Annotated in this window: 95 protein-coding genes, 1 pseudogene and 1 riboswitch (2 of these 97 running past the window's edge); of the genes and pseudogenes, 52 read left to right on the top strand and 44 right to left on the bottom strand. The window is 63.9% G+C overall.

The features are described from left to right. Positions 1–797, bottom strand: partial view of a glycine cleavage T C-terminal barrel domain-containing protein gene (locus tag ACSBQT_RS03170; RefSeq protein ID WP_435000838.1) — the 5' portion only. Its footprint begins 487 nt before the window's first position; only the first 797 of its 1,284 coding nucleotides appear in the window; its start codon is at positions 795–797; its stop codon lies beyond the left edge, outside the window. 165 nt (positions 798–962) lie between these two features. Between ACSBQT_RS03170 and ACSBQT_RS03165 the strand changes: the two genes are divergently transcribed. Continuing rightward, complete coding sequence (locus ACSBQT_RS03165) at positions 963–1,823, top strand: methylenetetrahydrofolate reductase (protein WP_435000837.1); 861 nt, start codon at positions 963–965, stop codon at positions 1,821–1,823. 126 nt (positions 1,824–1,949) lie between these two features. On the opposite strand, the gene ACSBQT_RS03160 is transcribed toward ACSBQT_RS03165, so the two are convergent. Beyond that, on the bottom strand, positions 1,950–2,699 hold the full coding sequence (locus tag ACSBQT_RS03160; RefSeq protein ID WP_062862726.1) for an IclR family transcriptional regulator: 750 nt from the start codon (positions 2,697–2,699) through the stop codon (positions 1,950–1,952). 118 nt (positions 2,700–2,817) lie between these two features. On the opposite strand from ACSBQT_RS03160, the gene ACSBQT_RS03155 reads away from it, so the two are divergent. The 6 genes from ACSBQT_RS03155 to ACSBQT_RS03130 all read left to right on the top strand — a co-directional run bounded on the left by ACSBQT_RS03155 (position 2,818) and on the right by ACSBQT_RS03130 (position 11,928). Further along, a complete protein-coding gene (locus ACSBQT_RS03155) occupies positions 2,818–3,594 on the top strand; it encodes an IclR family transcriptional regulator (protein ID WP_435000835.1) in 777 nt (258 codons plus the stop codon). Between the two features lie 245 nt (positions 3,595–3,839). Further along, a complete protein-coding gene (locus ACSBQT_RS03150; RefSeq protein WP_435000834.1) occupies positions 3,840–6,353 on the top strand; it encodes a GcvT family protein in 2,514 nt (837 codons plus the stop codon). A 2-nt stretch (positions 6,354–6,355) separates the two neighbouring features. Then, positions 6,356–7,168, top strand: coding sequence for an electron transfer flavoprotein subunit beta/FixA family protein (locus ACSBQT_RS03145; protein WP_435000833.1), 813 nt, complete (start codon positions 6,356–6,358; stop codon positions 7,166–7,168). Then, entirely contained in the window at positions 7,165–8,169 is a 1,005-nt protein-coding gene (locus ACSBQT_RS03140; RefSeq protein ID WP_435000831.1) for an electron transfer flavoprotein subunit alpha/FixB family protein, read from the top strand. The genes ACSBQT_RS03145 and ACSBQT_RS03140 overlap by 4 nt, the downstream gene beginning before the upstream one ends. Positions 8,170–8,282: 113 nt before the next feature. After that, positions 8,283–10,049 carry an ATP-binding protein gene (locus ACSBQT_RS03135; protein WP_435000830.1) on the top strand — a complete coding sequence of 589 codons (1,767 nt, stop codon included), beginning with the start codon at positions 8,283–8,285 and terminating at the stop codon, positions 10,047–10,049. A gap of 22 nt (positions 10,050–10,071) precedes the next feature. Continuing rightward, positions 10,072–11,928: a glycosyltransferase gene (locus ACSBQT_RS03130; RefSeq protein ID WP_435000829.1), complete on the top strand. Its 1,857-nt coding sequence runs from the start codon at positions 10,072–10,074 to the stop codon at positions 11,926–11,928. A 61-nt stretch (positions 11,929–11,989) separates the two neighbouring features. Here the strand turns inward: ACSBQT_RS03130 and ACSBQT_RS03125 are convergent, their stop codons facing one another. Next, the gene (locus ACSBQT_RS03125) at positions 11,990–12,352 is read right to left on the bottom strand and encodes a response regulator transcription factor (protein WP_435000828.1); all 363 of its coding nucleotides are present in this window, start codon (positions 12,350–12,352) and stop codon (positions 11,990–11,992) included. Between the two features lie 174 nt (positions 12,353–12,526). On the opposite strand from ACSBQT_RS03125, the gene ACSBQT_RS03120 reads away from it, so the two are divergent. Together ACSBQT_RS03120 and ACSBQT_RS03115 are read left to right on the top strand one after the other, a co-directional pair. Next, the gene (locus ACSBQT_RS03120) at positions 12,527–12,922 is read left to right on the top strand and encodes an acyl-CoA thioesterase (protein ID WP_435000827.1); all 396 of its coding nucleotides are present in this window, start codon (positions 12,527–12,529) and stop codon (positions 12,920–12,922) included. 181 nt (positions 12,923–13,103) lie between these two features. Continuing rightward, positions 13,104–13,511: a VOC family protein gene (locus ACSBQT_RS03115; protein ID WP_435000825.1), complete on the top strand. Its 408-nt coding sequence runs from the start codon at positions 13,104–13,106 to the stop codon at positions 13,509–13,511. Between the two features lie 103 nt (positions 13,512–13,614). Here ACSBQT_RS03115 and ACSBQT_RS03110 read toward each other — a convergent pair whose 3' ends face one another. After that, the gene (locus ACSBQT_RS03110) at positions 13,615–14,364 is read right to left on the bottom strand and encodes a helix-turn-helix domain-containing protein (protein ID WP_435000824.1); all 750 of its coding nucleotides are present in this window, start codon (positions 14,362–14,364) and stop codon (positions 13,615–13,617) included. A 134-nt stretch (positions 14,365–14,498) separates the two neighbouring features. On the opposite strand from ACSBQT_RS03110, the gene ACSBQT_RS03105 reads away from it, so the two are divergent. The 8 genes and pseudogenes from ACSBQT_RS03105 to ACSBQT_RS03070 all read left to right on the top strand — a co-directional run bounded on the left by ACSBQT_RS03105 (position 14,499) and on the right by ACSBQT_RS03070 (position 22,341). After that, a complete protein-coding gene (locus ACSBQT_RS03105; protein WP_264800394.1) occupies positions 14,499–15,146 on the top strand; it encodes an HAD domain-containing protein in 648 nt (215 codons plus the stop codon). Further along, complete coding sequence (locus ACSBQT_RS03100; protein WP_435000823.1) at positions 15,143–15,925, top strand: glutamate racemase; 783 nt, start codon at positions 15,143–15,145, stop codon at positions 15,923–15,925. Before ACSBQT_RS03105 ends, ACSBQT_RS03100 begins: the two co-directional genes overlap by 4 nt. Positions 15,926–16,021: 96 nt before the next feature. After that, positions 16,022–17,068, top strand: coding sequence for a slipin family protein (locus tag ACSBQT_RS03095; protein ID WP_435000822.1), 1,047 nt, complete (start codon positions 16,022–16,024; stop codon positions 17,066–17,068). Positions 17,069–17,170: 102 nt separating this feature from the next. Further along, positions 17,171–17,767 (top strand): HdeD family acid-resistance protein, encoded by a 597-nt coding sequence (locus tag ACSBQT_RS03090; protein ID WP_410709667.1) that lies wholly within the window; start codon positions 17,171–17,173, stop codon positions 17,765–17,767. Between the two features lie 379 nt (positions 17,768–18,146). Then, positions 18,147–19,649, top strand: a complete 1,503-nt coding sequence (locus tag ACSBQT_RS03085) for an inorganic phosphate transporter (protein ID WP_435000821.1) — start codon at positions 18,147–18,149, stop codon at positions 19,647–19,649. Between the two features lie 538 nt (positions 19,650–20,187). Then, positions 20,188–20,919 (top strand): annotated as a pseudogene (gene erm / locus ACSBQT_RS03080) (23S ribosomal RNA methyltransferase Erm); the annotation flags it as partial. A 501-nt stretch (positions 20,920–21,420) separates the two neighbouring features. Beyond that, the gene (locus ACSBQT_RS03075; RefSeq protein ID WP_139469426.1) at positions 21,421–21,630 is read left to right on the top strand and encodes a hypothetical protein; all 210 of its coding nucleotides are present in this window, start codon (positions 21,421–21,423) and stop codon (positions 21,628–21,630) included. Positions 21,631–21,703: 73 nt separating this feature from the next. Further along, a riboswitch (SAM riboswitch) is annotated at positions 21,704–21,814 on the top strand. A gap of 32 nt (positions 21,815–21,846) precedes the next feature. Next, positions 21,847–22,341 (top strand): hypothetical protein, encoded by a 495-nt coding sequence (locus ACSBQT_RS03070; protein ID WP_435000820.1) that lies wholly within the window; start codon positions 21,847–21,849, stop codon positions 22,339–22,341. Positions 22,342–22,416: 75 nt separating this feature from the next. Here the strand turns inward: ACSBQT_RS03070 and ACSBQT_RS03065 are convergent, their stop codons facing one another. Continuing rightward, the gene (locus tag ACSBQT_RS03065) at positions 22,417–23,079 is read right to left on the bottom strand and encodes a metal-dependent transcriptional regulator (RefSeq protein WP_410709663.1); all 663 of its coding nucleotides are present in this window, start codon (positions 23,077–23,079) and stop codon (positions 22,417–22,419) included. A gap of 131 nt (positions 23,080–23,210) precedes the next feature. Here ACSBQT_RS03065 and ACSBQT_RS03060 point away from each other — a divergent pair, with 131 nt between their 5' ends. The 6 genes from ACSBQT_RS03060 to ACSBQT_RS03035 all read left to right on the top strand — a co-directional run bounded on the left by ACSBQT_RS03060 (position 23,211) and on the right by ACSBQT_RS03035 (position 31,415). Further along, positions 23,211–23,756 carry a hypothetical protein gene (locus tag ACSBQT_RS03060; protein ID WP_435000819.1) on the top strand — a complete coding sequence of 182 codons (546 nt, stop codon included), beginning with the start codon at positions 23,211–23,213 and terminating at the stop codon, positions 23,754–23,756. Between the two features lie 176 nt (positions 23,757–23,932). Continuing rightward, a complete protein-coding gene (gene betT, locus ACSBQT_RS03055) occupies positions 23,933–26,191 on the top strand; it encodes a choline BCCT transporter BetT (protein WP_435000818.1) in 2,259 nt (752 codons plus the stop codon). 207 nt (positions 26,192–26,398) lie between these two features. Continuing rightward, a complete protein-coding gene (locus tag ACSBQT_RS03050) occupies positions 26,399–27,520 on the top strand; it encodes a hypothetical protein (protein WP_435000817.1) in 1,122 nt (373 codons plus the stop codon). Between the two features lie 124 nt (positions 27,521–27,644). Next, positions 27,645–28,733 (top strand): hypothetical protein, encoded by a 1,089-nt coding sequence (locus tag ACSBQT_RS03045; protein WP_435000816.1) that lies wholly within the window; start codon positions 27,645–27,647, stop codon positions 28,731–28,733. 3 nt (positions 28,734–28,736) lie between these two features. After that, positions 28,737–30,323 carry a lipase maturation factor family protein gene (locus ACSBQT_RS03040; RefSeq protein ID WP_410709658.1) on the top strand — a complete coding sequence of 529 codons (1,587 nt, stop codon included), beginning with the start codon at positions 28,737–28,739 and terminating at the stop codon, positions 30,321–30,323. A gap of 33 nt (positions 30,324–30,356) precedes the next feature. Next, positions 30,357–31,415, top strand: coding sequence for a hypothetical protein (locus tag ACSBQT_RS03035; RefSeq protein WP_410709657.1), 1,059 nt, complete (start codon positions 30,357–30,359; stop codon positions 31,413–31,415). A 78-nt stretch (positions 31,416–31,493) separates the two neighbouring features. On the opposite strand, the gene ACSBQT_RS03030 is transcribed toward ACSBQT_RS03035, so the two are convergent. After that, positions 31,494–32,762, bottom strand: coding sequence for an Nramp family divalent metal transporter (locus tag ACSBQT_RS03030; RefSeq protein WP_410709656.1), 1,269 nt, complete (start codon positions 32,760–32,762; stop codon positions 31,494–31,496). A gap of 85 nt (positions 32,763–32,847) precedes the next feature. Here ACSBQT_RS03030 and ACSBQT_RS03025 point away from each other — a divergent pair, with 85 nt between their 5' ends. The 5 genes from ACSBQT_RS03025 (at position 32,848) to ACSBQT_RS03005 (ending at position 36,875) form a co-directional block, all read left to right on the top strand. Further along, the gene (locus ACSBQT_RS03025; RefSeq protein WP_410709655.1) at positions 32,848–33,501 is read left to right on the top strand and encodes a TetR/AcrR family transcriptional regulator; all 654 of its coding nucleotides are present in this window, start codon (positions 32,848–32,850) and stop codon (positions 33,499–33,501) included. Further along, the gene (locus tag ACSBQT_RS03020; RefSeq protein WP_101545914.1) at positions 33,498–33,854 is read left to right on the top strand and encodes a DoxX family protein; all 357 of its coding nucleotides are present in this window, start codon (positions 33,498–33,500) and stop codon (positions 33,852–33,854) included. The genes ACSBQT_RS03025 and ACSBQT_RS03020 overlap by 4 nt, the downstream gene beginning before the upstream one ends. 170 nt (positions 33,855–34,024) lie before the next feature. Further along, on the top strand, positions 34,025–34,840 hold the full coding sequence (locus ACSBQT_RS03015) for a class I SAM-dependent methyltransferase (RefSeq protein ID WP_410709654.1): 816 nt from the start codon (positions 34,025–34,027) through the stop codon (positions 34,838–34,840). Between the two features lie 88 nt (positions 34,841–34,928). Continuing rightward, positions 34,929–35,441: a hypothetical protein gene (locus ACSBQT_RS03010; RefSeq protein WP_167193545.1), complete on the top strand. Its 513-nt coding sequence runs from the start codon at positions 34,929–34,931 to the stop codon at positions 35,439–35,441. Between the two features lie 180 nt (positions 35,442–35,621). Further along, positions 35,622–36,875: a methyltransferase domain-containing protein gene (locus tag ACSBQT_RS03005; RefSeq protein WP_410709653.1), complete on the top strand. Its 1,254-nt coding sequence runs from the start codon at positions 35,622–35,624 to the stop codon at positions 36,873–36,875. Positions 36,876–36,893: 18 nt separating this feature from the next. Here ACSBQT_RS03005 and trpS read toward each other — a convergent pair whose 3' ends face one another. Further along, positions 36,894–37,934: a tryptophan--tRNA ligase gene (gene trpS / locus ACSBQT_RS03000; RefSeq protein WP_135810029.1), complete on the bottom strand. Its 1,041-nt coding sequence runs from the start codon at positions 37,932–37,934 to the stop codon at positions 36,894–36,896. Positions 37,935–38,431: 497 nt separating this feature from the next. On the opposite strand from trpS, the gene ACSBQT_RS02995 reads away from it, so the two are divergent. Beyond that, positions 38,432–38,812, top strand: a complete 381-nt coding sequence (locus ACSBQT_RS02995; protein ID WP_167193543.1) for a VOC family protein — start codon at positions 38,432–38,434, stop codon at positions 38,810–38,812. 494 nt (positions 38,813–39,306) lie between these two features. Further along, a complete protein-coding gene (locus tag ACSBQT_RS02990; RefSeq protein ID WP_435000814.1) occupies positions 39,307–40,821 on the top strand; it encodes a BCCT family transporter in 1,515 nt (504 codons plus the stop codon). A 49-nt stretch (positions 40,822–40,870) separates the two neighbouring features. On the opposite strand, the gene ACSBQT_RS02985 is transcribed toward ACSBQT_RS02990, so the two are convergent. From ACSBQT_RS02985 to hutU, 6 genes are all read right to left on the bottom strand, one after another. Beyond that, positions 40,871–41,614: an IclR family transcriptional regulator gene (locus ACSBQT_RS02985; protein ID WP_410709650.1), complete on the bottom strand. Its 744-nt coding sequence runs from the start codon at positions 41,612–41,614 to the stop codon at positions 40,871–40,873. A gap of 3 nt (positions 41,615–41,617) precedes the next feature. Next, on the bottom strand, positions 41,618–43,012 hold the full coding sequence (locus ACSBQT_RS02980) for a formimidoylglutamate deiminase (protein ID WP_410709649.1): 1,395 nt from the start codon (positions 43,010–43,012) through the stop codon (positions 41,618–41,620). Continuing rightward, positions 43,009–44,277, bottom strand: a complete 1,269-nt coding sequence (locus tag ACSBQT_RS02975) for an allantoate amidohydrolase (protein ID WP_435000813.1) — start codon at positions 44,275–44,277, stop codon at positions 43,009–43,011. The genes ACSBQT_RS02980 and ACSBQT_RS02975 overlap by 4 nt, the downstream gene beginning before the upstream one ends. Before the next feature lie 110 nt (positions 44,278–44,387). Further along, positions 44,388–46,064, bottom strand: a complete 1,677-nt coding sequence (hutH, locus tag ACSBQT_RS02970) for a histidine ammonia-lyase (protein WP_435000812.1) — start codon at positions 46,062–46,064, stop codon at positions 44,388–44,390. A 35-nt stretch (positions 46,065–46,099) separates the two neighbouring features. After that, positions 46,100–47,371 (bottom strand): imidazolonepropionase, encoded by a 1,272-nt coding sequence (gene hutI, locus ACSBQT_RS02965; protein ID WP_410709646.1) that lies wholly within the window; start codon positions 47,369–47,371, stop codon positions 46,100–46,102. Positions 47,372–47,740: 369 nt separating this feature from the next. After that, positions 47,741–49,462: a urocanate hydratase gene (gene hutU, locus ACSBQT_RS02960; protein ID WP_435000811.1), complete on the bottom strand. Its 1,722-nt coding sequence runs from the start codon at positions 49,460–49,462 to the stop codon at positions 47,741–47,743. Positions 49,463–49,763: 301 nt separating this feature from the next. Here hutU and ACSBQT_RS02955 point away from each other — a divergent pair, with 301 nt between their 5' ends. The 7 genes from ACSBQT_RS02955 to ACSBQT_RS02925 all read left to right on the top strand — a co-directional run bounded on the left by ACSBQT_RS02955 (position 49,764) and on the right by ACSBQT_RS02925 (position 59,302). Next, on the top strand, positions 49,764–50,657 hold the full coding sequence (locus ACSBQT_RS02955; RefSeq protein WP_410709639.1) for a LysR family transcriptional regulator: 894 nt from the start codon (positions 49,764–49,766) through the stop codon (positions 50,655–50,657). 290 nt (positions 50,658–50,947) lie between these two features. Next, on the top strand, positions 50,948–52,171 hold the full coding sequence (locus ACSBQT_RS02950; protein ID WP_410709638.1) for an acetyl-CoA C-acetyltransferase: 1,224 nt from the start codon (positions 50,948–50,950) through the stop codon (positions 52,169–52,171). Positions 52,172–52,406: 235 nt separating this feature from the next. Further along, a complete protein-coding gene (locus tag ACSBQT_RS02945) occupies positions 52,407–53,549 on the top strand; it encodes a CaiB/BaiF CoA transferase family protein (RefSeq protein WP_410709637.1) in 1,143 nt (380 codons plus the stop codon). 139 nt (positions 53,550–53,688) lie between these two features. Further along, positions 53,689–54,825: an acyl-CoA dehydrogenase family protein gene (locus tag ACSBQT_RS02940; RefSeq protein ID WP_410709636.1), complete on the top strand. Its 1,137-nt coding sequence runs from the start codon at positions 53,689–53,691 to the stop codon at positions 54,823–54,825. 225 nt (positions 54,826–55,050) lie between these two features. After that, positions 55,051–56,481, top strand: coding sequence for a purine-cytosine permease family protein (locus ACSBQT_RS02935; RefSeq protein WP_410709635.1), 1,431 nt, complete (start codon positions 55,051–55,053; stop codon positions 56,479–56,481). Between the two features lie 443 nt (positions 56,482–56,924). Beyond that, positions 56,925–58,358, top strand: a complete 1,434-nt coding sequence (locus ACSBQT_RS02930) for an Nramp family divalent metal transporter (RefSeq protein WP_410709634.1) — start codon at positions 56,925–56,927, stop codon at positions 58,356–58,358. Next, complete coding sequence (locus ACSBQT_RS02925; protein ID WP_410709633.1) at positions 58,358–59,302, top strand: phosphoglycerate dehydrogenase; 945 nt, start codon at positions 58,358–58,360, stop codon at positions 59,300–59,302. Before ACSBQT_RS02930 ends, ACSBQT_RS02925 begins: the two co-directional genes overlap by 1 nt. Positions 59,303–59,450: 148 nt before the next feature. Here ACSBQT_RS02925 and ACSBQT_RS02920 read toward each other — a convergent pair whose 3' ends face one another. The 6 genes from ACSBQT_RS02920 to ACSBQT_RS02895 all read right to left on the bottom strand — a co-directional run bounded on the left by ACSBQT_RS02920 (position 59,451) and on the right by ACSBQT_RS02895 (position 67,220). Beyond that, positions 59,451–60,302 (bottom strand): fumarylacetoacetate hydrolase family protein, encoded by an 852-nt coding sequence (locus ACSBQT_RS02920; protein ID WP_410709632.1) that lies wholly within the window; start codon positions 60,300–60,302, stop codon positions 59,451–59,453. Positions 60,303–60,362: 60 nt separating this feature from the next. Continuing rightward, a complete protein-coding gene (locus tag ACSBQT_RS02915) occupies positions 60,363–63,020 on the bottom strand; it encodes a UxaA family hydrolase (protein WP_410709631.1) in 2,658 nt (885 codons plus the stop codon). Between the two features lie 48 nt (positions 63,021–63,068). Next, positions 63,069–64,115, bottom strand: a complete 1,047-nt coding sequence (locus tag ACSBQT_RS02910; protein WP_410709630.1) for a 2-keto-3-deoxygluconate permease — start codon at positions 64,113–64,115, stop codon at positions 63,069–63,071. A 219-nt stretch (positions 64,116–64,334) separates the two neighbouring features. Then, positions 64,335–65,063, bottom strand: coding sequence for a GntR family transcriptional regulator (locus tag ACSBQT_RS02905; RefSeq protein ID WP_410709629.1), 729 nt, complete (start codon positions 65,061–65,063; stop codon positions 64,335–64,337). A gap of 239 nt (positions 65,064–65,302) precedes the next feature. Further along, positions 65,303–66,196: a dihydrodipicolinate synthase family protein gene (locus ACSBQT_RS02900; RefSeq protein ID WP_410709628.1), complete on the bottom strand. Its 894-nt coding sequence runs from the start codon at positions 66,194–66,196 to the stop codon at positions 65,303–65,305. 43 nt (positions 66,197–66,239) lie between these two features. Continuing rightward, positions 66,240–67,220 carry an aldo/keto reductase gene (locus ACSBQT_RS02895; RefSeq protein WP_410709627.1) on the bottom strand — a complete coding sequence of 327 codons (981 nt, stop codon included), beginning with the start codon at positions 67,218–67,220 and terminating at the stop codon, positions 66,240–66,242. Between the two features lie 140 nt (positions 67,221–67,360). Here ACSBQT_RS02895 and pdxA point away from each other — a divergent pair, with 140 nt between their 5' ends. Beyond that, positions 67,361–69,916 (top strand): 4-hydroxythreonine-4-phosphate dehydrogenase PdxA, encoded by a 2,556-nt coding sequence (pdxA, locus tag ACSBQT_RS02890; protein ID WP_410709626.1) that lies wholly within the window; start codon positions 67,361–67,363, stop codon positions 69,914–69,916. 197 nt (positions 69,917–70,113) lie between these two features. Beyond that, complete coding sequence (locus tag ACSBQT_RS02885) at positions 70,114–70,899, top strand: DeoR/GlpR family DNA-binding transcription regulator (protein ID WP_370036029.1); 786 nt, start codon at positions 70,114–70,116, stop codon at positions 70,897–70,899. Positions 70,900–70,929: 30 nt separating this feature from the next. Here the strand turns inward: ACSBQT_RS02885 and ACSBQT_RS02880 are convergent, their stop codons facing one another. Together ACSBQT_RS02880 and ACSBQT_RS02875 are read right to left on the bottom strand one after the other, a co-directional pair. Continuing rightward, positions 70,930–72,099 (bottom strand): sialidase family protein, encoded by a 1,170-nt coding sequence (locus ACSBQT_RS02880; RefSeq protein WP_410709625.1) that lies wholly within the window; start codon positions 72,097–72,099, stop codon positions 70,930–70,932. A 116-nt stretch (positions 72,100–72,215) separates the two neighbouring features. Continuing rightward, complete coding sequence (locus tag ACSBQT_RS02875) at positions 72,216–73,568, bottom strand: Nramp family divalent metal transporter (protein ID WP_370036025.1); 1,353 nt, start codon at positions 73,566–73,568, stop codon at positions 72,216–72,218. A gap of 313 nt (positions 73,569–73,881) precedes the next feature. Here ACSBQT_RS02875 and ACSBQT_RS02870 point away from each other — a divergent pair, with 313 nt between their 5' ends. Together ACSBQT_RS02870 and ACSBQT_RS02865 are read left to right on the top strand one after the other, a co-directional pair. Beyond that, entirely contained in the window at positions 73,882–74,610 is a 729-nt protein-coding gene (locus tag ACSBQT_RS02870) for a sulfite exporter TauE/SafE family protein (RefSeq protein ID WP_370036023.1), read from the top strand. A gap of 337 nt (positions 74,611–74,947) precedes the next feature. Then, a complete protein-coding gene (locus ACSBQT_RS02865; RefSeq protein ID WP_435000807.1) occupies positions 74,948–76,405 on the top strand; it encodes a lipase family protein in 1,458 nt (485 codons plus the stop codon). Between the two features lie 119 nt (positions 76,406–76,524). Here ACSBQT_RS02865 and ACSBQT_RS02860 read toward each other — a convergent pair whose 3' ends face one another. The 6 genes from ACSBQT_RS02860 to ACSBQT_RS02835 form a co-directional block, all read right to left on the bottom strand. Further along, positions 76,525–77,268 (bottom strand): DUF1345 domain-containing protein, encoded by a 744-nt coding sequence (locus tag ACSBQT_RS02860; protein WP_435000805.1) that lies wholly within the window; start codon positions 77,266–77,268, stop codon positions 76,525–76,527. Positions 77,269–77,432: 164 nt separating this feature from the next. Next, positions 77,433–78,677: an amidase gene (locus ACSBQT_RS02855; protein WP_410709622.1), complete on the bottom strand. Its 1,245-nt coding sequence runs from the start codon at positions 78,675–78,677 to the stop codon at positions 77,433–77,435. After that, entirely contained in the window at positions 78,670–80,295 is a 1,626-nt protein-coding gene (locus tag ACSBQT_RS02850) for an amidase (protein WP_410709621.1), read from the bottom strand. Before ACSBQT_RS02850 ends, ACSBQT_RS02855 begins: the two co-directional genes overlap by 8 nt. Beyond that, complete coding sequence (locus ACSBQT_RS02845; protein WP_410709620.1) at positions 80,292–81,632, bottom strand: M20 family metallo-hydrolase; 1,341 nt, start codon at positions 81,630–81,632, stop codon at positions 80,292–80,294. The genes ACSBQT_RS02850 and ACSBQT_RS02845 overlap by 4 nt, the downstream gene beginning before the upstream one ends. Positions 81,633–81,812: 180 nt before the next feature. Then, on the bottom strand, positions 81,813–83,117 hold the full coding sequence (locus tag ACSBQT_RS02840) for an MFS transporter (RefSeq protein ID WP_410709619.1): 1,305 nt from the start codon (positions 83,115–83,117) through the stop codon (positions 81,813–81,815). 234 nt (positions 83,118–83,351) lie between these two features. Beyond that, entirely contained in the window at positions 83,352–84,263 is a 912-nt protein-coding gene (locus tag ACSBQT_RS02835) for a LysR family transcriptional regulator (protein WP_410709618.1), read from the bottom strand. Between the two features lie 416 nt (positions 84,264–84,679). On the opposite strand from ACSBQT_RS02835, the gene ACSBQT_RS02830 reads away from it, so the two are divergent. The 3 genes from ACSBQT_RS02830 (at position 84,680) to ACSBQT_RS02820 (ending at position 88,627) form a co-directional block, all read left to right on the top strand. Beyond that, on the top strand, positions 84,680–86,800 hold the full coding sequence (locus ACSBQT_RS02830) for a DUF222 domain-containing protein (RefSeq protein WP_410709617.1): 2,121 nt from the start codon (positions 84,680–84,682) through the stop codon (positions 86,798–86,800). 210 nt (positions 86,801–87,010) lie between these two features. After that, a complete protein-coding gene (lgt, locus tag ACSBQT_RS02825) occupies positions 87,011–87,931 on the top strand; it encodes a prolipoprotein diacylglyceryl transferase (protein ID WP_435000802.1) in 921 nt (306 codons plus the stop codon). A gap of 153 nt (positions 87,932–88,084) precedes the next feature. Then, positions 88,085–88,627, top strand: coding sequence for an acyl-CoA thioesterase (locus tag ACSBQT_RS02820; protein WP_410709615.1), 543 nt, complete (start codon positions 88,085–88,087; stop codon positions 88,625–88,627). A gap of 202 nt (positions 88,628–88,829) precedes the next feature. On the opposite strand, the gene ACSBQT_RS02815 is transcribed toward ACSBQT_RS02820, so the two are convergent. The 3 genes from ACSBQT_RS02815 to ACSBQT_RS02805 all read right to left on the bottom strand — a co-directional run bounded on the left by ACSBQT_RS02815 (position 88,830) and on the right by ACSBQT_RS02805 (position 91,301). Next, the gene (locus ACSBQT_RS02815; protein WP_410709614.1) at positions 88,830–90,029 is read right to left on the bottom strand and encodes a pyridoxal phosphate-dependent aminotransferase; all 1,200 of its coding nucleotides are present in this window, start codon (positions 90,027–90,029) and stop codon (positions 88,830–88,832) included. A gap of 169 nt (positions 90,030–90,198) precedes the next feature. Next, positions 90,199–90,756, bottom strand: coding sequence for a hypothetical protein (locus tag ACSBQT_RS02810; RefSeq protein WP_410709613.1), 558 nt, complete (start codon positions 90,754–90,756; stop codon positions 90,199–90,201). Between the two features lie 119 nt (positions 90,757–90,875). Beyond that, positions 90,876–91,301: a cupin domain-containing protein gene (locus tag ACSBQT_RS02805; protein WP_435000801.1), complete on the bottom strand. Its 426-nt coding sequence runs from the start codon at positions 91,299–91,301 to the stop codon at positions 90,876–90,878. A gap of 179 nt (positions 91,302–91,480) precedes the next feature. On the opposite strand from ACSBQT_RS02805, the gene ACSBQT_RS02800 reads away from it, so the two are divergent. Then, positions 91,481–92,935: an NAD(P)/FAD-dependent oxidoreductase gene (locus tag ACSBQT_RS02800; RefSeq protein ID WP_410709611.1), complete on the top strand. Its 1,455-nt coding sequence runs from the start codon at positions 91,481–91,483 to the stop codon at positions 92,933–92,935. Positions 92,936–93,450: 515 nt separating this feature from the next. Here the strand turns inward: ACSBQT_RS02800 and ACSBQT_RS02795 are convergent. Further along, entirely contained in the window at positions 93,451–94,179 is a 729-nt protein-coding gene (locus ACSBQT_RS02795; RefSeq protein ID WP_173154699.1) for a VIT1/CCC1 transporter family protein, read from the bottom strand. Between the two features lie 159 nt (positions 94,180–94,338). Here ACSBQT_RS02795 and ACSBQT_RS02790 point away from each other — a divergent pair, with 159 nt between their 5' ends. Further along, positions 94,339–95,520, top strand: a complete 1,182-nt coding sequence (locus ACSBQT_RS02790) for a pyridoxal phosphate-dependent aminotransferase (RefSeq protein ID WP_410709610.1) — start codon at positions 94,339–94,341, stop codon at positions 95,518–95,520. Positions 95,521–95,620: 100 nt separating this feature from the next. Here ACSBQT_RS02790 and ACSBQT_RS02785 read toward each other — a convergent pair whose 3' ends face one another. The 4 genes from ACSBQT_RS02785 to ACSBQT_RS02770 form a co-directional block, all read right to left on the bottom strand. Then, entirely contained in the window at positions 95,621–96,271 is a 651-nt protein-coding gene (locus tag ACSBQT_RS02785) for a homing endonuclease associated repeat-containing protein (protein WP_410709609.1), read from the bottom strand. A 74-nt stretch (positions 96,272–96,345) separates the two neighbouring features. Continuing rightward, on the bottom strand, positions 96,346–96,768 hold the full coding sequence (locus ACSBQT_RS02780) for a hypothetical protein (protein WP_410709608.1): 423 nt from the start codon (positions 96,766–96,768) through the stop codon (positions 96,346–96,348). Positions 96,769–96,855: 87 nt separating this feature from the next. Continuing rightward, the gene (locus tag ACSBQT_RS02775) at positions 96,856–97,518 is read right to left on the bottom strand and encodes a small multidrug efflux protein (protein WP_410709607.1); all 663 of its coding nucleotides are present in this window, start codon (positions 97,516–97,518) and stop codon (positions 96,856–96,858) included. A 209-nt stretch (positions 97,519–97,727) separates the two neighbouring features. Continuing rightward, positions 97,728–98,513: a MerR family transcriptional regulator gene (locus ACSBQT_RS02770; RefSeq protein WP_410709606.1), complete on the bottom strand. Its 786-nt coding sequence runs from the start codon at positions 98,511–98,513 to the stop codon at positions 97,728–97,730. 148 nt (positions 98,514–98,661) lie between these two features. Between ACSBQT_RS02770 and ACSBQT_RS02765 the strand changes: the two genes are divergently transcribed. Beyond that, positions 98,662–99,384, top strand: a complete 723-nt coding sequence (locus tag ACSBQT_RS02765) for a haloacid dehalogenase type II (protein ID WP_410709605.1) — start codon at positions 98,662–98,664, stop codon at positions 99,382–99,384. Here ACSBQT_RS02765 and ACSBQT_RS02760 read toward each other — a convergent pair. Beyond that, positions 99,377–99,526, bottom strand: coding sequence for a hypothetical protein (locus ACSBQT_RS02760; protein ID WP_410709936.1), 150 nt, complete (start codon positions 99,524–99,526; stop codon positions 99,377–99,379). The two genes, ACSBQT_RS02765 and ACSBQT_RS02760, sit on opposite strands and share 8 nt — an antisense overlap. A 464-nt stretch (positions 99,527–99,990) precedes the next feature. Here ACSBQT_RS02760 and ACSBQT_RS02755 point away from each other — a divergent pair, with 464 nt between their 5' ends. After that, positions 99,991–100,455 (top strand): SRPBCC family protein, encoded by a 465-nt coding sequence (locus tag ACSBQT_RS02755; RefSeq protein ID WP_410709604.1) that lies wholly within the window; start codon positions 99,991–99,993, stop codon positions 100,453–100,455. A 70-nt stretch (positions 100,456–100,525) separates the two neighbouring features. Here the strand turns inward: ACSBQT_RS02755 and ACSBQT_RS02750 are convergent, their stop codons facing one another. Further along, positions 100,526–100,825 (bottom strand): biopolymer transporter Tol, encoded by a 300-nt coding sequence (locus ACSBQT_RS02750; protein WP_410709603.1) that lies wholly within the window; start codon positions 100,823–100,825, stop codon positions 100,526–100,528. A 72-nt stretch (positions 100,826–100,897) separates the two neighbouring features. Between ACSBQT_RS02750 and ACSBQT_RS02745 the strand changes: the two genes are divergently transcribed. Further along, complete coding sequence (locus ACSBQT_RS02745; protein ID WP_410709602.1) at positions 100,898–103,978, top strand: DEAD/DEAH box helicase; 3,081 nt, start codon at positions 100,898–100,900, stop codon at positions 103,976–103,978. 45 nt (positions 103,979–104,023) lie between these two features. Here ACSBQT_RS02745 and ACSBQT_RS02740 read toward each other — a convergent pair whose 3' ends face one another. Continuing rightward, positions 104,024–104,281, bottom strand: coding sequence for a metal-sensitive transcriptional regulator (locus tag ACSBQT_RS02740; RefSeq protein WP_369865482.1), 258 nt, complete (start codon positions 104,279–104,281; stop codon positions 104,024–104,026). A 189-nt stretch (positions 104,282–104,470) separates the two neighbouring features. On the opposite strand from ACSBQT_RS02740, the gene ACSBQT_RS02735 reads away from it, so the two are divergent. Both ACSBQT_RS02735 and ACSBQT_RS02730 read left to right on the top strand, forming a co-directional pair. Further along, positions 104,471–104,656, top strand: a complete 186-nt coding sequence (locus ACSBQT_RS02735; RefSeq protein ID WP_025777490.1) for a hypothetical protein — start codon at positions 104,471–104,473, stop codon at positions 104,654–104,656. 46 nt (positions 104,657–104,702) lie between these two features. Next, positions 104,703–106,097, top strand: coding sequence for an MBL fold metallo-hydrolase (locus ACSBQT_RS02730; RefSeq protein WP_410709601.1), 1,395 nt, complete (start codon positions 104,703–104,705; stop codon positions 106,095–106,097). Between the two features lie 36 nt (positions 106,098–106,133). Here ACSBQT_RS02730 and ACSBQT_RS02725 read toward each other — a convergent pair whose 3' ends face one another. From ACSBQT_RS02725 to ACSBQT_RS02715, 3 genes are read right to left on the bottom strand one after another with little or no spacing between them, the layout of a single operon-like run. Further along, positions 106,134–107,714, bottom strand: coding sequence for an aspartate ammonia-lyase (locus tag ACSBQT_RS02725; protein ID WP_410709600.1), 1,581 nt, complete (start codon positions 107,712–107,714; stop codon positions 106,134–106,136). A gap of 56 nt (positions 107,715–107,770) precedes the next feature. After that, positions 107,771–108,094 (bottom strand): CHY zinc finger protein, encoded by a 324-nt coding sequence (locus ACSBQT_RS02720; protein ID WP_410709599.1) that lies wholly within the window; start codon positions 108,092–108,094, stop codon positions 107,771–107,773. Positions 108,095–108,097: 3 nt separating this feature from the next. Next, a complete protein-coding gene (locus ACSBQT_RS02715; protein WP_410709598.1) occupies positions 108,098–109,378 on the bottom strand; it encodes a hypothetical protein in 1,281 nt (426 codons plus the stop codon). A gap of 524 nt (positions 109,379–109,902) precedes the next feature. Between ACSBQT_RS02715 and ACSBQT_RS02710 the strand changes: the two genes are divergently transcribed. Further along, on the top strand, positions 109,903–110,943 hold the full coding sequence (locus ACSBQT_RS02710; RefSeq protein ID WP_435000799.1) for a DUF2891 family protein: 1,041 nt from the start codon (positions 109,903–109,905) through the stop codon (positions 110,941–110,943). Positions 110,944–110,978: 35 nt separating this feature from the next. Here ACSBQT_RS02710 and ACSBQT_RS02705 read toward each other — a convergent pair whose 3' ends face one another. The 3 genes from ACSBQT_RS02705 to ACSBQT_RS02695 all read right to left on the bottom strand — a co-directional run. After that, on the bottom strand, positions 110,979–114,164 hold the full coding sequence (locus ACSBQT_RS02705) for a DUF3427 domain-containing protein (RefSeq protein ID WP_410709596.1): 3,186 nt from the start codon (positions 114,162–114,164) through the stop codon (positions 110,979–110,981). Continuing rightward, positions 114,164–114,595, bottom strand: a complete 432-nt coding sequence (locus ACSBQT_RS02700) for a (deoxy)nucleoside triphosphate pyrophosphohydrolase (protein ID WP_410709595.1) — start codon at positions 114,593–114,595, stop codon at positions 114,164–114,166. The genes ACSBQT_RS02705 and ACSBQT_RS02700 overlap by 1 nt, the downstream gene beginning before the upstream one ends. 361 nt (positions 114,596–114,956) lie before the next feature. Then, a protein-coding gene (locus ACSBQT_RS02695; protein ID WP_410709594.1) for a CoA transferase crosses the window boundary here: on the bottom strand, positions 114,957–115,343 show its 3' portion. Its footprint extends 825 nt past the window's final position; 387 of the gene's 1,212 nt are visible here — the last part of the coding sequence; the start codon falls outside the window, past its right edge; its stop codon occupies positions 114,957–114,959.

Below are 115,343 nucleotides of genomic sequence, written 5' to 3'. Positions count from 1 at the left end.
ATGCCCGCGGCGATCCTGCGGTGGTGGCTGGGAGCGACGACCTTGAGGTTGTACGGTGCGCCGGCTTCCAGGACGGCGTTCCACATATCCTCGGCGTACTTCGTCGCATCCATGAGATAGATCTCGTAGCCCTTCTCACCGGTGAATCCGGTCTGGGAGATGATGACGTCACGCCCGCCGACCTTGGCTTCCATGAGTCCGTAGCTGGGCAGCGTGCGCCCTTCCTCCCCGACGAGGTCGGCGATGACGTCGACGGACTTCGGGCCCTGGACCTGCACGGGCGCGACGTCGATCTCAGAGATCGTAACGTCGAATCGGCCGCCGACATTGACTCCCTGCAGCCAGAGCATGAGGTCGGTGTCGGAGAGGCTGAACCAGAATTCGTCGATGCCGACCCGCAGCAGGATCGGATCGTTGAGAATGCCGCCGGCCTCATTGCACAGGATGACGTAGCGGGCGCGCATCACCGGGATCTTCGTTGCGTCACGGGTGATGACGAAGTTGACGAACGCCTCGGCGTCGGGACCCTTGACCTGGATCTGCCGCTCGACGGCGACGTTCCACAGGGTCACATCGTTGACGAGGGACTGGTACTCGGCCATCATCCCGCCCTCGTCGCGGGGGATGTAGCCACGCGGGTGGTACATCCGATTGTAGATCGACGCCCGCCAGCAACCCTGCTGCATGGACAGTTCCCAGTAAGGGGACTTGCGGACACGGGTGTCGATGAGCATTTCGACCGGGGTCGGGCCGGACTGACGTAGGTTGATCGGAACTTGCCTGTCACTTTGGTCCACTGTGGGGACATTCTTGTCCATGGTGTTCCCCCTGCTCGCACAGTTTTATATTATGGAACTCAATTCCCATATCATGGGTACAATGAGTGTAGGATCGAAGACCCCGGGACGCAAGGAACTCGCACATGCGAGTTTCATGAATCGACCTCCGAGAAGGAGACGAGGATGTCACAGTCAACGTTGCGCAGGCTGCTGAGCACCGCCCGCTACGAGGTTCTGCCCACGGCCGGGATCGTCGAACGCATCGAGGAGTACGTGGCACCGGGCCGCGAGATCACGGTGACCGCGTCGACGGGGCTGACCCTCGAGGCGACGCTGTCCACGGCCGAACAGCTCCAGGCCCTGGGCTTCCGCGCCGTGCCCCACCTGGCCGCACGGATGATCCACGGCAGACCCGAGCTCACGGAGATCGTCGATCGCCTCGCCGAGGCGGCTGTGGACCGGATCTTCGTCCCCGCGGGGGACGCCACTCCCCCGGCCGGCGGGTACGTCGGTGCTCACGACCTCCTCGTCGATCTCTCTTCCATGGCCGCACCGTTCCAGCACATCGGCGTCAGCGCCTATCCGGAATCGCATCCGATCATCCCCGACGATGTGACGATCCAGGCCATGTGGGACAAACGCGACTACGCCACGCACCTGGTGTCGAATCTGTGCTTCGACCCGGCACTCGTCGCCTCGTGGGTGGCCAGGGTGCGATCGCGCGGCATCGAGCTGCCGCTGGTCCTCGGCATCGCCGGGAAGGTGGAGTTGGCCAAACTCGCCCGAGTCGCGACGAAGATCGGGGTGGGTGAGTCCACGCGGTTCCTGCGGAAGAACACGGCGACCTTCACGCGGATGGCCAAGCCCGGCGGATACAACCCGCGGAAGTTCCTCGACAAGCTCGGCCCGGTCCTCGACGACCCGGACATGGGCGTCGCCGGTCTGCACATCTATACGTTCAATCAGATCAAGGACACCGAGGTCTGGCGCCGCAAGCAGCTCGCGGCCCTCGGCGGCGCCGAAGAGGTCTCAAATCTGACGTGAGCGGGCCCGAATCGCCTTCGCCTCGCAGAGTTCAGGTCACCATCGGACACGGCCACACAAATATAGGTCGCAATCGGATACTTTCAACGCCGAAGAGTATCCGTTGGTGACCTATTTTCGGCTCGCCTACCGGTGGGTGACCTTGCGTTTGAGACTGCGCGAGAGCAGTCCCGCCTCGTCGACGAGCAGTGCACCGAGGCGATCGTGGTGTTCGGCGATGCGCATCGTCGGTCCGGAGATTCCCACGGCTGCGACGACGTCTCCGTCGATGCCGAACACCGGTGCAGCCAAGGCATCGAGTCCGATCTCGAACTCCTCGTGGACGATGGCGAATCCGCGCTCGCGCACCACATCGAGGTCGTCGGTGAGTTCCTTGCGTGAGCCCAAGGTCTTCACGGTGCGACGCTCCAGCCTGCCGGTCGGCAACGGGATGACGTCGTAGGCGAACATGACCTTGCCCAGAGCCGAGCAGTGCGGCGGCACCTCGACATCGGCCCAGTTCGTGGCGCCGAGGACGAATGTCGAATCGACCTGGGCGACCTGGACGACTCCTTTGGGCCCGGGCATGGCGAGGTTGACGGTCTCACCGGTCTCCTCGCTGAGGCGCTGCAGAGTCGGATCGGCCGCAGCGACGAGGTTCTCCACCCGGTCGAAGCGGGAAGCATAGGTCGCGAACAGCGATCCGCCGCGGTAGAGGCCGTCACCGTCGCGTTCGACCAGACCGTTGCGTTCGAGGGCGGAGAGCAGGCGCGAGACCGTCGACCGAGCCAATGCGGTCTCTTCGACCACCTCGGTGTAGGAGATCGGGTCGTCGGACCTCACGACCAACGACAGAATCTCTGCCGCCCGGTCGATCGACTGGGTCCCATTGCTCATCGTGCTCAGCTCCGTCGGGGAAAGGGGGTCGGCGGAATCGAGGCCCACCGACCGCACTCACCCTACCCCACGCCCTCAGACTCTGGCCGGGTTGCGCGTCGTGAGTTACAGTTTCGAAATGAGCAACAAAGATGCGGGCTCAGGCGGCGTCCAATCCGTGGATCGAGCCGTGACGATCCTCGAGATCATCGCCCGCACCGGGCTCGCCGGGATCACCGAGATCGCCGGTGAACTCGGCGTGCACAAGTCGACGGCTTCACGCATCGTCTCCACACTCGAAGCCCGCGGACTCGTCGAACAGGACCACCACCGAGGCAGATATCGCCTGGGCCTGTCCATCCTCCGCCTCGCCGGAGCGACGACCGCGCGCCTCGACATCGTCCAGGAGGCCCGCCCGATCACCAAGATGCTCGCCGAGGCGACCGCCGAGACGATCAACGTCGCCGTCCTCTCCGACGGTGCCGCGCTCTACCTCGATCAGGCCTCGTCGACAGCCTCGGTGCAGAGCCACAACTGGGTCGGTCAGCGCATTCCGCTGCACGCGACTTCCAACGGCAAGGTCCTGCTCTCGGGCCTGAGCGAGGCAGGCATCCGCGAGACCCTGGGCGCGAAGCTGACCCGCTACACTCCGCACACCGTGATCTCGGTTGCGCAGCTGCTCACCCAGATCGCCGAGGTGGCCACCACCGGATTCTCGCTCGTCGTCGATGAGCTCGAGGTCGGGCTGACCGCAGTGTCCGCTCCCGTGCGCAATGCCCACGGGGACGTCATCGCGTCGATCTCGGCCTCGGGACCGAGCTTCCGCTTCACCGAGGACAAGGTCGCCTCGGCGAGAGACCTGCTCACTCAGGCCGCCGCCGACATCTCGGCTCGCCTCGGATGGCGCGAACACTGAACCGCGCCAAGCCGGCACCCCACGAAATCGGAACCGCCGAAATCGACACTGACGCACTGACGCACTGACGCACTGACGGCAGTTTCACTGCTCAGCTCTGCCTCGTATCGGTCACGGCCCAACCTCTTGACACTCCCGCCTCGGCGGAGGACGATCATCGTACGCAGTTCCACATAGCGCGCATCGTTGCATAATTCGCAACGATGCCGGTGAAGGCGAAGATGCCGTCAGAGAGGAGCCTGCTCATGGCTTCCGTCCCCGCCCAGGCCAGCGTCGTCGTTGTCGGAGCCGGCATCGTCGGCAACAGTCTCGTCCATCACCTCGCCGAGCTCGGCTGGACCGATATCGTCCAGGTCGACAAGGGTCCGCTGCCGAACCCGGGCGGTTCGACCGGGCACGCCTCGAACTTCATCTTCCCCGTCGATCACTCGCGTGAGATCACCGACCTCACCCTCGACAGCATGCGCCAGTACAAGGAACTCGGCGTCTTCACCGAATCCGGCGGCTTCGAGGTCGCCCGCACCGAAGAGCGCATGGAGGAGCTGCGGCGGCGCATGGCTTCGGCGCGCGCGTGGGGCATTGAATCCTCCCTCGTCACCCCTGCCGAGGTCGCCGAGAAGGTGCCGTTCCTCGATCCCGGGGTCATCCTCGGCGCGTTCTGGACTCCGACCGTCGGGGTCGTCGATTCGGTCCGGGCGGGCACGATGATGCGCGAATCCGCGGAAGCGAAAGGTGCGCTCACGGTCTCACCCAACACCGAGGTGACCGGCATCGATGTCGAGGACGGGCAGATCGCGGCCGTGCACACGACGAAGGGCGAGATCGCAACGAACCGCATCCTCATCGCCTGCGGTGTCTGGTCCCCGCGCATCTCCGCCATGGCCGGGGCCGCGATCCCGCTGACTCCGGCGGTCCACCAGATGATCAGCGTCGGGCCCGTCCCGCAGCTGGCCGAACGTCCCGGCGAGATCTCGTTTCCGATCGTGCGGGACATGGACACCTTCTGCTACGAACGTCAGCACGGTTCGGACATGGAGATCGGCTCCTACGCCCACCGGCCGATCCTCCACGACCCCGATGAGATCCCCCCGATCGAGGCGGCGAAGCTCTCCCCCACGGAGATGCCGTTCACTGATGAGGACTTCGATCCGCAGCTCGAACAGGCCGTCGAACTCATGCCCGAGGTGCTGTCGAATCCGGACGTCGAGATCCGCTATGCCATCAACGGCCTGCTCTCACTGACTCCGGACGGGGCGCCCATCCTCGGCGAATCGCCCCAGGTGAAGGGCCTGTGGTCGGCGGCTGCAGTGTGGGTGAAGGAAGGTCCGGGAGTCGGACGGGCGGTGGCCGAGTGGATGACGAACGGGTTGCCGGAGATCGACGTGCAGGGTGCCGACATCGCTCGCTTCCACTCTCATCAGCGCACCTGTGCCCATGTCAGAGCTCGCACGTCTGAGGCGTTCAACAAGACCTATGGGATCGTCCATCCCGGCGAGCAGTGGAGTTCCGACCGTGACGTCCGCCGCTCCCCGATGTGGCAGCGCGAGGCAGATCTCGGGGCCGTGTTCTTCGAAGCCGGCGGGTGGGAGCGGCCGCAGTGGTATCAGTCGAATGCCGGTCTGCTCGAGGAGTTCGGTGACGCAGTCATGGACCGCAGCGCCGAATGGGATTCCCGCTGGTGGTCGCCGATCATCAACGCCGAGCATCTGGCGATGCGGCGGCGCGCCGGGCTCGTCGACCTCTCGAGCTTCGTCATCTTCGACGTCTTCGGCCCGGCCGCCCTCGACGCCGTCCAGCACATCGCCCTGGCTCAGATGGATGTCGCCATCGGTCGGGTCGTCTACACCCCGATCCTCGATGAGAACGGCGGCTTCCGTTCCGACCTGACGATCATGCGACTGGCACACGACCGGTTCCGCGTCGTCACGGGTGCCGCTCACGGAATGGTCGATCTGAAATGGTTCGCCGACCGACTGCCCGATACGGGGGCGCAGATCGCCGATCTCACGAGTTCGTGGACGACGATCGGGTTGTGGGGACCGCGAGCCCGCGACATCCTCGGCGGTCTCACCAGTGCCGATGTCTCACATGAGGGGTTCAAGTTCGGCACCGCCCGGACGATTGAGATCGGCTCGCTCGAGGTGCTCGCATCCCGCATCTCCTATGTCGGCGACCTCGGTTGGGAGCTCTACGCACCGATGGAATCGGGGCTGAAGCTCTGGGACGCGCTCATGGACGCCGGCGACGAGCACGGACTGCTCCCTGTCGGACTCGGCGTCTACGGCACCACCGGTCGGATCGAGAAGGGCTACCGTGCATTCGGCGCCGAGCTCGATTCCGAACGCAGCGTCGTCGAGGTCGGGATGGCCCGCCCGAAGGTGAAGTCCCAGGACTTCGTCGGCAAGGCCGCTCATCTGCGCCACCGCGAGGAGGAGCCGAAGACGGTGCTGTGCTCGCTCACCGTCGACGACCATACGAGCTCCAGCGGGGAGAGACGGTACATGCTCGGCGGGGAACCCATCGTCTCCGCGGACGGCGATCCTCTGGTCGACGGGCACGGTCGCCACTCCTATGTCACCTCGGCGGGGTCGGCCCCCAGCCTGGGCAAGCACGTGCTCATGGCGTTCCTCCCACCCGCCGAGGCGGTGCTGGGCAACCGTCTGCAGGTCGTGTACATGGAGGAGTTCTATCCCGTGACGGTGGCGTCGGTCGATTCGACGCCGCTGTTCGACCCCGACAACGAGTGCATCCGGAGGTAGCCGTGAACATCCTCGTCTGCATCAAACGCGTCCCCGATATCGCCGGTTCCGTCGCCCTTGATGCCACCGGCAGCGGGATCGACGAATCCGGGCTCGGCCACACCATGTCCTCGCACGAGGAGTGCGCCGTCGAGCTCGCGATCCAGACCGCGGCCCAGACCGGTGGGACGGTCACGGCGCTCACTCTCGGCCCCGCCGAGGCGGTCGAGCAGCTGCGAGCGGCCGTGGCGGTGGGAGCGAACGACGGCATCCTCGTCGAGGCGGCCGACCCGTCCGTGTTCGCCCCCGAGGATATTGCGCAGGTCATCGGTGATGTCATCCGCGATCGCGCCGAGGCGGGGCAGACCTTCGATCTCGTCCTCACCGGTGATGATGCCGCCGATACCGGCGATTTCCAGGTCGGGATCCGCCTGGCCTACGACCTCGAGTATCCGGTGCTCACGAATATCCAGACGATCAGTGTCGGTGGGGCAGATGGGGGTGGCGGGTCCGGCGGCGAGCGCGGCTCCGGGCGGATCGAGGCGCGCGGGATCGGACCGGCGGGCACGGAGATCTTCTCCCTCGACCTGCCCGCCGTCATCGCCGTCCACGAGGGCGGAGTCGATCCGCGCTACCCCTCGATCACCGGGCGGATGAAGGCGAAGAAGGCGCAGGTTGTCGAATACGACGCCCCCGACCCGGGCACGGGCAGTCCCCGGATTCTGCTCGAACTTCCGGAGGTGAAGGCGAGTTCGGTGACCATCCTCGGCGAGGGACCGGAAGCTGCTCCCGCCCTGGTCGATGTGCTCGAAGAGATCGGAGTGATCCGGCCATGACAATCGTCTTCGTCGAAACCGATCCGGCAGGCGAGGTCACACTCACCTCCGCCGAAGCCATCACCTTCGCCCGCAAAAACCCCCAATTACTACCTGACGGCGGCGCAGCAACCTCGCGCGAGGTTGCTGCGCCGCCGTCAGGTAGCACGGAGGGGGTGGTGATCGGCCCGCTCAGTGATGCCGCCGTTGACGCGTTGGGGCGCCTCGGGGTCGGTGTCATCCACCATCTCGAGCATCCGGATCTCGCGGAGTATTCGGCGGCGGCCTGGGCGCAGGCGATCGTCGACGTCACTACGGAATCCGGCACGCTGCTGGCCTCGGGCACCCCGCGCGGTATGGAGCTCATGGCTCATGCCGCGGTCCGCACCGGCGCCCGCATGGCTGCCAATGTTATCGCCGCCGACGCAGAGGGCCTGCTCCGTCAGGTCCACGGCGGCACTGCCTTCGAACGCCTCCGCCTCGACGGGGATCTGCAGGTGCTCACGATCGCCGGCCACGCCTGCACTCCCGAAGAGACGACCCCGATCACCCCGGAGATCATCGCTTATGACCTCACCGTCGCCGAGGCGGACCTTGCCACCCGTGTCCAGCGCACCGAGGTCGAGGCCGCCGATGATGCGTCCGGACTGACCTCGGCCAAGGCCGTGGTCGGAGCCGGTCGCGGGGTCGGTTCGGAGAACGGATTCGCCGAAGTCCTCGAACTCGTCGACCACCTCGGCGGGGCCCTGGGCGTCTCTCGTGTGGTCACGGGTCTCGGCTGGCGCCCACACACCGAACAGGTCGGCCAGACCGGCAGCCGCATCTCCCCCGACGTCTACATCGCCTGCGGGATCTCGGGAGCAATCCAGCACATGGCCGGAATCGAGGGGGCGAAGACGCTCGTGGCCATCAACACCGATGAAGAATCGACGATGGTCCAGCGGGCGGACTATGCGATCATCGGCGACCTCCACGAGGTGGTCGGAGCCGTCAACGAGGAGATCGTCCGCCGTCGCGGCTGAGCGCAGTTATAGTTTCCTCAAAGACCTCCGCAGATCGGGGTCTCCAGGAAGCGGCGAAAGGCGGCTGTCGTGCGCTCTGTCCACTTGAGTTCGACACGGTCGGCGGATCGGCGGTGAACCGGCTTACCCGCATCGCCTACCTCGGCTTCATAGCCGGCGATACCAAAGCCTTCACGATCGTCCACCAGGTTTCGTTTGCGATCCTGCTCGGGGCGAGCGCAGCCCTGCTCAGCGTCCTGCGACCGGATTCAGCAGTTGGTCACGAGTGGCTCGTATCGGGTTCCGTCCTGCTCATCATCGCCACGCTCGGGGCCGTCTACTCGGAGAAGTTCTCACGGTCCTGGGTGCCGAATCTCGCGATCCCACTCCTCGACTTCCTCGCCCTGGGCCTGTGTCGGTTGGGCACCTATCCCGACGGGGCGGGGCTGTCGATCCTCGCCTTCACCCCCGTCGTCTGGCTGGTCACGAGCTTCCGCACCCGCGGTGCCGTCATCGCCCTCGTGGCCGTGCTCGTCACACTCACCCCGGTGAGCCTGTTCGGCGGAGACGCCCCGGTCGACGCCGCCCGCATCGTACTGGCGCTCATCCTCCCGGTGGCCGTGGTGCTCGTCTCCGGGCTGACCATCGGACTCGAGACGCGTCTGAGTTCGGTGAACGCGCGCCTGACTGCGGCCCTCGAGAGGCAGCAGAGCCTGACCAGCGATCTGCAGAGGACGAGCGCGCTTCTGCGTGGCACCGGAGCCAGCGTCGACGTCGGAGTGGTCGTCTTCGACGAGAATGGGGACACCGCGTTCAAGAACCCGGCATTCACCTCCCACCTCGACGCGACGGTCAAGCGCTTGGCCGGCGCTCAGTTCACATCGAATGGTTCCGGGGACGCAGACACCACCATCGGCAGTCCCACTGCCACGGGCACCGTCATCGACGATTCCGCCATCGCCGACGGGGACATGTTCGGCGCCGATGGGCACACCCGGATCGACCCGAGGGAGTCGCCGGTGGCCCGTGCCCGCCGCGGAGAGCGGTTCGCCGATGAACTCATCTGGGTCGGCCCGCAAGACGGTGATCAGCTAGCGCTGTCGATCTCCTCGGTGAGTTGGCAGGGGCACCCGAGCATCGCCCCGCACATGATCGTGACCACCCAGGACGTGACAGCCACTCAACAACTCATCCGAGCGCGCGAGCGCATCCTCGCCTCGGTCTCGCACGAACTGCGGACGCCGCTGACCTCGATCATGGGGTATACGGAGCTCGCTCTCGACGAACTCGAGAACGACTCCCGCGCAGCCGCCTCGGCGATCTCCTCATATCTGGCTGTCGTACAACGGAACTCCGATCAGCTGCTCGCCATGGTCGAGGACATTCTCAGCGCCCAGCAGACACCGTCGAACAGCTTCGAACTGAACATCACCGAGTTCGAACTCGCCCCGCTCATCGACGACGTCGTCGAACAGCTTCGCTCGACGGCCGCCGACCAGGAAGTCGAACTCGCCGTCGAGTCCTCGGGTTCCCCGACGATTTCGGCCGATTCGAAGCGCATCACGCAGGTGCTGACGAACCTCGTGGTCAACGGCATCAAATACTCCGGCCCCGGACATCGCGTCACCGTCCGAACCCGCACTGATGCGCTCGGCATCGGATTCGACGTTGTCGACGACGGAGCAGGAATGCCTGCCCGCGAGGTCGATCAGCTCTTCACTGCGTTCTTCCGCGGCGACGCCGCCCGGGCCTCCAGCCAGCGGGGCGTCGGATTGGGACTCTCCCTGGTCAAAGGCATCGTCGACGCACACGGGGGAACGATCACGGTGTCCTCGACTGAGGGCGCCGGCAGCACCTTCAGCGTCCGCATCCCCTCCCGAGATAAAGGAACTCGACCGTGAACCGAAACGAAGGAGCCCGACCGTGACCAGAGACGACGGCCAGTCCTCGACGAGACAGATCGGCCCGATCGCAGTGCTGCTCTCCCTCGTCTACGGGGTTCTCGCGGCCTACATCTTCTGCTTCTCCGGATCCTTCGGGCGCCTCGGTGAGTACTGGTGGTTCGACATCGCGCTCATCACCATCACGATCACGGCTTCGCTCTCTCTGGCCTATGTCAGCCTGCTGATCATCTCCTACGTCCGGCAGAAAGCCGTCGACCCCGGCGACTCCACGGACTTCACCTGGCATTTCCTCATCCCCTGCCGCGATGAGGAATCCGTCATCGCCGAGACAGTCTCGGCCGCGAGGACCTCATTCCCCGATGCTCACATCTGGGTCATCGACGACGCCAGCGAGGACGCCACCGCCGCCATCGTCACCGACATCATGGACGTCGACGACCGCACCCACCTCATCTCCCGGGTCCTGCCCGAGGCACGGACAGGCAAGGGCAAGGCCCTCAACGCGGCCTATCGCTCGGTGTCCGAATTCGTCGGCGCAGACCCCGCCGACCGTGCTCGCTCGGTCATCGGAGTCCTCGACGCCGACGGATTCCTCTCCGACAACGCCCTGTCAGTGCTCTCGGGCCCTGCCGGCTTCGGAGACGAAACCCTCGGCGCGGCGCAGCTCGAAGTGTGGATGAAGAACCGCGGCGACAAACGGCCGCGTCCCGGACGCAACTGGTTCCTCAACCTCCTCGGCCGGTTCCTCATCCGGATGCAGGACATCGAGTTCCGCACCTCGAACTCGGCGATGCAGCAGCTGCGGGTGACCACGGGCACCGTCGGCATGGGCGGCAACGGACAGTTCACTCGCCTCACCGTCCTCGACGCACTCACCGAAGACCACGGAGAACCGTGGGGAAACAAGCTCAGCGAGGACTACGAACTCGGGCTCAATATCCTCACCTGCGGCTTCCGCAACGGCTATTTCCCGCAGGCCCATGTGTCCCAGGAGGCGCTGCCCTATTTCCGCAGGCTGCTCACGCAACGCACGCGGTGGGGGCAGGGAATCATGGAGTGCGCATCGAATCTGCCTGCTCTGCGCAGGAGCCGCGTCCTGAGGTTTCCCGGGTTCGTCGAGATCCACTACTTCATGAGCCAACCATGGCTGATGATGCTCAACCTCCTGCTCATCCCGATCGTCACCGCCGTCGCGATCGCCCAAGGATTCTTCGGCTTCGTCAGTGATGCCGCGACCTGGATCATCGTCCTCACCGGGCTCGTCTTCGTCGTTCTGCCCTATGCACTGTGGGGCCCGCTCTACCGGCGGTGGGGGCCCGAACCCATCGGTCGGACCGCCTCAGTGCTGCTGGGGTTGGGGTACCTCGTTTACGTCTACTTCACCTACTTCTACTACCCCCGCGCGATCGCCCGCATGGTCACCGGCCGGAATTCGTGGGCGAAGACGAAGCGCAACGCCGACGACGTGCTCGTCACCTCGACCTTCACCCCGGCAGCGCTGCAGGTCGTGCCGCTGCTCGACCAGGCCAGCCTCACCGAACTCGCCGAGGAGCTCGAAGGCAGAGACGAATACGCCCAGGAGATCGTCTCTCGATTCGCCCTCATCTGGCCGCGTCGCCTGGCGAATCTGCAGCAGGCCGTGGCCGCCGGGGATGTGCTGGCCACCAGCGATGCGATCGCCAGCATCCGGGTGTCGTCGACGATGGTCGGCGCCCACCGACTGCAGGTCGCAGCCGAAGATTTCACCACGATGGTCGAGAGCCGCGAGTTCGATGCCGCCCGTGCGGCCCTGCCGCGTCTGTCCCGCGTCGGCGACGACACGCTCGTCGAGATCCGTTCCCGTTTCCTCGATCTGCCGACCCGCAGTCGGCACTGAGATCCAGTCGGTGCTGCCCGCTGGCAGCCAGTCACTGAACCGAACGATCAGTGCGGTCGGCTCATTCCTCGTCCATCGCCTGCAGGAACTCGCGGATCTCGCGTGGTTTGAACGGTTTGGTGAGGAACGCGTCGGCTCCGGCTTCGAGGCTGGCGTCGCTGTCACGCTGCGTCGCCCGAGCGCTGATCACCGCGATCGTCGCCACGGTGTGAGGTCGGATCTGCCGCAGAAGTTCAAGCCCGTCGATATCGGGCAGACCGAGATCGACGGTGATGAGTGTGCGCTCGGCTCCGTCGAAGAGTTCGAGTCCGAGCTTGCCCGTCGCCACCGATTCGACGGCGTATCCGCTCTGCTCCAGAACGACTTCAAGCAGTCGGCGAATATCATCATCGTCTTCGATGACAAGTGCGTTCTTCGCTTCCATACCGAACCATTTCCTCACGTCCGGCTCAGACTGCCGCACCTGGACTCCAGCGTTCGCTCAACAGCTTAGTCTTCTCTGCACCGGCAGAGGTGAGATTTCCGTTGCCACCGAGCACCTGGTTAACTGTAGAACGCTCGTTAAGTCACCATTCCCAATCAGCTCCTGGAGGCAGTCATGGCCACTTTCGAACTCTCACCCGAAGTGCGCTGGTCAGATCAGGACCTGCTCGGCCACGTCAACAACGCACGGATGATCACCCTCATCGAGGAATGCCGCGTGCGCTGGATGCACGAGATCCGGGCCGGACACATCACCGGCGGCGGACTGCTTGTCGCCCGCCAGACCATCGACTACCTCCTGCCCGTCATGTACGGCCCCGAACTGAAGATGACGGTGACGGTGAAGAAGCTCGGCAACTCCTCGTTCACGGTCAACACTCGCGGCGACCAGGAGGGACGTCAGGTCTTCGACCACGACTGCGTGCTCGTCCACATCGACCGGGACTCGCAGAAGCCCACCCCGCTGACGCCCGAGCTGCGCGCAGTCTTCGAACCCTACCTGCAGGGCTGAGGACTGAACCGCTGACTTAGGTGGGAGAAACAGTCATGCGAAACCGCTGCGGGCGTGACCGTTCAGCCCACCCAGTCTGAGCCCATCGGTCGCCCAACGGCATCGAAATCCTCCCGAGGGCCGTGCGATCATGGCCGATTCGTTCAAGCCGGCACCGCACCCGTCCGCATAGTCTGAAGTCATGAAACTCGACGCGATCTCCATCATCACCGCAGACATGCCCGCCGCCGTCACCTTCTACTCCGCGCTCGGCCTTGAGCTCGCCGATGGCGGCCCGGACGCCCCACACACCGAGTTCACCTCCGGATCCCTGAGGATCCTCCTCGACACCGAGGCGGTCATGCTCGGCATCGATCCCGAATGGACCTGGCCGACCGGCGGACACAAGATGTCCTTGGCCTTCGACTGCTCCACCGCCGAGGCGGTCGATTCGGCCTTTGCCGAGCTCACCGGACGCGGCGACGGTGGAAGCGAGCCCGTGGCCGGAGTCGTCCACGAACCCTGGGACGCGTTCTGGGGACAGCGCTACGCTGTGGTCTCCGACCCCGATGGCAACACGGTCGACCTCTTCGCCGCCCTCAACTCCTAATTGCTACCCGACGGCGGCCCAGCAACCTGGCGCGAGGTTGCTGGGTCGCCGTCGGGTAGTTCTGGGTGGGGACGAACTTACGGGACGAACGCCGGGTGCGCCCTCACCCGATGAGCGAGCGCTCGTCCCGACGCAGGTGAGCTGCGTCGGCATACCCGACCTCGGCCGCTGCCGCTGTCCGCGACCGCCCCGCATCGATGAGGTCTCGTGCGGCCTGCCAGCGCAGGATCTTCGCCAGGTGCTTGGGTCCGTAGCCGAACCATTCCGCGCTCAGTCGGCGCAGCTGCCGCGGTGAATACGTGAACTCCGCGGCCGCCTCGGTGACGGTCTGGGCCGGCGAACTTGAGCGCACATCCAAGGCCCGAGCCAGGGACATCGGACGCGGATCCAGCAAGGCTCGGTCCATCAAGCCGCCGGCTGTGTCGAGCAGCACCCGGGCAGCTCCCGTCACCGAGGCGGCCCCGCCCTCACCGACTCCCCCACCCCTGGCATGCCCGCCGCCGATCACCGCGCCAAGGGGCGTCACCCGGTCGGCCAGCTCCCCCGCCGAGGTGGTCAGCAGCTGCGGAAGCACGCCCGAGTCGAAGCGCAGGCCTACCGTCGGTGCGGCCGAACCGTGGAACATCCGTGCCGTGGAATCGGCGCCGGCGATGAGTATCTGCGAATCGATGACGATGAGGTCCATGCACCCGTCGGGCGCGATGAGCGAGGGAGCTGGAGCAGGCGCGGCGTCCGACCCGAAGGCAGGGTTCCGACAGACGGGATCGGTCGCCTCGGCGAGGGAATCTGCCTTGTCGGGAACGGAGACCCACAGGCTCGCCCGCAGGCGTGGGATCCGGGTTTCGCGGTACACGGACTCGGCCTCCTGACGCGCTCGGCGGTAAACTCGTCTGTGATCACCTGGTGCGGGCGGCGCGATCTGCCCCCAGAATAGCGCGCGAATGGCCCCAATCGAGGGCCGCACGCCTGAGCTCATGGGAAGGAATGATGGCTGCAGCATCCTCGGCGCCGGTGTCGGCGCGCAGGCAGGCTCGCCATGTCACTGTCTTCCTCGATGTCGACGGCGTCCTCAACTCCTACCCGGTGCCCAAACTGCGCGGCATGGCCGAGGGGCGGAAGAAGCTGCACGCGTGGCACTACGAACTCCACTACCGGCCGTCCGTCGTCGAATTCTTCGACCGCATCGTCGAGACCCACGAGGTCGATGTCGTGTGGCTGTCGACCTGGTCGCAGCGGTGCAAGTCCGAACTCGAACCGAAATTCGGTCTGCGCAACTCCTTCGACGTCATCGAAATGCCCGATGAGACGCACAACCGCTTCGCTCACGATCCGCAGCAGTGGTGGAAGGCCCGTGCCATGGAGGACTGGCTGGCCACCCACGAGCACGGGCGTGCGATCTGGATCGACGATGACCTGGCCTGGCCGGCCACCCGCGATTACTTCCTCAAGCACTACTCACCCAACCGCCTCAAGCTCATCGCCCCGGACTTCGCCCACGGCCTGACGAAAGCCCATCTCAAGGAGATCCGGGAGTTCGCCTACCCCAAGACCGACGCTCCAAGGACCATCGACACCAAGCCCGGCGGCCCAAAGACCAAGGCATCGACGACATCCGACCCGAAGGGGACTTCATGACGCGCATCGGCCTGCTCGATTCCGGACTCGGACTCCTCGGCACCGCCGACGCGCTGTTCAACCTCGCCCCCGACGCTGACCTCGTCCTCGCCATGGACCCGGACTTCACCCCGTACGGCAGCCTGAGCACCGACACCCTCGAACAGCGGGCCCTGCATTCGGCCGGGGTGCTCGCCGAATGGGAACCCGACGCCATCGTCATCGCCTGCAACACCGCCTCGGTGCAGGCCCTCGAGGCCGTCCGCGCCCGCTACGAACCGGCCATCCCCGTCATCGGCACCGTGCCTGCGGTGAAGATGGCCGCCGGCACCGGCCAGGATTTCGCGATCTGGGCGACTCCGGCGACCACGGGCAGCGAGTATCAGCAGAACCTCATCGACTCCTTCGCCGCCGACCTGCACGTGGCCAAGATCGCCTGTCCCGGTTTGGCCGAGGCCATCAACGCCGCCGACCTGAACAAGATCGACACCGCCATCGAGGATGCCTTCACCCAGATGGGACCCGGAACGGAGACCGTGGTGCTCGGCTGCACCCACTACGGTCTCGTCGCCGACCGGATCATGGCCGCCCGAGCCGGAGCCCTGACCGTCTTCGACTCCCCCATGCCAGTGGCCAAGCAGACCCTGCGTCGCATCGGCCTCGAACCCGCCGGAGTCGGCGAGGATCAGCCGGGCGCCGGTCGCGTGCTCGCAACCTTCGCGTCCGGCCGACGCGTCAGCCTCCCCCAGGCCCTCGATGCCTACCCCGCCGGCAAACGGCTGCTCGCCCGCGAGGCCTGACTCCGTCTCCTCCGCGTTCCCTCCGAGCCGGGTCTTTCCGCGCCGCACAGGCGTAAAATGGAGCAGACAGTCAATCGTCAAAGGAGGCGATTCGACATGTTGGCGCTCAGTATCCTCGCCGCACTTGTCGCACTCGGAGCAATCACGCTGGGAAACAGCCTGAAGATCGTCAAGCAGTACGAGCGCGGGGTGGTCTACCGCCTCGGCAGAGTCAACGCCGAGCCCCGTCCGCCCGGAATGACCGCGATCGTCCCCTTCGTCGACAAACTCGAGAAGGTCAACCTCCAGATCGTGACCATGCCGATCCCCGCGCAGGAGGGCATCACCCGCGACAATGTCACCGTCCGCGTCGACGCCGTCATCTACTTCAAGGTCGTCGACCCGCGCAAGGCCGTCGTCGATGTCGAGGACTATCAGCTCGCCGTCGGCCAGGTCGCGCAGACCTCGCTGCGCTCGATCATCGGCCAGAGCGAACTCGACGATCTGCTCACCAACCGCGAACGCCTCAACCAGGGCCTGGCGATCATGATCGACAGCCCCGCCGTCGACTGGGGCGTCCACATCGACCGCGTCGAGATCAAGGACGTGGCCCTGCCGGAGACGATGAAACGCTCGATGTCGCGCCAGGCCGAAGCCGAACGCGAACGTCGATCCCGCGTCATCATCGCCGACGGTGAGCTGCAGGCCTCGAACAAACTCGCCCAGGCCTCCGAGGCCATGGCCCACACCCCGTCCGCCCTGCAGCTTCGCCTCCTCCAGACCATCGTCGAGGTGGCCTCCGAACGGAACTCGACCCTGGTCCTGCCCTTCCCTGTCGAACTGCTCCGCTTCCTCGAGAACAACACCCCGACAGCTCCTCCCACCACCGAGGCGGGAACGCAGTCGACCACGGAAGCAGGAGTCACACCCACCACGGACACCCCCGCCGAGGCGGCGGACCGGTCCGAATCGGACACGACGCCGAGTGCCCCGGCCGACCTCGACGCCATCGTCCAGGCCATGTCCGAATCGCTCAAGCTCACCGGGCTGATGCCCGAGCAGGAACGCATCACCTCGGACATGCCCGAGCAGGAGCGGACCACCTCGGATGCGGCCGCACGGTCCGACGTTGCCGACCAGGAAGAGCATTTCGGGCACGCCTGAACCTTCGTTGCCCAGCCGACGACCGCCCGCGCACTCGCCCCGCGCATTCGCGCCGCCCGCCGTCTTCAGCGTCTGTCCAAGCCCGAGGACTAGGCTGTGCGCATGGACCTCAAGCGCACTGGAAGAACAGTCATCGTCAACGGCGTCATCGCCCTCGTGATGGGTGCGCTGATGATGGTGTGGCCAGGCACCTCCGCCGAGGTGGTGGTGCGGATCTTCGCCTGCTGGCTCGCCGTCATCGCCATCTCCTCCCTCGTCTTCGCACCGCAGGGAGGCCGCACCGGCAGCATGGTCACCCGCGCGGTCCTGCTCATCCTCCTCGGTGCGCTCATCTTCTTCACCCCGATGCTGTTCGCGTCCATGGTCACGGTGCTGACTGGATTCGCGATCATCTTCTTCAGCTTCCTCGCGCTCACCATGTCCTTCTTCATCCGTCGGATGGGTGTCAGGTCCTGGTGGGCGCTCACCGTCATCGGCGTCCTCGGCATCATCCTCGGCGGTTTCTTCCTCTTCGCACCGGGCGCCGGAGTGACCGCGCTGATCTTCACCCTCGCCGGGTTCATCATCCTCGTCGGCATCGCCCTCATCGCTCTCGGCCGTCGACTGCGCAAGGTCGACAGGCAGATGAAATCCGACCCTCACCGTAACCGTCCCGACGACGACGGCGGCGATGTCATCCGCGGGGAGATCATCGACTGACTCCGGCCGCCTCGGCGAGCTTTTCCCCTTTTTGGCAGAGCCCGGATCCGCATAATTGCGGATCCGGGCTCTTTCACATACCCGCTGCTCACCGATTCTCGCACCGAGGTCGGACCGAAGTGGTCATTGTCACAACATGACTTTCGATCTCCGGCACACCCAAGCGCCCGCTGCGCAAAAGCCCGCTGATATAGCACCTGACCTGGAACATCGCGTGAACACACGGCAAAACCTACCGATTGTGCATGAGCATTTCGTGGGCCTCGGAATCGGAGTTAACCGTCTATTCACTTTCGCCGTAACCTGGCGGTCATTCGACCTGCGAATCATGGAGGCAGACAGACACTGCCATATCGACTGAAACTCGCGAGGAGAACGAATGACCCAGGTTCTGGCCCCGGAGCGCCACACTCCGCCGCCTGCCGTCGGCCGCAGCAACGACCGCCTCTGGCATCTGGCCTTCGGTGGACTGCTGGCGATCACCCTCATCGCCTTCACCCTGTGGTCCTTCGACTTCGTGGGCCGGGACGCACCCCGCATGGTGCTCATCACCACGGTCATCTTCGGTGCCTTCATGGCCTTCAACATCGGCGGCAACGACGTCGCCAACGCTTTCGGAACCTCCGTCGGCGCCGGCACCCTGACGATGAAGCAGGCACTGCTCATCGCCGCAGTCTTCGAGGTCAGCGGAGCACTGCTCGCCGGCGGTGACGTCACCGACACGATCAAGAGCGGAATCGTCGACCTCAGCGGGGTGGCGATCAATCCGATGGACTTCGCGTTCATCATGATGGCGGCCCTCCTCGGCGCTGCCGTGTGGCTTCTCGTGGCGACTCGGATGGGTTGGCCGGTGTCGACGACGCACGCCATCATCGGCGGCATCATCGGCGCGTCTCTGACGATCGGCTTCGTCACCGGCAGCGGCGGACTCGCCATGGTGCAGTGGTCCGAGGTCGGTCAGATCGCGATCTCCTGGGTGCTCTCTCCCGCCCTCGGCGGACTCGCGGCTTTCGTCATCTACGGCGTGATCAAGAAGTACGTACTCGGCAAGACGCTGTCGCACACACTGAAGCCGCACATGCTCGCCCCGGTCTCCGCTGCTGAGGGATCCGTCGACGCACAGATCGACGCCGCCACCGAGGATGCCCCCACCGACGGAGGATCGATCGGTACGCATTCGGCCCTGCAGCGGTGGGTTCCCGTCATCGCCGCCGTCGGTGCGGTCATCATCACCGCGATGCTGCTGTTCAAGGGTCTGAAGAACCTCGACATGAGTGTGAGCACCGTCGGCGGCCTGCTCATCATGGCGATGATCGGCGCGGCCGTGTGGCTGGCCGTGTTCGTCTTCGCCAAGACACTGCGCAAGCAGACGGTACCTCGCGCGACCTACATCCTGTTCTCCTGGATGCAGGTGTTCACCGCCTCCGCGTTCGCCTTCAGCCATGGTTCGAACGACATCGCCAACGCCGTCGGCCCCTTCGCCGCCGTCCTCGATGTGCTCCGCACCAACAGCATCAGCGGCGAGGCGACTGTGCCGTTCGCAGCCATGCTCACCTGCGGCATCGCCCTCATCGTCGGTCTCTGGTTCATCGGCCGCAAGGTCATCGCAACCGTCGGCACGAACCTCACCGAAATCCACCCGGCCTCCGGATTCGCCGCCGAGCTCGCTGCCGCTGGAATCGTCATGGCCGCCTCGGTGAGTGGTCTGCCTGTGTCGTCGACGCACATCCTCATCGGCGCGATCATCGGTGTCGGCCTGGTCAACCGCTCGGCGAACTGGAAGCTCATGAAGCCGATCGCACTGGCATGGATCATCACCCTTCCGGCCGCCGCGGCCATCGGTTCGGTCGGCGTCATCGCCCTGCGCACCATGATGGGCTGACCCACTGACACGAACGCCCACAAGCGTTCGCCGGTCTGCGTTCGAGGCATCGCTTCGAACGGATCCGCACCTCCGCCCCGCCGACTTCCACACGAAGTCGGCGGGGCGATTTTCGTCCGACCCCTGGTCTCGGCAAAGCCCCCTGTGCTATCTTGTTCGGCATGGGAACCTTGAACAGCAGCGCAATGACTGCGCCTTGCTTCTACATTCGTCACCGCAGCGCCTGACAGCGCGCCAGACGAATTCTTCTGCGATCGGCTGACCGACGACGGTCACCCTGATCTGCTCTGCAAGCGCGTTGTCCTCCCGGAGAGCCATCGGCATCCGGGCGAAGCGGCAATCGGCTGACCCCATTCTGATTCTCTGACCACTCCGATCATCATGATCGCCCAGGTCTATACGAATCGATCTGACTCACCTTCATTGCGCTGCCTCGGGTGCCTCCATCTTCCTTTTGGAGCACATCCCATTGCGACCCCACACGTCACGACACCGTTCGACACGCAGTCAGTCCCGTTCGCGCTCGGCCCCAAGGTCTATTCACGGCGGGCGGCATGAACTCGGCCAGAACTTTCTGTGCTCACCCACCACCATCTCAACGATTGCGAGCCTGGCTCGTTCCACCTCAGGACCGATCATGGAGATCGGCCCCGGGGATGGGGCAGTCACTGCCGAGCTCTACCGGCTCGGTCGCAAGCTCACACTCGTCGAGATCGACGAAACGAGGTTGGATCACCTTGAAGACACGTACCCGCGGGCCGAGGTCCGGCACGCCGACATCCTGACCACCCGGCTCGACCGGCCGGTCATCGTCGGCAATCTGCCGTTCCACCTCACCACTCCCATCCTCCGCAAACTGCTGCGTTCCGGGCGCTGGCAGCGGGCGATCCTGCTCACCCAATGGGAAGTGGCCCGCAAACGCGCAGGAATCGGCGGATCGACCATGATGACCGCGCAGTGGGCCCCATGGTTCGACTTCCGCCTCGTCACTCGCGTCCCCGCCGACGCGTTCACCCCGAAACCCAGCGTCGATGGCGGCATCCTCACCATCGATCGCTGTCCCACCGGGTCGATCCCAGAAGGTGCTCGATCCGATTATCAACAGTTCGTCCGTTCGGTCTTCACCGGTCGCGGGCGAGGAATGAAAGGAATCCTCTCGAAGATGAGCATCACCGATCATCGCACTCTGCAATCGACCATGGACCGCAACGACATCAGAGGAGACACCTTGCCCAAAGACCTCACCCCCGACCAGTGGACCGGACTGTTCACCGAACTGGCCACGGAAACAGATCAGACGAATGCGAAGAAGGGAAAGACCATGCGAAACAGCAAAGCACCCAAACAGAACCCCATCACCGAGGCGGCCCCTCAGACACCGTTGATCACCGGGGAGATGCCCATCGTCGGCGCCAAACCGACGACCGAGAAGCTGCAGGCCTCCATCCCGGGCACCGACCCGAAGGCGAAGAGCCATGACAAGGGTCATCTGCAGGCCGAACGTGGTTTCATGAATCAGCATCAGAAACCGCAGCAGCCCCAGCCGAGGTGGAACCTGCCACGCAGGTAAGAGTCCAGTGCCCCGGTCCGACGTTTCCCGTCGGACCGGGGCACTGTCCGGCCCATGCGCCTCCAGGCCGACGCACCGACGGGCCGTGACACCGGCGACTTCTCCGTCTTCTCCGGAAGTTCATCTTCGCCGACTGCCGGCGCTCGTAGACTGAAAACAGCAGGTTCACGCACTGCGCATTCGGTCGAGAGGTCAGCCGGAATGGACAAGGAACACGGCACTCACATCAGACGCTTCATCAATGGATGGTGTCCTGGCTGCGAAGAGAGCAGCAGCCTGACACCGGGTCGACTCAACTCCGACGGAACCATCGAATTCCGCACCTGTGTCGACTGCGGGGAAACCGTCGAGGACCACGATCCCCGATTCTGGTCATCGGCCGCCGACGCCGACGAAGAAGGACTCGTCTAGGTCCCTCCTCGGCCGGCCACGGAGATCACCAGCGCAAAGCTCGTGTCAGACCCTCCGTGTACACTGAAATCACGTTCGCGAGCTGTGGCCATCGGTACCTGGCCGGCCACACGGCAACCCGTCATCGACCGGGTGCCCCAGGGGAAGAACGGGCCCGCGCCGACCGCTCGGGCAAGCTTCGATCCGGGCCGCTGCGCCCGAGAAGGACGGTTTGCCATGTCCGCAGACTTCGACGACTCCGCCGACTTCCACAACGACTCCGCCAAACGCCGCAGGGCCGCCGAACAGTGGCCGGGCTTCGACCCCGCGGAGGCCCTGCGCTGGTCGAAGGTCCTCCTCCACCACTCCCCAGACCCGCAACGCGCCGCCATCAAAGCTCAGCTGAGTTCGGCGATCTCCCGCGGCATCCCGATCGCCGGACCCGATTGGGTGCGCACCGCCGAATCCGCACGCCTCGATGGCTTCAATCCGGTTCTCTACCAGACACTCTTCGAAAGCCTGCGCACCATTCCGAAGACGGCTTTCCGATCCCACCCGGGACACCGGCAGGCGACGTTCAAGACCTACCTGCCCGGCACGCCATATGAATCGGAACTGTGGAGCGACTGGCCGAAGCTCTTCCTCACCGACGGATTCGACGCCCGAACGGCCACGACCCTGACACTGCTGCGCGCCGAACCGAAGTTCCCACGGCCCCGAAGCAACAACTGAGCAAGGAGTCTCTGACCTCATCGAAACCAGCCACCACTACCGGTCGGATCAACAGATCCGACTCGGTCAACTCGCCTAGGAAGCCACGCGCAGATACACGGCCGCTGCGAGCGCGGAAGCGATCATCTCCCGCTCCCCTCCGATGTCCACGGTCACCTCTTCGTCGGTGCGGTCGACGACGTCGAGCGCGACATCGGGAAGCACACCCGCCTCGGCGAGCTTGCCCAAGATCCGCGGATCGGCGTCGGAGACCCTCAGCACCTCGTAGTGACCGGCGGCCGCCTCGGCGAGAAGGGTCGGAATATGGGAATCGACGGCACCGTCGGCACCGGGAATGGGATCGCCGTGCGGGTCGGACGTCGGGTGGCCGAGGAACGCGTCGATGCGGTCGATGAGCCGATCAGAGGCGGCGTGCTCGAGGATCTCGGCCTCGTCGTGGACCTCGTCCCAGCCGTAGCCGAGCGACTTCACGAGGAACGTCTCAATCAGCCGGTGCCGGCGCACCATCGACAATGCGATCGCCTCGCCCTGCTCGGTGAGCACCGGCGGCTTATAGGGAACTCGAGTGATCAGACCGAGTTCGTCGAGACGCTTGAGCACCTCGCTGACATTGGCCTTCGTCGTTCCGAATCGGTTCGCGAGTTCGGTGGCCGTCATCGGGTCCCCGCCCCATTCCTGAGCCGACCAGATGGCCTTGAGGTAGTCCTGACTGACCTCGGAGACTTCACCTGCGCGCATGCCCCCAGTATCCCATGGACGCGTCGTCCCACTCCGCACTTCATCCGAAGTGAGCGGTCTGGCACAGATGTTCCCAAACGATTACGTCCGACCCGCCCCATCGCCGAGGCGGCCCTGCCAGAATCACATTCATGACCTCCCATTCCCTCCCCTCCGACTCGGTTCACCCGGCCGACGACGCTGACCGCCTGCGGTCTGCTCGGCCCGCACTCCCCGACGCCCCCTCCCCCACAGACGGCTGGCCCCCGTTCCGTGCATTCCGCCGCTGGGCGAAGGCCCGCAAGACCGCGTCCGGACCAACAGCACGGCGAGGGGCACTCACCTCGGACGACCAGCGAGCACGACCAGAGAGGATCAATGCATCCGGTCTGTTCCGACCCGGAGAGATCGAGTACGCGCGGCTGCGGAGCCTGCCTCCGTTCGACACCGATCTGCTCATCCTCACCGACCAGCGCATCATGCGAGTGCGCACCGATGCTGAGGGCTCCATCGCCCAGCTCTCGGAAGCGACGCCTCGGCAGGTCGGCGTCGTCCGCGCCGAGGAGTTCCGCGAACGCGCGACCGTAACCGTCGAGCTGCACGTCGGATCGTCGATGCGGTTGGAGGAGACCACTCCCGCGGAGGCGCACCGTTTCGTCGACACCGTCAACGAGGTGGCCGCCCGCTCCCGGGCGTGACCGCGCCCGCTCCCTCACCTGACAGCACCTGCTTTCACAGCCTGACCCGGACGTCTCCACCGCTTAGTCAACTTCCTGAAAAGAGGGGGTGATGAATTTGTGAGAAACCTCCACCCGTAGAATGGATCGGGCCCATTTTCGGGCCCTGTCCCTTTTTGTCTACCGGAGGTCGATGCGTGCAGGATCCGAACGAAGAGACGTTGAAGCGCCCAGTCGTCGAACGTGAACGATTCGGCGGTACCGACCGGGCAACGAGAATCAGCAGGGACGTCGACCCTGAGAAGCGCGCTCCGATCGACAGTACGGAGATGAGCAAGGGCCCGGAGGAGCTCTCCGACGAACGCGGCTCCCGGGTCAATTGGCGAGTCTTCATCGTCGCCTCCCTCATCATCCTCGCGTTCTCCGTGTGGGCGATGATGATGCCCGACTCGGCTCAGTCGACGATGAAGACTGTCGTGGACTGGATTGCAGAGAACCTCGGCTGGTTCTATGTCGTCACCGTCACCGTCGTCATCGGCTTCGTCCTCTGGGTGGCGCTGTCCAAGGAAGGCAGCGTCAGGCTCGGCCCCGACCACTCTCGTCCGCAGTACAACCTCTTCACCTGGGTCGCCATGCTCTTCGCCGCGGGCGTGGGCATCGACATGCTCTTCTACTCGGTGACCGGACCGATCACCCAGTACCTCGAACCGGTCAACGCCACAGCCGAATCGGCCGCCGCCGCACAGGACGCCGTGGTGTGGACGATGTTCCACTACGGCATCGCCGGCTGGTCGATGTACTCGCTGCTGGGCATGGCCATGGGCTACTTCGCCTACCGGTGGGGCATGCCCCTGTCGATCCGTGCGGTCCTCTACCCGCTGCTGGGCAAGCGCGTGCGCGGAGCCACCGGTGATGTCATCGACATCTTCGCCCTCGTCGGCACCGTCTTCGGTGTGGCCACCTCGATGGGCATCGGCGTCGTCCTGCTCAACGTCGGGTTCGCCACTCTCTTCGGTCTCGAAACCGGACTGGCCCTGCAGATCGCGCTCGTCATCGTGGCCGTCGTCATGACTGTGGCCGCCTGCACCTCCGGCGTGGACAAGGGCATACGCCTCGTCTCCGAGCTCAACCTCTGGTCGTGTGCGGCGATGATGCTCTACATCCTCGTCACCGGCAAGACCGCCTTCCTGCTCAACGCCATGGTCGAGAACATCGGCCGCTTCATCTTCACCCTGCCCGAACGGACGCTGTCGACGTTCGCCTATGTCGACGGCGGATCCGAATGGATGGGCGGCTGGACCCTCTTCTTCTGGGCCTTCTGGCTCGCCTGGGGTCCCTTCGTCGGTCTGTTCCTCGCCCGCATCTCCCGCGGACGCACCCTGCGTGAGTTCGTCATCGCTGCGATCACTGCCCCCGTGATCTGCGACTTCATCATCGTCACGATCTTCGGCAACTCGGCCCTGTCCGAGGTGTTCAACGGCAATGACGAGTTCGCGAAGACGGCCATCGCCTCCCCGGAACAGGGCTGGTACGACCTGCTCGAGATGTTCCCGGGAGCGACGTTCCTCATCGGCCTGGCCACTCTGTCCGGACTGCTCTTCTACCTCACGAGCGCGAACTCCGGCGCCATGGTGATGTCGAACTTCTCCTCCTCGATTCCGAATCCGGAAGAGGACGGCGCCAAGTGGCTGCGCATCTTCTGGGCTCTGGTGACGGCGGTGCTCACGATCGCCATGCTCGTCGCCGGAGGCGTGACCACGATGGAGTACGCGACGCTGATCTTCGCCCTGCCGGTGACGATCATCGCCTACCTCGTCATGGCCTCGTTCTCGAAGGTGCTGCGCATGGAGCGCGCCGAACGCGAGGGCCGGATCCGTCGTCGCCGCACCACCGCGGCACACGGTGGACGCACCCCGGAGAAGACCTGGCGTCAGCGACTGGCGACCCTGCGGTCCTACCCGTCGAAGAAGTCCGTCGACCGTTTCGTCACCGAGGTGGTCGGACCGTCCCTGGAGGCCGTGGCCAACGAGTTCCGCGAACTCGGTTACACCGTCGAACACCTCCAGACGCTCGACGAGGACAACGAGATCATGTCGAACACGCTCAATGTCGACATGGGCGACCAACGCGACTTCCACTACGAGGCTGCGGCCGTCGAAGCGAATGTGCCCTCGTTCGGCGCCCGCAACGCCCCACGAGGTGACGACAAGTACTTCCGCATCGAGGTCTTCACACAGACCGGTTCGGAAGGCTACGACCTCATGGGTCTGAGCTCACAGCAGATCATCGACGACGTGCTCGACCGGTATGAGAACCATCTGTCGTTCCTCGCCTACTCGCACGAGCACTCGTTCCAGTCGGTCGTCACTCCACCGACACCTCCGCCCACGGATTCGATTCCCGCGGTGCCCAAGGAAGCTGACGACGTCGAAGACATCGAGGAGCCGAAGCACTGAGCGAAACCCCTCGCCGAGGCGGCCGTGCCCAACCGTGCACAGCCGCCTCGGTGACGGGGTGAGCACAGCGACCGAAGGAGCGGTGACCGATATGGTCACCGCTCCTTCTGCGTCGGGACGGGGAATCTGACCGGGGACCGCTCAGATGTGTCAGGACCGCTACCGGCACACCAACGGTGCCGACCTCGGCGGTGACACAATCGAATCATGGAGTTGAAGAATCCGACCATCGGCAAGATCGTCGTCTTCGGTCTGCTCATTGCCGGCATCGCACTCATCGCCTTCACGTCGACGAATGCAGGAGTCGCATCGAAGCACAGCCCCGACGACTTCGGCGGCGACCCTTATTTGGCGCCGTCCATAATTCTCGGACTTCTCCTTGCCTTGAATGCGGTCGCAATCGCGGCGCTGGCCATCGCCGGCGAAGACGATCATCCCGACCGCGCCGAGGCGGAGCCGCACACTCCACGGCAACCGAAGTCGTTCACCCGGTTCGTCCACGCTCCGCTTCCGCGAGTCCTCCTCGTCGGTCCGATCTGGGCGGTCTGCTCTTTGGTGGCACTGTTCATCGGGCATACGTATTCCGCGGATCCAGGTGTTCCGGGAACTGTGTGGGGAGACCTCACCGGCAACCCGCTGTCCGCCCTGTCCATCGTGTTCCTCTGCTGGGCGACGGCGAACATGGCCTTCGCCTGGTCGTCACTGGCCGAAGCGTTCAGCCGAGATCGTCGGCCGGTCTCTCTCACGATTCTCACCTGCGGGCTCGGCCTGGGGTGTCTGACGGCCGGTCTCTTCGGTTTCTTCGGACTCGCCACACTTACGACAGTCATCGCTTTTCTGCTCGGCGCGGTCTGTCTCATCGTCTCGACGGCTCTGCTCATCCCGCTCAGATGGTGGGCGATCAGGCGAGTCGACCGTTTCGACTCCGCTGAACGGCCGACTGCCGGCACTCGGCGAAGTCCCGGCCGGTCCGCTCAACCGCCCGAAGACGCCCTCCGACCGGGAGAGCGGATCCTCACCACCTACCTCGGTGAGGTGCCGAATGCCCATGCGAACGGCAGCACCGCCGACCCGCAGATGCTGGTGCTGACTGACCGACGGATCTTTCGCGCCTCAATCATCGCGCCGGGGCGCACATTCGTCCTCGAACAGGCCGAGCCCGGTCAGCTGAGCGGCGGCGCATCGGAACGTCGCAGCAACCACGTGATCACGACGGTGCTCTTCAACGGCCGGCAGCCGATGAGCGTGACAGGCGGCACCGAGGAAGCATCTGGTCGCTTCGCCGAGGCGATCACCGTCCTCGCCCGGACGGGCCGTCTTCCCCGCTGATCCGGCATACTCCTTCGACCAGACTTGTAGTTCCGACGCAACGGATCCGGAACATCTCAGCACCCATGGCTCGCAGAGTTCCTGCGAGGATGGAGGTATGAATAGGGACAGACGCTCTAGGGGCATGACTCTCGTGTTCGGGATCGGATTCGCCGTCTTCGCCTCGATTCCGTTCTTCCTTGCCAATGCCGGTATCAATCCGCTCCGCAAGCATGTGCTCAGAGGCATCAACCCGGACCAGGCGCCGAGCATCGGGATCCTGGTCCTGTTCTTCTTCTCGGCCATCGCCGCCTTCGCCTTCTATGAGGACAAATCGCCCGCTGGCAGCGATGCCGCCCGTGCGCAGCAGGCCGCGGATCCGCATGGAGTGAAACGCAGACAGCCGCCCACCGCTTTCGTCCGGAATCCCTGGCCTCGAGTGTTCGCCGTCGGACCGGTATGGGCCGTCTGCGGAGTCATCGCCGCGTTCGTCTGGCACGCCTTCGCTAAGGACTCCGGCATTCCCGGAACCGTCTGGGGCGACCTCACCGCATCGCCTCTGCCGGCCTTCGCCCTGCTCTTCGGACTGTGGGCCACGGTCAACTTCAGCCTCGCCCTCGGAGCGATCGCCGACGCCTTCCACCGCACGCTCTGGGCGATCTTCCTCATCGTCTCTGTGCTCATCGCCATCCTGGCCATCACCATCGGCGTCGTGGCATCGAACATCCTCACGGTGTCACCGCCGGCAGGGCTGGCAGTGGCCGCCATCTGCCTCATCATCACAACGGTCGCACTGATCCCGGCCCGCCTGTTCGCCGTCGCCCGAGCACGCGTCACCAACAGGATCGATGCGGCCCACGAGGCTCGGCTGCAGTCTCTGCTGATGACTCTCGCCCCAAGTGAGAACCTCATGCTCCACTTCGCCGATAGGGATAACCCGACCGGGCAGATTCTCGCCGCCACGAACCAGCGACTCCTCCTGGCCGCACCCACCGGCACCGGAACCGGGTCCGCCCGACCGGGCCCGGTCCGCATCCTCGACCAGGCACATCCCGGACAGCTGCGCGGAGCCAGCACCAAGTTCCGCCCAGCCGGACACACCACCTCGGTGCACTTCCGGGACCGTCCGGACATGGAACTCGTCGGCGGGGACCCGAGCGAGGCAGACACGTTCGCCGAAGCACTGACCGCTCTGGCCACGACGGGACGTCTGCCGCAGGAGGAGGAGACTTAAGCCATGGAACTCAGCCAGGTGGTCGCTCTGCTCACCGCCGGCGACTACACGATCTCCCGTGAGATCATCCAACGCGGCTTCGGCGTGCTCTTCTTCATCGCCTTCGCCTCGGCGTTCAACCAGTTCCCTGCACTCCTCGGCGAGCGCGGACTCACCCCCGCCCCGCGCTTCATCGCTCTGACCTCGGCCCGACAGGCGCCGACGATCTTCCGCTGGAAGCGGTTTGCGTATTCGGACCGGCGACTCCGCCTCGTCTGCGTGGTCGGAATGGTTCTGGCCGCCTCGGCGATCATCGGGCTGCCCCAGGCCGGTCCCGCATGGGTGCCGATCCCGGTGTTCTTAGGCATGTGGGCGCTGTACTTCTCGATCGTGTCGATCGGGCAGCGCTTCTACGGCTTCGGCTGGGAATCGCTGCTGCTCGAGGCCGGATTCCTCGTCGGCTTCCTCGGCTCCCACGAGGTGGCCCCGACGTGGGCGATGATCCTGCTGCTGCGCTGGTTCGTCATCCGCGTCGAATTCGGAGCCGGAATGATCAAGATGCGCGGGGACTCATCCTGGCGCGACCTCACCGCGATGGACTATCACCATCAGACCCAACCGATGCCGAACCCGCTCTCCCGCCGGGCCCACCTCATGCCCGGCTGGTGGCACAGGAGTGAGACGCTGGGCAGCCATATCGTCCAACTCGCCGCGCCGTGGCTGCTGTTCCTGCCCCAGCCGATCGCCTCGTTCGCGGCTGTCGCCATCATCATCACCCAGCTCGCTCTCGTCATCAGCGGCAACTATGCGTGGCTGAACTGGGCGACGATCCTGCTCGCCTGCTCCGGAATCAGCGATACGTTCTGCCGGTGGATCGCGGGCGGCCCGTTCCCCGACTGGGGATGGAATTCCGTGGCCGCGATCGTCACCGATCCCACCGTCACCGAGGCGGCCGGTTCGTCCGCGGGTGCCGGTCCCTCTCAGCCGATGCCCGCGTGGTGGCTGATCATCGTCCTCGTATTCGTCGCGTGGCAGGCCTGGCTGAACGTGCCAGCGCTGCGCAACCTCTTCTCTTCTGGTCAGCTGATGAACGCGAGCTTCAATCGGCTCGGACTCGGCAACGCCTACGGCGCCTTCGGGTCGATGACCGAGACCCGCAACGAGATCATCATCGAAGGGTGGATCGACGACGGAGACGCCCCTGGCACAAGAGCCGACGATCCCGGCCACGATGACGCCGACGCAGGCTGGCGCGAGTATCGGTTCAAGGGCAAACCCGGTGACGTTCTTCGTCGCGGGCCCGTCGTCGCGCCCTATCATCTGCGCCTCGACTGGCTCATGTGGTTCGCCGCGCTCGGCGACTACCGGCAGACGTGGTTCACCGAGCTGCTGCGCGCGATCGGCTCCGGTGATCCGCAGATCCGCCGCCTCATGGGCCCCGACCCCTTCGACGGTGCCGCCCCAGACCTCATCCGCGTCCGCGTCTTCACCTACCGCTATGCCACCCGCGCCGAACGGCAGGCCGCCGTCGCTGCCGGAGAACTGAAGCCGTGGTGGGTGCGCTCGGACCCGCGCATCCTCGTCCGGCCGATAGACTTACGGCAGAGCTGACCGACGATGCGCGCGCTGAAGAGCTGACCACCCATGAACACCCGAAGCCGAGCGCTGTCCCACGGGCTGACCGGTGCTGTTGCCCTCAGCGCCGTGGCGACTGTGGTGTTCTTCGTCGTCAACACCGGCCTGGCCCACACCTCCAGCTCATCGGACGTCGTCATCGATGCTGCCGCGGCCGGACCGCTGACCTTCGCTTTCATCGGACTCACCACCTTCGTGGCGATCATCTTCTTCACAGGATCCGACCGCGGCGAAGGGCTCGAATCCGAACTGAGCGGAGCCCCACGCGGATCTCTCACGCTCTTCACCAAGGATCCGCTCATCACCGTCACGAGCATCGGGCCGCTGTTCGGGCTGTGCTTCAGTCTGGCTGCACTCCTGTGGCGGACATTCGCATCCGCACCCGGCGCTCCCGGAACCGTCTGGGGTGACTTCACGAGCTCACCTCTGCCGTTCGTCGCCTTGTGCACGGCAACCATCGCGTCGACGAACTTCGGTCTGGCAATGGCCGGAGTCACAGTGGCCGTACGCAGCCGCACCGGCTTGGCACTCTGGCTCGTGGCCGGCAACGTCATCCTCGGCATGGGCGCCGGGGCTCTGTTCGCCTGGCTCTCTTTCGCGAACACGGTCAGCGCCGCGGCCATCACCGTGCCGCTCGCAGCGGTCTCCGTCATCATTGTGCTCGGAGCCCGCCGGATGGCCATCAGCAGCGCCGGCGAGGAGAAACTCTCCGCGCGAGCCCGTCGCCGTGGGCCGACTCCGCCGCCCTATGACGCCCTCGACCGAGGCGAGTCCGTGTGGCTGAAGATCGGCAACCGCAATCCGCGCGGTGCCGAGTTCCTCCTCGTCACACCTTCCCGACTGGTCCACACCCGCCCGACGTCCTCAGGAAGCACGGAGATCATCGGCGAGGCGGCACCGAAACAACTGGTCGGGGCGAGCACTCGAGTCGATCACGGGCGAGCAACAGCCATTGTGCAGTTCCGGGATCGACCGGCTTTCCGCCTGTACGGCACCGACCCCGAGGAGGCCGCCGAGTTCACGCGCAGGCTCACCGTCCTCGCCCGGTCGGGGATCCTCCCCGACTGAGGCGCCTCCTCGGCGAGGTGATTCTCCGTTCTGAAACGGGACGTCAGTGACGCCGATTCGAGGCCGCCTCGGCGACGGTCAGTCGACACCGAGGGCGAGCAGAACGATGAGGACGATGTTGAGGACGATGATGAGCGCCGAGGCGGCCGCCGCACTGACCGTGATCCACCGGGAGTTCGCGAATTCGCCCATCACCCGGCGGCTGCTCGTGAGCCTGACCAGGGGGATCATCGCAAACGGGATGCCGAGGCTGAGCACGACCTGGCTGAGCACGAGCGCCCAGGTCGGGTCGACGCCGATGGCGAGAACGATGAGCGCGGGGATCATCGTGAACGCGCGCTGCCACACGATCGGGATGTTCACCCGCAGCAGGCCCTGCATGATCGAAGCGCCCGCATAGGATCCGACGGCGCTCGAGGCCAGTCCCGAGGCGAGGAGTCCGATGCCGAAGAAAAGGCCGACGACCTCGCCGAGGTTGACCGTGACGACCGCGTGTGCGCCTTCGATGGTGTCGGTGCCGGTCTGCCCGCGCAGCGCTGCGGCGGCCAGGAGCAGCATGGCGATGTTCACGGAGCCGGCGATGACGAGGGAGAGCACGACGTCCCAGCGGCTGGCGCGCAGCAGCTGCCCGGTCGAGGCGGTCGCATTGTCACGATGACGATCGACCGAAAGCGCCGAATGGAGGTAGATCGCATGGGGCATGACGGTGGCACCGAGCATGCTCGCTGCCAGCACCACGGAGTTCGTGCCTTCGAGCCGCGGCACGATTCCACCTGCGGCTTGCCCCCAATTCACATCCCCGACGAACAGGCCTGCTAGAAAGCCGATGGCGATGATGACCAGGAATCCGATGATGACGAATTCGAAGGGACGCTGACCGCGAGTGGATTGGATCGACAGCAGGAACAGCGACACCACCCCGACGATTAGTCCGCCGAGCAAGAGCGGCAAATCGAAGAGGATCTTCAGTGCGATCGCGCCGCCGATGACTTCGGCGAGATCGGTGGCGATGGCGACGACCTCGGCCTGCCCCCAGTATGCGAGGCGGGACCTCTTCCGAAGGCGATCACCGAGGATGCCCGACAGCGACTGCCCGGAGACGAGCCCGAGTTTCGAGGATAGGTATTGGACGAGAACGGCGATGAGGTTCGCGGCCACGAGCACCCAGACGAGCAGGTACCCGTACTCCGCACCGGCGGTGAGGTTGGCCGCGACGTTGCCCGGATCGACATACGCGATGGCCGCGACGAAGGCCGGGCCGAGGAGCACTGCCGTGGAGATCTTCTTCCGGCCGTGCTTCTTCAGCCCGCGCTCGCGGGTGCGCACCGATGAGGAATCGACGTTCATAAAGTTAAGGTACATTAACTTTCCCGTTGCGGGCAACACCTCACCGGGTCTGGAAAGTGAACACGGAAGGGCTTAGGGTTCGAGCATGGTCAGTGAACACGTTCAGCTGAGGTCCGGCAAGCGCCGGCAGACCGAGGAACGGATCATCGGTGCCGCCGCCGAGCTGTTCCTCGAACATGGTTTCAAGGCCACGACCATTCGGGCAGTCGCGAAAACTGCCGAGGTGTCGGTGGGCAGAGTGATGTCGGTCGGTGATAAGGACGTCATCCTCGTCCGGTGCTTCGATCGGTGGATCGGGCAGCTGCAGAACGGGAGGTACACGCCACCGGCGCGACGCACGAGCCTGTCGCGTCGGGAAACGAACGCCGGCGCAACAACGGGCCCGCCCCGACCATCCTCGGCGGTGCAGCGTCATCTGCTCGAACTCTTCCTGCCCTTCCTCGAATTCTTCGCCGAACACGAGGATCTGTCCCGCGACTATGCGGCGGCGATGATGCGAGTCAAGGGCGAGCCGGAGGTGTTCAACGCTCTCGCCGTGGACCTGCAGAGCCGCCTGAGCGAGTCACTGGTCTCGATCGGGATCAATGAGGACCACGCACGGGCCAGCGCCGCGGCTCTCTACGATTCCTACCTGGGCATCCTCTTCCGGTGGGCGGCGACGACGATGGGTCTCGACGACGCCGTCGAGGCGATGCTCGCGAGCATCGTCTTCCATACGAGAGTCAGGAGCTCGCTGTGACGCTCCTGCCCGAACCGGTCTGGCCGGTTATCGTCCTCGCGGTCATCGTCTTCGGCGACGGCCTGCTCACCTTCCGTCCCCCGCGGGCGATCGCCGCCTGCCTCGACGGGGTCGGCTTCCCGCGGGAGTGGTGGTGGGTACTCGCCGTCGTGAAGTTCCTCGCCGCAGCAGGCCTGGTGACGGGGATCTGGATTCCCGGGCTCGGCGCAGCAGCCGCGGCGGGCCTCGTCGTCTACTTCCTCTGCGCCGCTGCCGCTCACCTGCGAGCGAGGTATGTCGGTCGGGATTTCTGGCTCAATTGTCTGGGAATGCTCGTCGTCTGCATCGCGGTGCTCGTGTTCTGCTTCCTCTGAATATCCCATGTCTCAGTCCGGAGAATTCTTCTCCCACATCCCGCACCTCGATCCCGTTTTGGCCTAGAGTCGAAGTACGGCACCGGTGCCTCCTTCGGCGCTGAGCCGTCCGGCAGAATTGCTGACCTGCTCGGTGATGGTGCCGAGCCACCCGGCAGAGGAGTGTGCACATGCCCGAATATGCCGACAGCAGTCGCACGCGCGACGAGACTCCCCATGAACGCCACGAGCGATGGGCCTGGATCCATGAGACGGCGGCGATGACCGGGTGGGATTTCTCCCCACTGGCCGGCCGCCTCGTCGCCGATGATCCGCCGTGGGACTTCGATCAGATCTGCCTCGATGCGATGGCCGAGTCGAGCAGATGCCTCGACATGGGCACGGGAGGCGGCGAGCGCCTCAGCGAACTCATCGATCGGCTCGACGAGGCCAGGCCTCCCGGCGAACCGTCGCCGACGATCTCCGCGGCCGAAGGGTGGGAGCCCAATGTTCCCCTGGCCGCCTCGACGCTGCAGGACTATGGCGTCGAGGTCACCCGGTACGACAGTGAGCATCACCCGGAGATGCCGTGGGGCGACGGTGAGTTCGACCTCGTGATGAATCGACACGAAAGCTATGACCTCGCCGAAGTGGCCCGTGTCCTCTCCCCGGGCGGGCTGTTCCTCACCCAGCAGGTCGACGGCACGGAGGCGCAGGAGTTCCGCGACCTCTTCGGCGGCGGGGTGGGCGATCTGCACCAGCAGCTCGAGCCGTGCGTCAGCGACGCCGAGAGTCAGGGTCTGTCGATCGAGGCGGCTCGCAAATGGCAGGGCACGATGCGCTTCACCGACGTCGAGGCGGTCATCGAGTACCTCGCCTATATTCCGTGGGACGTTCCCGGGTTCGCCGTCAGGTCCAACCTCGATGTCCTCAGACGCCTGGCCGAATCGAGTGAGCCGATCACCGTCACCCAGAAGAGATTCCTCATCGTCACCCGCAAACCCTGACTCGCGCTGCCTGCAGGGTGGTTTTCCCGACCCCACTCTTGGGATAGCAGGGTGGGGCGCCGCCTTTCTGCGTCGATAGCGTCGAAGCATGACTTCGACGGACTTCTCGTACCCCCAGCCCACCGACGATGAGCTCGCGGCACAGCAGCCCCGAGTCCCCGCCCCTCCCGTCCATCCCGTCTATGCCTCGCCGCGGCCCGACGATCTGGCTGATGCGCACAACGGCGTCAACACTCGAATGGATGGCGCCGCCTCGGTAAAGTCGCCGGCGCTGGGCAAGGTGGCCGTGGCGCTCTCGATCGTCGCCATGGCCCTGAGCCTGGCCGCCTCGGTGATCCTGGGCGTGACCGTCGGGCCGTCCGAGGCCGCGTCCGGCTACTACTTCACGGACACACCGGATTGGTATCAGACCCTGGCGACCGTTCTCGTCGGAGTCCAGGGCCTGTGCACCTGCTTAGGTCTCACAGGCATCATCCTCGGCATCACGGCCGCGGTCACCGGGCGGGGCCGAACACCCGGCATCATCGCCATCGCGATTGCAGCGATCGCCCCGTTCGTCTCATTCGGCACATTCGTCGCCCTCGCCTTCATCGCCGCCTGATTTCCTGGCGCGCGCCTCTCCCGACTTCGCCGAAAAACGGGCTGAGCGCCGAAGAACGCGTGTGCGCATGCGTTTCTCGACACTCACCCCGTTTTTCGGCGAACTGTCCGAAATTATCTACGGTGCCAGACGATCCGGGTCAACGATATTCCGGAGCCGATCGCGGAATAGAATGAGGGGATGACGACCTTGCCGCTGACCCCCGCCTCGGCGGATCATGGGCGCCTGAACTGCGGTTATTTCGAGCGCGGGGAATGCCGTTCCTGCGCGCTCATCGAGACGCCTTATGGGCAGCAGATCACGGACAAGGAAACCTGGTGCCGCGAGATCCTCGCCGAGGCAGCTCCACGTGTGTGGCTGCCGACCTTCGCCGGCGGGGCACGGGATTTCAGGAATCGGGCGAAGCTCGCCGTCGGCGGGTCGGCCAGGCACATCACCTTGGGCATCCTCGATCAGGAGTTCCACGGGGTCGATCTGCGTGATTGTGGAATTCAGGCCCCGGCGATCCGTGCGGTGATTCCGGTGCTTGCGGACTTCCTCGATGGCACCGGGCTCGAGCCCTATGATGTCGCAGCGCGCAGGGGTGAGTTGAAGTTCGTCCATGTCACGGCGGCGCCGTCGGGCGAGCTGATGATCCGGTTCGTCGTCCGCACTCAGCACGGTCTCGATGTGCTGCGGTCGCGGAAAGGGCCGCTCTTCGAGCTCATTCCCGCCGCGTCCGTGGTGTCGGTGAATCTGCTGCCCGAGCACAAGGCGGTTCTCGAAGGCAACCGGGAAGAGATGCTCCGCGGCGAATCGCTGCGGATGAACCTCGATCGGGTGGATCTGCACTTGCGGCCACAGAGTTTCTTCCAGACGAATACCGCTGTCGCCATCGGGCTCTACAACCAAGTGGCCGAGTGGGTGGACGCTGTCGAGGCCTCGAACCTGTGGGACCTCTACTGCGGCGTCGGAGGGTTCGCGCTCTACTGCGCGTCACCATCGCGCCTGGTCACCGGCGTGGAGGTGAGCGAGCAGGCGATCGAGTCGGCGAAGGTCAGTGCAGCCGAGCTCGGCATCGACGCTCGGTTCCTCGCCGGCGATGCCACGGAGTTCGCCGAGGAGAACCTGGCGGCATCAGTCAGCTCGACCAGCACAGTCGATGCTGACGGCCCAGTGGGCTCGGTCGACGGCCACGGTTCGACCGGCATTGCCGGCGCCGAACGACCGGACTGCGTGATCGTCAATCCGCCTCGGCGAGGGATCGGAGCACGTCTGTCGGCAGCACTGGAGAACTCCGGCGTCGAGCACATCGTCTACTCGAGCTGCAATCCCGTCACTCTGGCGAAGGATCTCGCCCGGATGCCTGCCTACGAGGTCGCCCTGGCACGGATCTTCGACATGTTCCCGCACACGAAGCACCTCGAGATCGCAGTCCTGCTCCATCGGCGGTGAGGGCGCGCCCTACTTGAATCAATAGTCCATCCCCATAGCTGCACGGACCTCCGCCAATGTCGCGTCAGCGATGGCATTGGCGCGCTCGTTGCCATTCGCGAGTATTCGATCAACCGTCGTCGGGTCCGCACCAAGTTCTCGCCGGCGCGCACGATGGTCGGAGAGGAATTCGTTCACCGCCTCTGTGGCCAGGGATTTGAGCGCGCCCGCACCGGATTCTCCGACCTCCGAAGCTATATCTTCCGGCTCGGCACCTGTGCAGACTGCCGTGGTCACCAAAAGTGCCGAAATCCCCGGCCGCCCCTGGGGGTCATAGGTGATCTGTCGTTGAGAATCTGTCTGGGTCTTGCGAATGACGGCGGCAGTCTCATCAGCGCTCATTCCCAACGAGATGGCATTTCCATAGCTCTTCGACATCTTTCGCCCATCGAGGCCAGGAAGCTCGGGAGTCTGCGTCAGCATTGCGTCCGGTTCGCGGAAAACTCCGCCGTATCGTTCGTTGAATCTGCGCGCGATGGTCCGGGTGATCTCGACGTGCGGAAGATTGTCTTTGCCTACCGGCACCAAGTTGCCTTTACAGAAAAGGATGTCCGCAGCTTGGTGAACAGGGTAGGTCAGCAGCAGTCCGCTCAACGGGCGCTCTGAGGCGGCAAGCTCTGACTTCACAGTTGGGTTTCGCCGAAGCTCACTGTCCGAGACCAGGCTGAGGAAGGGCAGAAGGAGCTGGTTCAGGGCAGGTACGGCCGAGTGGGTGAAGATCGTTGTCCGTGTGGGGTCGATACCGGCCGAGACGTAGTCCTTGATCGCCTCGCGGACGTTGTTCTTCACATTCGCCGAGGTGTCCCTGTCCGTGATCACCTGGTAGTCGGCGAGGACGATGAAGGTCTCGACTCCACGATTCTGCAGGCTGACTCTCTCGAGGATCGAGCCGAAGAGATGGCCGAGATGAAGCGGGCCAGTCGGACGCTCGCCCGTGAGCATTCTGTACTTGTCCGGCTGCGTTTCGACCTCACTGCGGAGCTGGGACATTCGTGCGAGTGTGGCGGAATAGGAATCCATGTGTGATCTCCCGATTGTGCGGTGATGCGGTCAGAGTTGCACGGGTAGCACAGAAGGATCCACAGAAGTTGCGGGCTGCCATGCAGCCCGCGGGTATGCGTCAGTCGGCTGCTGTGAGGAGCAGCCACCACCAATTGAGTCCGGAATTGCGCATGCCAACACTCTACCTCTTGGAGAAGCCACCTGGAGCACAAGTGCACGGCCGACAGCGTGAATGCGCACGTCAGTCGAATCCTGAAGGTGCCTTACCCCAGACCACGTTCGCGACAGCTGTTCCGCTTCGAGCCGGCGGATTGTATGCTCGGTGACGATGACCGGACAGGCGAACAGCCGCTCACGGATCGGTAACCCGGTCGATAGTTGAGCCGCAGAGGTCACGAGCGTTCTGCTCGCGGCCCACCTCATGATGAAGCCCATTTCTCAATTCTCAGTTCACCATGCCCGAAAACGTCTCGGGCGATCAGCGAATCAGAAACCTTCTGAAAAGGAACTTCATCATGTCAGCAACTTTCAACCACACCATCGTCGCCGCAGCCGATCCAGCCGCCTCGGCGCAGTTCTATGTCGATATCCTTGAGGCCGAGCACACCCAGTCCTGGGGACCGTTCGCCAACATCATGCTCTCCGGCGGGGTCATGCTCCAGTTCGCCTCTCCCCCGCCTGGGTACGACATCCTGCCCGTGCACATGGCCTTCCTCTGCCCGGACGATCACTTCGGTCGAGCCCTTGACCTGCTGAAACAGCGCGAGCTTGACTACTGGGCGGACCCACAGCGCACTCGCCCGCAGGAGACGAACACCGAGCACGGGGGTCGCGGTGTCTACTTCCTCGACCCGTCGGGAATGTATCTCGAGCTCATCACTCGTCCATACCTCTGAGCAGCTGCTGCCCCTCGCCGACCGATCGAGCCAGCGTCCACTGCTCGCCGCATAACTCGGCACAGCGACGACAACTCGAGCGGTCGGCGGGGCCCGGCAGCGTCAGTACTCCACCGCGAGAAGACTCACACTCTGCTGTTGCCGCGCTCATACATGTGGCGATTCGGCGGCGAGCGCATAGACTCGTCAGTCGCACGGCCCCACGAACGACCCAGTTCGCGGGGCCTGTTGTGTAATCTGCCCGATCCCACCCGCTGAACCGACGATTGCTCATGCCCGCCACCGAGGCGGCTGTGATTCCGGAGACCACGATGACGATGCTGAACTCACCCACCCCCGAACCCGCAAGCGGCACTGCAGGCGGTTCCGACCGCTCAACCGCGTCCGCTTCCTCGAGCGGGTCAGACGACCCTCCCCCTGCCGGCGGGGCCGGATCCGCACTTGATACGGCCGACTCCCCCACGGCACCCGATGCAGCCCCACACTCCAACCGAGTGGGGAAAGTCTTTGTATGCTCGGTCGCCGTCGTCATCGCCTTCATGGTGTGGGCGACAATCGCACCCGATGCGCTCTCTGACATCATGACGCGAGCCATGACGACAGTGTCCACCGGATTCGGCTGGATCTACCTCGTCGTTCCGTTCGCCGCGATCGCGATGCTCGTGTCGTTCGCCGCCAGTCGATTCGGTCGCCTCCGCCTCGGCTCGCAGGACTCGCGTCCCGAATACCGCACGATCACCTGGCTCGCGATGATCCTCGCAGCTGTGATGGGAATCGGCCTGGTCAGCTACGGAGTGGCCGAACCGATGTCGCACTTCGTGACCCCGCCCCACGGACTGGCCGAGCCGGAGACCATGGACGCGGCGATCCGCGCAATGCAGTTCTCCTACCTCGACTGGGGCTTCCAAGCCTGGGCGATCTTCGGCGTATTCGGACTGGCGATCGGCTACTCCACCCACAGAAAGGGCCGACCGGCACTCGTATCCACGATGCTGCGCCCCGTCCTCGGCCGCTTCGTCGACGGCTGGGTCGGCAACTTCATCGACATCCTCACCATCATCGCCACACTCTTCGGGACGACGACGTCCCTGGGGCTCGGCGCCTCGCAGATCGGCGAGGGACTCAACACCGTCCTCGGCGTCGATTCCACCATCGTCATGCAGATCATCGTCATCACCGTGCTCACCCTCCTCTTCACCGGTTCGGCACTGACCGGAGTGAGCCGAGGCATCAAGTACATCTCGCAGATCACGCTGACCATGGCGACTCTGCTGGGGCTGTTCGTCTTCATCACCGGACCCAGCGGCTTCGTCTCCAACCTGTTCGTCCGGTCCGTCGGAGCCTTCGCCGGAGACTTCATCGAACTCAGCTTCATGACACCCACGAATGCCGAAGACAGCGAATGGATGCTCGGCTGGACCTACTTCATGATGGCGTGGTGGCTGTCCTGGAGCGCCTTCGTCGGCATCTTCCTGGCCAAGATCTCGAAGGGCCGGACCATCCGGGAATTCGTCGCCGGAGTCCTTCTCGTTCCCAGCGCCGTGTTCTTCATCTGGTTCACCGTCATGGGCGGTTCGGCGATCAAGTTCGACATGGACGGGGCCCGAATCGGTGACGCCACTCAGGACAATCTCGATACCGCGTTCTTCAGCCTCCTCGATCAGCTGCCGTTGTCCATGCTCGCCTCGGTCTTCACGATCATCATGGTCATCCTGTTCTTCGTCTCCTCCGCAGACTCGAACACCTTCGTGCTCAGCTCGCTGTCCTCACGCGGGTCCTTCGCTCCCCGACGTCCCGTGATCGCGACCTGGGGCTTCCTCACCGGAGGCTGCGCGGTCGTCCTACTCCTCGTCGGCGGACTGCAGGCCCTGCAGCAGGCGGCGATGCTCTCAGCGGTTCCGTTCACCGTCATCGTGGTCGTCCTCGGCATCGCGCTGATCAAGGAGCTGCGCAGCGATCACCAGATCGTCGAGGAGGTCGCGCGCGAGCGACGAGTCCTCGGGCTCTGACGCTCGGCCCGACCGCGCCGAAAAGTCGGCGCAAGCGGACCGGACACATTCACCGCAGCTTGGCGGTCACCTCGGCGGCGGCGGCCTTGACCTGGTCGACGATCGGATCGGTGTCCTCGGGCAGGGTCTCGGTGACGAACGAGAGGCCGATGGCCGCGATCGGGCGACCCAACACGTCGAACACCGGTGCCGCGAGCGTCGAGATCCCGGGCGTGACTTCGCCGTGTTCGATCGCGGTGCCGGTCCGTCGCTCCTGAGCGAGCACCGCGTTGAGCGCCTTCACCGAGGTCGGGCCCTTGCCCGTGCGCGTAACGAACTCGGTCTCTGACTGCAGCATCGCGAGCACTTCGGACTTCGGCAGCTGAGCGAGGATCGCCCGCCCGGTCGCCGTGAGGTAGCTGGGCATGCGCACGCCGGTGGCGGTGATGACCGCGACGGATTTCAGGGACTGCTCCTTGAGCACGTACTCCGTCTCCCAGCCGCGGATCACGGCCAACTGCGCAGTCGTCGCAGCATCCTCGGCGAGCTGCCGGACGATCGGCTGCGCCAACCGCTGCAAGGGGTTCGTCCGCAGGTAGGACGCCCCGAGCTCGTGCACGCCGGCTCCGAGCATATACCCGGATTCGGTGCGCGCCACGAGCCCGAGCTCCTCCAACACGGCGAGGATGTCATACGCACTCGACCGCGGGATCTCGAGCGACCGGACCAGGGCGCCGGCCGTGATCGATCGGTTCGACGAGGCCATATGCCGCAGGATCGCGATCGCCCGCCGCAGTGCGGGAACCTCAGCCACGACTCAGCGCTCCATCTCCAACGCGGCGAAAGCCTGCGCGTAGAGTTCGGCGATATCGCCGAGCTCGGTGTGCACTCCGTCGCGCACGCGGACCTTCCCGCCGCTGACGGTCAGATGCACATCGCTCGCGCTGGCCGTGAGGATGATCTGCTCGCCCAGTGACCCCATGGTGCGCATGCTGTCGGTGCGCACAGCCACGAAGTCGCACGCCTTCCCGACCTCGAGCGCACCGACCGGAAGGTCGAGACTGCGCGCCCCGCCTTCGGTAAGCGCGGTGATGAGTTCGGTCGGAGAGAACCGTCCGCGTTGCCCCGAGCGCAGCCGCTCCCCTGCCTCGAGTCCTTGGGTCTCCCGCAGTGCGTCGAGGACGACGTGCTGGTCGGAGCCGAGTGAGATCACAGCTCCGGCGTCGGCGAGTTCACGGGCCGGGCCGATGCCGTCGGCGAGGTCCGCCTCGGTGCACGGGCACATGACTATCGTCGACCGGGAGCCGCCGAGGATCGCGATGTCCTCCCCGCTCAGGTGGGTAGCGTGGACGGCCGAGAGCCGGTCGTCGACGACCCCCGAGCGCGCGAGAACCTCGGTCGGGGTGGCTCCGTACGCCTCCTGGGAGGCTTCGTTCTCCGCCGGCTGCTCGGACAGGTGGACGTGCACGGGCCCGGGCAGTTCGGTGAACCGCTGCAGATTTGCCGCCGGGACCGCACGAATCGAATGGATCGCGGCTCCCACATGGACGAAGCTCTCACCTGGGGTCTCAACGGGAAATTCGTCGGCAAAGGCGCCGATGAGGCCGGCATGCCGGTCCAGGTATCCGTCGATCGTGCCGTCGCCGAATCGGGCCTGTTCGGCCGAGAGTTCGGAGTCGATGCCGCCGGTGAGGTAGCAGGTGTCGAGGAGTCGGATACGGATCCCCGCCGAGGCGGCCGCCCGTGCCAGCGCCCGTTCCATGGCGTGGGCGCGAGGTTCGGCATCGTCGTTCGCATCCCCACGGGGACGCTCGGTGCCGTACGGCGTTCCGTCCTGCGCGTGGTGAACGTAGTGGAATTCGCCCACCGAGGTGTAGCCGCCGGCGAGCATCTCGGCGAACACTGCGCGCGCCACGGTCTCGTAGGCCTGCGGGTCGAGTTTCGCGGCGACGGAGTACATGACTTCGCGCCAGGTCCAGAAGGTGCCGCCGTCGCCGTGGGTGCGACCGCGCAGCATCCGATGGAAGGCATGGGAGTGGGCGTTGACTCCGCCGGGCAGGACGAACCCGGACACCGCCTCGGCGTCGGACGGAGCGGTGTCGATCCCGGTTTCGACGGCGGTGAGCGTTCCGGTGTCGTCGGCGCTCAGCAGGACTCCGTGAGCAACGGCTCCGTCGATCCAGGCGGATTCGCACCAGTAGCGGGTGCTCATCGCGCAGCTCCTGTCGTCGGGCCTGCCGCATTGCCGTCGGCCAGGGCGTTCTCGATGCCGAGTTCGCAGGCGAGCACCTTGACGAGCGCATCGACTCCGGCCCTCTGGTCGTCGACCTCGCAGGCCTCTTCGGGAGCGTGGGAGACGCCGGTCGGGTTGCGGACGTAGAGCATCGCCGAAGGCACATGGGGTGCGAGGATGCCCGCATCGTGGCCGGCGCCCGAGGGCAGCAGCGGAGCGTCCGGCAACGCCGAGGTCAAGCGGGAGTTGAGATCGGCGGTGAAGTGAGTCGTCGGCGAGTAGGACTCCTGCGAGATCGTCACCTCGACACCTGAATCGGAGCCATGGTCCTGGGCGCGGTGGCTGATCGCCTCGAGCACCTGCTTGACGACCGCGTCGTCAGGGTGGCGGATGTCGAGCCAGAAACTCATGGCCGAGGCAATGACGTTCGTCCCGCCCGGGTGGATGAGAGTGCGCCCCACGGTCGCCACGGCAGTCGCGTCAGTGGCGGCCGCTAGGGTCGGGATATCCCCGATCACACGAGAGGCCGCGACCACCGGGTCGGCGCGATGACTCATCGGAGTCGTGCCGGCATGGTTGCCCTGACCGGAGAAGGCGAAGTGCCAGCGCCCGTGACCGATGATCGAGGAGCCGATGGCGACGGCCTGATCGGTGTTGATCAGACCGACGCCCTGTTCGACATGGAGTTCGATGAAGGAACCGATTCCGGCCAGCCGAGACTGGTCACGCCCGATCCGATCCGGATCGAGGCCATAGCCACGGGCGACGTCGGCGAAGGTGTCACCGGCGGCGTCCTTGAGACCGAGTGCACGGTCAGCGTCGATGGCACCGGTGAGCAGCCGCGAACCGAGGCAGGCGACGCCGAAGCGTGAACCTTCTTCCTCGGGGAACACAGCCAGAGCGAAGGGTCGGGTGGACTGGTCGAGTGCGCCGGAGGCATTGAGCACATCGAAGGCCGCCAGCGCCGAGGCGACACCGAGAGGACCGTCGAACTCGCCGCCGCCGGGCACCGAGTCGAGGTGGGAACCGGTGACGACGGCGTTCGCACCTTGCGGGGTGGCCCAGGCCCACGTGATTCCGTTGGCGTCGATCTCGGTATCGAGACCGCGGCGGGCCGCCTCGGCGAGGAACCACTCACGCAGCTCCCGTTCGGTGTCCGAGAATCCGGGCCGCTGGTAGCCCGGACCGCGGGTGTCGCGGCCGGTGTCCTCGATCTGGCTCAGCAGCGAGACGACATCGCTCATTAACAGTTCACTCCGTTCGAAATCGGTCGGGTCCGGTCGATGGCCGGCTCCGGTGCGGACGAGCCGCGGGGCGGGGCAGACGACTGTGTGAGACCGGCCCCTGCCCGGTGTCAGTCCTGGTGGGTGGTGGCTGCTGAGGTGCCCGAAGCCTCGGCGGCGGCTTCGAGGTTACCCAGCGCAGTGAACTCGGGATCGTTGACGGCCGGTCCGCCGTCTTCCGGCTGCCAGGTTCCGGCGGCGGAGGTGACGGTGTGGGTCAGCGGTGCGACCGACTCGGCGGTTGCGACCAGCGTTCCGTCCTTGACCTTCGCGATGGTCTCGGCGAGTTCGGGCGAGAGGAACCGGTCAGGGCCGGGTCCGGGAACGGTTTCACGGATCTTCGCGATCACGGCTCCGGTCACCGGTGCCGGTGCAGAATCGCGCATATCGCAGGCACGGGAGGCGGCATAGAGTTCGATGCCGACGACGGAGGCGAGGTTGTCGACGACCTTGCGCAGCTTGCGTGCGGCCGACCAGCCCATGGACACGTGGTCTTCCTGCATGGCCGAGGACGGGATCGAGTCGACCGAGGCCGGTGTCGCGCCCCGCTTGGCCTCGGAGACCATGGCCGCCTGCGTGTAGTGGGCGATCATCAGGCCCGAGTCGACGCCGGCGTCATCGGCGAGGAATGGAGTGAGGTTCTGGTTGCGCGCGACATCCATCATCCGGTCGGTGCGGCGTTCGGACATCGAGGCGACGTCGGCGGCGACGATGGCGAGGAAGTCCAGGGCGTGGGCCAGCGGTGCACCGTGGAAGTTGCCGTTCGAGGACACCATTCCATTGGTGAGCACGACGGGATTGTCGATGGCTGCGCGCAGTTCGCGTTCGGCGACTCCGGTGGCGAAGGCGACGGCGTCGCGGGCGGCACCGTTGACCTGCGGGGCGCAGCGCATCGAATAAGCGTCCTGGACGAGGTGGGTGGAGTCGCGGTGGCTGGCGGTGATGCCCGAGTCCTTGAGCGCGGCGAGCATGTTCGCGGCCGAGGCGGCCTGACCGTCGTGCGGGCGCAGCGCGTAGTGGAGTTCGGGGGCGAAGACGGCGTCGGTGCCGAAGAGTCCTTCGATGCTCATGGCCGCGGACACGTCGACGGCGGTGAGCAGGTTCTCCAGGTCGGTCAGGGCCATGATGAGCATGCCCAGCATGCCGTCGGTGCCGTTGACGAGCGCAAGACCTTCCTTCTCGGCCAGGGTGACCGGGGTGATTCCGGCCCTTGCGAGGATCTCGTCGGCCGGTCCCGCCACTCCGTCGGGCCCTTCGGCCACGCCTTCGCCCATGACGACGAGGGCACACGCCGACAGGGGCGCGAGGTCGCCGGAGCAGCCGAGTGATCCGTATTCGTGGACGACCGGGGTGATTCCGGCGTTGAGCAGGTCGACGTAGGTCTGGAGGACTTCGGCGCGGACGCCGGCCCGACCGGTGGCGAGTGTCCGGGCGCGCAGCAGCATCAGCGCCCGCACGACTTCGCGTTCGACGGGCTCGCCGACGCCGGCGGCGTGGGAGCGGATGAGCGATTTCTGCAGCTGGGTGCGCAGTTCGGCGGGGATGTGGCGCTGGGCGAGCGCACCGAATCCAGTCGAGACTCCGTAGACGGGCTTCTCCGCCTGAGCGAGGGCGTCAATGGCCTCGCGGTACTTGTTCACCCGGGCCAGAGTGGCTTCGGACAGGGAGACCTTTGCGTCGCGGCGGGCGACGTCGACCACCTCGGCGAAGGTCAGCGTATCGGGGTCGAGATCGATGAATGTGGTCATGAAGAGCCTTTCCTTGTGTTCGTCGTGGATGAAGTTCAGTCGCGGGATCGGTTGTCGACGATGAGCTCACCGCCGGAGTAGACCCTCTCGACCAGCTGCACACCGGGCCGGTAAGCCAGGTGGCGGTAGCTGGGTGCGTCGAGGATGGCCAGGTCGGCGCGGGCCCCCACTCCGAGGTGGCCGACATCGGTGCGCTGCAGGGCGTTGGCCCCGCCCGCTGTCGCTGCCCACACCGCCTGTTCGACGGTGAAGTGCATGTCCCGGACGCCGATGGCGATGACGAAGGGCATGCTGTTGGAGAACCCTGACCCGGGATTGCAGTCGCTGGCGATCGCCAGCGATACTCCCGCGTCGACGTAGCGGCGGGCGTCGGGGTAGGGCTGGCGGGTGGAGAATTCGATGCTCGGCAACAGGGTGACGACGGTGCCCGCCTCGGCGAGGATCTCAAGGTCCTCATCGGAGGCGAAGGTCGCGTGGTCGACGGACACGCAGCCGAGTTCGGCGCCGAGCTTGAGCGCCCCTCCCTCGGTGAGCTGGTTGGCGTGCAGCCGCGGTTTCATTCCGACGGCCTTGCCGGCTTCGATAATCCGCCGGGTCTGATCCTCGGTGAAGGCACCGGTTTCGCAGAACACGTCGATCCACTTCGCTTTGCCTTCGGCTGCTGGGATGATCTCGTCGATGACGAGGTCGACGTAGCGTTCCGGCTCGTCCTTGAACTCCGGGGGGACGACGTGGGCGGCGATGAGCGTCGATTCCTCGGTGTGCCGGTTGATGATGTCGAGGGCCTGGATCTCGTCGGGCACGGTCAGCCCATAGCCGGACTTGATCTCGAACGTCGTCGTTCCCTGCCGCTTGGCCTGATCGAGTAGGTGGACGAGGTTCGCCTCGAGCTCAGTCTCGGTGGCGGCTCGGGTCGCGGCCACGGTAGTGGCGATGCCCCCGGCCGAGTACTTCTGCCCGGCCATCCGGGCCGCGAATTCCTCGGACCGATCGCCGGCGAAGATGAGGTGGTTGTGGCTGTCGACGAAGCCGGGGATGACGGCTTTCCCACCGAGGTCGATCGTCTCAAGTCCGCCGAGGTCATTCGCCGAGGTGACTTCCCCGTTGGCGATGTCATCGTCGTTGAGCTTTGATCCAGCCCCCTCACCGAGGCGGCTCGATACCGCGGTGTCCGCCTCAGCGGACGGTCCCGACCAGATGATCCGACCGTCGTCGATGAGCAGCGCTGCATCGGTGATGACACCCAGCTCGCCGAGGGTGTCGAGGTCGTTGACGACGAGTTCGCTGATCCCGGTGAATAGCTGCATGACGGTCGGCCCTTTCCGATCGAGAATGATTCCCTCTCAGTATGGACCGCACGATGGCGGGGCAGAACCTCTCCCGCAGATAATTGTCCGATATTTCGGACCATCGTCTTCGATGATCCGAGCCGGGCTGCGCACCCTGCTGCTCGTTGTCACCAACTTCCAGCGGCACAGCAAAAGGCAGGGAGCCCAGTTTTGATACTGGGCTGCCTGCCTTTTTGTGAGCTATTCAGTTAGCGCGTCCGGCGGATTCCTCTTTCGGTACACCCTGCTCTGAAATGCACACCGAAGAACGTGAGCCTTTCAGAGCAGGGTGAGCCGAAGAGACTGCGACGTCGAACGTATGCCCGTCGACGCGGCGACTCCAACTGCTTACTGTGCGGCAGATTCCTCGTCGCGCTTGTCGAGCTCGGGGATCATCGGCACGCGCTGGCCACGCTCTTCAGCGACCTCGGAGGCGCGGTCGTAGCCGGCGTCGACGTGGCGGATGACGCCCATGCCCGGGTCATTGGTGAGCAGGCGGGCGAGCTTCTTCGCGGCCAGTTCGGTGCCGTCGGCCACGGAGACCTGACCGGCGTGGATGGAGCGGCCGATGCCGACGCCGCCTCCATGGTGGATCGACACCCAGGTAGCACCCGAGGAGGTGTTGACCAGGGCGTTGAGCAGCGGCCAGTCGGCCACGGCGTCTGTGCCGTCGAGCATGGATTCGGTCTCGCGGTAGGGGCTGGCGACGGACCCGGAGTCGAGGTGGTCACGGCCGATGACGATCGGGGCCGAGATCTTGCCTTCGGCGACGAGCTGGTTGAACAGCAGGCCGGCCTGATGGCGTTCCTTGTAGCCGAGCCAGCAGATGCGTGCCGGCAGACCTTCGAACTCAACGTATTCATTGGCGGCGCCGAGCCAGGTGTGGAGGTGTTCGTTCTCCGGGAAGAGTTCCTTCAGCGCCCGGTCGGTGACTTCGATGTCCTTCGGGTCGCCGGACAGTGCCACCCAGCGGAAGGGTCCGAGTCCTTCGCAGAAAAGAGGACGGATATAGGCGGGGACGAATCCGGGGAATTCGAAGGCGCGATCGTATCCGGCCTTGCGAGCTTCGTCGCGGATCGAGTTGCCGTAGTCGAAGACCTCGGCGCCGCGGTCCTGGAATTCGACCATGGCTTTCACATGCTTGGCCATGGACTCCTCGGCGCGGATGGTGAATTTCTCGGCGTCCTGGTCGGCTTCGTCGTGCCATTCGTCGACGCTCACGCCGATCGGCAGGTAGGACAGCGGGTCGTGCGCGGAGGTCTGGTCGGTGACGATGTCGACCTCGGCCGCCTCGGGGCGGTCGAGGATGAGCGGGAGGATCTCCGCGGCGTTGCCGACGAGTCCGACCGACAGTGCCTGCTTGTTCTTCTTGGCTTCGATGACCTTGGCCAGTGCGGTGTCGAGGTCGGTTTCGACCTCGTCGAGGTAGCGCTTACCCTTGCGGCGGTCGAGGCGGGTCTTGTCGACGTCGATGATGAGGCAGGCGCCGCCGTTGAGGGTCACGGACAGCGGCTGGGCTCCGCCCATGCCGCCGCAGCCGGCGGTGATGGTCAGGGTGCCGGCCAGGGTGCCGTCGAAGCGCTTGCGGGCGATGGCGCCGAAGGTTTCGTAAGTGCCCTGGAGGATGCCCTGAGTGGCGATGTAGATCCAGGATCCGGCGGTCATCTGGCCGTACATCATCAGGCCCTCTGCCTCGAGCTCGCGGAAGTGCTCCCAGTTGGCCCAGTCGCCGACGAGGTTGGAGTTCGCGATGAGCACTCGAGGCGCCCATTCGTGGGTGCGCATGACGCCGACGGGTTTGCCGGACTGGATGAGGAGGGTTTCGTCGTCCTCGAGGTCGTCGAGGGTGCGCACGATTGCGTCATATGCTTCCCAGGAGCGGGCGGCGCGGCCGGTGCCGCCGTAGACGACGAGGTCTTCGGGACGCTCGGCGACCTCGGGGTCGAGGTTGTTCATGAGCATGCGCTTGGGCGCTTCGGTCTGCCACGACTTCGCGGTGATCTCGGTTCCGCGGTCGGCGCGGATGACGCGGGACGGGTCGTGCTGAGTGAACGACGGCTTGGTGGTCATGGGATTCTCCTTGTCGCTGTGTCCGACGAGGCGGATACTGGTCTGCGGGTTCGGCAGGAAACCGACTACCGGCCCGTCCTGCGCTGTCTGCTCTGACTACACATCCCATTCTGGCGGCTGGAGAGGATCGCGGAAGTGGTCCGGATCAAGTTCTGTCCGATATTTCGGACACGCTCGAGTATGCGTCCCACACCCCATTGCCGAGCGCTACAAAACAGCTCAGGCATTGATTACCCAGCGTGCAATAATGATGGCCACCCGCATGCCCGACCGCCTGAACGCCTGACGAGGGAGATCGTCAATGGAGCTGCAGCAGATCCGCGCCTTCGTCGCCGTCGCCGAGGAACTCCACTTCGGCCGCGCCGCCGAACGCCTCGGCATGGCCCAGCCCCCGCTGAGCCGCACAATCCGCTCCCTGGAGACCGAACTCGGTGCCTCACTGTTCCAACGCACGACCCGCTCGGTCAGCCTCTCCCCCGCCGGTGAGGCCCTGCTCGAACCGGCCAAACACATGCTCGCCACCCAGCAGGCCGCCATCGAATCCGTCCACCGCTCCTCCAGCGGCGAGGTCGGACGCGTGCGCTTCGGGTATTCGCACCCGTCCTCCCGGGACCTCGCCGCGACCCTCGTGGCGGCCTCGCACGAACGCAATCCGGGAATCACCTTCCACCTCGAGTCGACGGTCTATGCCGACGAAGGGCTCGAGAGGATCATGGACGGCACTCTCGACCTCGCGCTGGTCCGCTGGCGTCGGCGGCCTCCGCTCATCGCGGGTCGCCCCGTAGCGATCGAGCGCCCATGTGTCGCCATGCCGAGTTCACATCGCCTGGCGAAACGGAAGAAGATCGACGTCGCAGAGCTCGCCGACGAACCTTTCGTCCTCCTGCCCGCGCGGCCGAATTCGAACCTGCGCGAAACCGCCATGCGCCTGTGCCTCGATGCCGGGTTCAGCCCCCGCACGACTCAGGAGGCCCCCGACTCGCAGTCGATCTCCGCGCTCGTGGCCGCAGGAATGGGCGTGACGATCACGTTCGACTCCGTCGCCGCGGGCTACGACTCGCGGATCACCGCGGTCCCGCTCGATCTCCCGAACGAAGCCACCCAACTTCACCTCGCATACCGCCTCGATCAGCAGGACGCGGCCCTGAGCACGGTCCTCGATGTCGCCGAGGCGGTCCTGCCGACAGTCCGCTGAGCGCGGCCGGTCTCACCGCCGTTCACATTTCCCCGCGGCAGCTGCCCACGCGACCGACCCCACCACCGTTCACCACGCACGCGTCCGCCGTCGGCGCGTCCGCCGCCTATGCGTCTGCCGTCGACGCGTCCGGATGCCCATTCATTGAGACGACCTCTTGTCTCCGCCGATATATTCGGATATGTTCATAAATCAGAACGTATTGATATCAGCTTCGGTAGTGATGCCGAAGGGATCGATGCCCCACCGCCGCGGCAGGACGGCTCGATCACAACCCAAAGGGAGACTCTGTGTCCGAAGACATCGTCATCTGCGAACCTCTCCGCTCCCCCGTGGGCGGATTCGGCGGACAGTTCAAGGACGTTCCGCATGAGGAGCTCGGCCGACAGGTCCTCACAGCTCTGCTGGAGAAGACCAATCTGCCGGGCGAGGCCATTGAGGATGTCGTCCTCGGCAACTGCTACCCGCACATGGAGACTCCGGCGATCGGCCGAGTCGTCGCGCTCAATGCGGGACTGCCGATCACCGTTCCCGGCCGCCAGGTCGACCGTCGCTGCGGCTCCGGCCTGCAGGCGATCGCCGACGCCCACGCAATGATCTCAGCCGGCTTCGCCGACCTCGTCGTTGCCGGCGGCGTCGAGTCGATGAGCCGCGCACCGTTCTTCAACGAGGAGATCCGGTGGGGCGTCAAGGGCGGCAACATCGAACTCAAGGACGGTCTCGTCCGCGGCCGCCTCACCGCCGGCGGCAAGGATTACCCGGTGCCCGGAGGAATGATCGAAACCGCGGAGAACCTGCGTCGGGAATACAAGATCTCGAGGGAGGACCAGGACGCCTACGCCGTGGAATCGCATCGTCGGGCCGCCTCGGCGACGGAAGAAGGGAAGTTCGCCGACGAGATCGTGCCGATCACGCTGCCCGCCACCCGGAAGACTCCCGAACAGGTCATCACGACAGACGAGCACATCCGTCCTGGCTCGACGGTGGAGAAGCTCGCGAAGCTCAAGCCGATGCTTGGGAAGTCCGACGATGAGGCCACGGTGACCGCAGGCAATGCCTCGGGCCAGAACGATGGTGCCGCCTTGTGCATCGTCACCACCGCAGCCAAGGCCGCCGAGCTCGGCCTGCGGGTCTTCGCCCGCATGCGCAGCTGGGCGGTGGCCGGAGTGCCGCCGAAGACGATGGGCATCGGTCCGGTCCCCGCGACCGCGAAGGCACTGCAGCGTGCGGGTCTCGAACTCGGCGATATCGACCTCATCGAACTCAACGAGGCATTCGCGGCGCAGGTGCTCGCCTGCACGACCGAATGGAAGCTGTCCGAATCCGACTTCGCCGAGCGTCTCAACGTCAACGGCTCGGGCATCTCGCTGGGCCACCCGGTCGGCGCGACCGGTGGGCGCATCCTCGCCACCCTGCTGCGCGAGATGGATCGCCGCGAATCGCGCTACGGTCTCGAGACCATGTGCATCGGCGGCGGTCAGGGAATGGCCGCCGTCTTCGAACGCGTCGCCTGAGACTCACCCCTCCTGAGCCTGATCTTTTCAAGGCAGAACTGAGTTCCGGACGTTCCGTGCGGGAACAGACACCCATTTCCCGCACGGAACGGCCGGAACTCTCCGCGACTCCGGCGACCGAGACCGTCGCGCCTCCAGCCCAGCCCAGACTGCGTACCCGCCCCGTCCAACACCTCGGACGAAATCCGCAGAGACCCCGTTGTCTTCGCCCTGGTCAGCGCCGAGGATGAGGATCATGAACGCAACGAAGCAGCTGCTGACCGGGGTTCGGGTCGCCGATTTCTCCCGAGTCCTCGCCGGTCCCTACGCCACGGCGATGCTCGCCGACCAGGGCGCCGAGGTCATCAAGATCGAGATGCCCGGCCACGGGGACGATTCCCGACATCTCGGACCCTTCACAGATTCCGGGTCGACTTACTTCACCGGACTCAACCGCGGCAAGCGATCGGTCGAGGCCGATCTCAAGGACCCGGAAGACCACGCTCGCCTGCTCGACCTCATCAAGACCAGCGATGTCGTCGTCGAGAACTTCCGTCCCGGAGTCGCCGCGAAGCTCGGCCTGTCCTATGAGGACCTCAGGGCCGTGAAGCCCGATATCGTCTACGCGTCGATCTCCGGCTTCGGGCAGCACGGCAGCCAGGCGGGACGTCCCGCCTATGACACAGTCATCCAGGCCCTGAGCGGCCTCATGGCCTCGACCGGCTTCCCCGAGGGCTCGCCCACCCGCGTGGGCGAATCGATCGCCGACGTCTCCGCCGGAGTCTTCGCCGCCTTCGGCATCTCGTCGGCGCTCTTCCACCGGCAGACGACCGGCGAAGGCACCCATATCGACATCCCGATGCTCGACGTCATGCTCGCCATGCAGCCGACGAACGCCTCCATCCACTCCGCCGGATCCGCTCCCACCCGGGTCGGCAACCGCCACCCGGTCTCGGCACCGTTCGACACCTACCGCGCCGCCGACGGACTCCTCGTCATCGCTGTGGCCAACGACCGCCTCTTCGGCACCCTGGCCGCCACCCTCGGCAAGCCGGGGCTGGCAACGGATCCGCGCTTCACCACCGATGCTCACCGCTCGGACAACGATGAGGCCCTGCGCATCGAGATCGAAGAGTTCACCGCCGGGCGCACCGTGACCGAGCTGTGCGAGATCTTCGAAGCAGCCGGAATCCCGAACTCCCCCGTTCTCGACTTTGCCGAGGCGGTCACCGGCCCCATCGGCGCGGACCGTGGCCTGACCGCCACCGATCTCCGGTCCGGGCACGCCTTCCTCGGCCACCCGCTCCTCGTCGATGGCACCCGCCCCGCGTCCGCGCTTCCGGCGCCCCGCCTCGGCGAGCACAATGCAGACTTCGCCACACCCACCGACGCACCCTGACCTGACCGGCTGGCGCCAACCTCGCCGAGGCGGCGCACTCCGCACGAATCCCCTAGCCTCTCCGCCGGGATTCCCTGATCTTCCCGATCCGGGCCCCGTCCAATTCCATCGAACCGACCCCCACCTCCAAGGAGCACCCATGGCCTTCGACATCACCGCCGACGAACAGGAACTCGTCGACGCGGTCACCCGGATCAGCAAGGACGTCCTCGTCCCGCAGGCGGCGGCCGCGGATGCGAACGAACGCGTCTCGGATGAGACGCTGAGGACCCTCGCCGAGGTGGGGGTCATGGGGCTCAACCTGCCCGAGGAATTTTGCGGACCCGGAGTCGGATCGGTAGCGATGAGCCAGATGGTCGCCGCCATCACTGAGGCGTGCGCGTCGACAGCGTCGATCGTCACCGCGCAGTTCCTCGCCACCGATTCGATCCTCCTCGGCGGCACCGATGCCCAACGCGAAGCGTGGCTGCCGCGGGCCGCAGCCGGCGAAGTCATCGGAGCTTTCGGACTCACCGAGCCGGGTGCCGGCTCGAACCCGGCGGAGATGTCGACGAAGGCCACACGGGTTGACGGCGGCTGGCACCTCAAGGGCACGAAGTGCTTCATCACCAACGCCGGCTTCGCGGACTTCATCATCGTCTACGCGAAGACCGACGTCGATGCCGGCCACAAGGGAATCAGCGCATTCATCGTCGACACCGCGGCCGCCTCGGCGGGGTTGGATTTCAATCCCCCGGAGAAGACGATGGGTCTGCGCGGCAGCCCGGTCTACGAGTTCGTCATCGACACGGTCGTGCCCGAGGACGCCCTCCTCGGGGACGCAGGCGAGGGCTTTACCACAGCCATGCGGGTGCTCGACCGGGGTCGCATCGAGGTCGCGGCGATGAGCCTGGGAATCGGCAAGGCCGCCCTCGACGCCGCCGTGGCGTGGGCAGGTGAGCGCAAGATCAGCGGGAAACCGCTGGGCCGCCTGCAGGGCATCGCATTCAAGCTCGCGGACATGTACACGAAGTACCGGTCGGCGTGGCTGCTGACGATGGACGCCGGCGAACAGCGCGATTCAGGGGTCGATTTCACCCGCTCCTCAGCCACAGCGAAACTCGCTGCCTCCGAAGCGGCCGCGTACATAGCCGATGAAGCCCTGCAGATCCACGGCGGCTACGGCTTCACCCGGGGCTTTCCGCTCGAACGCTACGTTCGCGATGCGAGGATCTATCGCATCTACGAAGGCTCGTCGGAGATCCAGCGGACGATCATTGCCCGCTCTCTGTCCTGACGAGGCGGCTGAAACAAGCCGGAGAATCGAGCGAAACAGAACAGAAATCCGTCCGAGATTACGATCGAAGCGGGGCTGAGGGGCGAGTCATTCGCCGTTGAGTCCCGCTATTCATTTCACCCCGCAGATGATCCGAAATATCGGACAGAATGTGTGATTCAGGTCTCGTCGGTCGCCTCCTCTGGGTGTTGACTAAGACTGATTCATCACTCAAAGGAGGCAATCTTGGCTAGTACGACCAATTCGGGGATCGAGAAGCGATCCATCGATATGGTGCCTGACGCCGAGCGTCACGGAACGCCACGTTCCCAGTTCACCCTGTGGTTCGGCGCCAACACTCAGATCACCGCGATCGTCGACGGGGCCCTGGCCGTCGTCTTCGGCGCCGACGCACTCTGGGCGATCATCGGCCTGCTCATCGGCAACATCATCGGCGGAATCGTCATGGCGCTCCACTCGGCGCAGGGCCCGCAGCTGGGACTGCCGCAGATGATCTCCTCACGTGCCCAGTTCGGCATCATCGGCGCGATCATTCCGCTCGTGCTCGTCGTCCTCATGTACATCGGCTTCGCGTCGACCGGCGCAGTCCTGTCCGGTCAAGCCGTCAACCTCATCATCGGTGCGCAGACCCCGTGGATCGGCATCGTCATCTTCGGCGCACTCACCGCCCTGGTGGCCCTGCTGGGATACAAGTACATCCACGTGCTCGGTCGGATCTCCTCGGTGACGGGCCTGCTCGGGTTCCTCTTCATCACCTACTGCGTGTTCACGAAGGTCGACGTTCCCGGGCTGATCTCGGGTTCGTCGTTCGCCTTCCCCGCCTTCCTCTCCGCGATCGCGCTGTCCGTGGGCTGGCAGCTGACCTACGGCCCGTATGTCGCGGACTACTCGCGGTATCTGCCGCGGTCGACCCCGTCGTCGAAGACCTTCTGGTTCACCTTCGGCGGATCGGTCATCGGATCGCAGTGGTCGATGACTCTCGGCGCGCTCATCGGTGCGGCCGCCATGACGGAGTCCGGCAACGAATTCGTCGAGAACCAGGTCGCCTACGTCGGTGACATCGTCGGCGGCGGCGTCTTCGCGCTCCTCATCTTCATCGTCATCCTGCTGGGCAAGCTCACCGTCAACACGCTGAACGCCTACGGTGCGTTCATGTGCACGCTGACGATCCTCACCTCCTTCGGCAACAGGGCGACGATCCGCCGCTGGACCCGCGCGGTCTTCGTCATCGGCATCGTCACCCTCACCGTGCTTGTGGCGCTGCTGGCGTCAGCTGACTTCCTCGCGAACTTCAAGAACTTCGTGCTCGCGCTGCTCATGGTGTTCACCCCCTGGAGCGTCATCAACCTCACCGACTATTACCTGATCTCGAAGGACCGCTTCGACATCCCCGCGTTCTACGACCGAGCCGGCCGCTACGGGGCATGGAACTGGCGTGCACTGCTCGCCTACGGCGTCGGCGTGATCATCCAGATCCCGTTCCTCGCGCAGTCGTTCTATACCGGCCCGCTGGTCGCGAAGCTCGGCGGCGCAGACATCTCGTGGCTCGTGGGCATCGTCGTCACCTTCGTCCTCTACTTCGTGCTCATCCGCAACCACGGAGTCGCCCCGAAGGAGACGATCTACCCCAGCCTCGAGGAACTCGAGCGCACGTGAGCCCCACCCTCACCGAGGCGGCCCCGCCCTATCCGGGCAGCTGACCTCGGCGGGTGATTCCACTCCTCCAACGGCCGTCGGTCGGCAGCGTGTTTCGCTGCCGACCCGCGGTCGTCGTCATGTTCCCTGCGGGTGGATCCTCCTCGAGATTTGCATTGCGATCGAGGCGGATCCACCCGCAGGAGACATCAACGGCTCACACCGTGCAGGGAATCGGTCACCGCAAGCTCACTCCAGCCGAAAGGCCACGTCTCGCTCACAACGAGCACTTCATCAGCGCCAAACCAACCCTGAATGCGCAGTTCATGCATTCATGTTGCGCACATCACGCAATCGGTGGCACACTTGCATGAGCCGTGCCGACGGGGCCGTCGTGCTCTGATTCGCCCCGAGGCACCGGCACGATCAATGGACAGATCCACCTCCGTGCAAGGAAGCCGAGTATGACCGCGCAGAACATCGACCGGGACGATCGCACAGGCGCCGAAGCCGCCGTCGACCCCTACCACCTCGACCCCAAGGACGTGCTCGAACCGCCCACGACCTTTGCGGGCAAGCTCAAGTACCTCGGTCCCGGTCTTGTCATCTCGGCCGCAGTCATCGGCTCCGGCGAACTCATCACCACCACGGCTCTCGGTGCCAAGGCCGGCTTCGTCCTCCTCTGGCTCGTCATCATCTCCACCGCGGTCAAGGTCTGGGTCCAGCTCGAGCTCGCGCAGTGGACCATCCTCTCCGGTAAGCCCGCGCTCGAAGGCTACGGCCACGTCGGTCCCCGCCTCATCGGGCGTGCCGGCTGGATCAACCTGCTGTGGATCCTCATGGACTTCGCGAAGGTCCTCCAGCGCGGCGGCATCATCGGCGGTGCCGTCGCTGCACTGAGCATCATGCTGCCTGTCTTCGGCGAGCCGCTCTCGACTCCGTCTCTCGTCTTCTGGACGGTCGTCTCGCTCGCGGTCGTCATCGCCCTGCTCGTGACGAACAAGTACAGCATCGTCGAGAAGTTCTCCGTCGGTGCGGTCATCATCTTCACGGTCTCCACTGTCGGACTCGCAGTATCGCTGCCCTTCACCGACTTCGCCTACACCTCGGCGGACGTCATGAGCGGACTGACCTTCGCCATTCCCGCCGGCACGCTGGGCTTCGCGGTCGCGATGTTCGGCATCACCGGCGTCGGCGCCGACGAGATGACGACCTACACCTACTGGTGCCTCGAAAAGGGCTATGCCCGCTACACCGGCCCGAACGACGGCACCGAGGAACGCGCCCGCCGCGCCCGCGGCTGGATCTCGGTGATGCGCACGGATGTGCTCGTCTCCTGGATCGTCTCGACCGTGTGCACGATGTCCTTCTACGTCATCGGCGCGGCTATCCTCCACCCGCAGAACCTCGTGCCCGAGGGCAACGACATGATCACCACGCTGTCGTCGATGTACTCCTCGACGATGGGCGAAGCCGGCCATTGGATCTTCCTCATCGGTGCGTTCGCCGTCCTCTTCTCGACCTTCATCGCGTCGACCGCGAGCGTGCCCCGGCTGTGGACGAACACGGTGTCCATCCTCGGCGTCTTCGATTGGGAGAACACCCTCACCCGTGGCCGCATCATCCGTGTGCTCACCGTGGTCTTCCCGATCATCTGGGCGCTGAGTTACCTCATCATCCAGTCCCCGGTGATCATGGTCCAGATCGGCGGGGTGGCCAGCGGCGTCTTCCTCGTCGCCGTCGTCATCGCCGTCTGGTACCTTCGCTCCCGAGAGGTGCCGGCCGAGTTCAAGTCCAACCACTTCTTCACGGTGATGCTCGTCTTCGCCTCCCTGGCGATCGGTCTGCTGGGCATCTACACCGTGTTCGAGACCTTCGGAATCGAGATCGGAGCCTGATGCGCCTCACCGTCCTCACCCCGTCCTTCGGCAAGTATTCGCAGCGACCGAGTGCGCGATCCGCGCAACTCGGCCTCGACCTCGACTACCGGACCGAGAATCATCCCAAGACCGGCCAGCACCTCATCGAGGCGATCTCCGGCGCCGAGGCGGTCATCGTCGGTCTCGATCGGATCGACTCCGAGGTGCTCGCCGCCTGCCCCGACCTCAAGGTCGTCGCGAAGCACGGAGCCGGGGTCGACAATATCGACTTGGACGCCGCCGCTGCTGCCGGAGTCAGGGTCGTCAACACTCCCGGAGCGAATGCCGAGTCCGTCGCCGACCTCACGCTCGGACTCCTCATCATGGGCGCCCGCCGGATCCGCGCGGCCGAGGATTCTCTGCGCGCCGGTGAGTGGGGCGTGTTCTTCGGTTCGCAGCTGAGCGGCAAACGCCTCGGCATCCTCGGCTTCGGCCGCATCGGACGGGAGGTCGCAAAGCGTGCCGCAGGATTCGGCCTGAGCATCGCTGCGTACGATCCGTACGTCCCGGATGAGGCCATCGCCGAGGCAGGGGCCGAGCCCCAGAACCTCGCCGAGGTGGTCGCAAGGTCCGATTTCCTCACCCTCCACCTGCCCGGTGGCGACGAGCCGCTGCTCGATGCCGAGCTTCTCGCCACGATGCCCAAGGGCGCCGGGCTCATCAACGCGGCCCGTGGCGGGCTCGTCGACGAGGCAGCTCTGGCCACGGCTCTTGAGTCCGGGAGGCTGTCATTCGCCGCCCTGGACGCCTTCGCCACGGAACCGCCGGCGGCGGACGATCCACTGCTCTCTGCGCCGAATCTCATCGCCACCCCGCACATCGGCGCGTACTCCGATATAGCGAACGAGAACATGGGCACGTGGGCCGTCGAAGACGTCGTCCGGGTGCTGCAGGGCGAGGAACCGCGCTTCTCGGTGGTCTGATTCGCCAAGCACCACCGTCGCCATAGACAGAGCGGCATCGTAGACAAGAGGGGCTGCACCGATCGGTGCAGCCCCTTCGACATCCAGTGAGCTTCAAGCCGGTCTCGCTGTAGAGTTCATCCCGGCCGAAACCATACCCTCGGATGGATCAGTGGAATGCTTGGACAATGGTGCCAAGTCCCTCGATTGTACTGGTTAGTCTATCGCCAGGGGATAGGAATTCTTTCGGGTCCCGCCCGAAACCGACGCCGTCCGGAGTTCCCGTGAAAATCAAGTCCCCCGTTCTGAGTTCGATGACTGAAGAGATGTGTTCGATGAGAGTGGGAATATCGAAAATGAGATGCTCGGTCGAACCTTGCTGAAGTATCACGTCACCGCGTCGGCAGTCCATCCTTACGCCGAGGGAGACATCGATCTCATCTGCTGTTGTAATCCAGGGCCCTACTGGCGCAAACCCTTCGTACGACTTTCCCAGTGAAAACTGAGGCGAGTTGGAGGCGGCGAATTGAAGTTCTCGGCACGATAAGTCCTGGCCTACTGCATAGCCTGCTATGTGCTCCCACGCTTCTTGCTTTCCGATATTACGACCGCCTTGCCCAATGACCGCTACGAGTTCCACTTCCCAGTCGACCATTGCTGAAGGCAATTTAACTTTGTGCGAGGCACCTGTCAGCGACGAACTGAACTTGGTGAAAATTGCAGGCGACTCGGGTACTGAGATGTTTACCTCGTCAGCATGATCCTGGTAATTCATTCCGATAGCCAGAATCTGCGTGGGGTCTGGCAATGGGGTCTGCAACTGTAAGAAGTCGACTGTTTCCCCCCGAGTCTTCCAGTCGGCCTCCTCCGACCACACCTGCAACTCGTCCAGCCTGGGAAGTAACGCTTTCACGTCGGACGAAAATTCGCCCCCTGAAAGCGCCTCAATATCCGCAGCGCGCAGTTCGTTTCCGGAATCATCGATCAGATGTGCTTTGCCATCTATTCGTGCAATTTTCAAAGGAGGTCCTTCCATAAAGTAAAGAGTCAAGCAGCTTTTCGAAATCGGCATAGATGCTGGTCAGAGTGAAACTCCGCTGAAGCCCCGCGAGAGTTGGAATCCCGTATTTGGCCGGCCCTTAGTCACACATGAATAAGTACCGGCGTATGCTCCAAGACTCCGTTCGATGATCAGCTCTGAGTCGTGACGGGTGTTTCCAGTGAGGATGTGGTCAAAGAGCGAGTCTTGACTTGATTGGTCTGAGAATTGCAGGGTCGGTAGGAAACGATGAGGCTGCAGCGGACGCAGATGGGCCAGTGCCATGAACACCTGCGCACCGGCCGCGCCCATCCCAGTTGATGCTTCCGCCCAGTCGTCGGTACTCATCTGCATAATGTGAAGCCCTGAGTCCTCGGGCCGTGCTCCATATTCGAGCGTCGGGGATACGTCAACCAGCCCAAGCGGTTCGAGGAACTCTGATTGAAGCAAAAGCGCATCTGATTCGGCGATAATCATGGTCATCCCCAGACCTGCCAGTAGTTCCACAGTTTTCGACATCGTTCTGGCCGCGTAGTCCGTCAGACCAGAGTTGGAGCTCCCCACCCCAATAGTCGTAAGGCCATGCCCTCGCGATTCTTCTCTCGAATCGTGTGCGGTCGGTGCGTCATTGATCCCAATGCGTGCATCGATAAGAGACTGAACGATGTTTGTCACTGCCTCGATGCCACCCGACCGCTGAATACTAGCCCACCCGAATCGAGAAGTATCTATGCCTCGTTTCCGTAACTGCGCTGAGAAGAAGTCGTTATGAGTCTTTTCGCAACCGTGTTCAAGGAATACTGCGTAGTCAATCTCGCTGTGGTCGGCATATCCGACCATCGTCCTTGCATAGAGGTCCTCTGCTTCGCCACCCGAGACTCCACATCCTTCAGTATGTGGAAGTGCAATGACCTCCCATTGGCTGGATAACTCTCCGGAAACTGCACGACCAGCAATCTGTTCGGCAACTTGTCCGGAGCATAGACTCGTCGGCAGGATTGCAATCCTGCGAAGATCACGTACCTTGTTCGGCAGTTTGTTCGCAACTGCGCCACGATTCGCAAATGCTGGCCCCGTCCTGACAGCCTGCAGCGGTCGCCGCCCCGCGCTGTTGTCTGATTCGTGCCAGTCGCGCCAAATCTGCACCTGAGACTGGCCGGTAAGTTCTCCCTTGCTCCGCGTCCCGGAAGCCACAGTCAGCGTATGCTCGTACAGCTCTTCAACAGCTTCTTGGAACGGCTTGCCATCCATCAATGAACCAGCGTTGAAATCCATATCACTCTCAAGCAGTTCAAATCGCTCTGTTGTTGTGACAATTTTGATGGTAGGAACAAATGGGAAGTTTGTGATCGATCCATTTCCGGTGGTGAATAGAATTAGGTTGGCTCCGGCCGCGACCTGTCCGGCAATGCTTTCGAGGTCATTTCCTGGACTATCCATGAAGCAGTACCCCACTCGATCCATTTGTTCGCCATAACCGATGACATAGTCGAGAGTCGTATCGTGATCCTTCTTACGGCCAGCACCCAGCGACTTCAACGTGATGTTGTAAAGACCGCGATAGATGTTGCCTCCAGATACGTTTCCTTCAGCAGTCTGCCCGTGCCGTCGGGCATAAGACTTGAAAGCGTTCTGCTTTCCAAGAAATGCTCCTATGACGGAATCGTCACTCACCTTCGCCAGGACGTGCTGTTCTGCGCCGATAAGCTCGTCAGTCTCAGCGAGGTTCGCTATTCCGCCTTCCTGCACGATTCGTTCCACAGCACTACCAAGAAGCGGGTTCGCAGTGACTCCCGAAAACGCGTCCGAGCCACCACACTGTAATCCCAGCTTGAGGGCCGACATCGGCGCCTTCCCGGGCCTCACGCGTCGCGCACGATCTACCAGTGGCGCTGCAATCCTCTGCAATGCGGCAATATCCGAACCTTCCTCGGATCCTGCGTTGAAAAAGCGGATGCTGCTTGACAGATGTCGAGACCCCATTCTCTGCAATTCCGCCAGCACATCTTCGTTCCTAATGGCCGAGTCTTCAGAGTTCACGAAGATCGCCGAGGCGAGATTCGAATTGACCGCGAACCCCGCCAATGTGCGCAGGAGAAGGGCACGATTGTTGATGGAGGTAGTCGAACCGCCTTCGGTGTGTACTACCGGGACGACACCGTGGAAATCGTCAGTCGTTTCGAATTCTTCGCTTATAGCTTGCGTTGCAGAAAGGACGAGGTTTCGGGAGAGCGAACTGACTCCGATAAGAGCTACGTAGTTACGGGTCCCCCAGCCTCTGCTGTTGCTTCTAAAATAGCCGGAGAACGTTGGCGGATTCGAAACGCCTTCCCGAGTGGGAAAGTACGTATGCGGTTCTGGTATGAACTGTTCAACCGTCGTATCCCGGTCGGTGAAATTGACCGTCAGTCCATCAGGGTAATCTTGTGGGTCACGAAGTTCTAGCACTTCCCGCATCTTCGAGTTGCACAGATAGTCCCCGACAGCCAGATCTCGCGTGGCGTAGCCGAAAGCGTACGTCCACGAGTTCACTTCCGATCCCGCGGGAATTGGCTTGACAGCAAAACGGTGACCCTTCGGAATCGTTGTCGAAATGTCTACCGCTTGCCCAGCGACTTCGAGCGTTTCGCCTGCGAGAATCTTCTCAGTCGTGATTGCCACATTGTCGGATTTGTCCGGAAGCAAGTATCTGATCTTCACTTGCAATCTCCTTTCAGATGTTCTGAATTCTTGGTCGCGCTCGGGGACTCACGTTTCGTCGGAGTTCACTGGTTCAGTGGCAGGCGTCGCTTGTCCGATTGAGTCATACTCCGGGTATTCGTTCTTCGGATCTATTCCACGCTTCATTTGCCATCTGTACACAAGAGTCGTCAGTATCGGCGTGAGGATCGCGGTTGTCACCATGGCTCCCGCGACCTGTGTAGTCGCAACTGCGGCAATATCCGCGTAGCTCGGATCGACAGTCGCAACGACCGCTGGCGTTGCTACAGCATTACCAGCGGTAGACGACTCTGCAGCTCCGGAGATGAGGTTCCTTCTCTCTTTCGGGGTCCGTTTAACACGGTGGATGATGTGAAGGAACAACATCGCTCCGCCTCCCGAGAGAACCACGGTGAGAACTCCCAAAAGGACTCCGGGCGGGCCCGCCGACACGATGTCTTTGAAGTCGATACCGGCGCCGAGCGGAAACGCAAAGAACGGAATGAGCAGGCTCTCACCGGGCTTAAGGAAATCTCGGATCCGCTCATCTAAGTTCCCCAGCAGGAATCCGAGGAGTATCGGGACGATCACGGAAACCAGAGCGATCAGTGGGACGTCCGCCATTCCAGCAGCGCCAAGTACCACGAGCGTGAAAAACGGACCGTCGTTGAGCGCAATGATAGGGAATGTTCCACGATCAGTCTTATTCCCAAACTCCGTAGTCAGCGCGGCAAATAGGCCACCATTTGAATTGATCATGGCAGCAATGATTGCGAGCGGCGTAAGAGTCCATAGCGTGCCATCTGGCGCAAAGAATCCGACCGCCAATCCCACGGCTACACCAGCGGCGATTTTCCCTAGGAGAATCGCGAATCCCTTCTGCAGGACTGGGCCAGTCGACCTTACGGTCAACTGGGACCCCATAATAAAGAGATACACCCCGATGACTGCATTGGCGCCGTCTTTGAAAGCGGCTTGAGTGAATCCACCTATTTCAAGTACTTGTGGAAACAACGTATTTATCGTTGCTCCGAGCAACAACGGAATGATCATCAATCCGCCTGGAATCTTGCTCGCATATTTCAGAATATTCATCTTGTCTCCTTTGACATGTGAAGGGGTCGAAAACTTTTGAAATGAAAGACGAGTCGCTATTCACGCGGAAGTTGTGAGTGAACACATGCTCTTTTCTCAGCGCGGGTGTGTGCGGGCCTATCTGCACGACAAGCACATACCGAGGAAGCACACGTCACCAGAGTCCTGACAGTTTGAGCCAATGAAGCCGTCGTTGGACTCAATTGAGCCGTTCGCATATCAGGATATGAACCGGAGGCTGAGAGCCATGTTGATCGCGGATGGAACTAAAGCTGGCTTGTAGTCTGGGTCTATGCTTCGCATGACCGACGTCGCAGTTCGCCCGTAATGCTCTGCAACTTGTTCAGCTACGCGAGCAGCGTCGCCCGCGCTAAAAGATTCGAAGATTGCACTGTGGTCTCGTGAACTCTGCGACCAATTCACATCAGAATCGGTCAGGTAGATATGCCGGTACCTCTCTGCGTGATCGAAATGCCGAGAAATGCTCGTGTCATATCGCGCGTGAAGTCCCTGCGCCATCGAAAGATGAAAGCGTCGATGGGCGACACTCCAAGCGTCGATATCGTCGTCTTGAATCGCCTGGAACATCATTTCGAGGTCCCGCTCAGAACGGTGACGGTCCTGGTCCGAGACTTGTTTGGTGGCGTGAAACACTGCGAGTGACTCTTGCTGAATGCGCATTGCGTACAAAGCATCCAAATCAGCAGGGTCGACCTGCGAAATTGTCACCCTCTTGTTCGCTTCTACTTTCGCAAGCCCCTCATGCTGAAGCAATCGGAGCGCCTCGCGAAGCGGTGTTCTACTCACCCCAAGCTCGTCAGCGAGTTTGACTTGGCTAATTGAAGAATTGGCGGGTATGCGGTTTGTGATAATTCCTTCTCGGAGGCGCGCATGTGCATACTCAACCAGTCGTCGACTCTCACCAGGTGCAGCCAGATCCCGCGTCATAGTTTCAACCCTTCAGTCCAAACCCGTCAACCGTCTCAAGTGTATACACTTACTCTATGAATCGGAAGTATACGTCCCGTTTTTGTCCAGTTTCGCCATTATCAGCATATGCTCTTTCGAGAACTGCATACACTTACGTGTATGGTCGGGGTGGCCCCCGAGCGCCGACCGCACCAACTGCGATCTAAGGGGCTGCACCGATCGGTGCAGCCCCTTATCTCATGCCCGCGATGCGCGCCTCAGGCCAGGCCGCGCTCCACATCGGCGGCGACCGTCGCGGCGACCTGCTTCTTCGCCTCGTCCGAGAGCGCATTAAACGGCGCCCGCGCCGGACCGAGGCCGAATCCGCGCTCGTTCGCGGCAGCCTTGACCACTGTGTTCGGGTTGCCGAGTGCCAGGCAGTTGCGGATCGGGCGGATGCTGTCCTGTGCGGAGCGCGCAGCATCGATGTCCCCGGCGACGAACAGGTCATAGATCGAGGCCATGGTCTCCGGATAGATGTTCGCGATGCCGCTGATCCCTCCGGCACCGCCGGCCAGCAGGGTCCAGAGGATGAGGGAGTCATTGCCGGAAATGACGTCGAAGGTCTCGCGATCGGTGCGCTCGAGGTACTGCAGAATCGTGTCGAAGTTCCCGCTCGAGTCCTTGACCGCGGTGATGTTGTCCACGGCTGCGAGCTTTTCGAGCGTCGCCGGTGCCACGGCATTGCCGGTCCGCGCAGGAATGTTGTAGACGATGACCGGAACGTCGACGGAGTCGGCCACGGCCCGGAAGTGATTCTCGATCTCGACCTGCGAGGCGGCCGCGAAGTACGGGGTGATGATCGACAGCGCGTCGGCACCGGCCGCAGCGGCATCGGCGGCGATCGCGATGGTCTCCCGGGTCGTTGCGGCACCGGCACCGATGACGACGGGGACGGCGCCGGCCACCTCGTCGATGACGATCAGCGCGGCTTCGGCACGCTCGGCCGCGGACTGGGCGTAGAACTCACCGTTCGTGCCGAGGGCGAAGATGCCGTGGACTCCGGCGGTGAGCTGACGGCGGACATGGGCGCGCAGGGCCGCCTCGGCGATGTTCTCGTCTTCGTCGAACGGAGTGGCGGTGGCGGCGAGGATGCCTCGGGTGGCTGTCATGGTGGTTCCCTCTCAGGTGGTGGAGTGGTTGATCGGCGACGGGTCAGCGGTTGTACTTCGGCTGGGAGCCGCGGACTTCGGCGGTGGCGTCATCGACGGCGGTGAGCACATCGGCCGGCAGCGGGCCTTTGGCGATCGCGGCGATATTGCCCTCAAGCTGGGAGACTCGGCTGGCTCCGAGCAGCAGGGCGGAGATTCCGGGCGCCTCGGCAACCCAGCGCAGGGCGAGCTCGGCCTGCGGGATCCCGGAATCGTCGGCCACGGCGGCAAAGGCCTCGACCGCGGCGAGGACGGAGTCGGAGAGGTAGCGCTGCGAGTACATCTCTGCCAGCACGGATCCCGAGAAACGATCCCCCGTTCCATCGGTCGACGGGCGGCGGGCCAGCAGGCCCCCGGCCAGCGGGTTGTAGGCCATCGTTGCGATGCCGTGGGACTGTCCACATTCGAGCCATTCGTCCTCGATCCGGCGGGCCAGGACGCTGTAGACGTTCTGCGCTACGACGGGGCGCGGCGCGCCCGCGCGCTCGGCGGCGGCGATGACGTCGACGGCCTGCCAGGCGGCGAAGTTCGAGAAGCCCAGCGCGGTGATCTTGCCTTCGGCGCGCAGGGCGGCGATGGTCTCGAGCGTCTCGTCGAGCGAGGCCGCACGGTCGGGCTGGTGGAGATAGAAGAGGTCGATCGACTCGACGTCGAGGCGGCGCAGGGACCCTTCGACGCTCGCGCGCAGTCCCGCTGCGGACAGCGGCGAATGCTCGCCGGCATCGGCGTGGGGCATGCCTGCCTTCGTCGCGAGCACGATCCGGTCCCGGTGCTTCTTCACCAGCGGCGAGATGAGGCTCTCCGTCGTCGACTTCGCATATCCGTTGGCGGTGTCGATGCCGGTGATCCCGGCCGCAACGGCGGCTTCGAAGACCTCGTGCGCTGCCGCTTCGGTCACGGTGTCGCCGAATGTCATCGTGCCGAGCACCAGCCGGGACAGGGGGACGGAGACTCCGTCGAGCGTGATGGTCGAGTCTGTGGTCAAGGGAGTCTCCTCGTTGAGTGGGGCAGATCGTCGATACACCGATCTTCCCATTTGTGCGTGGATCGTGCAACAACTTGCGCATTTCGCGCACACATGTCAGTGTAGAGGGTGTTCAGCCGGACCGGACGCAAAGGAGTGCCATGTCAGCAGGCGAATCCGGTGTCCTGGTCATTGCCGACGATCTCAGCGGCGCTGCCGAGGTCGCCGCCACACTCGATCCGGGCACCCCGATCGTGCTCACCTCGTCGAGTGCAGAGTCCGCGACCGGCACAGATGACACCATCACCGAGGCGAACCCCGGCACAGATGACACCATCGCCGAGGAGAACGCCGGCGCGGATGACACCATCATCGAGGCGAACGCCGGCTCAGAATCCGATCGATCTTTCGCCGAGGCGGCCGACACAGATCCCCGGGACCTCGTCGTCGATCTCGACTGCCGTTATCTGCCGGCGGAGTCGGCCGGCGCCCGCACTGCAGCTGCACTTCGTGACTTCGGTTCGCCCCGCAGCACACTCATCAAGGTCGATTCCCTGCTCCGCGGCAATATCCGCGCCGCGCTCACTGCGGCCCTCGACCACGCGGGCGGCCCCGTGATCTTCGCTCCGGCGCTTCCGCAGCAGGCCCGCACGGTCGTCGGCGGAGTGCCCTTCGACAACGGAATTCGGCTCAGCAGCACCCGCGCCTGGAGCCTCGAGGACGGCAGCGCACCGGAGGCACTATCGGATCTGTGCCCCGTCCCCGCCCGCCATTTGGGCCTCGGCGAACTGCGGTCACTGCCCGGCACCGATGCTGCCGACGTCTTCGCCGACGTCGTTGACAGCCGCAGTTCGGACGCCGCTGACAGCCGCGACGCCGCTGACAGCGCGGACGCCAGTATCGACGCCGCGAATGCCGGCGTCGGTGGCGAGCGCCTCATCACCGCCGATGCCGAGACGATGGAGGATCTCACCCGTATCGTCGCTCTCGCCGAGGCGACCTCGGCCGTCCTCGTCGGCACTTCCGCACTCGCGCGCGCCTTGGCCGAGCGTCGAAGAGGCGGACTCACTGCACCAAGCGACGCATCTGCCCTGGCCGATGCGGGTGACACAGCAGCTGAACGGCCCGCCCCGTCATCGTTGCCGCGCACGCCCACACGGGTCCTCACTCTCCTCGGCACCGCTGCGGAGAGGATCGAGACGCAGATCGTTCACCTGCGTGACCACTCGGACACTCGAGTGCTCGACTTCCCCGCCACCGAGGTAACCGCTTGGGCCGACGACCCCTACCGTCTTGACGATTCCGCCGCACGCGTACGCGAGGCCCTGACCGAGTCCCACCTCGTCGTCCGACTCACCGACACGGGAGCCTCCGTCGACCCTCGGCCGCTGCCGGGCTTCCTCGCCGAACTCGCCACCCGTGCACTGTCCGGATTCGGGCCCGTCGCCCTTGCTGCCGCCGGCGGAGAGACGGCACGCGCCGTGTTCGACCGCCTCGGCGTGCACAGGATCGAAACGATCCGCGAGATCCACCCGGGTGCGGTGCTGTCCACGGTCAGGACCGCCTCGGCGAACATTGCCGACGATGTCGACCTCGCCGCCGTCGTCACTCGGCCCGGCGGCCAGGGCGGACCCGATTCCCTCACCCTCATCCACTCGGCTCTGACCACCGGTGAGCCCACCACGACCACCGCGGCCACCGTCGCGAACCACGAAGGAGAGTCAATGAACGCGCTTCCCACAGTCGCAGTGACCATGGGCGACGGGGCCGGCGTCGGCCCCGAGATCTGCATCGCCGCCTGCCTCGACCCCTCGGTGCTCGCGGTCGCAGCCCCCGTCGTCATCGGGGATGCCGCACGGCTCGAGCAGGCCGCGCAGGTGCTCGGCACCGCGGTCGAGATCCGCCGAGTCGACTCCCCCTCTGAGGCCGAACACGTGCCCGGCGTCATCAACGTCATCGACCTCGCCCTTCTTCCGGGCGATCTGCCCTGGGGCGAACTCTCCCCCGTCGCGGGAGATGCCGCGTTCCGCTACATCGAACGCGCCTCGCAGCTGGCCATGTCCGGTGAGGTGCAGGCGATCTGCACGGCGCCGCTCAACAAGGAGGCCCTCCACTCCGCCGGGCACAAGTACCCCGGGCACACCGAGATGCTCGCCTCGCTCACCGACACCGAGGAGGTCTCGATGATGCTCTCCTCCCCCAAGCTGCGCGTCATCCACGTGACCACCCACATCGGACTCATCGATGCCGTGGCGAAGATCGAGCCCGGCCTCGTCGAACGCACCGTCCGCCGCGGCCACGACGCACTCATCCGGGCCGGACTGGAACGGCCGCATATCGGCGTCTGCGCGATCAACCCGCACGCCGGTGAGAACGGGCTCTTCGGCTACGGCGAAGAGGAGGAGAAGATCACTCCGGCGATCACGAAGCTGCAGGCCGACGGCATCGACGCCGTCGGGCCGCTGTCCGCCGACACCGCCTTCTTCCTCGCCGGCCGCGGTGACTACGACCTCATCGTCGCGATGTACCACGACCAGGGGCACGGACCCATCAAGGTCCTCGGCATCGATGCCGGCGTCAACATCACCGTCGGCCTGCCGGTCATCCGCACCTCGGTCGATCACGGCACCGCCTTCGACATCGCCGGCACCGGCAAGGTCGACACCGAGTCGATGAGTGAGGCGATGCGTCAGGCCGCGGCTCTCGCCGTCGTCTGAGCCGCCTCTGCCGTCGGCCCGTTCTCAGCCTCGATGCGCGGTCAGGACCGCCCCTGACCAGCCCCTGCGCCGAGGATGTTCTGCGCAGTTCGCGCGAGTCTGAGTTCGCGAACCGCCCCATCACCGAGGCGGCTCTGCGCAATCCGCGCGAGAATCCGCGATACAGTGGCGATCAACGACTACCGATCAGGAGTGTGATGAACGCAGGCGAACGTCGCGAGGAGATCCTTCAGCTCGTCCGGACGCAGGGCGAGATGAGTGTCGAGTCCCTGTCGGAGATGCTCGGGGTCACCGCGTCGACGATCCGTCGCGACCTCGCCAAGCTCACCGACTCGGGAGAGTTGGCACGCACCTACGGCGGCGTGATCGCCGTCCCCTCAGAGTCCGAGACCACGCTGGCCGAACGCTCCCACGAAGCCCCCGAGGTGAAACGGGCCATCGGCTCCTGGTGCGCCCGGCAGGTCCCTGCCGGTTCGCATGTGCTCCTCGACGCCGGCACGACGACCGCGCAGGTCGCCCGTGCGCTCCGGGATACCGCCCCTCTGTCCGTGGTGTCCTCCGGCCTGACTTCCCTGCAGCAGATGGCCGACCTAGAGGACGTGGAGTTCACGCTCCTCGGCGGTCGTTACCGCCCCGTCAGCCAGGGCTTCATCGGCCCCATCACCGAGGCGGGGCTGGAGAAATTCACGTTCGACTTCGCCTTCCTCGGCGCCGATGCCGTCACCGCCGAGGACGGAGTGTGCGAGGCTCTGCCCGAACAGGTTCGCCTCAAAGAGCTGATGAGCCGCCGCGCCACCCACGTCTTCGTTCTCGCCCATGCCGAGAAGCTCGGCCAGCGGCCCTTCCACGCCTGGGCCGACCTCGGCAACGGCTGGACTCTCGTCACCGACGATTCGGCCGATCCGGCGCAGATCACACCGTTCGAAGACCGCGGTATCACCGTCGTCCGTGTCGACCAGATGGGCAACGCCGTGCAGAGCTGACGGCACGAGGACGTGAAGAGGCCCCGGGACTCAGCCCCAGAGCTTGCAGTCGGTGTGGACCTGATCCTCGACTCCGGAGATCCACTCCTCGTCGAAGACGACATGTCGGATCGCCCGGCGGGAGCTGAAGGCGTAGACGACGTGGATGACCCCGTCGGCGTCGACGATGCCGTGCGGGTACTCCTGACGGCGATTGCTGCGCAGATTGCCCTCACCGGAGAATCCGTCACCGGGCTCGATGACTCGACGCACGGGCCAGGTGCGGCCCTCATCGTTCGACACCGCGATGACGATCCGCAGCCGTTCGTACGGCCAGACCACCTCGCCGGGTTCCGTGGCGACCTGGTGCTCGTTCGAGACGAGAGCGAGCATGCCCGAGGGCAGACGGAATGCGCTGAGCCCGGCATTGTTGTTCGGCACCTCGGTGGCTTCGGGCACCGACCAGGTCTCTCCGCCGTCCTCGGATCGGCTGAGGTAGACCCAGTCGGCGAAGCGTGAGCGGAAGAGGCTGACGAGTCGTCCCGTCTCGAGCTCGACGATGTTCGGGTGGACCCGACCGGCTGCCTCGGGGAATTCGACCTGTCTCCAGGTCGATCCCTGATCCGCGGAGATCTGGACGACCGGTTGGTCGGAGCCGTTCTTCGAATCATCGTCGAAGCACAGCCACTGAGTGTGCGCCCAGGTCCCACCCTCAAGCACCTGGATGGGCTGTCGGCAGAACGTTCCTTCGCAGTCGAAGAGCGTCTCCGGTTCGCTCCAGCTCGCTCCGTCGTCGGTCGAACGGATCACCTTGACCACGGAGGTGTGCTGGAGGTTGAAGGTCTCGGGGACCCCGGACTGCCGCGACAGCTGGGAGGTATAGACGAGCCAGATCGTCCCGTCGGGGGCTGCGAAGAGACCGGGGTTCTGATCCGATCGGATCTCATCGTGGGTCACCGCCGCCGAGGCGGTCCATCGTCCCGTATCGACGTCGAACCGGGAGACGAGGATGTCGATGTCCTTGTTGCCCTCATCGCTGCCGCCGAACCAGGCGGCCAGCAGACCACCGCCGGGCAGGGACAGGATCGACGGCGCGTGATTCGAGCGCCGATCAGTCGGGATCACCGCGGCCGCGGAACCATCGTCCTCGAAGAACCGGAGCCTGCCGTCAGACGACGGTGCGGGAACTCGTTCGAGTGCGGGCTGGGACAGCAGTGTCATGGGTGTCTCCTCCATGTCTTGGCAACGGAATCAGGGTACTTAACTCGGCGGGATCGCTCGCACGGCAGGGGTGGGCCGCCTCGGCGAGGGAATCCCCGGACCGACGGTCCGACTCATCATCCGAACGCGGTCTGGAACATCGCGGGGATCTGCATGGCGATCTGGACGCCGACGACGATGGCGATGATGCCGAGGAGAAGCAGCAGTCCGGTCTGCCATTTCCGATTGACCGCGTAGGAGTGCATGTGCTTCTTCCGGGAGGTCAGCAGCAGGATGCAGACGACGATGATCGGGAGGCTGAGCACGGTGGAGATCGCGGTGCCGACGATGTTGAGCGAGATGAGATCCGGGGCGCCGGGGATCGTCGAGGCCAGGGGCAGGACGATGAAGACGATCGCCTGGATCCACCGGAAGGCGGGGTTCTCCTCGTCGCGGCCGAGGAACTTCCGCATCGACGGCACGGTGTGGTTGATGCCGTTGATGGCCAGCTGCGAGAAACCGCGCGACTGCGGCGGGAAGCTCGTCATCGCGGCGAAGAAGATGCACATCCATAGCAGATACGGACCGACCGGGCCGACGGCGACCGAGAGCATGTGGGAGAGGTCGAATTCGTCGGCGATGGAGAAGCCGGGGTGGGCGGCGCTGAATTCGGCGGCGACGATCCAGAACAGCAGGTTGATGATGAGCAGCGGGGCCATGCCGGCGATGAGGTCGAACTGCTGGATCTTCCGATACTTCGGTCCGACCCAGCCCTTGTCGCGCATGAAGCCCGAATAGAGAAGGTTGGGCATGTTGCCGGCGATCGTGCCGATGGTCGCCGAGGCGATGACGATGGGGGCGAACGCCGAGGTGTTCTGCTCCTTCGGGATCTCGAAGGCCATGCCCTGGACGAAGCCGGCGATGTCGAAGGTCCCGATCTTGATGAGCGCGTAGACGAAGGCGATGATCATCGCGACAGAGGCGAAACGGGCGAAGTATTCGAGGACGACGAACTGCTTGCGCAGCATGACCAGCGACAGAGTGAGCGCGACGATGATGATCGCGCAGAAGAAACGGCCCCAGCTGCCTCCCCACTCACCGCCGGTGAGTTCGTGGAGTCCGACGGCCGCGGCGAGGAGGAAGGTGGCCTGAGTGATGAAGCCGGCGATGAGGACGACCGCGGCCATGATCCCCGGCAGCACCGGCGACAGGCGGGCGAATCCGTCGAGGATCTGTGTGTCCCCGTGCTTGTTCATCAGCGTGTACTTCGCGATGGACGAGATGATGAACGTGCGGGCGACGAGAGAGAGGATGAGCGTCCACAGCAGCGCATACCCGTAGGAGGCGCCGGAGACGGAGGAGCTGACGAGGTCGCCGGTGCCCAGGAAGGACATGGCCAGCACGAGGCCGGGCCCGACCGAAGTGACGAGACCGAGACCGCGCGGCAGCGGATTCTGCGCGGGCATCGAAGAGACAGAGCTGCGTTTCACGCTATGGACATCGGCGGCCATGGCTGCACTCCCATGTGTAGATGGACATCTGAGCGATTGCCCGATGAATGATGCAAGGATTGATCCGTGTCATCACCGTGCGCAATCTTCGTAAAGACTAGCCCATACATGCGTGTTGTGCGCAATCAATTTCGCAAAAAAGATGCTTGATTGTTCGTTCTGCGCATAGAATAGGTGATCAGAACGCGCAATCTGCGCCGTACGGCTGCAGTGTCGCAAGCGGAAGAAGTCGCCTGACCAGCGGCCCGCAGATGTCCGACCGCGGCGCCCACAGCAGAGGAATGAGGAATCGATGGAGATCGTCCAGTACCTGATCATCGGGATCGTGGTGCTGGGTTCAGCCTGCCTGCAGGGCTCCATCGGATTCGGCCTCGGCATGATCACCGCACCAGTGCTCGCGCTCCTGCGCCCCGACCTGCTGCCGTCCGCCCTGCTGCTGCTGGCTACCCTCACCTCATTCACGGCGTTCGCCCGCGAACGTCAGGACGTCGACTGGAAGCTCGTCGGCTGGGGCGCCCTCGGACGGCTGCCCGGCATCGCCATCGGCACCGCCGCCGTGGTGATGTTGCCGGATTCCGGGCTGTCTCTGATGCTCGCGATCACCGTCCTCGCCGGCGCCGCATTCAGCCTTGTCGGCTGGTCACCGGCGGCCTCGAACCGCAATATGTTCGTCGCGTCATCGGTCTCGGGAATCTTCGGCACGGCCACGAGCATCGGCGGACCACCGATCAGTCTCATCATGCGCTCGCTCGATCCGTCATCGATGCGCTCGACGATGAGCGCCTACTTCACCCTCGGCAGCATCCTGTCCCTGACGGGACTGACCATCGGCGGCGAAGTCGGCACCAGACACCTCATCGCGGCGGCGGTCCTGCTGCCGTTCATGCTCATCGGACTGTGGCTGTCGAACTTCGTCATCCGACGCGCCGACCGTCGACTCCTCTACCGCCTCGCTGTCGGCTCGTCGATCGTCGGCGCGCTCCTCGTCATCGTCGAAGTCGTTCGCTCTCATCTCGCCTGATCAGTCCCGACCTGACCAGCCCCGACCAACCCCGACCCCGCACGACCAGCCCCAACCAGACCCGAGCTGACCTGCCCCGACCAGCCCCGAGCTGACCGACCTGACCTGAGCACGCCGCAGAACACATCCGCCACTTAACTACCACTCAGTTCTACTATCAAGTAATGTGTGTGGTGCCCGTCACAATCAGGACGTCCAACGGTGAACACTCTGGCCGACGGCACCCCGTCACCACACTGACCTCACCGTCACGGTGCACTCCACCGCGATCTGCACCGGCACTACTGTCCCGCACCTTCTCAATGCCGAGAGACAAGGCAGAACAGGACCACCGCCTATGAGCACGCCAACCACAGCACTGCCGACCACCTCCCCACACGGGCCTCGTCGTCGCCTCCAGGCCCTGAGCGCCGCAGCCGTCGTCGGCCTCGCACTCACGTTGTGCACGACCACCGCGCCGGCCCAGGCCACCGAACTCGTTCCGCAGACCGATGCCGAGGCCGAACAGTTCCTCGACGACCGTGCGGCAGAGGATCCGAGCGCACTCGACCGTGAATCCGTCCCCGAGGGCATCAGCGTCGAGCAGGCGAAGAAAGCCGTCGAGAAGACCGACGAGCTCACGCCCGCCGACGTCGAATATGCAGCCGCGCAGGAAGACCTGCCGGCATCAGGAGTCCCCGGAGACTTCTATGAGACCCCGGACTCGCTGCCGAGCGAGGACGGAACAGTGCTCAAGCAGGCCGACTCGGAGTTCTACCTCGACCCGGTGAAACTCATCAAACATGACGCGAAGTCGACGGTCTTCATGTACAAGACCACTGATGAGAAGGGCCAGGCCCGAGCCGCGACCGCCACCCTGCTCACTCCGAACGGCGCGAGCGGCCATGCCGAAGATGCCGTCGTCATCTCGCCGGGCACTCAGGGCGTCGCCGACAAATGCGCTCCCAGCCGTCAGCTGGGCATGGGAACCGAGTACGAGGGGATCTCCGTCGCCTCGGCCCTAGCCGCGAAGCACCCTGTCGTCGTCGTCGACTACATGGGCCTCGGCACCGAGGGCACTCACCACTTCGTCAATCGCATCGAAGAGGGTCGGTCGGTCCTCGATGCGGCACGTGCCGTCCAGCAGGTCGATGGCAGCGAGATCGATGAGGGCACCAAACTCCAACTGCGCGGCTACTCGCAGGGCGGTCATGCCACGACTGCTGCCCTGGAACTCCAGAAGGAGTGGGCACCCGAGCTCAACATCGCCTCGGCTTCAGCCGGCGCAGTGCCGGTCGATCTGCATAAGACGGTGTCCGGGCTCTCGAGCGTCTACACGGCATTCGCGCTCTACGGTGTCGTCGGGTTCGCCGAGCAGGCCGACATCGATACAAACGACTTCCTCAACGAGAAAGGGCAGAAGATGGTGGCCGAAACAGCGGACAAGTGCACCGTCGAAGCCCTGCTCTCGACAGCCTTCACGGATGGAAAGTCGCTGACGAAGAACGGCGAGTCATTCACCGACATCATCGACGAGCACTTCACCGACATCGTTGACCGGCAGCGGCTGGGCAAGGCCGCGGTGCCGGATGTTCCGCTGCTGGTCAACCACAGCCGCCTCGACGACGTCATCTCGTTCGATCAAGGCAAGGACCTCGCCTCGGCGTGGTGCCGAGCCGGCCACAAGGTGGCGTTCGAGGACAACCTCGGGCCCACGCATGTCGGCGGCTACGTCGCCGCGCTGCCGCGCATCGAGACCTTCACCACCCGCACCTTCTCGGGCAAGGCTTCGCTCGACAGCTGCTGGAGGCTGTGACCTCCCACCTCACCGAGGCGGCCCGCCCGGTTGGGGAGCCCATACGCCAGAGGCGGTCCACCCTGAACGGGGTGGGCCGCCTCGACGATATGCACAGGGTTGGGCGGTGCCGGTGACGGTCACATGACGTAGGAGAGGATCATCGAGACGAGGGTCGCGACGACGACGGAGTTGAAGGCGAAGGCGACGATGACGTTCGTGCGCACCAATCGCCAGGCTTTCCGCGACACCGCTCGGCCGGGGAGCGCGGCCGTCATCGTCGATGACAGCACGGAGAAGGTGAGGTAGTCACCGAACTCGCGTGGGCCTTCCATCTCGAATTCGAGCTGACGAGCGTCGGGGCTGCCGCCGCCGCTGAGGTCGAGACGCATGAACTCGAGTGCGAACGAGTACACGAGCACCGCCCACGAGGCGATGACATTCGCGATGCCGAGCGCCGCAGAGATACCGATGCTGGCGCTCGAGCCAGAGGTGACGAGGAAGATGTTGAAGATGAATGCGAGGTAGGCAGCCATGGTCGCCCAGGACACTGCTCCGCCCATCCCGAACCACTTCGACCACCATCGTCGGCGGTTCGCCACTGACCACCGGGAGTGGACGATGAGTTCGGTCTCGTCGAGGTCTCTCAGTCCCGCGTGGGTCCACAGCAGATAGGTCAGCGCGAAGAGCGGCCAGAAGACGAGGAAGAGGTTGATGACCTCGTGCGGCAGGGCCAGCGATGCAGCCATGCTCGGGCCGGAGCCCAGCGGATCGAAGTCGAATCCGAACACGAGGATGCCGCTGACGATGAGCGCAGGGACTCCCGCGATATTTGCGCGCGAGTCGCCGGAGAGAGTGAGCATCTGACTGTGCGTGGGTCTCATCGGCCCGGCTCCGGTTCGTTAGACGCGGCGGCTGTTCGAGTTCAGCCTAGTCGAGGGTGGACTCGACTCGTCCGATCTCCGAATCGGACCGGCGGCACCGAGTCAGACCAGGCATCCCCGAGTCAATCGAACTGATCCTCAAGTCACACCGGCCACGGGTCTAGTCAGACCAGCCGCGAAGCGAAAGCAAGCAGGTCGCGGTCGCCGCCGGGGCGGCCGACCAGCTGCACCGCCTGCGGCCCTTCGCTGGCTCCGACCCCGGGCAGCGGGATCGTCAATGCCGGCCAGCCGAGAACGTTGAATGGCATCGAATAGCGCATGAACTTCGCCGCCGTCCCGGAGTCGATCTCGTCCCAGCGGATCACTGGACCGTCGATGGCTGGGGTGAGCAGGAAATCAGTGCCGCCGAATACCGTGAGCGACCGTTTCCGCAAGTCTGCGAGCGCTTCCACCTGCTTCCGGTATTCGGTCTCGCCGAGGTCTCTGCCGGCCTCGATCTTCTTGGCCACCCCTGGCTGGTAGTCCGCTGAGTGCTCGGCGTACAGGTCTGCGTGGACCTCGTACGCCTCATAGAGGCGGATGAAGTCGTAGATCGGTGCAAGATCGTCGAGGAGCTTGTCGACGACTCCCCCATTCGCCGACGTGACCGTGAGGTCCGGTGCCGGCATGAGCAGGTCTCTCGCCCGAGCGTCGTCGTCAGCGAAGAGACTGACATCGATCGTCCGTGCTCCGCTGCCTGTCAGGCCTGGCACCGCACCTGGGCCAGGCGCCTTGCCGGAATCGTCGCCCGCGATCACGTCGAAAGCCGTGGTCAGCACGCCGAGGTCGGAGGCGAAGAGTCCGACGGTGTCGAAGCTCTGCGAGAGCGGGAAGACTCCGTCGACGGGCACGACGCCGAAGGTCGGTTTGAACCCGAGCACGCCTTGGCAGGCCGCCGGCACGCGCACGGACCCGGCCGTGTCGGTGCCCAGAGCCAACGGCACCACCCTGGCGGCAACGAGTGCGGCCGATCCGGAGCTCGACCCGGCGGTGCACAGTGCCGCATCGACAGGATTGACGACGCGGCCGAAGGCCGACTCGTCGCCGAGGATTCCGTAGGAGTACTCCTGGCAGTTCGTCTTCGCCACAGGGATCGCGCCTGCCGCTTCGAGTCGGTCGACGACCGGCGCCGAGTTAGCAGCCGGGGCATCGCTGCGCACGTTCGATCCCATCGTCGTCGGGTATCCGACCAAGTCGATGACGTCTTTGATCGCGAAGGGAATCCCCTCCAATCGCCGAGACGGCTGACCGGAATCGCGGCGGTCGTTCGATTCCGCGGTGAGGGCATTCGCGCGGTCGACGGTCATCGCTGTGACAGCGTTGAACTGCGTTCCGGCCCGCTCCACCTCGGCGAGGGTCTGCTCATCCATCCGATGAGCCTATCCGAACCGTCGACGCCAGCCCCGTCCACGGGCACAGAGCTTCGATGGCGGCTGCCACGTCGAAGGCGCGGGTGTCGTCATAGGGGTGGGCGATGACCTGGACGCCGGTGGGGATGCCGCAGTCGGCCATGCCGGAGGGAACGTTGACGATCGGCACGCGGTTGCAGATGTTGAACGGCATCGTCATATGCGCCTGCCAATAGTGGTCGAGTCGCACGCCGTCGCTTTCGCCGGAGTCGGACGCACCGTCCGCCCCGAATGCATGTGCCGCTTCGCGACCGACGCCGTCGGCGCCGATCGTGATCCCGTCGAGGTAGCTGGCTCCGGCCTCCAAACCCGCCACCGCCGAGGTGGGCGCCAAGAGCACATCGAAGCCGTCCATCGCTGACGCCAGCTCCGCCTGGATCTGCGCTTCCATGGCGAGCCCGTCGAAGAGCGAACGGCGTGCGGCGACCGCTTCCGCATCGGCCATGAACCGCACCGTGTACTCGGCCAGAGTGTGTTCATGGCCGCGAGTGGCCGCGCGCATCGCAGGGGCGAGGAGGCTGCCGAAGTGAGTGAACGCGGTCTCGAAGATCCGCTCGGCCGTCCACGGCAGTTCGATCTCCTCGACATGCGCTCCGGCCGATTCCAGCGCCGAGGCGACCGCCCGGGTATTCGCCTCGATGTCCTTCCCGACGGGGAAGTCTCCCAAGCGCACGCACAGCGCGACCCTGCGTCCGCGGAGTCGATCGACCGCCTCGGCGGGGTCGAAGTCATCGAGGAACCCGGGCGAGGCGATGGTCGCGTGATCGCTCGGATCGACCCCGACCATGACCTTGGCGAGCAGCGCGGCATCGGCGACGGTGCGCGCCATCGGCCCGTCCCCGCGGTACCAGTCCGCGGCCAGAGGCTGAGCGCCGGGGATCCGGCCGTAGGGAGCTTTGTACCCGACGGTGCCGGTGAAGGCGGCGGGCAGCCTCGTCGATCCGGCGATGTCCGAGGCCGTGGCCAGGGGCGCGAACCCGGCTGCCAACGCAGCACCGGACCCGCCGGAGGACCCGCCCGGAGAGAGGTCCGGGTTCCACGGATTGCGGGTCACGCCCCACATCGGCGAGTGCGTGATCGTCGCGCAGCTGAACTCCGGAGAGGTCGCTCGGGCGTGGACGAATCCGCCGGCGGCGCGGATGCGGGCGATGATCGCGGCGTCATGGTCGGCGACGGTGTCCCGTTCGTGCAGCAGCCCTTGAGTGAGGCCGCGGCCGGCGAGCGCGTGCTTCTCCTTGGCGATCACGGGAAGTCCGAGCAATGGCCGGAAGACGGCCGCCGCGGCGAGGTCATCGCTGGTGGCGTTCGCGTAGAAGTCCTCGGCTTCCCGCGCCGAGGTGACCGCCTCCTCGACGACTTCGATGACCGCATTGATGCGCTCATCCTCGGCGGTGATGCGGCCGATGAAGGAGGTCAGGTAGTCGACTGGGGAGAGTTCCTTGGACCGGAAGGCGGCGAGCGCCTCGGTGGCGGACAGGGTCCAGGGTTCGGTGCTGGGTGCGGTGCTGGGTTCGGTGGCGGTCGTGGTGCGGGCATTGAGGTGCGGGGCGGCGCTGGAGCGCGGGGTATCGGTGCTCATGCGCGCGCCTCGGCGATGGACGAACCGACCCAGACGGCACCGTCGCGGACATCGGCGAGCTCACCGCGGACGAGTTCACCGGCCACCGAAGTGAGCACGCGGACGCCGCGAAGCATGTCCTCATCGGTGGTGAACTCGCGCTCGCAATGGGAGACGCCGTCGACGCTGGGAACGAACATCATCACGGCGGGCACGCGGTGATTCATCGCCACGGAATCGTGGCCGGCCATCGTCTCCAAGCGTCGGATGCTCAGGCCCTCGTTGGCCACGGCCTTCTCGGCGAGTTCGACGCCTTCGGTCGGGAAATGGCGCTTGTCGCGGATGTCGAAGTCGTCGACGTTGATGGTGATGTCGTGGCTGCGGGCGATCTCGGCGATCTGCGTCTTCAGCGAGTTGCGGGCGGCTTGGACGATGGCAGGATCGGAGGAGCGGAGGTCGGCGACCATATGGACACGGCGGGGCACGACGATCGGCGAGTTCGGTTCGACGACGTGCTGGCCGACCGAGGAGACGAGGGCTTCTTCCTCGAACTCGTCGACCACCTCGGCGACGGCGAGGACGACCTTGGCCGCGGCGACGAGCGCGTCGTGGCGGTCGGCCATGGCTGTGGCCCCGGTGTGGGACTGTTCGCCGAGGACGTCGATGTCGAGCTTCTGCGTGTACCAGCTGGACTCGACGACGCCGATGTCCGTGGCTTCGCGTTCGAGGATTCGGCCCTGTTCGATGTGGATCTCGGCGTAGGTGATCGCCTCGGGCGGGGTGTCGGTGCCGGCATAGCCGATGGCGCCCAGCGCCTCGGCGACGGTGGTGCCTTCGAGGTCGGCGACAGCGAGCATCTCGTCGAGGTCGAAGAGACCGGCGTAGACGGAGCTGCCCATGATCGACGGGGCGAAGCGACCGCCCTCTTCGTTGAACCAGTTGACGACTGCGAGGTTGAAGGCGGGCTTCAGTCCAGATTCCGCGAGCTCCTCTTTGATGCGCAGGGCCGCGAAGAGGGCGGCGATGACTCCATAGGCTCCGTCGAATCGACCGCCGAGCGGCTGCGAGTCGAGGTGGGAACCGATGAGGACGTACGGGGCTTCGGGAACGAGCTCGAGGCACGCGAACATGTTCCCGATGGCGTCGACGCGCACGCCGAAGCCTTTGTCCGTCGCCCAGCCGCGCATCCAGTCACGCGTCTGCTTGTCCTCCGGCGTCAGCGCCTGCCGATCGACGCCGTTGTTGTCGGTGGCACCGATGGTGGCGACGAAGTGGAAGTCTGCGAGGAAGGCCGCGTCGGAGGATGGGGATGCGGACGACGGGGCGGCGTCGGGCGACGGGGGTGCCTGATGGTTCATTGGTTATCGCTGCTTTCCTGTGGGTGGGATGTGGTTTGCAAAGGTCTAGGGCGCGGTTGAGGGCGCGGGCGGGCCCGCACATCGCTTTTCGTTCAGTTCATCGCTTTTCATCCCGATGATCTGTACAAAATGTGATGTGAAAGTGGACGAAACTCGATGTCAATGCAGGCTCACCCCTGCTCACCCCAGCCGTCCGCGGGTCTCGGGGAGGCGCGTGACGAAGATGAGGACGAGGCACACAGCAGCCGCAGCAGCCATGTAGTAGCCGGGTGCGGTGTTGACGCCGGTGATGTCGACGAGCCAGGTACCCACGAATGGCGCGGTTCCGCCGAGCGCTGCGTAGGAGATGTTGTAGCTGATGGCCGCCGAGGTGAACCGCGTCTTCGTCGAGAAGCGCTCACAGAAGAAGGTGTAGCAGCCGCCACCGTAGCAGCAGAGCGCGAGGACGAAGATCGTCTGCCCGACGAATGCCAGTCCCATGTGTCCACTGGTGACCAGCCCGAATGCCGGCACCGAGGTGACCGCGAGCAGGATCGCACCCGCAATGAGCATGGGCCGACGTCCGAAGCGGTCGCCGAGGTGGCCGGCGATGGGCAGGAAGATCGTGTAGCTGGCCATGGCGATCGCGTTTGTCAGGAGCGACTGTTCGCGACTGAGGTCGCCCGTGGTCTGGATGTAGGTGACGAAGTAGGCCGAGAGCATGTAGAAGCCGAGCGCGGTGACGCCGAGGACGAAGAAGACCTGGAGCATCCCGACCCAGTTCTCGCGGAAGCTTTCGCGGATCGGGCTGAACTCTTTGGGCCGTTCGGCAGCTGTCTTCTTGAACAGCTCGGATTCGTCGGTCTTCGACCGGATCCACAGTCCGACGGCCGACAACGGCAGCGCCAGGAGGAACGGAACGCGCCAGCCCCATGAGTCGAAAGAGGCGTCACTCATCACAGTCGACAACAGGAGGATGAGGCCGCCGGCGAACACCGAGGGCAGAGCGGTCGCTGCCAGGGTGATGTTGATCCACAGTCCGCGCTTGGCAACCGGAGCGTGCTCGTAGACGAAGGACGGTCCGCCGACGGATTCGCCGCCGGCGGAGAAGCCCTGACCGAGCCGGGCGAGGATGAGCAGGATCGGGGCGAACCAGCCGATCGTGTCGAACCCGGGGAGGATGCCGATGAGGGCTGTGCAGGCTCCGACGAGGAAGATCGTGATGGTCAGGGTCTGTCGCCTGCCGACCTTGTCGCCGAGAGCTCCGAAGAACAGTCCGCCGAGGGGGCGCATGACGAACGCGACTCCGAAGGTCGCGAAGATGACCAGCAGACCGGTGATCCGGTCGCCGTCGGGGAAGAAGTACTCGGACAGGATCACCGCCGATAGACCGTACAACGTGAAGTCGTAGAACTCGACGAACTGGCCGATGCTGCCGCCCAGGAGCACCTTCCGCTGCATCTTCGTCGACGTGGTTCGCTGCTCGGTCGGGGCTGTGATGGACATCCGGGATCTCCTTAGGGCGCGGGGACGATTTCCACCATCTTTGCGATCCACAACACATTAGTCCAACAGATACTTTTGAAACTGGTCATGAGGAAAATCGATGAGAAGCCGAGGTGGCACCTCTCCGCGTAAGCCCCTTACCTCGGCGGCGGACCGCTTCCCCACCGACCGCCTTCCCCAGCACCAGCGCAGTCCTCGGGCCGCGGTTCGGGTCCTTCTGTCCGCTTCAGCCGCCTAGGTCCCGAGGATCTCCAAGGTCAGCTCGCAGAAGGCTCGCGCACGCTTGCTCAGCCTCAGCTCTTTCGGCCAGACGATGGCAAGGTCGATGCTCGGGAAGTCGTCGAGCAGCGGAACGTCCACCGTCTTCGATCCGATGTACGTCCCCGAGGACACGCTCTGGCTCAGCAGCGAGTACCCGTGCCCCATCGCCACGAACGACCGCACGGTTTCGTAGCCAGCAAAGGTGTGCCGCACGATCGGCTCGACGCCGGCGATCCGGAAGAGCTCGTCATAGTATTGAGTGCTGAACGGCAGATCCAGTTGGATGTAGTTTTCATCTGCGAGCTCTCGCAGGTGGACTGGTCGCGGCCGTTTCCCACCCCCGCCGAGGTGGTGATCGAGTGAGACGAGGACGTGCGGCTTCACGACGTCGATGAGGAAGCGATCGAAGCGATCGGTCATTCCCAGCGTGTAAGTCAGTGCGAGATCGCAGTCGCCGGCGATGACAGCGGCTTGCAGCTCCTGAAGGTTCGCCTCGAGGTAGTTGATCCGAACATCCGGGTAGCGCTTCTCGAATTCGCTGTGGATGAGCGGCAGGCGGGTGGGCGCGATCGGCGAGAAGACTCCGACAGTGAGGTCTCCACTGAGACGACGTGAGAGGCCCAACGCAGTCTCGCCGAGGTTGTCGGAGGCTTCGAGGAAGGGTGTGACCTCTGAGAGGAATCGCTTCCCGGCAGGCGAGAGCACCACCGAACGATTGCGCTGTCGGATGAAAAGGTCGAGGCCGATGGTCCGCTCGAGCTGGGCCATCGCCGTCGAGATCGCCGACTGGGTGACGTTGAGCTGCTTCGCCGCCTCGGTCATGTTCTCCCGCCTGGCGACCTCCTGGAAGTAGCGCAGCTGCACCAGGGTGAAATCAAGGGCCATAGCTTCCCATCATCCCATCTGCGATGGCGATTCGCGTCCAGATCCAACCGCGCCGAGGCGGTTCTGTTCGAGCACTACCGACCGACCGTTCCCAGACGGCAGGCTGCAACCCTCCCCAGACGGCAGGCTCGAACTCTTCCCGGCCGGCAGGCATCGCACAGACCATCCCCTTCTACCGGGTCGGATCCAGTTCCGAGAATTCTCCCGCCACTTCAGTCGTCACCGATCCCGAGTCAATGCCGACGAGTAAAGTGCCCTGAAACTGATCGAACTCCCAATAAACCACTCAAAAGCGTCCTTCAAATTCAGCATGTCATTTCCAGTCGAATCTTTTTCGAAGATTCTATTGTCTTCTATTCTCTGACTGCCTACAATTGAGCTAAGAGACCTTCAATGACGAACGGAACTCAACAGCGATGACCTTCACCCCCGACCGCAAGCGACGCAAGTCAGGAAAGCGCGACCGCCGCACTGCCGCTGACTCGCGCGGTGGGGCGAGCAGAAGACCGCCAACGAACACCACACCGGCAGATCTCGTGGGCACCACTTCTCAGAATGTCCACGCACCCGAGGACACGGAGCAAGCACAACCCGAAGAAACATCGGACCCCGCAACACTGGCCGAACAGCTCAAGGCGGCCGGGCTCGACCTCAGCGGCCACCACTTCGCCGAGGTGTTCGAGGCCCTTGACCCGGTTTCGACCGACGATGACGAACCGAACGACGATACGTCGATCGCCGACGTCGAAGAACCAAGCAATGCAGTTGGAATTGCCGGTTCCGACCAACCACACGAAACCGTCGAATCCGCGGACTCAGCAGAGCTCGCTTCGACCGCACCGGCAGAATCGACTGCGCAACCCGAGCACGGAGACGATGATCAGCGCCCGACTTCGATGCACCCGATCCTCACCGACGCCGCCTGGAACGACCTGGCTGCGAGCACACCTGAGATCACCGATTCGATTTCGTCACTGACCGAACTGGTCGGAGGTCTTCGCGCCTTCGACCGGCCGATGGGGCCGAACGAGGCCCTGCAGGTCATCGATGGAGCCGAGGCTCTGCGTCGGCTCAGTGAGTCTCTGTCCACCCTGGCGCTGGCCGTCTACGAACGCGTCGGCACGCCCAAGGACAGTGGCGCCAAGTCGACCAAGGCGCTCATCCAGGAACGCCTCAACCTCTCGGGGCGAGAAGCGAACCGCCGGGCAAAGCTCGCAGAGAATCTCGGCGGACGAGTCGCACTCGACGGACAACCGCTTGAACCCGAACACCCGCTCGTCGCCGAGCAGCTCCACCTCGGCACCCTGCCCGCAGAGCACCTCACTGTTATCGAAGACTGCCTCAAGGCGCTGCCCGCATGGGTGGATCATGAGACGAAGTCCCGTGTGGAAACCGACCTCGTGAAGTACGCGAAATCGGTGACGGCGAGCGAGCTCCGCGACATCTTCCGTCGGATGCTCGCTCTCATCGACCCCGACGGTGCCGAGCCGCTCGACCCCAGCGATCGTTCCGCCTACTTCATCACTGCCCGCCCCAAGCGCAATGGAGACTGGAGGCTGGAGGGCGTGCTCGATCCCGTGGCGGGATCCGAACTGCACGGACTGCTGACCTCGCGGATCCAATCGGCGAAAGACAACACATCGACAAGCGCAGAACCCACCGACTCCGAGGCGGACGAAGGCGAGCGCGAAGACGCTCCCTCACTCGCCCCAAACGCCGGGCCAGACCAGGCTCCCGGTAGTGGCGGCCACGGCCAGACCTTCGATGAGCAACGGTTCGAACCTCTCGATGCCGTCCTTACCGGAGATCGTTTCGATGCACCTCCATGGGCTGTCATCGAGGCCACCGGAGACAACGAAGCCGAATCCGCGGATCCCGCTGCCAACCGTGCCGTTCCTTCCGGCCACGGCATCCGCGCCGACGGTTCGACTGTCGATCTCATGAGCGCGCAGCCCAGTGCGAAGGCCTGGATCTACGAACGTTTCGCCACTCTCATCTCGCGCATCAGCATGAAGGAAGCCGCCAAGGGTTCGCCCTACGCCCTGGTCGTCACAGCCAAAGCGTCCGACATCGCCAACGGCATCGGCGAAGCCACCACAGGCTCCGGCGACCGCTTCCCGATGGGCGACGTCGCTCGGCGCGGCCTCGATGGCACCGTCTTCTTCCACCTGATGGACGAAAAGGCTCGCACGGTGGAAGTCTGCACGGAACAGCGCTTCGCAAACAAGAAGCAGACCGCAATCGTCACCGCCAGGGATCGCGGATGCGTGTTCCCCGGTTGCGATGCACCGGCGGGGTGGTGCGACGTGAACCATGTTGTGCCGCACGCCCTGGGCGGCAAGACCGACATCAACAACATGTGCCTGCTGTGTTCCTTCCACCACCACCTTATGGACCGCTCCGACTGGGAAGTCTTCATGCTCGGCGACGGACGGCCGGCATGGCGACCGCCCGAAAGCACCGACCCTGCTCGCATTCCAATCCTGCACTCACGATTCATCACAGACGACATCATCGAGGGCCTCTTCGGCACGTAGCGGGGCACGGCCATTCAATGGCACCGCTGTGCCTCCATTCTGATGTGAGCGCGAATGGCCTTGTCGCGGCTGCCTTCACCCCACAGGACTCAGGTTTACGCGCTAGTCGGAGCGCAGGCGGCACAGCAATCGGCCCGAAAACGGTCCTCGCCGGTCAGAGACCAGACGCTGCATAAGAGATTCTCAGACGGGTGCAAATAGACTGGCCCCATGCACCTCGGCCCAGTCACTTCCAGCGCGACCGCGATTCCGCACGACATCTCGGCGGCAATCCCCAGTCCTTCCATCTCTAGCTTCCAACTCGGACCGCTGACGATCCACTTATATGCGCTGTGCATCCTCGTGGGCATCATCATCGCGATCGTGCTCACGAACCACCGCCTAACCAAGCGCGGAGTCGAAGAGTGGCAGGTCCTCGACATTGCGACCCTGGCCGTGCCGATGGCCATCGTCTTCGCTCGCATCTACCACGTGATCACGCACTACACCGACTACTTCGGTCCCGGTCGCAACCCGTGGAACCCCTTCGAACCAGGCTCGGTGTGGGCCATCTGGGAGGGCGGAATCGCGATCTTCGGATCGCTCATCGGCGGCACGCTGGGTGCATGGATCATGTGCCGCCGCCTCGGCCTCAAACTCACCACTCTGCTCGACGCCCTGGCCCCTGGTCTCATCCTTGCCCAAGCCTGCGGACGCTTCGGCAACTGGTTCAACCAAGAGCTCTTCGGACTGCCGACCACCCTGCCCTGGGGCCTCGAGATCGACCCCCGCAATCCCGCCATCCCACCAGGCACCCCGGCTGACACGCTCTTCCACCCGACGTTCCTCTACGAGGTCGTCTGGAACAGCCTCGGCGCACTCGTCCTGCTCTATCTCGGCCGCCACGTCTTCTTCCAGTGGGGACGCCTCTTCGCCGTCTACCTGATGTGGTACGGCGCCGGCCGCATCGTCTGGGAGTCCATCCGACTCGACCCGAGCTTCGTCATCCTCGGTCTGCGCACCAACGTGTGGGGCGCGATCGGCGCCGTCGCTCTCGGTGTGGCGATCATGCTCATCCAGTGGAAGCGCCACCCCCAGCCCGAAGAATCACCGTTCATCCCCGGCCGCGAACCCGAACCCGCGAAGGACTGACACCCACCCTCGCCGAGGCGACTCCCGGGGTCCGTGGATGCGCACCCTTCCGTGGGCGCATTCGCGGTCGGGCCCACGTTCCCCAGTCAGAGCCCCATTCACCCGGCAGGGTTATGATCACCCAGCAAAATACTGTCAAGTAACATAGATTGCATGCACTTCTTGCGCATGGTCCTGCACCTGCTGAGGTCCCACCGACGTTCCGCGCGCGACATCTGGGACACCTACTCCCTCCCCATGCGCGTCCACCTGGGTGAGATCGACATATTCATGCATCTCAACAACGGCAAGTACCTCTCCATCATGGACCTGGGACGACTGGACATGATGGTACGCAGCGGAGCATGGCAGGCGATGCGTGAGCGCGGGTGGACCGGCGTCGTCAGCGCCGAGACCATCAGCTTCCGCAAATCACTGAAACTCTGGCAGCGCTACAACCTCGAGACCAAGGTCTGCGGAATCGACGAGCGCACCGTGTTCTTCGAACAGCGCATGGTCGTCGACGGCGAGATCTTCGCCCGAGCCTATGTCGCCACTCGCCTGATCTCCGATGACCGGCCGCTCACCAGGGACGACCTCATCGAGGCCTTCGGGATGCCGGAGAACGAACCCGAACTGCCCGACTGGATCCACGACTGGCGCCGTGACAACGCGCTGCCGAGCACCCGCCGGCCTGCCTGGAGCAGCTGGACATAACAGAGCTGTCGTCTGGACCGAACTGTGGTCGGCACTGCACCGTGGTCCGCGTTGAGTCGCGGTCGGCACGCAGCCGCGGCCGGGACGGCGCCGTAGTCGACACCGAGCCGTGGTCGCGCGACGGCACTGTGGTCCGAACAGAGCAGTGTTCGCGACGGCGCCCCAGCCCGGTACCGCTGCAAGCGCAACCCCGGCGCACGGACTACCGCCCCGCCTCGATCCACTCCTTGAGGCGGCCGAGACCGGTTGTGATCGCGGTTTCGTCGATGCCCGAATAGGCCAGTCGAATGTACGACCGGTCCTCACCGGGCTGCGGTGACCCGAAGTGCTCGCGAGTGCAGAATGAGACACCAGTGGCATGCAGAGCCTCGGTGGTGAAGTCCGCCACAGTCGCGATTCCCTTCGCCTCCATCGCCTCGGTGACATCGGGGAAGACGTAGAACGTCGAGCCCGGGGTCGCCACGGACATGCCGGGAATCTCGTTGATGAGCCGGCAGGTGGCATCACGTCGCTTGCGCAGCACCTCCAGCATCTGCCCGACCGGCCCCTGCGGTCCACGCAGGGCGGCAATCCCTGCCCACTGCACGTACTGGTTCGTGCAGGATTCGTCGTTGGTGTTCATCAGCGAGATCGCCTCGGAGACCTCTTTCGGGGCCACTGCACAGCCGAGCCGCGAACCCGTCATCGCGTACTTCTTCGAGAACGTGTAGAGAATGACGGTGCGCTCCCGCATTCCCGGCAGCGCGGCGATCGACTGGGACTTCCCGCGATAGCGCATCTCGAAGTACGCCTCGTCGGAGAGCACCCACAGGTCGAATTCCTGCGCAATCGCTGCGATGGCCTCACGCTCGCCCGGGGTGGACTCTGCGGAGATCGGGTTCTGCAGGTCGTTGTAGATGATGGCGGTGGTGTTCTCATCGATCGATGCCCGCAGGTGGTCGAGGTCGATGGCGAAGCCGTCGGAGGTCGGAACATATCGGTAGGGCCGGGCCGTACCGCCGAGATATTCGATCTGGGATTCGTAGATCGGAAATCCGGGATTCGGGTAGAGCACGCCTTCGCCGGGGTTCATCACGGCTTGGAGGAATTTCGTGATCACGGGCTTGCCTCCGGTGGTCACGACCACCTCGGCGGGGTCGATCGTCATTCCGCGTCGCGAGCCGATGTCATCGGCGAGCGCCTCCCGCAGTTCGGGAATCCCCGGCCCAGGGCAGTAACCGGTCTTGCCGTTGCGGATCGCCTGCTCCATCGCCTCGACGATGTGGGGAGCGAGCGGGAAATTGAGATCGCCGAGGTGGAACGGGAAGACCTCGTTGCCCTTCGCCTTCCAGTCGGCGGCGGCCTGGGCCACGCGGAAAGCGGTCTCGGTGCCGAGGTTGTCCAAGCGGCGAGCAGTCTTCATCGTCGACTCCTTCTTCGGGGTGCATCTCTTCCGGGCAATGTTGAGGTGTCGGTGCTGAGGTGTCCATGCGTGCTGCGCAACGCGGGACGAAACCGTCCCCGGGCCACGGTGCGCACCGGTTCACTCACGATAGAGCACCTGACCAGGGATTGTCAGCGGTGTCCGAGATTCATCCGACGGCGAGCGCGCTGCGCCCGGCCAGCAGACACCACAGGCCGATGCCGAGGAATACCGGAGCGCCGAAGATGCCGCACCAGAAACTCGGCGCCGCGGTCTCGCGCGGCAAGATGAACGCGACCACCGCGACGATGGTCAGCATCAGCCCCGCCACGTGAAGGACGGGCTGGCCGAAGACGACGGCGAGCGCGAAGAAGTGGATACCGACGATCGCGAAGATGAGTGGAGCGATATTCTCGGTCTGGCCGGTGCGGATGAGGAAGAAGCTCGCCACCGCCCCGATGATCACCTCGGCCCAGAACACGATGAGGTAGAGGGTGAACGCGGTGGTCCCGGTGGTGAAAGCGCTGGGTTCCGACCAGTTGCCGATGGCGGTGAGGATGCTCGGTACCGCGAGTGCGAGGCCCGCGACTCCGAGTCCGGCGAGCACGAGCCGCCAGACCAGTGCTCTGGGTGGCGCTTCCTGTGCCCAGCCTGACCAGATGAACGCAGCGAGTCCGAAGATCGCGCCGATCATAACGAGGTCGCGCGGGTGGGCCACGTCGATCATCGTCGATCCCTTTCATCCGAGCGGGTTGCCTTCGACACTACTCAACGAAGAGGATCCGCGCCCATGACGTTTTCCCGACTCCCTCGGTCCTGCGAACCCAGCTCGCCAGAGAGTGAAGCTCACCCTTCGCCGGGCGCGATGAACAGCTTCCGCAGCGGCGTTCCGTCGATGTACCAGCGCGTCTTCATCCCATCATCGAGGCGAACCAGCGATCCCGGCGCCAGTTCGATGGGGTCGCGAAGGGGTTCGTCGAATTCGATGCGCCCGGTCCCGGAGATGACGAGGAAGACCTCGTCGCCTTCGATATCGCGCATCGCTCCAGCGCTCATCTCCCACAACCCGTATTCGGCACCGCCGATGGTGCCGAGTTCGGCGAATCCCGTTGTCACAGACGCCTCCCCCGCCGAGGCGGCCGCCCCTTCCAGCCCCACCGACCCGACTGTGTCGGGTCCTCCCGTCGAGGTGGCCGGAATGGTCTGCCACTCCTCGATCAATTCATGGCTGAGAGGAAATTCGTGGGTGTTGATCGGCTCCATTGCGCTCATGCGAACAGTGTAATTAGACAGCCCACCCGAGTCCCGCCTCGACGAAGAAATCAGTGGGCAGTCGAGCGCGTTTCAACACTCAATACAAATCACCACAACTGTTTACTTCCCGTTGAGCGTGAGATAGAACTGTTTTCGTAGGCGACCACAAGGTCCGCCTCGAGTTCAGGAGATGATCCGTGTCCTACTTCAATGGCGAAGCCTCACACTGGCTGGCAGCATCCCCCGCCGACGACGTCGACGCCGTCCCGCTGCCGCGCGAGAAGCAGGATCTCGTCATCGTCGGCGGCGGACTGACCGGCCTGTGGTCGGCCTACTACGCCAGGCAGGCCCACCCCGATTGGGCGATCACCATCATCGAGGCCCGCCACATCGGCTACGGCGCCTCCGGCCGCAACGGCGGATGGCTCTCGACCCTGCTGCCGGGCAATCGCAGCAAGTTCGCCGAGGCGGTCGACCGCGCCCGGAAGAACGATCCCACCGGGCCGGTCGGCTCGGCAGGACTCGACGGCGTCGCCAGCGTCAGCGCCTTTCAGTCCGCACTCTTCGACTCCATCGACGAGGTCCTCGACGTCTGCGAGACCGAGGGCATCGATGCCCAACAAGTCCGCGGCGGCCACATCGACATCGCTCAGTCGGAGGCCGGCCTGTCCCGGCTGCGCGACCTTGAGGCCGGCAATGAGCAGTTCGGATACGGGACGGAGGATATGCAGTTCCTCGACGCCGAGGCGACTCGTGCCCGCATCAACGTCGACGGGGCACTCGGCAGTCTCTACTTCCCCTGTACCGCCGCCATCGATCCCGCGCTGCTCACCCGGGGACTCGGCCACGTGCTCAGGGAACAGGGCGTGACCATCTGCGAGGCCACCTCGGCGAGGCATATCCGAAAGAATTCGGTCGCCACGGACCGCGGGCCGGTGCGCGCGGACACGATCTTCGTGTGCCTCGAGGGGTATTCGGACACGGTCGGCGGCGACCTGCCGGGCCTGCAGGGACGGCAGGTCATCCCGGTGTTCTCGTCGATGATCGCAACCGAGCCGCTGCCGGGCGACGCGTGGGCGTCGATCGGCTGGGAGGGGCGCGAATGCCTCGGCGACACGGCGCACACGTTCATCTATGCCCAGCGCACGGCCGATGGCCGGATCGCGCTCGGCGGCCGTGGGGCGCCCTATGCTTTCCGGTCGGGTCTGCCCGGTGACGGTGAGGTCCCCGCCGAGGTGGTCGACCTGTTGGCCGGGCGCCTGTCCTCGCTCTTCCCGGACCTCGAGTTCGAGGTTGCGCATGCCTGGCGCGGTGCGCTCGGGGTGACCAGAGACTGGTGCGCCGGCATCTTCTTCGACCCGACACAGCGCATCGGAGTGGCCCGCGGCTATGCCGGGCACGGGGTGACGGCGACTCATCTGGCGGCGAAGACCCTGCTCGATCGGGCTGCCGGAGCATCGACGCCCTTGACCGGGCTGCCGTGGAACGATCACTTCTCCGGGCAGTGGGAGCCCGAACCGATTCGGTGGTTGGGCATCCGGTCGATGTACAAGATCTTCGGCCTCGCCGATGCGTGGGAGTCAGCGACCGGGGCGAAGAAGACGAGCCTGCTCGCACGGTTCGGTTCTCGGCTGGCTGGCCTGCATGAGTAGGCCGGTCGGGAGTGACCGGTCCGGCACTACCACCGCTGATGTCCAGCGAATCATAGATCTCGAGAAAGAGAACCGGAAACTGCTCCGAGCTGACCAGATCCTGTAGTCGGCTTTCTTCGCGGCGGACCTCACCTGCCCCCTCGGAAAGCGGCACCTCCAATGTTCACAGAGCGGGCTTACCTCGGTCGTGATCACCTGCGAGATCGTCGGCTGGCAGGTATCGAGGTCGTTGCGTACCGAGGTGGCTCGGGACGCCCCGCAGATGGGGATCTGCCCGGTCTGGTGCATCGCTCGAATCCCAGGGTCCGGTATCGAGCATTCCGCTGTCGCGAGGACCTGGCCGAACAAGACGCCGTCGGGTCTGTCGGATCTCGTGGCGATTCATCCGATAATGACCTTGCCAAGGCACTGAACTCACGTGGCAAAGCCGAGCTGATCCGGAATAGGGGGCCGTAGAACTAGGGCAGATCTCGCCACGATCCCAGCTCCACAGAAAATTGGTGACGAACCATGCCCTAGGCCACCGAGGTGCCGAACAGCATACCCACAAGGAATGTCGCGGCGAGCGCAATCGCACCGCCGATACAGGTGCGGGCGACGGCGGACCACCTGTTCGCGCCGCCGACCCACGCCGCGACGTAGCCGGTGATCGCGAGGGCGACGATGGTCGCACCAAACGTCACCGGGATATTCATCGAGGTCGGCAGGAAGAGGATAGTGAGCATCGGCAGGAGCGCGCCGACGAAGAACGAGAGCGCGGAGGCGAGCGCTGCGTGCCACGGGTTCACAACGTCGTCCTCGTCGATGTTGAGCTCCGTCGAGAGGTGCGCCTTGAGCGCATCCTTCTCGGTGAGCTCCTTCGCCACCACCTCCGCGGTGCTGCGCGAGAGCCCCTGAGTCTCATACAGCCCGATGAGCTCCTCGAGCTCGCCATCTGGGTCGACTCGGAGCTCCTCTCGCTCTTTATCGATCAGGGCCCGCTCGCTGTCGCGCTGGCTCGAGACCGAAACGTACTCGCCGAGGGCCATCGAAATCGCCCCACCGACAACGGCTGCCGCGCCGGCAAGCAGGACCGGCGTGAAGCTGTTCGTCGCGCCAGCGACTCCGACCACGACGGCGGCGGTCGAAACGATGCCGTCGTTCGCGCCGAGCACTCCGGCACGAAGCCAGTTGAGTCGCTGTGCCAGGCCATCGATCTGGTGTGGTTCTTCTCGCTCGGCTTCGTGGCCGCGGGCGTTCCTCATGGTGCAGATTGTAGGCGCTGTGACGCCGCGCACGTAAACGGCGGAGCGAGGCACGTAGGACCGTTTCACCAAGCCGACACGGAGCCGTGGGAACCGTCCTCGGGTCTTACGCAGCGGTGCCCTCTGCCTCAGCTCGCGAGGAAGGGGCAGACTGAAGCCATGACGAAATCCCGCATCTCCCCCATGGCCATTTCCTACCCGGCGTCGAGCATCCGCAAGATGTTCAACCTCGCCCTCGACTTCCCCGATGCTGTGAAGCTCACCGTCGGCGAACCGGACTTCACCACTCCGGAGCACATCAAGGCCGCCGGCATCCGCGCGATCGAGAACGACAACACCCGCTACGTCGCCAATGCGGGCATCCCCGAACTGCGGCAGGCGATCGCCCGGAAGTACTCGAATCGGTGGAATCGCAGCATCACGCCCGAGAACGTCATGGTCTCCTTCGGCGCGATGGAGGCGCTCACCTTCGCCCTCGACGTCACTGTCGCTCCAGGGGATGAGGTCATCATCCCCGACCCGAGCTTCCCCAATTACATGGGTCAGGTGCACCGCCTCGGCGGGGTTGCCGTGTCCGTCCCCGTCACCGAAGACAACGATTTCAAGCTCCGCGCCGAGGATGTCCGCTCAGCGATCACGGACAAGACCGCGGCGATCATCATCAACAGTCCCTCGAACCCCTTGGGGTCGGTGATGGATCGGACCGACCTCGAGCAGATTGCCGCGCTGGCCGATGAGCATGGGTTCACCGTCATCTCCGATGAGGTCTATGACGAGATGGTCTTCGAGGCGGAATACACCTCCATCGCCGAGGTGAAACCATCCACCGCCGAGGTGGGGGCTGAGTTCGATCGATTCCTGGCCATCGGCAGCTTCTCGAAGACCTATGCCATGACCGGGTGGCGGTGCGGATTCGTCATCGGCGCGGAGGATCTCATCGCGCCGATGGCACTGCTGCAGGAGGGCCTGACCTCGAGCCTGCCCGGCTTCGTCCAGGAGGCAGCGGTCGCCGCAATCGAGGGACCGCAGACCGCGGTCGATGAGATGGTCGCTTCGTATGCCAGGCGGCGCGAGCTCATGGTCGAGCGCATCAACGCCATCGAGGGCTTGAGTCTGTTGCGGCCGGCGGCGACGTTCTATGCCTGGGTGAATGTGTCCGAGTGGGGATTGGACTCGTGGGAACTGGCGACCCAGCTGCTCGAGAAGCACAACCTCGCGACGATCCCCGGCTCGGCCTTCGGCCCGGCCGGCGAAGGCTACCTGCGTCTGACCTTCGCCGTGTCCGAGGACACCATCAACACTGCGTGCGACCGGCTGGAGGCCTTCGCCGCTAGCCGGTGATGCCAGGAGTGTTGAGCCACCGAGCGCTCAAGTCACCGTCGACCGCGCATCGCATAGCGTGAGCGGTCGGAGTTAAGACGCACGGTCGCTGATCCGCACCTCACTCCACCGCGGCGAGCGCTGAATTCCAGCTTCCGTAGAACTTCCGGACGGCCGCGGCCGAGGGCACTTCGCCCTTATGTTCGGCGGCGTATTCGGTGTAAGCCTTGTAGGTCGCGGCGGTCCCGCGTGATTCGCAGTCGGCGAGGAATTCGGCGATCGCCTTGTCGTAGGCATCCGAGTCAAAGCGCAGCTGCCCCTTGGCTCGGCCGATCTTGTTCGTCGCCAGACCCGCCGCCTTGAGCGCTTCGTTCCAGGACCCGAACCTCTGCACCGCGGTTTGACTGGTCGGCGGCCAAATCGTCGCCCCCTGCGCCGAGGTCGCACCGAGGCTGTCGAGCACCGACTTGCGCAGTTTGTCGTACCGGCTCGCGGTCAGACTAGGGACCTCCGCCCGGCCACGGACGTACGCAACCGCCGCAGCCACCTCGGCGAGGGTGGACGTCACAGACGCCCCTGAATTCTCGAGTTGGACGGTCAGCGCGGACTCCACCTCGGCGAGGGTCTCTCGGTCGGTGGGGCTGAGCTTGGCCGGGTCAGCACTCGCGGGGATCCCCGGCGTACCGGTGGCATCGAGGCTGCGGGCGGTGATGAACAGCAGCGCACCGAGCACGGCCAGCGACGAGGTGTGGGTTCTCCCGGTATCAGACATCCAGTCCATTGTACGTTTCAGATGGTTCCCTGCTCAGGATTACCGCCACCGTGGAGATCAGCACCGGGGCTGGGTCAGCTGGATCGTCGGAATCCTGTCGGTTTCATCGCCCGAACATCGAGCATCGTATTCAACGCGAAGAACAGACCGCTGATCACGACCGCAGTGATCGCGGCCAATGGGATCGAACCGGTGATCAGCAGGTAGCCTCCGCCGAGCACGAGCACCGACGCACCCGCCGACACCAGACGCCCGGTCATCTTGCCGCCGATGTCGCTTCCGCTGAGGACGACGTCGATCGTCCGCGAGATGACGAACCACGCGACGAGAATGCCCAAGGTCGCGAGCAGCGATTCGGGCAGACTCAATCGCATCTGCAGCTGCATCGTCTCGCCCAGCAGGGTCGCGGCGAACGGGACGATCAGCGGCAGTCCCAGAGCGATAAGGATCGGGCCAGTGAGGGTGAGGACCAGCCGGTGGCGATACAGCGAGCGCATGATTCGTCCTTTCTTCTTGCGGCGACGAGGTCCGTGGGCGGTGGGTTGGTGAGGGCGGCACCTGCGGGGACCGCAGTTCCTGAGGCTTCAGCCGGCCAGCAGGGCGAGCGATCCGGTGGCGATGAGCGTGGTCAAGGTTGTCCAGGCGATGATCGCGATGCCCTGCCACAGCAGGATCCACGAGGTCTTCACACCAGCACTGACGAGGATCGTCGAGGTGATCTGGGTGGGAATCGCCAACGGTCCGAGCAGGCTCGCGCCGGGAACACCGAAGCGGGTGAGGAACTTCTTGAACTTGACCCGTCCCTTGGACTCGGGCTTCCCACCCTCACCGAGGTGGCCCTCCGTCACCGTGTCACCGGCATCGCTGTCGGCCGCTGGATCCGGAGAGAGAACGTCGGCGGATCCATTCCGCGTGGCAGCGGCCTCGGGCACAGCACCATCAACCGCTCCGGAGCCGACACCTGCGCCGACTCCCACGGCCGCGAGCTCACGCTTTTCGCTCTGCCGATTCACGACAGCGCGACGCGCCCGTGCGCCGAGGAGCACGATGACGGTGACGCAGATGAAGTTGCCGATGGTCCCGGCGATTCCGGCGAGCACGGGGTTCATTCCGGCCCACACGCCGATGATTGAGGAGATCTCACCCTCGATGAAGGGGACCGCCCCGGCCGCGGCGATGATGAACGGCTGAAGCAGGTCGGGAACCTGAGCGGCGAGACCTTGGAAGAATTCGATGATGGGATTCATGGTGTCCTCCTGAACGTGATCGGCAGATCCCGGCCCGAATGAACCGGATCTGATGGTTGATACGTTCAGTACAGACTGTGTTCTCAGAACAGGGTCAAGCCCTCATCGTCGAACCCAGCGAATCCTCAGCTATCTTCCCTAGTCACTGTCTTCAGCTCTCTCCCTCAGCTCCCGACCTCACTCCTCTTCCTCCGCCTCAGTCTCCTGCCTCAGCCTTCTTCCTCCGCGGCCACGTGCTTGATGAAAGCGATGAACCGCTCGCGATCTTCGTCCGGAATCTCGAGAGTCGGGAAGACAGAGATGAAGGCACGCTGGATGACGTCGATCTGCGCGTCGTTGTAGAGCTCTCTGAGCGAGCCGATGATCGCAGCCTGCCCCATCTTCACGTCCCCGGTCATCCGCTCGGTCGGCGCGAGGAGCCAGGGTTTCGCTTCGAGCTGTCGCTTCATACTCGGGGCGATCTGCTCTGCCAAGCGTGCGCGGGTGGCGTCGTCGGCATCCTCGGCGAGGTCGTCGACCTCCTGGTCGTACGGGGTGGTCTCAGACATGATGGACCGCATCTCCGCGAGCGCCGATTCCTCGTACAGGGTCGAATAGATGTTCATCAGTGCGCGATCGGAGTTCGACATCCGGGCGGCGATGTCGATGAAGCCTGAAGCAGTATCGATCGGCGCTCCGTGTTCGAGGAGCTGGGACACCTCGGTGCGTGCTTTCTCCAGAGCCGCGATCTGCTCACCGAGATCGACCTCAAGCTGTTTGAGGGCGAGCTGCTGCTGTTCGTGATCGTCGTCGACCGCACCGATGTCCGACAACGGGATCCCGAGCTCGCGCATCCGCCGGATCTGATGGAGTCGCAGCAGGTGGGAGGCCCCGTACTGTTTGTATCCGTTGCTCATCCGTTCGGGCTCGGTGAGCAGCCCAAGCTTGTGATAATGCCGAATCGTGTTGACCGTGGTGCCGGTCAGCCGCGCCAATTCGCTCGTGCTCCATCCCACGGTCAGGTCCTTCCGCCGATGCCGTGTGGTCCAGTGTCGATGAGGTCCTCGTCGACTCCCAACACCGCTCAGTCTAAGCGGACGGACTGACATGGTGAGCGGGAGAACCGACGTGGACGGTCCGATCCACGCGGACTACCGTGTAACCATGACAGCAGGATTCGATTCGGTCGACGCCCTCGTCTTCGACATGTTCGGCACCGTCGTCGACTGGCGCAGCAGTGTAGCCGCCGAGGTGGCCGTGCACTTGCGCGATCATGTTCCCGATCTCGTTCCACTTGAGTTCGCCGATGCCTGGCGCGCCGAATATCAGCCGTCGATGGAGCAGGTCCGCAACGGTGACCGGGAGTTCGTTCGTCTGGATGTGCTCCACCGGGAGAATCTCGAGACCGTGCTCAGGGGTCTCGGCGTCGATCCGGACTCGATTCCCGCACCGGTCCTCGACGAGACCAATCTTGCGTGGCACCGGCTCGATCCGTGGCCGGATGCGATCGCAGGGTTGACCCGTTTGAAGGAGCGGTTCATCATCGCCCCGTTGTCGAATGCGAACGTCCGGTTGGCTCTCGACGTCGCCAAACGTGCTGGTGTTCCCTGGGATGCGATCCTCGGCGCCGAGGTGGCGGGAGCCTATAAGCCGGACCCCGACGCGTATCTGCGGACCGCCGACATCCTCAGTCTCGAACCGCAGCAGGTCGCCATGGTCGCCGCGCACAACAGCGATCTCGCCGCGGCGCAGTCCCTCGGGCTCCGCACGGCTTTCGTTCGTCGCCCCACCGAGCATGGACCTGATCAGACCATCGATCTCGAGCCCACGGGCGACTGGGACATCGTTGCCGAGGACTTCGAAGACCTCGCTGACCAGATCAGCTGAGGCATCGCAGGAACCAGATGACTCCGACGTTGGTTCGCACTAGGGCGTTCTCTACTGGTTCCGGGATGAGCACGGCGTCGCCGGTGTAGCCGCGCAGAAGTGCCGAAAGCGCTCCGTTGCCGGTGCTCTCCTCCTCCACCACGGATTGAAGATGGGTCGGGGCTGCAGGAGAAAACCGGCGGCCGTGGTCGCGTCGAACGCGAAAAGGTTGGCAGTGAGCCCGGCTTTCATGTCCCCGGCGCCACGTCCGTACAGCCAGCCGTTCTCGACTCGAGGCTCGAAGGCTCGACTCGAGGCTCGAAAGGCGGAGCAGTCCAATTTTCCAAGGGTCCGGTTGGAACGACATCCACATGACCTTGCAGGATCAGCGATCGGCCCTGCGAGACTGCCGGCCGATAGCTGCCTACGATGTTGAAGTCTTCGTCGTAGGGCACGTACCTCTGTCGGTTATTCTGCATTCCTCAACGAGGATCCGGAAGACCAGCCACATTTGCTGTCATTGGTTGCGCACCCCCTCCCCTCATTCGGGATCAGGGTATACCGTGGGCCACAGGGACGGGTCGACCGGCCCGTACTCCAGCCACCATCTGACGAAAGGTGACAAGCATGAGTGAGACGAGCATCAGCGCTTCCCGCACGATCGATGCCCCCGTAGAGGACATCTTCCGAATCCTCTCGAATCCAGAGCGTCATGCCGAGATCGACGGCTCGGGAATGGTCCAGTCCGATGACAAGACCGATCGCATCACCGAGACCGGCCAAGTGTTCACGATGAACATGCACTGGGACAAGATGGGCGGCGACTACAAGACCGACAATCACGTCATCGGCTTTGAGGAGAACAAGCTTCTCGCCTGGAAGACGGCACCGGCCGGTGAAGAGCCACCGGGTTGGGAGTGGGTCTGGGAGCTCAAGTCCCACAGCCATGACTCGACCGAGGTCTCCGTGACCTACGATTGGAGCGCTGTCACCGACAAGGAGGTGCTCAAGCAGGTCGACTTCCCGGCCGTCAGCGAAGAGGACCTCGAATCGTCCCTCGGCAACTTGGCAGCCGCGGTGTCCGGAGTCTGACGCCCCGCAGCAGCGCGTCCACCCGGGCTGCTCACGCCTGATGAGTCTGATGAGGCGGCCCTGTTCGAGCTCACCGCAGTTCGTTCAGGGCCGTCTCCGCGCGTCGCCGGCGGTCTTCGACTGACATCTCCCACCAATACTCGCCGCGTTCGCCGAGGCCGTGCTTCGCGACATTCACCCTCCGCCTCGCCTCCGCGAGATCATTCTCAGCACCCCGCCTCTTCGCCTGCTTGACGGCATTCCTCGCGGCGCCGAGGCGGCTCTTGAGTTCCTCGATCACGCTCGGTTCCAGTGCTGGGTCGGTTCGTCGCCACCGGCGTCCTTTGACGATCAACCAACGCTCGTCATCATTGTCGCTGTTCTCGCTCATGCGCCGACTGTACCTCTCACCCCGGACGCAGCGCGTACGTCTCGTGGCACCGGCAGATGAGAGGATAGCCTGGTGTCTGCCAACCGATCCGCCCTCCCCGCCGATTGGCGTGATGCCTTCGCCCCACTCGCCGAGGCGGCTCCGCACTCACACACGCCCGTGGCGCTGGGATTCGAGCTCGTCCAAGTCATCCCCCGCACTTGGTTCGAAGCTCAGCACTCCGTCCTCCTCAACAAGGACGACGTCACCCCGGGCGCGAATCCGAGCCTCGCGATCCGCCCGCTCATGCTCAGCGAGTCCGGCAACTGGGTGAAGAAGACCCTGACCTGGCGCACCATCGACCGCATGACCCGGCAGTTCGACATCGACCCGGCCCACCAGGAATGGTTCACCCAGCTCGCGGGGCTGCGCACCCGCGGGAAGACGGACTTCACGCCCGACGGGGCGCCGTACCACCTCGGCGATTTCCGCACTCCCCTGCTGTGGGATCACTTCACGCAGGGGAAGAAGCTCGGCATCGAATTCGTCGGTATCAATCCGGATATGATCGTCACCATCGGGCACACCGCCCGCGCCGCCATCGACATCCGCCGCAGCCAGAACCGCCTGCAGGTGCAGACGCGGGCGACCATCGACGAACGCGAATATGCTCCCGGTCTGATCAAGCCGATCTGGACGCACGGCTTCTTCGGCGTCGACGTCACCAGCGGTTTCACCGTCACCCTGGCCCCCGCGGAGACCCCGACGAAGGAATCCGCACTGCCCGTGCTCCAGTCCCCGGGGCCGATCACCATTCCCGAGGCAGAAACCGAAGAATTCTTCGAGGAGTACTACCCGCAGCTGCGCTCCAGCGCCGAGGTCATCAGCAGCGACGCAACCGTCGCCTTCCCCCAGTACGGGCGCCCCCGCCTCGTCGTCTTCGCCGCCTTCGGCGCCGGCGACAAACTCTCCTTAAGCTGGTACTGGGAATACCAGGGACCCCGCCGCACCTTCCCCGTCATCGATCGATTGAGGCTCAGCGCCGCCTCGGCGAGGGAATATGCGGAGCAACGCGAACTCGACTTCGAAGATGCCGTCGTCGCTGAGGTCGACAAACTCCTCGCCGACGCCCACGAAACCGGCTCCGCCCTGCCGGGCATCAAGGACTTCGAACTCGACGACGCGGACACCGCGGATTTCGTCGTCAACGTCCTGCCCGGGCTCGAGGAGATCGAACACGTCAAGGTCATCACGCGCGGGAAGAAGCAGCCGTACCGGGAGCTCGGCGGGGAGCCGAACGTGAAGATCACCGCGGTCGAGTCGGAGAAGAACGACTGGTTCGACCTCGGCTTCCAGATCAGCATCGACGGCCGCCCGGTCCCCTTCGTCAAGCTGTACAAGGCGCTGGCCGCCGGGACGAAGAAGATCAAGCTCTCCGACGATTCGTTCCTGTCGCTGAACAAGCCGATCTTCGACAAGCTCAAGGCCCTCCTCGCCGAGGCGGACCTCATCCCCGAATGGGAACCGGAGTCGCCGAAGATCTGCCGGATGCATGTGGGTCTGTGGTCGGATTTCGAGGACCTCGCCGACGAGTCCGAACCGGCCGCGACCTGGAGAGACTCGGTGCGCGCATTGGCCGACCTCGAACACCTGCCCGCCACCGAGGTGCCTGACCTGAACGGTGCGACACTGCGTCCGTATCAGGTGCAGGGATTCCGGTGGTTGGCGCTGCTCTACCGGTGCCGCCTCGGCGGGATCCTCGCCGACGACATGGGCCTGGGCAAGACCCTGCAGACGCTTGCTCTCATCAAACACGCGAAAACCGAGCACACCCGGTCCTTCACCGAGGATGCCCCCGCCGAGGCGGCCCACCCGTCCCCCGCCGACAACGATGCGACGCTCCCGCCCTTCCTCGTCGTGGCACCGACATCGGTCGTCCCGAATTGGGTGAAGGAGGCGACCGCGTTCGCCCCTGATCTCGATGTCCGTGTCGTGGCCGAATCGACGCGGGCGCGTGGGGTCGACCTCGCCGAGGTGGCTCGAGGTGCCGATGTCATCGTCATGTCGTATGCGATGTTGAGGTTGGAGGAGACTCCGATCTCGCGGATGGAGTGGGCGGGGCTCATCCTCGACGAGGCGCAGTTCGTCAAGAACTCCACCGCGCAGACCCACCTGGCGGCGAAGGAAGTGCGGGCACCGTTCCGCTTGGCGTTGACCGGCACGCCTTTGGAGAACTCGCTCAAGGATGTGTGGTCGCTGTTCTCGATCACGGCACCCGGACTGTTCCCGAGTCCTCACCGGTTCGAGGAGGAATACGTCCGACCGATCGAATCCGGCGAGAACCCGGGACGGATGCAGCGCCTGCAACGGCGGATCCGGCCATTCATGATGCGGCGGACGAAGGATCTCGTCGCCGCGGACCTGCCGGAGAAGCAGGAGCAGGTCATCTCGGTCGAGCTCAACGCCGCGCACCGGAGACTCTACGATCGGATTCTGCAGAAGGAGCGGAAGAAGATCCTCGGCTTCATCGACAGCGAATACGACAAGCAGCGATTCATCGTGTTCCGGTCACTGACGCTGCTGCGGATGCTCGCTCTCGATCCGTCGATCGTCGATGCCGAACATGCTGAGGTGCCGTCGTCGAAGCTGGCTGCACTCCTGGAACGGCTCGACGATGTCATCGCCGAGGGCCACCGGTCGATCGTATTCAGCCAGTTCACGTCGTTCCTGACCAATGTCGCCGCGGAGCTCGACGCTCGCGGGATTCCCTATGTCGTCCTCGACGGGTCGACGCGCAATCGCGGGACGGTCGTCGATGCGTTCCGGTCCGGTGTGGCGCCGGTGTTCCTCATCAGTCTCAAGGCCGGTGGGTTCGGGCTCAACCTCACCGAGGCGGACTATGTCTTCCTCATGGATCCGTGGTGGAACCCCGCCTCGGAGAATCAGGCGATCGACCGGGCGCACCGGATCGGTCAGACGAAGAACGTCATGGTCTACCGCTATGTCGCCGAGGGCACGATCGAGGAGAAAGTGCTCGCCCTGCAGAAGCGCAAGGCCGAACTCTTCGACGAGCTCATGTCCGATTCCGGGACCTACCAGGGGCGCGGCCCCGGCGGTCAGGCCTTCAGCCAGACCGTGACGGCCGCGGACATCAAGGGGCTGTTCAAGGGGTAAGGGCCGTAGGCACATGCCCCGTCAGGAATTGCGTCAGGCATTCCGTCACGCCATGGAGAGGAAGAGCTTCTCGAGCTCGTCGGTGCGCACATCGTCCTCGTCGTCCTCGAGGCATTCCCGCAGCGCCGTCGAGATGATGAGGAATCCGGCCCGGTCGAGGGCCTTCGACACCGCTGAGAGCTGATGGATGACGTCGCGGCAGTGACTTCCGTCCTCGACCGCGGTGATCACCGCGCCGAGCTGCCCCTGTGCCCGACGCAGTCGATTGAGGACCTTCTTCTGCGCGGCAGGATCGGCGAGCATCCGCTCACCCGGGTCGCCCTCTGCGTTCGCCGGCTCAGCCGGGGACGTGTCGCGTTCGCTCATCGTCGTCCTTTCACGTTCTCGATGTTGACATCAACTATACCCCTAAGGGTATATTGAATGCATACCCCAGAGGGTATATGAAACCAATGATGAACAGGCTCGCGATGGCCGAAGAAGGAGACAGCTATGTGTCGAGCAGCGACGTGCCGAGTGTGCGGAAAGACCACGTGGGCAGGATGCGGACAGCACATCCAGTCGGTGAAGAGCACGGTTCCGGCCGGTCAGTGGTGCAACGGCAAGCACACCCAGGCCGAAGAGGATGCGGCCCGAGCGGCCAAGCCCGGCTTCTTCTCCCGCCTCTTCGGCCGCTGACCACACGGCAGACCAAACACCCCTCGACCACGGAAAGAAGACTCCCATGCTCCTCGAACGCATCTTCGACGCCGACCTCGCCCACGCCAGCTACGTCATCGCCTGCCAGGCCAGCGGGGAGGCGATCGTCGTCGATCCCCGCCGGGACATCGCGGTCTACCGCGACTTCGCCGACCGCCACGGACTGACGATCGCCGCCGTCACCGAGACCCACATCCACGCCGACTACCTCTCCGGCACCCGCGAACTCGCCGCCGCCACCGGCGCGACGATGTACGTCTCCGACGAAGGCGGACCCGACTGGTCCTACGGGGCGGGCTTCGACGACGCGGTGCGCCTGCACGACGGTGACGAGATCGCCCTCGGCAACATCACCCTGCGCGCCTCGCACACCCCCGGCCACACTCCCGAGCACCTGTCGTACCTCGTCACCGACGGTGCCCAGGCCGACGCACCGGGGTTCATGCTCACCGGCGACTTCGTCTTCGTCGGAGACATCGGACGCCCAGACCTCCTCGACGAGGCGGCCGGCGGCTCCGACACCCGCTTCGCCGGTGCCCGCGACCTCTTCGCCAGCCTCCGCGACCGCCTGCTCACCCTCCCCGACTACGTGCAGATCCTGCCCGCCCACGGCGCGGGAAGCGCCTGCGGCAAAGCCCTGGGGGCCATTCCGACGACCACCGTCGGCTACGAGCGCGCCTTCGCCTGGTGGTCGCCGTTCCTCGAGAGCGGCGATGAGCAGGGCTTCGTCGACGAACTGCTGTCCGGGCAGCCCGACGCCCACGCCTACTTCGCCAGGATGAAGACCGAGAACCGGGAGGGCCCGTCTCTCCTCGGCGAGCTCGCCGAGCTCGAGGAATTCGACGCCGGTCGCGTGCAGGAGAGGATCGAGGACGGCTCGGCGGCTTTCATCGACACCCGTCCGACCGCGGATGTCCATGCCGGCACCCCGGCCGGGGCCCTGCACATCCCGGGACCTGGCAAGGCCGCGAGCTTCGGCGCCTGGGTCTTCGACCCGGCCGCGGAGTCGACGCCGATCATCATCCTCGCCGGCGACGCCGAGCAGGCGGCGGAGTTCCGGGATCATCTCATCAGGGTCGGGATCGACACGGTCACCGGCTACGTGACCTCGCTTGCCGGAATGGATCTGCAACCGGTCGACCTGATCGACCCGGCGAAACTGGCAGACGCAGCCGACATCCGCCTCGTCGATGTCCGCTCGAAGAACGAGCACGCCGGCGGCCACATCCCCGGTGCGACCCAACTCAGCGGCGGCCGCGCCCTGTGGGAACTCGACCGCCTGCCGAGCGACGGCCGGATCGTCACCTATTGCCAGAGCGGCACCCGCAGCAGCATCACCGCCAGCGCCCTGCGCCGTGCCGGATACCGGGTCGCCGAGCTCGCCGGCTCCTACGACGCCTGGCGGTCGCTCGAGTCCTGATCCGGAACAGGGAGCTGCCGGCCATCCGCGAGCCGCTTACCCCTCCAGATCGGGGATGATCGGAAGCTCGGCCGTCACCTCATCCCGGGGAACCACCTCGGCGCTGGTGGCAGTGTTGTCCACGGAATCATCGGCGGGCATCCCGGTCAGCCGTTCGGGGCGAAGGATCTCGCCGAGCTCATCCCGCTCGAGCAGTCCGTGCTCGACGACGAGATCGGCGATGGGTTCGTTCTTCGCCAGTGCTTCCTTCGCGAGCTTCGCCGCGGCGACGTAGCCGATGACCGGGGCGAGCGCGGTGATGACGGTGACCGAGCGGTCGACGGTGTCCTCGATATGCGCCTCGTTGGCGGTGATGCCGTTGACGCAGTTGATGCGGAAGGTCTGGGCCGCGCGTTCGAGCCAGGTGATCGACTGGAACAGCGAGTGGGCGATGATCGGTTCGAAGGCGTTGAGCTGCAGCTGTCCGCCTTCGACGGCCATGGACACGGTGACGTCGGCACCGGCCACGGAGTACGCGACCTGGGACACCGCCTCGGGGATGACGGGATTGACCTTGCCGGGCATGATCGACGATCCCGCCTGGCGGGCGGGCAGGTTGATCTCACCGATGCCGGCCTGCGGCCCCGACGACAGTAGACGCAGGTCGTTGGCGATCTTCGACATCTTCAGCGCGCTGCGCTTGAGCGCACCGGAGAAGGTGATGAAAACACCTGTGTCGGAGGTGGATTCGACGAGGTCTCCGGCCGTTTTCAGGTCGAGCCCGGTGATCTGCCGCAGGTGTTTGATGACCGCTTCTTTGTACCCGGCCGGGGCGTTGATCGAGGTGCCGATCGCGGTTGCACCCATGTTCACTTCGCCGAGGAGGGCGACGGCTTCCTCGAGGCGTTCGACGTCCTCCCGCAGGGTGGTGGCGAAGGCGTTGAACTCCTGGCCGAGCGTCATCGGCACAGCGTCCTGCAGCTGGGTGCGCCCGACCTTGACGATATGGGTGAACTCGCGGCCCTTCGCGGCGAAGGCGTCGGCGAGGAGCGTGAGTTCGCCGAGGAGGTTCTGCAGTGAGAACGCCAGCGCGATCTTGATCGCGGTCGGGTAGGTGTCGTTCGTCGACTGGCTGTGGTTGGTGTGGTCGTTGGGGTGGATGAACGCGTAGTCGCCCTTGGACCGGCCGGCGATCTCGAGCGCACGGTTGGTGATGACCTCGTTGGCGTTCATGTTCGTCGAGGTGCCGGCTCCGCCCTGGACGACGCCGACGGCGAACTGGTCGTGGAGCTTGCCGGACTTGATCTCTTCGCAGGCCGCGTCGATGAGGTTCGCGCGCTGGTCGTCGAGCGCTCCGATCTCGGCGTTGGCACGGGCGGCGGCCTGTTTGACGCAGGCGAAGGCGCGGACGAAGTCGGGGTAGACGGAGATGGGACGGCGGGCGATGGGGAAGTTCTCGTTCGCCCGGGCCGTGTGCACTCCCCAGTAGGCGGTGTCGGGGATCTCGAGGCTGCCGATCGAGTCGGTCTCGGTGCGGGTGGGGAAGTTCTGGCTGGTGGGGATCTGGTTCGTCGAAGTCGGCGAGGTGAGGGGAAGAGAGGCGGTGTTGGGGTCTGCGAAGGCGTTCGACTCAGTCATAGTGGTTTCAGAGTCTCACATTTCGGCTTCTACCCGAAGGGGTGATCTGTGTGAGATCAGGAACCGAAGTAGTAGTCCGAGTGGGCCGCGCAGCGGGGGTTGAAGTGCGCAGCGCATTCGGGGCAGCTGTCGGTTGCTTTGTACGTCTCGATCGTCAGTTCGGTCCAGCAGTTCCCACACAGGATGGCGGGCTGGTCCCATCGTTCGCGTGGCCACCGCTGTGCGGGATGATCCGCCGTCTCGGAATGGCACTGGTGGCAGGGATAGTAGCGGTCGCAGCAAGCGAAGCGGATGGCGATGATGTCGAGTTCGGTCGCGTAGTGGACGCACCGAGTGTGGTCATCGACAGTGGGGCCAAATACTTCGGGAGTTCGCGTCATTGCTCACCCGTCCTTACTTATGTTCACATCTGCATCTGCATCTGACCGAACTAAACGGCCGAAAAACCCTACGACCAACGCAAGTACACCCAAGATCGCAACTGTCCATACTATTAGCATAAAAATATCGGTCGCATCGCCAAAGAAAGATGGGTCCGACATATTCATACACTTTGCAGCATCAGGCATATCAAGCCCTTCAAAATCCTGATACGCAGCACATTCTCTCTTATTTAGATCCGAGGATTCCCGCAAGACCAATCGAAGCATCTCCTCGGGAGACACTTCCTCAAGTAGTGAAACCAACCAGGCAGAAATGCCAATAACACCGAACGTGGAGACCTCGCGATAAACAAGATTAGATATCGGTCTATTATACTTCCTTAGCGATAGATACATGCCAAATAAGGCACCAAACACAATACCTAGACTAGAACAGGTAAGCGCGAGGTCACCTGAAATAGCAGGATTCTTAGTCAGCATGGAATCAAAGACAGCCCAGGTCTTGACCAGATTCCAAACAGCAGGAGAAAGCACACCGGAAACTAGCCCAACTGCCGCCCCGACACCTGTAGCCCCGGCAAAGTAGGTGAACAGCCGTAAGCCCTCGCGCGCCGCTCGGCGCCAACCAATCAGCATGCCGAAAACTCCAACCAGAACACAAGACACTAGCCAAGTAGCTGCCACGAACGGCCCATAAATGACCAGAAGACCCCCTCCTAGGCGACGCAAGATTAGCGCATTGGTGGATTCGTCAGAAGCAACCCACGTCAAGCCAAGTATTCCGAATCCAAGAATTAAGAGTATAGCTACAGCAGTTACAGACCCGTACATGATCACAAATAGAAATAGGGTTGACTTTTTGCCTCTATCAACCACATGCAGAATGAACTCTACAATTCTATTATCGTAGTTGATTTTCACGCCCCAACCATTCGGAGCCAAGAGCATCATCAAATTCCTGGCGCCATATTTTATGGTAGTGCAGAAGTTGCCCCAAGCAGTTTCCACCTCTTGCCTAAGAGTCAAATCGACCTTATCCTCAAAATGCTTGTTCGCTTCATTCCCTAGTGTGATATCCGCGACTAGAAGGACTAGAACCAGTAGAAGAACCAGGCCTCCACCAGCAGCATCTGCCCAACGTATAGAAACAAGAATTACCCCTAAGTAGATCGATATTCGGGGAGCTCTCCAGCGATTCGTATATTTCAACTTACCGCGCCGTAAAAATATGACAAATGCCCCACCGAGAATCAGCGTCGCCATCAACATGATTGCCGCCATTGCAATACTCCATGATTCTTTGATTTGCGGTTATGAGTAGCCCGTAAATAACACAGCAAGTAGTCTTGCATCGTCTACTGCGCATTCAAAATTCCCGTAGGGGCCGCGCAAGAGCGGATAAAAGCGCAAAACATCGAAGGCCACGCCGACTGCGGCCTTGCTCGTCGAGGTCTGTAATGTCTTGCTTCGCCGGCCCCGGTTCCCAACATAGATGTAAGGGTTAGCACACGATCCGTCGCTGGGTATAGCTTGTCATTGCTGAGCACAGGCGGCAGGGAAAGTAGCGGTCGCAACAGGCGAAGCGGATGGCGAGTTCGGTGGCGTAATGGACGAACCGAGTGTGTTCGTCAACCGCTGCGCCGAGTACTCCGGGAACGCGTGTCAGTGCGTCCCGTCCTTTCGTTACGCCGAACACTCGCCCGTGCGACTCCCGATCTGAGCCCAGCTCGGCGTCCGCTCAGGGTCAAGGGCCGATTGGATCCCGCCATCCACGTAGAGTGGAGACCCCGACCGGAGAAGGACCCATGCCGCTTCCCGCCGATTTCGTCCACCCCTTCGCCGAGGTGGCTCTGAGCAACATCACCCGTGAATATCCGTTCGCGTCCCATCATCTGGCGCGGAGTGTTGCCGATATCGTGCCGGCAGCGGGGATGAATCCCGCGTTCGCAAACTCGTATGACTGGCACTCGAGCGTGCACATGCACTATCTGCTGGCATCGCTGCTGGGGACCGAGGCGGCACACGGGGCTAGCTGGCGTGAACGCGCGATCGAGGTTCTGACCGCGCATCTGAGTGAAGAGAATATGCTCGCCGAGGCGGCCTTCCTCCGCGAGAATCCGTCGTGGGAGCGTCCATACGGCTGGGCGTGGGCGGTCGAGCTCAATCGGGTGCTCGATGCCAGTGGGATTCCGGAGTTGCGCGCGCTTGGTACTCACACGCAGGTGCTCGCCGAGACGGTTTTCGATCTCGTCGCTGCCTGGCTGCCGAGAGTGGCTGAGCCGGTTCGACATGGAGTGCACTCGAATACGGCATTCGGACTGCGTCGAATCCTCATCGGTGCTCGGGAGGCAGAACGGCACGATGTCGTCGATGCCATCGCAGGTGCGACTCGTCGATTCTTCGCCGAGGATGCGGCGTGGAACTTCACTCAGGAGCGAAGCGGTCACGACTTCATCTCCCCCGGTCTCTGTGAGGCCGACCTTATGGCTGAAGTGCTCACCGAGGGCGAGTTGGCGACGTGGCTACCTGAGTTTCTATCCGAACTCTCGCCGGAATCCCCAGCGCTCACACCGGTCAAGGTCCTCGACCCAACCGACGGCCAGCAGAGCCACCTCTACGGTTTGGGCCTCTCGGTCGCGGCTTCAGTCCTTCGGTTGGCTCCTAAGTTGGAGGCGATCGCCGAACATACTGACCACGATGACCTCATGGACCAAACCAAAGGCATGCTCGCCCGAGTCGATTCGCTGATGGCACCCGGGCTCGATGCGGCAGTCTCAGATGAGTACGTGTCTTCCCACTGGATCGCAACCTTTGCATGGGAAGTCTTGCATCAGTCAAAGGGGTAAATGAATCGTCCTCCGCTCCACATAGGAAGAATTCCTTAAGAGACAGCCTTTGCTTCGAGAAAGAGATCTGTTGGCATTGGCCTGTCGAGTTTCCAAACAATTTGGATTGGACGGGATCCTTCGTGCGATTCATACGTCGCTGTACCCAGACATGTATAAGGCGATGTTCCCAAGTCGTCTGACTTTGCCTGCCGGACGAATAGTAGAACTCGAGATCCTAGTTCGCGATGGCGAATATAGCGTTGCCCGGTTGGGCTTTCGACTGAGGTCCCCGATTGCGACTCCCAATGGAACAACTCCGGAGTCAGTGCGTAGTCTTTGTATAAAGTAGACGGCGAAAAATCAGCTTCCGATTTGCGCAAGGTTATGAGCAAGACGTCAGTCTGGTAGTCTTTGAACCATTTAACCCCTTCACGAAAGTTTCCAGGTTGAGGCTTCTCGACGGTCCCCATTCCGAAAGCCGCTAACAGTTCCTCGCGAGAGTACCGCGCATGTGTGTGTAACGGCAATTTGCCGAGGTCACCTTCCAGAGATCGAGGATTCGATCGACTTGACGCTGTAGTGACAGATAGAAGCTGATCGAGTTCCTGACATAGATAGTCGTTCGAACGGATCTCGTCGAGTCCTTCATTTATCGACCCGCCGTCGCCTTTCGGCCAAAATGTGTAATATAGCATCGCCGCATATGGATCGTTAGAAACTTCCTGCCTCAACATTGAACCACGTGCAAGAAGCCTGCGATATGCCGCGGCTCGCGCCAGATCATCTACGTGAGTCAATGCCCTAACTCTATTCATGATCTGAGAAGCGAGCATTTGTTCTACTGCGCTTGATTCGTTCTTTGAGAAGGCCAGATGGCGAACAGTCGACCAGGTCGCCGGCAACTTCAGTCCGCCCAGGGTGCGGTTGTTCGGCTTATAAATGTCTGGCAGGTCTCGACCAGACTGACCAAGATAGTCGCCAAGCTGGTACTCGAGCGGACTGGTCTCTGTGGGTTTGTGCTGTCGTATGTCAGAAACCAGTGCCTTCGTAGTCAAAGACAATTGGCTCTTAATGCTTTCTAGGACGTGTTCCTGGGCAACACGGTCGAGAATTATTTGCGACCCCCCGGGCATCTGGGGGAACCCCTTTTGCACTGCATCTTCTAGCCGGCCACGCGGGATGCCCGTCATGGCCCGCAATGGGATATCGAACCGGAACTTTGCGTGCTGATGCCCAACGAAATCAAGTACAGTCAGAAGCGCCTTGCCACGCGCTCGACGCAGCCCCCGTCCCAGCTGTTGAAGAAATACTGTTGCTGACTGTGTCGGACGAAGCATCAGAACGGTGTCGACTTCGGGTACATCCACGCCCTCATTAAAGATATCCACAGTGAAGATACACTGCAGATCTCCTGAACGAAGTCGGCGGAGGGCACTGTCACGCTCCTCGGTCGTAGAACTTCCGCTCAACGATTCCGATGCTATTCCTGCTTGGTTGAATACATTCGCCATGTAACTTGCATGATCAACAGTCACACAAAAGCCCAACGCCCGCATACTTTGTGGATCAAGAATTTTCGCGTCCAATTGGCGAAGGATAAGTGCTGCGCGTTCACTGTTGCCGGTGTAAACCGCTGACAGCTCCGCGGAGTCGTATCCTCCTGAGCGGAAAGTCACGCCACTCAAATCAACATTGTCTGCGATCCCGTAGTAATGAAAAGGCACCAACAGATCTGCTTCCAGCGCATCCCAAAGTCGGAGCTCACTAGCGATCCTCCCATCGAAGAACGCTTGAGCGACGTTCACTCCATCTGCCCGCTCCGGGGTGGCAGTCAATCCAAGTAACTGGTTTGGCTTGAACCAATTGAGGACCTTTCGATATGTCGAAGCCTCCGCATGGTGAAATTCGTCGATAACGACAACGTCAAAATGATCAGGGGCCCATTGCGCCAGCTGATCGTCTCTTGACAGCATTTGAATAGATGCAAATACGTGGTCCGTGTCTCCTGGAACGGCCCCACCGACCAGCAGGGATCCAAAATCGCCTTCCTTGAGCACAGCACGGTATGTGTCCAGTGCTTGGCTCAGAATTTCCTTACGGTGTGCGACAAATAGAAGTCGTAACGGTTTTCGAGCAGTACCTTGTGCGCGTGCCAAATCACGGGCTTCGCGAACAAGTCGCTCATAGTCGAGTGCCGCAACTACCGTCTTGCCGGTGCCCGTAGCCGCAACAAGTAGATTCCGAGACCGTGCGTGCTCAGTGCGTTCAGAAGAAACATCATCGAGCATTTCAATCTGGTGAGCGAACGGCTGAACATCCAGGAATCGCGTATTAATTCCTGAGCGAGCGACGGTTGTCCGACTACCTCCAACTCGAGCATCCGCTAATGCTCCGTCGAGACGCTTTGCGTCACGAGCTGGAAAATACTCCTCGAACTGGCTAGAAGCCCAGTATGATTCGAATGTTGCGTCAAAGTTATCCATCAGAGACCTAGTTGCTTCTCGAGAGACCCTGACGTTCCATTCCAATCCATCGACGAGCGCCGTCCTGCTCAAGTTTGAGCTTCCAACATACCCAGTGTCGAAACCAGTTTTCCGATAGAAGAGCCAAGCTTTCGCATGAAGATGTGTGGTTCGTGAGTCGTAATTGACACGCACTTCAGCGCCAAATTCATCGACAAGCCGATCGAGGGCTTTACGTTCAGTTGCGCCAATATATGTGGTCGTGAGAACTCGAATCGGCACTCCACGCTTGCGTAACCTTTGGAGCCCCTGTTCTATAGTTGTAATTCCGCTCCACTTTACAAAGGCACACAATAGGTCCACTCGGTCGGCGCTCTCCATTTCAAGTCTCAATTCAGATTGGAGACTCGGAGTACCAGCAGCATTCGTGAAAAGCGCAGTTTCAGTCAGCGGCGTCGAAGGTCGGCTAACGGGAGCCTTCTCATATATCGACTTCAGTTCGCGGCGGTCACTAGTCAGCTGAAGATCGCTTTCACCCAATGGCAGTGCTTGGAGTATCTTGTTCGCCAACAACACCCGGTCTTCGGCATCAGATCGTGCCAATGCCGCCTCCACTTTTCCACCGATATGACGCGCAGCTCGCGCAGGAAAGTCCGCAACATCTACGTGCTGAGTTTCTGCGTATTTCGAGTCTTCCAAATTATTGATGAGTGCGTCTGTGGAGCCATCAACAAGCAGCTCATAAATGCCTGGTGGAAGGTTTGCATTGTCGCTCATCAGTCGCTCACTCCGATTTCCGCTCCCAGTATCGCTTCAATAGCTTCAACAGCGGGCAGATCGGGTTCTGCCCAGTCCACTTCGTGCAAAGTTGAAACTGTCACCCATCGGATTGCATCGTGGTCACTGCTCGCCGTCGGCAGCTCGTTCGCCGTGGCCCAATAGCAGGCTAAGTCGATAACTCGGCCGTCTACTTCGGTAGAGGCACGGGCGACTAGCCCCCCAACACTTACTTTGATTCCAAGTTCTTCACGTATCTCGCGGACAAGCGCCGACGGTTGTGTTTCAGTAGGTTCAACTTTTCCGCCAGGGAACTCCCATTTGCCTCCCGCAGATCTGTCTGCTGCGCGGCGGAAAGCAAGAACTGCTGGCTCTCCTTGGGAGTCACCGCTAAAGACTGCACCAACGACTTCGAGGTAACTGTGCTCCATGAATTGCAGCCTACCTGGGATTTTGCTCTGTTTGATGTGATTAAGATAGCCGATTCGAGGTACATATATCGGCCATAGTCGCATCTGCCGGCGTTGGGTTATTCCTCAAGGATAAAAACTGGACGGTATCCCCCACGAACCTCATTGAGTGGCTCAGATATAGCCGTTCGTCGGCTAGGTCGTCGCAATTAGACACCTCAGGGACTTCGTCTTCTGGTGGAAAGTCACTCCGCGCAGCAGAACAAACTGAAGTGATTTTAATGAGAGCAGGCCATGCATAGACACCACACCGTCGAGTGGCTCAACACCATCGATAAATACGTATCAGGTACTCAGCAATATCGCCAGCCTTCCAAACCGATCACTTCCCGAAATAGACGACCCCGCTCAAACCCAACTGATCGCGCGCAGCCGTATCGAGTCCGAGTTCGGATTCGAGCACCTCAGCGGCGTCCCCGCCCAATGCCGGTGCAGGGAAGGCATCGGCCACCGGTGTTCCGCCGAATTGCAAAGGCACCCGAGGAGCCAGCACACGCCCGACTCCGGGCTGATCGATCTCGGTGAGCAGCGGGTTCTCCGCCGAACACCGTGGGTCGCTGGTGACAAGCTCTTCGAAAGTCTGGAACCCGCCGACGAGCACACCAGCGTCCTTAAGCGCAGCTTCCGCCTCTGCGAGGGTGTGCTTGGCAAACCACGGGCGCACCACCGCATCGATAGCTCCCCGAGCCTCGAACCGACCGCCTTCGGT

This window comes from Brevibacterium sp. H602 (assembly GCF_051172395.1).
Taxonomy (GTDB): domain Bacteria; phylum Actinomycetota; class Actinomycetes; order Actinomycetales; family Brevibacteriaceae; genus Brevibacterium.
This window is presented reverse-complemented; position numbering and strand designations above follow the sequence as displayed.

Bases quoted from the DNA above. Each gene is read 5' to 3' on its own strand.
- ACSBQT_RS03165 (WP_435000837.1), top strand. From the start codon at position 963: ATGTCACAGTCAACGTTGCGCAGGCTGCTGAGCACCGCCCGCTACGAG.
- ACSBQT_RS03160 (WP_062862726.1), bottom strand. From the start codon at position 2,699: ATGAGCAATGGGACCCAGTCGATCGACCGGGCGGCAGAGATTCTGTCG.
- ACSBQT_RS03155 (WP_435000835.1), top strand. From the start codon at position 2,818: ATGAGCAACAAAGATGCGGGCTCAGGCGGCGTCCAATCCGTGGATCGA.
- ACSBQT_RS03150 (WP_435000834.1), top strand. From the start codon at position 3,840: ATGGCTTCCGTCCCCGCCCAGGCCAGCGTCGTCGTTGTCGGAGCCGGC.
- ACSBQT_RS03140 (WP_435000831.1), top strand. From the start codon at position 7,165: ATGACAATCGTCTTCGTCGAAACCGATCCGGCAGGCGAGGTCACACTC.
- ACSBQT_RS03125 (WP_435000828.1), bottom strand. From the start codon at position 12,352: ATGGAAGCGAAGAACGCACTTGTCATCGAAGACGATGATGATATTCGC.
- ACSBQT_RS03120 (WP_435000827.1), top strand. From the start codon at position 12,527: ATGGCCACTTTCGAACTCTCACCCGAAGTGCGCTGGTCAGATCAGGAC.
- ACSBQT_RS03115 (WP_435000825.1), top strand. From the start codon at position 13,104: ATGAAACTCGACGCGATCTCCATCATCACCGCAGACATGCCCGCCGCC.
- ACSBQT_RS03105 (WP_264800394.1), top strand. From the start codon at position 14,499: ATGGCTGCAGCATCCTCGGCGCCGGTGTCGGCGCGCAGGCAGGCTCGC.
- ACSBQT_RS03100 (WP_435000823.1), top strand. From the start codon at position 15,143: ATGACGCGCATCGGCCTGCTCGATTCCGGACTCGGACTCCTCGGCACC.
- ACSBQT_RS03095 (WP_435000822.1), top strand. From the start codon at position 16,022: ATGTTGGCGCTCAGTATCCTCGCCGCACTTGTCGCACTCGGAGCAATC.
- ACSBQT_RS03090 (WP_410709667.1), top strand. From the start codon at position 17,171: ATGGACCTCAAGCGCACTGGAAGAACAGTCATCGTCAACGGCGTCATC.
- ACSBQT_RS03085 (WP_435000821.1), top strand. From the start codon at position 18,147: ATGACCCAGGTTCTGGCCCCGGAGCGCCACACTCCGCCGCCTGCCGTC.
- ACSBQT_RS03075 (WP_139469426.1), top strand. From the start codon at position 21,421: ATGGACAAGGAACACGGCACTCACATCAGACGCTTCATCAATGGATGG.
- ACSBQT_RS03070 (WP_435000820.1), top strand. From the start codon at position 21,847: ATGTCCGCAGACTTCGACGACTCCGCCGACTTCCACAACGACTCCGCC.
- ACSBQT_RS03065 (WP_410709663.1), bottom strand. From the start codon at position 23,079: ATGCGCGCAGGTGAAGTCTCCGAGGTCAGTCAGGACTACCTCAAGGCC.
- ACSBQT_RS03060 (WP_435000819.1), top strand. From the start codon at position 23,211: ATGACCTCCCATTCCCTCCCCTCCGACTCGGTTCACCCGGCCGACGAC.
- ACSBQT_RS03050 (WP_435000817.1), top strand. From the start codon at position 26,399: ATGGAGTTGAAGAATCCGACCATCGGCAAGATCGTCGTCTTCGGTCTG.
- ACSBQT_RS03045 (WP_435000816.1), top strand. From the start codon at position 27,645: ATGACTCTCGTGTTCGGGATCGGATTCGCCGTCTTCGCCTCGATTCCG.
- ACSBQT_RS03040 (WP_410709658.1), top strand. From the start codon at position 28,737: ATGGAACTCAGCCAGGTGGTCGCTCTGCTCACCGCCGGCGACTACACG.
- ACSBQT_RS03035 (WP_410709657.1), top strand. From the start codon at position 30,357: ATGAACACCCGAAGCCGAGCGCTGTCCCACGGGCTGACCGGTGCTGTT.
- ACSBQT_RS03030 (WP_410709656.1), bottom strand. From the start codon at position 32,762: ATGAACGTCGATTCCTCATCGGTGCGCACCCGCGAGCGCGGGCTGAAG.
- ACSBQT_RS03025 (WP_410709655.1), top strand. From the start codon at position 32,848: ATGGTCAGTGAACACGTTCAGCTGAGGTCCGGCAAGCGCCGGCAGACC.
- ACSBQT_RS03015 (WP_410709654.1), top strand. From the start codon at position 34,025: ATGCCCGAATATGCCGACAGCAGTCGCACGCGCGACGAGACTCCCCAT.
- ACSBQT_RS03010 (WP_167193545.1), top strand. From the start codon at position 34,929: ATGACTTCGACGGACTTCTCGTACCCCCAGCCCACCGACGATGAGCTC.
- ACSBQT_RS03005 (WP_410709653.1), top strand. From the start codon at position 35,622: ATGACGACCTTGCCGCTGACCCCCGCCTCGGCGGATCATGGGCGCCTG.
- trpS (WP_135810029.1), bottom strand. From the start codon at position 37,934: ATGGATTCCTATTCCGCCACACTCGCACGAATGTCCCAGCTCCGCAGT.
- ACSBQT_RS02995 (WP_167193543.1), top strand. From the start codon at position 38,432: ATGTCAGCAACTTTCAACCACACCATCGTCGCCGCAGCCGATCCAGCC.
- ACSBQT_RS02980 (WP_410709649.1), bottom strand. From the start codon at position 43,012: ATGAGCACCCGCTACTGGTGCGAATCCGCCTGGATCGACGGAGCCGTT.
- ACSBQT_RS02975 (WP_435000813.1), bottom strand. From the start codon at position 44,277: ATGAGCGATGTCGTCTCGCTGCTGAGCCAGATCGAGGACACCGGCCGC.
- hutH (WP_435000812.1), bottom strand. From the start codon at position 46,064: ATGACCACATTCATCGATCTCGACCCCGATACGCTGACCTTCGCCGAG.
- hutI (WP_410709646.1), bottom strand. From the start codon at position 47,371: ATGCAGCTATTCACCGGGATCAGCGAACTCGTCGTCAACGACCTCGAC.
- hutU (WP_435000811.1), bottom strand. From the start codon at position 49,462: ATGACCACCAAGCCGTCGTTCACTCAGCACGACCCGTCCCGCGTCATC.
- ACSBQT_RS02955 (WP_410709639.1), top strand. From the start codon at position 49,764: ATGGAGCTGCAGCAGATCCGCGCCTTCGTCGCCGTCGCCGAGGAACTC.
- ACSBQT_RS02945 (WP_410709637.1), top strand. From the start codon at position 52,407: ATGAACGCAACGAAGCAGCTGCTGACCGGGGTTCGGGTCGCCGATTTC.
- ACSBQT_RS02940 (WP_410709636.1), top strand. From the start codon at position 53,689: ATGGCCTTCGACATCACCGCCGACGAACAGGAACTCGTCGACGCGGTC.
- ACSBQT_RS02930 (WP_410709634.1), top strand. From the start codon at position 56,925: ATGACCGCGCAGAACATCGACCGGGACGATCGCACAGGCGCCGAAGCC.
- ACSBQT_RS02925 (WP_410709633.1), top strand. From the start codon at position 58,358: ATGCGCCTCACCGTCCTCACCCCGTCCTTCGGCAAGTATTCGCAGCGA.
- ACSBQT_RS02910 (WP_410709630.1), bottom strand. From the start codon at position 64,115: ATGAATATTCTGAAATATGCGAGCAAGATTCCAGGCGGATTGATGATC.
- ACSBQT_RS02905 (WP_410709629.1), bottom strand. From the start codon at position 65,063: ATGACGCGGGATCTGGCTGCACCTGGTGAGAGTCGACGACTGGTTGAG.
- ACSBQT_RS02900 (WP_410709628.1), bottom strand. From the start codon at position 66,196: ATGACAGCCACCCGAGGCATCCTCGCCGCCACCGCCACTCCGTTCGAC.
- pdxA (WP_410709626.1), top strand. From the start codon at position 67,361: ATGTCAGCAGGCGAATCCGGTGTCCTGGTCATTGCCGACGATCTCAGC.
- ACSBQT_RS02885 (WP_370036029.1), top strand. From the start codon at position 70,114: ATGAACGCAGGCGAACGTCGCGAGGAGATCCTTCAGCTCGTCCGGACG.
- ACSBQT_RS02880 (WP_410709625.1), bottom strand. From the start codon at position 72,099: ATGACACTGCTGTCCCAGCCCGCACTCGAACGAGTTCCCGCACCGTCG.
- ACSBQT_RS02870 (WP_370036023.1), top strand. From the start codon at position 73,882: ATGGAGATCGTCCAGTACCTGATCATCGGGATCGTGGTGCTGGGTTCA.
- ACSBQT_RS02865 (WP_435000807.1), top strand. From the start codon at position 74,948: ATGAGCACGCCAACCACAGCACTGCCGACCACCTCCCCACACGGGCCT.
- ACSBQT_RS02860 (WP_435000805.1), bottom strand. From the start codon at position 77,268: ATGAGACCCACGCACAGTCAGATGCTCACTCTCTCCGGCGACTCGCGC.
- ACSBQT_RS02855 (WP_410709622.1), bottom strand. From the start codon at position 78,677: ATGGATGAGCAGACCCTCGCCGAGGTGGAGCGGGCCGGAACGCAGTTC.
- ACSBQT_RS02850 (WP_410709621.1), bottom strand. From the start codon at position 80,295: ATGAGCACCGATACCCCGCGCTCCAGCGCCGCCCCGCACCTCAATGCC.
- ACSBQT_RS02845 (WP_410709620.1), bottom strand. From the start codon at position 81,632: ATGAACCATCAGGCACCCCCGTCGCCCGACGCCGCCCCGTCGTCCGCA.
- ACSBQT_RS02840 (WP_410709619.1), bottom strand. From the start codon at position 83,117: ATGTCCATCACAGCCCCGACCGAGCAGCGAACCACGTCGACGAAGATG.
- ACSBQT_RS02835 (WP_410709618.1), bottom strand. From the start codon at position 84,263: ATGGCCCTTGATTTCACCCTGGTGCAGCTGCGCTACTTCCAGGAGGTC.
- ACSBQT_RS02830 (WP_410709617.1), top strand. From the start codon at position 84,680: ATGACCTTCACCCCCGACCGCAAGCGACGCAAGTCAGGAAAGCGCGAC.
- lgt (WP_435000802.1), top strand. From the start codon at position 87,011: ATGCACCTCGGCCCAGTCACTTCCAGCGCGACCGCGATTCCGCACGAC.
- ACSBQT_RS02820 (WP_410709615.1), top strand. From the start codon at position 88,085: ATGCACTTCTTGCGCATGGTCCTGCACCTGCTGAGGTCCCACCGACGT.
- ACSBQT_RS02815 (WP_410709614.1), bottom strand. From the start codon at position 90,029: ATGAAGACTGCTCGCCGCTTGGACAACCTCGGCACCGAGACCGCTTTC.
- ACSBQT_RS02810 (WP_410709613.1), bottom strand. From the start codon at position 90,756: ATGATCGACGTGGCCCACCCGCGCGACCTCGTTATGATCGGCGCGATC.
- ACSBQT_RS02805 (WP_435000801.1), bottom strand. From the start codon at position 91,301: ATGAGCGCAATGGAGCCGATCAACACCCACGAATTTCCTCTCAGCCAT.
- ACSBQT_RS02795 (WP_173154699.1), bottom strand. From the start codon at position 94,179: ATGAGGAACGCCCGCGGCCACGAAGCCGAGCGAGAAGAACCACACCAG.
- ACSBQT_RS02790 (WP_410709610.1), top strand. From the start codon at position 94,339: ATGACGAAATCCCGCATCTCCCCCATGGCCATTTCCTACCCGGCGTCG.
- ACSBQT_RS02785 (WP_410709609.1), bottom strand. From the start codon at position 96,271: ATGTCTGATACCGGGAGAACCCACACCTCGTCGCTGGCCGTGCTCGGT.
- ACSBQT_RS02780 (WP_410709608.1), bottom strand. From the start codon at position 96,768: ATGCGCTCGCTGTATCGCCACCGGCTGGTCCTCACCCTCACTGGCCCG.
- ACSBQT_RS02775 (WP_410709607.1), bottom strand. From the start codon at position 97,518: ATGAATCCCATCATCGAATTCTTCCAAGGTCTCGCCGCTCAGGTTCCC.
- ACSBQT_RS02765 (WP_410709605.1), top strand. From the start codon at position 98,662: ATGACAGCAGGATTCGATTCGGTCGACGCCCTCGTCTTCGACATGTTC.
- ACSBQT_RS02755 (WP_410709604.1), top strand. From the start codon at position 99,991: ATGAGTGAGACGAGCATCAGCGCTTCCCGCACGATCGATGCCCCCGTA.
- ACSBQT_RS02750 (WP_410709603.1), bottom strand. From the start codon at position 100,825: ATGAGCGAGAACAGCGACAATGATGACGAGCGTTGGTTGATCGTCAAA.
- ACSBQT_RS02740 (WP_369865482.1), bottom strand. From the start codon at position 104,281: ATGCTCGCCGATCCTGCCGCGCAGAAGAAGGTCCTCAATCGACTGCGT.
- ACSBQT_RS02735 (WP_025777490.1), top strand. From the start codon at position 104,471: ATGTGTCGAGCAGCGACGTGCCGAGTGTGCGGAAAGACCACGTGGGCA.
- ACSBQT_RS02730 (WP_410709601.1), top strand. From the start codon at position 104,703: ATGCTCCTCGAACGCATCTTCGACGCCGACCTCGCCCACGCCAGCTAC.
- ACSBQT_RS02725 (WP_410709600.1), bottom strand. From the start codon at position 107,714: ATGACTGAGTCGAACGCCTTCGCAGACCCCAACACCGCCTCTCTTCCC.
- ACSBQT_RS02720 (WP_410709599.1), bottom strand. From the start codon at position 108,094: ATGACGCGAACTCCCGAAGTATTTGGCCCCACTGTCGATGACCACACT.
- ACSBQT_RS02715 (WP_410709598.1), bottom strand. From the start codon at position 109,378: ATGGCGGCAATCATGTTGATGGCGACGCTGATTCTCGGTGGGGCATTT.
- ACSBQT_RS02710 (WP_435000799.1), top strand. From the start codon at position 109,903: ATGCCGCTTCCCGCCGATTTCGTCCACCCCTTCGCCGAGGTGGCTCTG.
- ACSBQT_RS02705 (WP_410709596.1), bottom strand. From the start codon at position 114,164: ATGAGCGACAATGCAAACCTTCCACCAGGCATTTATGAGCTGCTTGTT.
- ACSBQT_RS02700 (WP_410709595.1), bottom strand. From the start codon at position 114,595: ATGGAGCACAGTTACCTCGAAGTCGTTGGTGCAGTCTTTAGCGGTGAC.